This window comes from Stenotrophomonas maltophilia (assembly GCF_002799155.1).
Classification (GTDB): domain Bacteria; phylum Pseudomonadota; class Gammaproteobacteria; order Xanthomonadales; family Xanthomonadaceae; genus Stenotrophomonas; species Stenotrophomonas maltophilia_R.
This window is the reverse complement of record NZ_NERD01000002.1, coordinates 171,064-286,406: the sequence shown is the minus strand read 5'-3', so window position 1 is coordinate 286,406 and position 115,343 is coordinate 171,064. Positions and strand designations below refer to the sequence as shown.

At 67.4% G+C, this 115,343-nt stretch carries 94 protein-coding genes, 1 other RNA gene, 1 pseudogene and 2 riboswitches (2 of these 98 only partly in view); of the genes and pseudogenes, 37 read left to right on the top strand and 59 right to left on the bottom strand.

What is annotated here, in order from left to right; translation table 11 throughout:
• Together B9Y82_RS01740 and B9Y82_RS01735 are read right to left on the bottom strand one after the other, a co-directional pair.
• Positions 1-542, bottom strand: the 5' portion of a protein-coding gene (locus tag B9Y82_RS01740; protein ID WP_002811889.1) for a response regulator transcription factor. The gene continues 172 nt to the left of window position 1, outside the view; only the first 542 of its 714 coding nucleotides appear in the window; its start codon is at positions 540-542; the stop codon falls past the left edge of the window.
• 87 nt (positions 543-629) lie between these two features.
• Positions 630-1,274, bottom strand: coding sequence for an arylesterase (locus B9Y82_RS01735; protein ID WP_049444410.1), 645 nt, complete (start codon positions 1,272-1,274; stop codon positions 630-632).
• Between the two features lie 48 nt (positions 1,275-1,322).
• On the opposite strand from B9Y82_RS01735, the gene B9Y82_RS01730 reads away from it, so the two are divergent.
• From B9Y82_RS01730 to B9Y82_RS01715, 4 genes are all read left to right on the top strand, one after another.
• A complete protein-coding gene (locus B9Y82_RS01730; RefSeq protein WP_100471323.1) occupies positions 1,323-1,997 on the top strand; it encodes an ABC transporter ATP-binding protein in 675 nt (224 codons plus the stop codon).
• On the top strand, positions 1,994-4,510 hold the full coding sequence (locus tag B9Y82_RS01725; RefSeq protein ID WP_100471322.1) for an ABC transporter permease: 2,517 nt from the start codon (positions 1,994-1,996) through the stop codon (positions 4,508-4,510). Before B9Y82_RS01730 ends, B9Y82_RS01725 begins: the two co-directional genes overlap by 4 nt.
• 69 nt (positions 4,511-4,579) lie before the next feature.
• Positions 4,580-4,933, top strand: a complete 354-nt coding sequence (locus B9Y82_RS01720; protein ID WP_100471321.1) for a DMT family protein — start codon at positions 4,580-4,582, stop codon at positions 4,931-4,933.
• 2 nt (positions 4,934-4,935) lie between these two features.
• The gene (locus B9Y82_RS01715; RefSeq protein WP_100471320.1) at positions 4,936-5,271 is read left to right on the top strand and encodes a hypothetical protein; all 336 of its coding nucleotides are present in this window, start codon (positions 4,936-4,938) and stop codon (positions 5,269-5,271) included.
• A gap of 108 nt (positions 5,272-5,379) precedes the next feature.
• Here B9Y82_RS01715 and B9Y82_RS01710 read toward each other — a convergent pair whose 3' ends face one another.
• The 5 genes from B9Y82_RS01710 to B9Y82_RS01690 all read right to left on the bottom strand — a co-directional run bounded on the left by B9Y82_RS01710 (position 5,380) and on the right by B9Y82_RS01690 (position 10,690).
• On the bottom strand, positions 5,380-6,315 hold the full coding sequence (locus tag B9Y82_RS01710; RefSeq protein ID WP_100471319.1) for a DUF6607 family protein: 936 nt from the start codon (positions 6,313-6,315) through the stop codon (positions 5,380-5,382).
• A gap of 73 nt (positions 6,316-6,388) precedes the next feature.
• Positions 6,389-6,988 carry a Hemin transport protein gene (locus B9Y82_RS01705; RefSeq protein WP_100471318.1) on the bottom strand — a complete coding sequence of 200 codons (600 nt, stop codon included), beginning with the start codon at positions 6,986-6,988 and terminating at the stop codon, positions 6,389-6,391.
• 4 nt (positions 6,989-6,992) lie between these two features.
• A complete protein-coding gene (locus B9Y82_RS01700) occupies positions 6,993-9,185 on the bottom strand; it encodes a TonB-dependent hemoglobin/transferrin/lactoferrin family receptor (protein ID WP_343124729.1) in 2,193 nt (730 codons plus the stop codon).
• Positions 9,186-9,338: 153 nt separating this feature from the next.
• Positions 9,339-9,533 (bottom strand): hemin uptake protein HemP, encoded by a 195-nt coding sequence (gene hemP, locus B9Y82_RS01695; RefSeq protein ID WP_005412278.1) that lies wholly within the window; start codon positions 9,531-9,533, stop codon positions 9,339-9,341.
• Between the two features lie 185 nt (positions 9,534-9,718).
• Entirely contained in the window at positions 9,719-10,690 is a 972-nt protein-coding gene (locus tag B9Y82_RS01690; RefSeq protein WP_100471317.1) for an aldo/keto reductase, read from the bottom strand.
• A gap of 193 nt (positions 10,691-10,883) precedes the next feature.
• Here B9Y82_RS01690 and B9Y82_RS01685 point away from each other — a divergent pair, with 193 nt between their 5' ends.
• Positions 10,884-12,182: a NupC/NupG family nucleoside CNT transporter gene (locus B9Y82_RS01685; RefSeq protein WP_100471316.1), complete on the top strand. Its 1,299-nt coding sequence runs from the start codon at positions 10,884-10,886 to the stop codon at positions 12,180-12,182.
• Positions 12,183-12,207: 25 nt separating this feature from the next.
• Entirely contained in the window at positions 12,208-13,173 is a 966-nt protein-coding gene (locus tag B9Y82_RS01680) for a ribokinase (RefSeq protein WP_100471315.1), read from the top strand.
• Positions 13,174-13,226: 53 nt separating this feature from the next.
• On the opposite strand, the gene B9Y82_RS01675 is transcribed toward B9Y82_RS01680, so the two are convergent.
• Positions 13,227-14,414: an MFS transporter gene (locus tag B9Y82_RS01675; RefSeq protein ID WP_100471314.1), complete on the bottom strand. Its 1,188-nt coding sequence runs from the start codon at positions 14,412-14,414 to the stop codon at positions 13,227-13,229.
• A 92-nt stretch (positions 14,415-14,506) separates the two neighbouring features.
• Here B9Y82_RS01675 and B9Y82_RS01670 point away from each other — a divergent pair, with 92 nt between their 5' ends.
• The 4 genes from B9Y82_RS01670 to B9Y82_RS01655 all read left to right on the top strand — a co-directional run bounded on the left by B9Y82_RS01670 (position 14,507) and on the right by B9Y82_RS01655 (position 17,996).
• Positions 14,507-15,424 (top strand): LysR family transcriptional regulator, encoded by a 918-nt coding sequence (locus B9Y82_RS01670; RefSeq protein WP_100471313.1) that lies wholly within the window; start codon positions 14,507-14,509, stop codon positions 15,422-15,424.
• 109 nt (positions 15,425-15,533) lie between these two features.
• Complete coding sequence (locus B9Y82_RS01665) at positions 15,534-15,965, top strand: hypothetical protein (protein ID WP_100471312.1); 432 nt, start codon at positions 15,534-15,536, stop codon at positions 15,963-15,965.
• Between the two features lie 147 nt (positions 15,966-16,112).
• Positions 16,113-17,108 carry a tRNA dihydrouridine synthase DusB gene (gene dusB / locus B9Y82_RS01660; RefSeq protein ID WP_100475154.1) on the top strand — a complete coding sequence of 332 codons (996 nt, stop codon included), beginning with the start codon at positions 16,113-16,115 and terminating at the stop codon, positions 17,106-17,108.
• 60 nt (positions 17,109-17,168) lie between these two features.
• A complete protein-coding gene (locus B9Y82_RS01655; protein WP_061478371.1) occupies positions 17,169-17,996 on the top strand; it encodes a methyltransferase domain-containing protein in 828 nt (275 codons plus the stop codon).
• A gap of 74 nt (positions 17,997-18,070) precedes the next feature.
• Here the strand turns inward: B9Y82_RS01655 and B9Y82_RS01650 are convergent, their stop codons facing one another.
• The 3 genes from B9Y82_RS01650 to B9Y82_RS01640 form a co-directional block, all read right to left on the bottom strand.
• Complete coding sequence (locus B9Y82_RS01650; protein ID WP_100471311.1) at positions 18,071-19,138, bottom strand: metal-dependent hydrolase; 1,068 nt, start codon at positions 19,136-19,138, stop codon at positions 18,071-18,073.
• Between the two features lie 117 nt (positions 19,139-19,255).
• A complete protein-coding gene (locus B9Y82_RS01645; RefSeq protein ID WP_100471310.1) occupies positions 19,256-20,056 on the bottom strand; it encodes a UDP-2,3-diacylglucosamine diphosphatase in 801 nt (266 codons plus the stop codon).
• On the bottom strand, positions 20,053-21,768 hold the full coding sequence (locus B9Y82_RS01640) for a lysophospholipid acyltransferase family protein (protein ID WP_100471309.1): 1,716 nt from the start codon (positions 21,766-21,768) through the stop codon (positions 20,053-20,055). The genes B9Y82_RS01645 and B9Y82_RS01640 overlap by 4 nt, the downstream gene beginning before the upstream one ends.
• A 335-nt stretch (positions 21,769-22,103) precedes the next feature.
• On the opposite strand from B9Y82_RS01640, the gene metK reads away from it, so the two are divergent.
• A complete protein-coding gene (metK, locus tag B9Y82_RS01635; protein WP_010481882.1) occupies positions 22,104-23,315 on the top strand; it encodes a methionine adenosyltransferase in 1,212 nt (403 codons plus the stop codon).
• A 140-nt stretch (positions 23,316-23,455) separates the two neighbouring features.
• Complete coding sequence (locus B9Y82_RS01630) at positions 23,456-23,962, top strand: acyl-CoA thioesterase (protein WP_005415314.1); 507 nt, start codon at positions 23,456-23,458, stop codon at positions 23,960-23,962.
• Positions 23,963-24,029: 67 nt separating this feature from the next.
• On the opposite strand, the gene ppc is transcribed toward B9Y82_RS01630, so the two are convergent.
• Both ppc and B9Y82_RS01620 read right to left on the bottom strand, forming a co-directional pair.
• Positions 24,030-26,741: a phosphoenolpyruvate carboxylase gene (gene ppc, locus B9Y82_RS01625; RefSeq protein ID WP_100471308.1), complete on the bottom strand. Its 2,712-nt coding sequence runs from the start codon at positions 26,739-26,741 to the stop codon at positions 24,030-24,032.
• 126 nt (positions 26,742-26,867) lie between these two features.
• The gene (locus tag B9Y82_RS01620; protein ID WP_100471307.1) at positions 26,868-29,384 is read right to left on the bottom strand and encodes a S9 family peptidase; all 2,517 of its coding nucleotides are present in this window, start codon (positions 29,382-29,384) and stop codon (positions 26,868-26,870) included.
• A gap of 120 nt (positions 29,385-29,504) precedes the next feature.
• Positions 29,505-29,588, top strand: a riboswitch (S-adenosyl-L-homocysteine riboswitch).
• Between the two features lie 36 nt (positions 29,589-29,624).
• Here B9Y82_RS01620 and ahcY point away from each other — a divergent pair.
• The 5 genes from ahcY to B9Y82_RS01595 all read left to right on the top strand — a co-directional run bounded on the left by ahcY (position 29,625) and on the right by B9Y82_RS01595 (position 34,539).
• A complete protein-coding gene (ahcY, locus tag B9Y82_RS01615; protein ID WP_100471306.1) occupies positions 29,625-31,070 on the top strand; it encodes an adenosylhomocysteinase in 1,446 nt (481 codons plus the stop codon).
• A 244-nt stretch (positions 31,071-31,314) separates the two neighbouring features.
• Positions 31,315-32,067: a lysozyme inhibitor LprI family protein gene (locus B9Y82_RS01610; protein ID WP_238381528.1), complete on the top strand. Its 753-nt coding sequence runs from the start codon at positions 31,315-31,317 to the stop codon at positions 32,065-32,067.
• 50 nt (positions 32,068-32,117) lie between these two features.
• Positions 32,118-33,452: a peptidoglycan-binding domain-containing protein gene (locus B9Y82_RS01605; protein ID WP_100475153.1), complete on the top strand. Its 1,335-nt coding sequence runs from the start codon at positions 32,118-32,120 to the stop codon at positions 33,450-33,452.
• Positions 33,453-33,562: 110 nt separating this feature from the next.
• The gene (gene ybaK / locus B9Y82_RS01600) at positions 33,563-34,036 is read left to right on the top strand and encodes a Cys-tRNA(Pro) deacylase (protein ID WP_100471304.1); all 474 of its coding nucleotides are present in this window, start codon (positions 33,563-33,565) and stop codon (positions 34,034-34,036) included.
• On the top strand, positions 34,036-34,539 hold the full coding sequence (locus B9Y82_RS01595; protein ID WP_100471303.1) for a hypothetical protein: 504 nt from the start codon (positions 34,036-34,038) through the stop codon (positions 34,537-34,539). The genes ybaK and B9Y82_RS01595 overlap by 1 nt, the downstream gene beginning before the upstream one ends.
• Here B9Y82_RS01595 and B9Y82_RS01590 read toward each other — a convergent pair.
• Complete coding sequence (locus B9Y82_RS01590; protein ID WP_157804586.1) at positions 34,536-35,168, bottom strand: energy transducer TonB; 633 nt, start codon at positions 35,166-35,168, stop codon at positions 34,536-34,538. The two genes, B9Y82_RS01595 and B9Y82_RS01590, sit on opposite strands and share 4 nt — an antisense overlap.
• A gap of 68 nt (positions 35,169-35,236) precedes the next feature.
• Positions 35,237-35,794 carry a DUF3228 family protein gene (locus tag B9Y82_RS01585; protein WP_100471301.1) on the bottom strand — a complete coding sequence of 186 codons (558 nt, stop codon included), beginning with the start codon at positions 35,792-35,794 and terminating at the stop codon, positions 35,237-35,239.
• Positions 35,795-35,930: 136 nt separating this feature from the next.
• Here B9Y82_RS01585 and B9Y82_RS01580 point away from each other — a divergent pair, with 136 nt between their 5' ends.
• Positions 35,931-37,448 (top strand): amidohydrolase family protein, encoded by a 1,518-nt coding sequence (locus B9Y82_RS01580; protein WP_100471300.1) that lies wholly within the window; start codon positions 35,931-35,933, stop codon positions 37,446-37,448.
• Positions 37,449-37,454: 6 nt separating this feature from the next.
• Here B9Y82_RS01580 and B9Y82_RS01575 read toward each other — a convergent pair whose 3' ends face one another.
• From B9Y82_RS01575 to B9Y82_RS01565, 3 genes are read right to left on the bottom strand one after another with little or no spacing between them, the layout of a single operon-like run.
• Positions 37,455-38,186, bottom strand: a complete 732-nt coding sequence (locus B9Y82_RS01575; protein WP_100471299.1) for a LytR/AlgR family response regulator transcription factor — start codon at positions 38,184-38,186, stop codon at positions 37,455-37,457.
• On the bottom strand, positions 38,183-39,229 hold the full coding sequence (locus B9Y82_RS01570; protein ID WP_100475152.1) for a sensor histidine kinase: 1,047 nt from the start codon (positions 39,227-39,229) through the stop codon (positions 38,183-38,185). Before B9Y82_RS01570 ends, B9Y82_RS01575 begins: the two co-directional genes overlap by 4 nt.
• Positions 39,230-39,255: 26 nt before the next feature.
• Positions 39,256-40,182: an alpha/beta fold hydrolase gene (locus B9Y82_RS01565; RefSeq protein WP_100471298.1), complete on the bottom strand. Its 927-nt coding sequence runs from the start codon at positions 40,180-40,182 to the stop codon at positions 39,256-39,258.
• Between the two features lie 203 nt (positions 40,183-40,385).
• Here B9Y82_RS01565 and metF point away from each other — a divergent pair, with 203 nt between their 5' ends.
• Together metF and B9Y82_RS01555 are read left to right on the top strand one after the other, a co-directional pair.
• The gene (gene metF, locus B9Y82_RS01560) at positions 40,386-41,213 is read left to right on the top strand and encodes a methylenetetrahydrofolate reductase [NAD(P)H] (protein WP_100471297.1); all 828 of its coding nucleotides are present in this window, start codon (positions 40,386-40,388) and stop codon (positions 41,211-41,213) included.
• Between the two features lie 40 nt (positions 41,214-41,253).
• Positions 41,254-41,838, top strand: a complete 585-nt coding sequence (locus B9Y82_RS01555; RefSeq protein WP_100471296.1) for a DUF4124 domain-containing protein — start codon at positions 41,254-41,256, stop codon at positions 41,836-41,838.
• Between the two features lie 105 nt (positions 41,839-41,943).
• Here B9Y82_RS01555 and B9Y82_RS01550 read toward each other — a convergent pair whose 3' ends face one another.
• From B9Y82_RS01550 to B9Y82_RS01540, 3 genes are all read right to left on the bottom strand, one after another.
• Entirely contained in the window at positions 41,944-42,897 is a 954-nt protein-coding gene (locus B9Y82_RS01550; RefSeq protein ID WP_100471295.1) for a Nudix family hydrolase, read from the bottom strand.
• Positions 42,898-42,999: 102 nt separating this feature from the next.
• A complete protein-coding gene (gene secA, locus B9Y82_RS01545) occupies positions 43,000-45,732 on the bottom strand; it encodes a preprotein translocase subunit SecA (protein ID WP_100471294.1) in 2,733 nt (910 codons plus the stop codon).
• Between the two features lie 287 nt (positions 45,733-46,019).
• Positions 46,020-46,976, bottom strand: coding sequence for a M23 family metallopeptidase (locus B9Y82_RS01540; RefSeq protein ID WP_100471293.1), 957 nt, complete (start codon positions 46,974-46,976; stop codon positions 46,020-46,022).
• A gap of 12 nt (positions 46,977-46,988) precedes the next feature.
• On the opposite strand from B9Y82_RS01540, the gene B9Y82_RS01535 reads away from it, so the two are divergent.
• Positions 46,989-47,438 (top strand): DUF721 domain-containing protein, encoded by a 450-nt coding sequence (locus B9Y82_RS01535; protein WP_014035989.1) that lies wholly within the window; start codon positions 46,989-46,991, stop codon positions 47,436-47,438.
• A gap of 281 nt (positions 47,439-47,719) precedes the next feature.
• Here the strand turns inward: B9Y82_RS01535 and lpxC are convergent, their stop codons facing one another.
• The 15 genes and pseudogenes from lpxC to mraZ form a co-directional block, all read right to left on the bottom strand.
• Complete coding sequence (gene lpxC / locus B9Y82_RS01530) at positions 47,720-48,631, bottom strand: UDP-3-O-acyl-N-acetylglucosamine deacetylase (RefSeq protein WP_008267619.1); 912 nt, start codon at positions 48,629-48,631, stop codon at positions 47,720-47,722.
• 204 nt (positions 48,632-48,835) lie between these two features.
• Positions 48,836-50,071, bottom strand: a complete 1,236-nt coding sequence (gene ftsZ, locus B9Y82_RS01525; protein ID WP_100471292.1) for a cell division protein FtsZ — start codon at positions 50,069-50,071, stop codon at positions 48,836-48,838.
• A 170-nt stretch (positions 50,072-50,241) separates the two neighbouring features.
• The gene (ftsA, locus tag B9Y82_RS01520; protein WP_005408083.1) at positions 50,242-51,477 is read right to left on the bottom strand and encodes a cell division protein FtsA; all 1,236 of its coding nucleotides are present in this window, start codon (positions 51,475-51,477) and stop codon (positions 50,242-50,244) included.
• 68 nt (positions 51,478-51,545) lie between these two features.
• Positions 51,546-52,223: pseudogene (locus B9Y82_RS01515) on the bottom strand (cell division protein FtsQ/DivIB); the annotation flags it as partial.
• Positions 52,220-53,182: a D-alanine--D-alanine ligase gene (locus B9Y82_RS01510; RefSeq protein WP_100471291.1), complete on the bottom strand. Its 963-nt coding sequence runs from the start codon at positions 53,180-53,182 to the stop codon at positions 52,220-52,222. The gene B9Y82_RS01510 and the pseudogene B9Y82_RS01515, both read right to left, overlap by 4 nt.
• On the bottom strand, positions 53,179-54,615 hold the full coding sequence (murC, locus tag B9Y82_RS01505) for a UDP-N-acetylmuramate--L-alanine ligase (protein WP_014035986.1): 1,437 nt from the start codon (positions 54,613-54,615) through the stop codon (positions 53,179-53,181). The genes B9Y82_RS01510 and murC overlap by 4 nt, the downstream gene beginning before the upstream one ends.
• A 40-nt stretch (positions 54,616-54,655) precedes the next feature.
• Complete coding sequence (gene murG, locus B9Y82_RS01500) at positions 54,656-55,744, bottom strand: undecaprenyldiphospho-muramoylpentapeptide beta-N-acetylglucosaminyltransferase (RefSeq protein ID WP_100471290.1); 1,089 nt, start codon at positions 55,742-55,744, stop codon at positions 54,656-54,658.
• Positions 55,741-57,078, bottom strand: a complete 1,338-nt coding sequence (gene ftsW / locus B9Y82_RS01495) for a putative lipid II flippase FtsW (protein WP_100471289.1) — start codon at positions 57,076-57,078, stop codon at positions 55,741-55,743. The genes murG and ftsW overlap by 4 nt, the downstream gene beginning before the upstream one ends.
• Before the next feature lies 1 nt (position 57,079).
• Positions 57,080-58,165, bottom strand: a complete 1,086-nt coding sequence (gene mraY, locus B9Y82_RS01490; protein WP_100471288.1) for a phospho-N-acetylmuramoyl-pentapeptide-transferase — start codon at positions 58,163-58,165, stop codon at positions 57,080-57,082.
• Complete coding sequence (locus B9Y82_RS01485) at positions 58,155-59,549, bottom strand: UDP-N-acetylmuramoyl-tripeptide--D-alanyl-D-alanine ligase (RefSeq protein WP_100471287.1); 1,395 nt, start codon at positions 59,547-59,549, stop codon at positions 58,155-58,157. The genes mraY and B9Y82_RS01485 overlap by 11 nt, the downstream gene beginning before the upstream one ends.
• Complete coding sequence (locus B9Y82_RS01480) at positions 59,546-61,054, bottom strand: UDP-N-acetylmuramoyl-L-alanyl-D-glutamate--2,6-diaminopimelate ligase (protein ID WP_100471286.1); 1,509 nt, start codon at positions 61,052-61,054, stop codon at positions 59,546-59,548. The genes B9Y82_RS01485 and B9Y82_RS01480 overlap by 4 nt, the downstream gene beginning before the upstream one ends.
• The gene (locus tag B9Y82_RS01475) at positions 61,051-62,895 is read right to left on the bottom strand and encodes a peptidoglycan D,D-transpeptidase FtsI family protein (protein ID WP_100471285.1); all 1,845 of its coding nucleotides are present in this window, start codon (positions 62,893-62,895) and stop codon (positions 61,051-61,053) included. Before B9Y82_RS01475 ends, B9Y82_RS01480 begins: the two co-directional genes overlap by 4 nt.
• Entirely contained in the window at positions 62,892-63,155 is a 264-nt protein-coding gene (gene ftsL, locus B9Y82_RS01470) for a cell division protein FtsL (RefSeq protein WP_005415286.1), read from the bottom strand. Before ftsL ends, B9Y82_RS01475 begins: the two co-directional genes overlap by 4 nt.
• Positions 63,152-64,120: a 16S rRNA (cytosine(1402)-N(4))-methyltransferase RsmH gene (gene rsmH / locus B9Y82_RS01465; protein ID WP_100471284.1), complete on the bottom strand. Its 969-nt coding sequence runs from the start codon at positions 64,118-64,120 to the stop codon at positions 63,152-63,154. The genes ftsL and rsmH overlap by 4 nt, the downstream gene beginning before the upstream one ends.
• Positions 64,121-64,134: 14 nt before the next feature.
• A complete protein-coding gene (gene mraZ, locus B9Y82_RS01460; protein ID WP_004143635.1) occupies positions 64,135-64,581 on the bottom strand; it encodes a division/cell wall cluster transcriptional repressor MraZ in 447 nt (148 codons plus the stop codon).
• 324 nt (positions 64,582-64,905) lie between these two features.
• Between mraZ and B9Y82_RS01455 the strand changes: the two genes are divergently transcribed.
• Positions 64,906-65,682, top strand: a complete 777-nt coding sequence (locus tag B9Y82_RS01455; protein WP_100471283.1) for an NRDE family protein — start codon at positions 64,906-64,908, stop codon at positions 65,680-65,682.
• 247 nt (positions 65,683-65,929) lie between these two features.
• A complete protein-coding gene (locus B9Y82_RS01450; protein WP_100471282.1) occupies positions 65,930-66,409 on the top strand; it encodes a DM13 domain-containing protein in 480 nt (159 codons plus the stop codon).
• An 88-nt stretch (positions 66,410-66,497) separates the two neighbouring features.
• Here B9Y82_RS01450 and rnpB read toward each other — a convergent pair.
• Positions 66,498-66,849: RNase P RNA component class A (gene rnpB, locus B9Y82_RS01445), an RNA gene on the bottom strand.
• A 155-nt stretch (positions 66,850-67,004) separates the two neighbouring features.
• Positions 67,005-67,823, bottom strand: coding sequence for a 16S rRNA (cytidine(1402)-2'-O)-methyltransferase (gene rsmI, locus B9Y82_RS01440; RefSeq protein ID WP_100471281.1), 819 nt, complete (start codon positions 67,821-67,823; stop codon positions 67,005-67,007).
• Between the two features lie 81 nt (positions 67,824-67,904).
• Here rsmI and B9Y82_RS01435 point away from each other — a divergent pair, with 81 nt between their 5' ends.
• From B9Y82_RS01435 to B9Y82_RS01420, 4 genes are read left to right on the top strand one after another with little or no spacing between them, the layout of a single operon-like run.
• Positions 67,905-69,626 carry a penicillin-binding protein activator gene (locus tag B9Y82_RS01435; protein ID WP_100471280.1) on the top strand — a complete coding sequence of 574 codons (1,722 nt, stop codon included), beginning with the start codon at positions 67,905-67,907 and terminating at the stop codon, positions 69,624-69,626.
• The gene (locus tag B9Y82_RS01430) at positions 69,616-69,984 is read left to right on the top strand and encodes a YraN family protein (RefSeq protein ID WP_202908109.1); all 369 of its coding nucleotides are present in this window, start codon (positions 69,616-69,618) and stop codon (positions 69,982-69,984) included. Before B9Y82_RS01435 ends, B9Y82_RS01430 begins: the two co-directional genes overlap by 11 nt.
• Positions 69,985-70,033: 49 nt before the next feature.
• Complete coding sequence (locus tag B9Y82_RS01425) at positions 70,034-70,642, top strand: metal-dependent hydrolase (protein WP_100471278.1); 609 nt, start codon at positions 70,034-70,036, stop codon at positions 70,640-70,642.
• Positions 70,639-72,024, top strand: coding sequence for an FAD-binding oxidoreductase (locus tag B9Y82_RS01420; RefSeq protein WP_100471277.1), 1,386 nt, complete (start codon positions 70,639-70,641; stop codon positions 72,022-72,024). Before B9Y82_RS01425 ends, B9Y82_RS01420 begins: the two co-directional genes overlap by 4 nt.
• Positions 72,025-72,047: 23 nt before the next feature.
• Here B9Y82_RS01420 and B9Y82_RS01415 read toward each other — a convergent pair whose 3' ends face one another.
• Together B9Y82_RS01415 and B9Y82_RS01410 are read right to left on the bottom strand one after the other, a co-directional pair.
• Entirely contained in the window at positions 72,048-74,069 is a 2,022-nt protein-coding gene (locus B9Y82_RS01415) for an acyltransferase family protein (protein WP_100471276.1), read from the bottom strand.
• Between the two features lie 164 nt (positions 74,070-74,233).
• Positions 74,234-77,455: an autotransporter outer membrane beta-barrel domain-containing protein gene (locus B9Y82_RS01410; RefSeq protein ID WP_238381526.1), complete on the bottom strand. Its 3,222-nt coding sequence runs from the start codon at positions 77,453-77,455 to the stop codon at positions 74,234-74,236.
• Between the two features lie 320 nt (positions 77,456-77,775).
• Between B9Y82_RS01410 and B9Y82_RS01405 the strand changes: the two genes are divergently transcribed.
• The 4 genes from B9Y82_RS01405 (at position 77,776) to B9Y82_RS01390 (ending at position 86,399) form a co-directional block, all read left to right on the top strand.
• Entirely contained in the window at positions 77,776-80,178 is a 2,403-nt protein-coding gene (locus B9Y82_RS01405) for an autotransporter outer membrane beta-barrel domain-containing protein (protein WP_100471274.1), read from the top strand.
• 366 nt (positions 80,179-80,544) lie between these two features.
• Complete coding sequence (locus B9Y82_RS01400) at positions 80,545-82,689, top strand: autotransporter outer membrane beta-barrel domain-containing protein (RefSeq protein ID WP_238381525.1); 2,145 nt, start codon at positions 80,545-80,547, stop codon at positions 82,687-82,689.
• A 392-nt stretch (positions 82,690-83,081) separates the two neighbouring features.
• Positions 83,082-85,490, top strand: coding sequence for an autotransporter outer membrane beta-barrel domain-containing protein (locus B9Y82_RS01395; protein ID WP_100471272.1), 2,409 nt, complete (start codon positions 83,082-83,084; stop codon positions 85,488-85,490).
• A 498-nt stretch (positions 85,491-85,988) separates the two neighbouring features.
• Positions 85,989-86,399 carry a hypothetical protein gene (locus B9Y82_RS01390; RefSeq protein ID WP_100471271.1) on the top strand — a complete coding sequence of 137 codons (411 nt, stop codon included), beginning with the start codon at positions 85,989-85,991 and terminating at the stop codon, positions 86,397-86,399.
• Between the two features lie 188 nt (positions 86,400-86,587).
• On the opposite strand, the gene thiL is transcribed toward B9Y82_RS01390, so the two are convergent.
• The 5 genes from thiL to B9Y82_RS01365 form a co-directional block, all read right to left on the bottom strand.
• Positions 86,588-87,550, bottom strand: coding sequence for a thiamine-phosphate kinase (gene thiL / locus B9Y82_RS01385; protein WP_100471270.1), 963 nt, complete (start codon positions 87,548-87,550; stop codon positions 86,588-86,590).
• Positions 87,551-87,809: 259 nt separating this feature from the next.
• Complete coding sequence (nusB, locus tag B9Y82_RS01380; RefSeq protein ID WP_005408062.1) at positions 87,810-88,289, bottom strand: transcription antitermination factor NusB; 480 nt, start codon at positions 88,287-88,289, stop codon at positions 87,810-87,812.
• Positions 88,286-88,753 carry a 6,7-dimethyl-8-ribityllumazine synthase gene (gene ribH / locus B9Y82_RS01375; protein ID WP_100471269.1) on the bottom strand — a complete coding sequence of 156 codons (468 nt, stop codon included), beginning with the start codon at positions 88,751-88,753 and terminating at the stop codon, positions 88,286-88,288. The genes nusB and ribH overlap by 4 nt, the downstream gene beginning before the upstream one ends.
• 159 nt (positions 88,754-88,912) lie before the next feature.
• Positions 88,913-90,013, bottom strand: coding sequence for a 3,4-dihydroxy-2-butanone-4-phosphate synthase (gene ribB / locus B9Y82_RS01370; protein ID WP_100471268.1), 1,101 nt, complete (start codon positions 90,011-90,013; stop codon positions 88,913-88,915).
• Entirely contained in the window at positions 90,010-90,636 is a 627-nt protein-coding gene (locus B9Y82_RS01365; protein ID WP_100475151.1) for a riboflavin synthase, read from the bottom strand. Before B9Y82_RS01365 ends, ribB begins: the two co-directional genes overlap by 4 nt.
• A gap of 74 nt (positions 90,637-90,710) precedes the next feature.
• Positions 90,711-90,856: riboswitch (FMN riboswitch) on the bottom strand.
• Between the two features lie 289 nt (positions 90,857-91,145).
• Between B9Y82_RS01365 and B9Y82_RS01360 the strand changes: the two genes are divergently transcribed.
• The 3 genes from B9Y82_RS01360 (at position 91,146) to B9Y82_RS01350 (ending at position 93,329) form a co-directional block, all read left to right on the top strand.
• The gene (locus B9Y82_RS01360; protein WP_100471267.1) at positions 91,146-91,766 is read left to right on the top strand and encodes a hypothetical protein; all 621 of its coding nucleotides are present in this window, start codon (positions 91,146-91,148) and stop codon (positions 91,764-91,766) included.
• Between the two features lie 148 nt (positions 91,767-91,914).
• Complete coding sequence (locus B9Y82_RS01355; protein ID WP_100471266.1) at positions 91,915-92,799, top strand: hypothetical protein; 885 nt, start codon at positions 91,915-91,917, stop codon at positions 92,797-92,799.
• Between the two features lie 95 nt (positions 92,800-92,894).
• Positions 92,895-93,329: a hypothetical protein gene (locus B9Y82_RS01350; RefSeq protein ID WP_238381524.1), complete on the top strand. Its 435-nt coding sequence runs from the start codon at positions 92,895-92,897 to the stop codon at positions 93,327-93,329.
• A gap of 35 nt (positions 93,330-93,364) precedes the next feature.
• Here the strand turns inward: B9Y82_RS01350 and ribD are convergent, their stop codons facing one another.
• The 8 genes from ribD to B9Y82_RS01315 form a co-directional block, all read right to left on the bottom strand.
• On the bottom strand, positions 93,365-94,450 hold the full coding sequence (ribD, locus tag B9Y82_RS01345) for a bifunctional diaminohydroxyphosphoribosylaminopyrimidine deaminase/5-amino-6-(5-phosphoribosylamino)uracil reductase RibD (protein ID WP_100471265.1): 1,086 nt from the start codon (positions 94,448-94,450) through the stop codon (positions 93,365-93,367).
• Positions 94,451-94,557: 107 nt separating this feature from the next.
• Positions 94,558-95,079, bottom strand: a complete 522-nt coding sequence (gene nrdR / locus B9Y82_RS01340; protein WP_087921508.1) for a transcriptional regulator NrdR — start codon at positions 95,077-95,079, stop codon at positions 94,558-94,560.
• Positions 95,080-95,173: 94 nt separating this feature from the next.
• Positions 95,174-95,605 (bottom strand): hypothetical protein, encoded by a 432-nt coding sequence (locus B9Y82_RS20540; RefSeq protein WP_157804585.1) that lies wholly within the window; start codon positions 95,603-95,605, stop codon positions 95,174-95,176.
• A gap of 904 nt (positions 95,606-96,509) precedes the next feature.
• Complete coding sequence (locus tag B9Y82_RS01335) at positions 96,510-96,932, bottom strand: hypothetical protein (protein WP_100471264.1); 423 nt, start codon at positions 96,930-96,932, stop codon at positions 96,510-96,512.
• Between the two features lie 27 nt (positions 96,933-96,959).
• Positions 96,960-97,379, bottom strand: coding sequence for a hypothetical protein (locus tag B9Y82_RS01330; RefSeq protein WP_100471263.1), 420 nt, complete (start codon positions 97,377-97,379; stop codon positions 96,960-96,962).
• A 6-nt stretch (positions 97,380-97,385) separates the two neighbouring features.
• Positions 97,386-97,859 (bottom strand): hypothetical protein, encoded by a 474-nt coding sequence (locus tag B9Y82_RS01325; RefSeq protein ID WP_100471262.1) that lies wholly within the window; start codon positions 97,857-97,859, stop codon positions 97,386-97,388.
• Between the two features lie 123 nt (positions 97,860-97,982).
• Positions 97,983-99,236, bottom strand: coding sequence for a serine hydroxymethyltransferase (gene glyA, locus B9Y82_RS01320; protein WP_100471261.1), 1,254 nt, complete (start codon positions 99,234-99,236; stop codon positions 97,983-97,985).
• A 187-nt stretch (positions 99,237-99,423) separates the two neighbouring features.
• Positions 99,424-99,897, bottom strand: a complete 474-nt coding sequence (locus B9Y82_RS01315; RefSeq protein ID WP_100471260.1) for an RcnB family protein — start codon at positions 99,895-99,897, stop codon at positions 99,424-99,426.
• Between the two features lie 253 nt (positions 99,898-100,150).
• Between B9Y82_RS01315 and ettA the strand changes: the two genes are divergently transcribed.
• From ettA to B9Y82_RS01300, 3 genes are all read left to right on the top strand, one after another.
• Positions 100,151-101,815: an energy-dependent translational throttle protein EttA gene (gene ettA, locus B9Y82_RS01310; protein ID WP_005408049.1), complete on the top strand. Its 1,665-nt coding sequence runs from the start codon at positions 100,151-100,153 to the stop codon at positions 101,813-101,815.
• 83 nt (positions 101,816-101,898) lie between these two features.
• Entirely contained in the window at positions 101,899-103,215 is a 1,317-nt protein-coding gene (locus B9Y82_RS01305) for an NCS2 family permease (RefSeq protein WP_100471259.1), read from the top strand.
• Between the two features lie 81 nt (positions 103,216-103,296).
• Positions 103,297-104,301 (top strand): DUF4434 domain-containing protein, encoded by a 1,005-nt coding sequence (locus B9Y82_RS01300; RefSeq protein ID WP_202908108.1) that lies wholly within the window; start codon positions 103,297-103,299, stop codon positions 104,299-104,301.
• Here the strand turns inward: B9Y82_RS01300 and B9Y82_RS01295 are convergent.
• The 6 genes from B9Y82_RS01295 to B9Y82_RS01270 form a co-directional block, all read right to left on the bottom strand.
• Positions 104,295-107,129, bottom strand: a complete 2,835-nt coding sequence (locus B9Y82_RS01295; RefSeq protein WP_100471257.1) for an NfrA family protein — start codon at positions 107,127-107,129, stop codon at positions 104,295-104,297. The two genes, B9Y82_RS01300 and B9Y82_RS01295, sit on opposite strands and share 7 nt — an antisense overlap.
• The gene (locus B9Y82_RS01290) at positions 107,126-109,273 is read right to left on the bottom strand and encodes a glycosyl transferase family protein (RefSeq protein WP_100471256.1); all 2,148 of its coding nucleotides are present in this window, start codon (positions 109,271-109,273) and stop codon (positions 107,126-107,128) included. Before B9Y82_RS01290 ends, B9Y82_RS01295 begins: the two co-directional genes overlap by 4 nt.
• A 6-nt stretch (positions 109,274-109,279) precedes the next feature.
• A complete protein-coding gene (locus tag B9Y82_RS01285) occupies positions 109,280-111,481 on the bottom strand; it encodes a cellulose biosynthesis cyclic di-GMP-binding regulatory protein BcsB (protein WP_100471255.1) in 2,202 nt (733 codons plus the stop codon).
• Positions 111,478-112,662, bottom strand: a complete 1,185-nt coding sequence (gene wecB, locus B9Y82_RS01280; protein WP_100471254.1) for a non-hydrolyzing UDP-N-acetylglucosamine 2-epimerase — start codon at positions 112,660-112,662, stop codon at positions 111,478-111,480. Before wecB ends, B9Y82_RS01285 begins: the two co-directional genes overlap by 4 nt.
• A gap of 267 nt (positions 112,663-112,929) precedes the next feature.
• Entirely contained in the window at positions 112,930-113,967 is a 1,038-nt protein-coding gene (locus B9Y82_RS01275) for a fimbrial protein (protein WP_100471253.1), read from the bottom strand.
• Positions 113,958-115,343, bottom strand: partial view of a fimbria/pilus outer membrane usher protein gene (locus tag B9Y82_RS01270; protein ID WP_100471252.1) — the 3' portion only. It continues 1,179 nt past the right edge of the window; 1,386 of the gene's 2,565 nt are visible here — the last part of the coding sequence; the start codon falls outside the window, past its right edge — the gene reads right to left on this strand; it ends in the stop codon at positions 113,958-113,960. Before B9Y82_RS01270 ends, B9Y82_RS01275 begins: the two co-directional genes overlap by 10 nt.

Below are 115,343 nucleotides of genomic sequence, written 5' to 3'. Positions count from 1 at the left end.
CGGGTGACCACGCGCGGCGATTCGCGCATCAGGATGGTCAGCAGGCGCAGGCCGATCGGCGACAGCTGCAGCTCGGTGCCGGCACGGGTGGCGCGCATGCTGACCGGGTCGAGCACCAGGTCGGCGACCTTGAGCACTTCCGAACCGACCTGGCGGCGTTCGCGGCGGATCAGCGCGCGAAGGCGGGCTTCCAGCTCCTGGATCGCGAACGGCTTGGTCAGGTAGTCATCGGCGCCGAACCCCAGGCCGGTGAGCTTGTCGTCCAGAGTGTCGCGTGCCGTGAGCATCAGCACCGGTGTGGACTTGCGCGCATCGTTGCGCAGGCGACGGCATACTTCGATGCCATCCAGGCGCGGCAACATCAAGTCGAGCACCACGACGTCATAGCTGTTCTCCGCCGCGAGGCGGTAGCCATCCAGGCCGTCCTGTGCATAGTCGACTTCGAAGCCGCGACCTTCCAGGTATTCCCCGATCATCTCGGAGATGTTGCGGTTGTCTTCGACCACCAGCACCAAGCCGGAGGTCTCCTTCGTCTGACGCATGTGATTCCCTCTAACTTCAGCTTTGTGAAACATGCCGGATCGACGGTGGACGCGATGTGAAGTTCCGTCAAGAGGGTTGTAAATCGTTCAGAGCAGGGGCCGCAGCAGCGGCCATACGTTGTCCAGCACCTTCGGCTGCGCCTGTGCCGTGGGGTGCAGGCCATCGGCCTGCATCATGCCCGGCTGCAGGGCCACGCCTTCCAGCAGGAACGGCAGCAGCGGCACCTTGTACTGCGTAGCCAATGCCTTGTAGGCCGCTGCCAGGCGCTGGCGGTAGGCCGGCCCATAGTTGGGCGGTACGTCGATGCCCAGCAGCAATACCTTGGCACCGGCCTTCTGGCTGGCCTGCACCATCTTTTCCAGATTGCCCTGCACCTGCGCCGGGGTCAGCCCGCGCAGTGCGTCGTTGCCGCCCAGGGCGATCACCACCACGGTCGGCTTTTCCTTCGCCAGCAGGCCCGGCAGGCGGGTCAGCGCGCCGGCGGTGGTTTCCCCGCTCATGCTGGCATTGACGATGCGCGCCGGGGTTTTCGACTGCTGCCTGACCCGCTGCTGCAGCAGGCTGACCCAGCCGGCGTCGGCAGGGATATTGTGGGCAGCACTGAGGCTGTCGCCGAGCACCAGCACGGTGCCGGCCGGACCTTTGGCACAGGCCAGCCCGGGCAGCAGCAGGAACCCTAGCAGCAGCACCATCATCGCGCCGGCTCGCCGGCTCCATCCCGTCTTGCGCATTGGAGTCTCCTCATCGACAGCCTGTCCCCCCGCAGCGCGTCCGCCGCCATCGCCGTCGACCAGGTCGGCAAATCCGTACAGGGCCCGGAGGGTGAAGTCCACATACTGGACAACATCACCCTGACCGTCCATGAAGGAACCAGCGCGGCCATCGTCGGCGCCTCCGGTTCCGGCAAGACCACCCTGCTCGGCCTGCTGGCCGGCCTGGACCTGCCCAGCCGCGGCCGCATCGCGCTGTCCGGCCAGGATCTGGGCCAACTCGATGAAGAGGCACGTGCCCAGCTGCGCGCACGCGAAGTCGGCTTCGTGTTCCAGAGCTTCCACCTGCTGCCGGCACTGACCGCCGCCGAGAACGTCGCACTGCCGCTGGAACTGGCCGGGCGCGAGGACCGCACGCGGGTGGACGAAGTGCTGGCGCAGGTCGGCCTGGCCCATCGCGCCCGCCACTACCCGCGCCAGCTGTCCGGCGGCGAGCAGCAGCGCGTAGCGCTGGCACGCGCCTTCGTCACCCGCCCACGCATCCTGTTTGCCGACGAACCGACCGGCTCGCTGGACCACGCCACCGGCCAGCACATCAGCGACCTGCTGTTCGAACTCAATGCAGGCAGCGGCACCACCCTGGTGCTGGTCACCCACGACCTGCGCCTGGCCCAGCGCTGCCAGTACGTCCACCGCATCGACGACGGCCGCCTGCTGCCGGTCGAGCGTGGGGCGCAGGCATGAACCTGCTGCGCCATGCGTGGCGCGCGCTGCGCCGCGAGGCCCTGGCCGGCGACCTGCTGACCGTGTTTGCCGCGCTGGTGCTGGGCGTGGCGGTGATGACCGCCGTGGGCACGCTGGTGAACCGGGTCAACCTGGCGTTGTCCGGCAGCGCGGCGGAAATGCTCGGCGGCGACCTCGGCATCGCCGGCCGCGACGACCCACCGCAGGCATTCGCTGAAGAAGCACAGCGGCGTGGACTGGCCTACACCCGCATCGCCAGCTTCGGCAGCGTGCTGTTCAACGGCGAGGCCAGCCAGATGGCCAGCATCAAGGCCGTGCAGGCGGGCTATCCGCTGCGCGGCACGCTGCGGGTAAGGGCCACGCCCGGCGGTGTGCTGATCACCGATGCCGGCATGCCGCCCAAGGGCCAGGCCTATGCCGACCCGCGCCTGCTGCAGGGGCTGGGGCTGAAGGCCGGCGATGACCTCGAGTTCGGCGCCGGCACGCTGCGCATCGCCGGCATCATTGAATCCGAGCCGGACACCGGTGGCGACCTGCTCACGCTCTCGCCGACCCTGCTGGTCAATCGCGCCGATGTGGAGGGCACCGGACTGCTCGGCCCAGGCAGCCGCATCAACTACCGGCTGATGTTCGCCGGCGCAGCGGAGCCGATCGCGGCGCTGCGGCAATGGCTGCTGCCACAGGTGAAGGGCCTGCGCCTGCTGAGCGTGGACGATACCCAGCGTGGCGTGCGCCAGGCCTTCGATCTGGCCGGGCGCTTCCTCGGCCTGAGCGCGCTGCTGGCGGTACTGCTGGCGGGCGTGGCCACCGCACTGGCCGCCAACCGCTTCGCGCTGCGCCGCATCGACCAGGTGGCGATCCTGCGCTGCCTGGGCGCTCGCCAGCGCGACATCCTGCTGGGCCTGGCGCTGCAGTTGCTGATGCTGGCGGTGCCGGCCTGTGCGCTCGGCATCGGCCTGGGCATGGCCGCGCAGGAAGGCCTGGTACAGGTGCTGGGCAGCCTGGTGCCGCAACGCCTGCCGTTGCCCGAAGCGATGCCTGCGCTGACCGGCGCCGGCATCGGCCTGTTGCTGCTGTTCGGCTTCGGCCTGCCACCGCTGCTGCGGCTACGCGGGGTGCCGCCGATGCGCGTGCTCAACCGTTCCTTTGCCGCCCTGCCGCCGGCCTCGTTGCTGGCCTATGTGGCGGCGTTGGCCGCCAGCCTGCTGCTGGCGGTGCAGGTCACCGGCGACCTTAAACTGGCGCTGTGGGTGCTCGGCGGCCTGGCCGTGCTGGCGGTGGCGGCCGGTGGCATCGGCTTCGTGCTGCTGCAGCTGCTGCGCGGCCTGCAACACCGCCTGCATGGCAACTGGCGGCTGGGCCTGGCCGCGCTGACCCGGCGCCGGATGCTGGCGGTGATGCAGCTGGTCGGGCTGTCACTGTCGTTGTGCGCACTGTTGCTGCTGGCGGTGACCGGCCCCGGCCTGCTGCAGCAGTGGCGCGAGCGCCTGCCCGCGGATACCCCCAACTACTTCCTGATCAACATCCAGCCCGAACAGCGCAACAGCGTGCTGGCCGCGCTGCGCGGGCTGGGCGCCAATGACGCCAGCATCGAACCGATGGCCACCGGCCGCCTGATCGCGATCAACGGCAAGCCGCCGCTGCGCGTGGACCGCGCGTCCGTGCAGGACGGGCAGCCGGCTCAGGGCGAAGGCCAGCGCGACGACGATGACGGGAACCGTCCGTTGAACTTCAGCTGGCGCAGCACCTTCCCGCCCGCCAATACCCTGGTGAACGGCACCTTCTGGAAGGCCGACAGCACCGCGGCGGAGGCGTCGGTGGAAATCGGCTGGGCCAAGCGCTACGGCGTGTATCCGGGCGACCGCATCAGCATTGCGGTGGGCGAGCAGGAACGCCAATTCACTGTCACCAGCGTGCGCAAGGCGGACTGGAACACCTTCCGTCCGAACTTCTTCGTGCTGCTCAATCCGAACGCGGTGGGCGATACCCCGCACAACCTCCTGTCGGCATTCCATCTGCCGCCCGGCAAGGCGGCGGGACTGGGCGAACTGGTACGCGCGCAGCCGAACCTGTCGCTGCTGGACGTGGACGCGGTGATCTCGCAGGTGCGCGATGTGATGGAACGGGTGGCACAGGCGGTGCAGCTGGTGATGGTGTTCAGCCTGCTGGCCGGACTGCTGGTACTGCTGGCCGCGTTGCAGGCCACTGCCGGCGAGCGCCGCTACGACAGCGCGGTGCTGCGCACCCTGGGCGCGACCCGGCGCCAGCTGCGTGGCGCGGTGCTGGTGGAGTTCGGCGCGCTGGGCACGCTGGCGGCGCTGCTGGCGGTGGGCGCGGCGGCCGCCATCGGTGTGGCGGTCTCGCAGAGGGTGTTCGAGCTGCCGCTGCTGCCGCCATGGCCGGGCCTGCTGATCGGCGGCGTGGTCGGCATCGGGTTGAGCCTGCTGGCCGGCTGGTGGGGTACCCGGGCGATCCTGCATACGCCGCCGGCACTGGCGCTGCGCGAAGCCTGAGGCGGTCGTGACACGCCTGGGGTGGGGCCGGCTGTATGCTGCGCGCCCCACCTCGCTGAGATCACCCGGATGCCCGGCACCTCGTTCGCCGCTTACCTGTACCCGGTGTTGCTGCTGCTCGGCAGCAACATCTTCATGACCTTCGCCTGGTACGGGCACCTGAAGTTCAAGAGTGCCCCGCTGATGACGGTGATCCTGGCCAGCTGGGGCATCGCGTTCTTCGAGTACTGCCTGCAGGTGCCCGGCAATCGGCTTGGCAGCGCGGTGTATTCGGCGCCGCAGCTGAAGGGCATGCAGGAAGTGATCACGCTGCTGGTGTTCGCGGTGTTCTCCGCGTTCTACCTGGGCCAACCGCTGAAGTGGAACCACTACGCGGCGTTCGGATTGATCGTGGTGGCGGCGTTCCTGATGTTCAAGGAATAGCAATGAGACACGGCTTCTGCCTGCGCGCTGTTCTCGTCGGCGTGCCGCTGCTGTTGGCGATGCTGCCCGCATGTGCCCGCACTGCGGTGGGCCATGTCCCGGACCCGGTGCAGGCCTTCGTGCTGGAAACGGTAAAGGAAGTGGTGCACATGGCGATCCTGGCCGGGCAGACCGCGCTGCTGCCCGACCCGCAGGCGTGCAGCACGGACCGCGCGCGCTGCGGCGACGCCATCATGGGCGTCCGCACGCGCGATGACGAGGCGAGCCTGCAGGCCACCCTGCGTACGTTCCGGGACGCCGGGCTGGACCTGACCACGCTGGGTGGACCGGCGTCCTGAGTGCAGCGCATTCGCGCATGGCGCTTGACCAGAGGCAAAGATCGGTAGATCCACGCCATGCGTGGATGCGGTGCCGGGCAAACCCGGCACCCGCCAAAGCCGTGGCGATCAGCCTTCCTTCGGCGCCTTCTCAACGTACTTGGCGAACACGTCGTCGATCTGCTTGTCCTTCACCGTCTTGCCGGACTGGATCTCTTCGGCCTGGGTGAACAGCGGGATGATCATCGCCATGCCGTCCAGCTTGGTCTTCAGGTGCACGCCCGGGGCCTGGCCGAGGAAGCCGTCCCAGCGCTGGCGTACCTTGGCCCAGTAACCAGCGGTGGCCTTCCAGTAGTCGCGGGCCGGGGTGAAGTCGATCTCGGTGGTCTTCACGTAGTCGTTGAAGCCGAACTCGCGGGCGATCTCCACCTGGCTGCCGTCGGCGTTGCGCTGCACCTTGGTATTGAACTGCTCGTGGGTCCAGCCATTGGGCGTAAGCGTGTGGCGGTTGACCACGGCCAGCGCGTTGTAGTCGCTGCGCTTGGTGTATTCACGGCGCGGCAACGGGCGCCAGCTGAGGTCGCTGGTCCACGTCGGCACGTTGTTGGTGTAGGTCCACGCGCCGGTGCCGCAGTAGCGCGGAGCATCGCTCACTTCATACACGCACTGGGTCCAGGCGCCCTTGTTCACGGCCGCCGGGATGCTGCGTACCTGCCAGGTCTGGTCGGCACTGAACTCGAAGCGGTTCGGCGCTTCGTAGACCCAGTCCTGGCGCCAGTGCTTGGTGATGTGGCCGCTCTTTTCATCCAGCAGCAGGTGCTGCAGCACGATGCGCCTGGGGGTGTCCTCGACCACGATGACCAGCTCGTTGCCGCCGCTGCGCATCGCCGGGGCACGCTCGTAGCCGGGCTTCAGCAGCACGGTCTCGTCGAAGGCGAAATCCACTGTGTACTCGCCCTGCATGGCGAGGATGCTGTCGTGGTCGCGGGCGATGTCGGAGGGCTGCGCGCTGGCCACGCCGCTGGCGGCGAGCAGCAGCATGACGCTGGCTGTCTGGAACTTCATCGGGGTCTTCCCTCGGGGTAGCAGGTGTAGTGAGAGGCCGTCCGTGGCCGACAGGCGTTCCATCAGGAAAAGGTCACAGCCGGATCAGCGGCAGGTCGCCGGGAACCCGCGGCGCCGGGCGACGTGCGGCGTCGGCGCAGCAGCAGTCGTCGATCGCCAGCTCGCCCTCGGCGCCTTCCAGCCGCGCGATGCGTCGCGCGGTGGCTGCGCCCAGCGAAGACAGCGCCGACAGGCTTGCAGCGAGGGTGCGGCCATCGTCGGCGGCATGCAGGCGCAACGTGCACAGGCGCCAGCGCTGGCCGCCGAGGTGCCCGGCCAGGCGCCGCCACAGGCGTTCGCCGACACTGCCATCGCTGTCATGTTCCGGGCCAGGCGGCAACGCCGCGACCAGCCGGTCCCAGGCCAGGAAATCGCTGTCGGGCAGCAGGTACAGGCGCCACACGCAGCGGCCGCGGGCATCGAGGAAACACAGGCTTTCGCGCACCCCCTCGCTGTCCACGCCCTGGCAGGCATGCACGCGGACCGCCTGGCGCCAGCCACCGAGCTCGTTGCCGTCGGCGCGGTACAGGCACAACACGGTGCCGAGCGTGGCCAGCTGTGCCGGCGTCGGCCAGACCGCGCTGCCCTGCGCGGCGATGGCGTCGTTCCTGCGTGCGGACAAGGCTCGGCTCATGAGATCACCAGGAAACGGCAAGGCTGGCGGAGAGGGTACGGCCCGGGCTGGTATAGCGGTCCAGCACGCGGCTGGTCGGCGACAGCGTCGAACCCACGTTGGACCAGTCGATGTAGCGCTTGTCGCCCAGGTTGAACACGCCGACGTTGAAGGTGGCGCCCGGGGCGAAGTTCCAGTGCGCCATCAGGTCGGCCACGCCGTAGCCGGCCGGGCGGTACACCGTGGCCGCAGTGACGCGGTCCTTGCGCTTGACGAAGGTACCGGCCAGTTCGACGCCCCAGGTGTCGGTGTCGTACATCAGGCCGACGGTGCCACGCAGCGGGTCGACCGAATCCAGCGGGGTGTCTTCGGTCTTGTTGTCGCCGCGCGACCAGGCCACCGAACTGCGCAGCGCCCAGCCCTGCAGCGCCGGGCTGACCTGGCCGAAGTCGACGCCGGCCTTCAGTTCGGCACCGTAGATGCGCGCGTCGGCGATGTTGCGCGACTGGAACACCATCAGGCCCTGTGCGTTGGTACCGACCAGCGACTGCGACTCGATGAAGTCCTTGTACTCGTTGTAGTAGCCGCTGAGGCTGACGTAGGCCGCCGGCGACAGGAAGCGCAGGCCCAGCTCCATGCCGTCACTGGTTTCCGGCTTCAGGTCCGGATTGGGAATGGCGGTGTAGCCGAAGGCGAAGTTGGTGAAGCCCAGGTTGACGTCGTTGTACGGCGGCGAACGGAAGCCATGCGAGTAGCCCGCGAACAGCGACCATTCGTCGGTGAAGCGATAGACCATGCCCAGCTTCGGCGACACGCTGGTCTTGGTCAGCTTGGCCACCGCAACGCCGGGATTGTCTTCGGCGAAGATGCTGTCCACCTCCGGCTTGAGTTCGTAGCGGTCCACGCGTACGCCCGGCACCAGCGACAGCTTGCCGTTGGCCATGCGCATTTCATCCTGCGCGTACAGGCCCAGCTCGGTGGTCTTGCTGATCGGGAAATCGCGTACCGGGAAGGCGTCGGGCAGGATGGTGGTGCTGGTCTGGCCATTGGCCAGCACCTGGTAGCCGTCGCGCTTCTGGCGGATTTCGGTGCGCGCACCCTCGAAGCCGTAGGTCAGCGCGTGTTCGACGCTGCCGGTGCTGAACGCCTTGTTGAACTGCGCCTGCAGGCCGTAAACGCGCTGGTCGAAGTTGAACTCGCGGTGGCGGCGGCTGCGGTTGGCGCGGTCCTCATCGGTAATCTGGGTGGTTTCACTGTGCTGGGTATACAGCTGCCAATGCAGGCTGTCGGCGAAGCCCTTGTCCAGCGCATCCATTTCATGGGCGAACGACACGCGGGTGCGGTTCTGCGTGTCGCGCGCCTTCATGCCGGTGGTGGTGGTGCGGTCGATCGAGGACAGCACGTTGGTATCGGTGTTGTCTTCGTTGCCTTCCACGGTCAGCCGGAAGCGTTGGTCCTCGCTGGGTGCATAGACCAGCTTGGCCAGGCCACTGCGGCCATCGCGGTCCTGCGGGTTGGGCGCGGTGCGGGTGTTGTCGAGGCTGCGCACGTCGCCCTTGTTGCCGGTTTCCTGGCCCTGGCGATGGTTGATGTTGACCATGCCACTCCAGTGTTCGCCGCCGAACGCGCTGGTCACGCCACCGAGCAGGCCCTTCCACTCGCCGTCGTAGCCGAACTTCAGGCCAACGTAGCTGTCCTTGCCATCCTTCAGGTAATCGGCCGGATCCTTGGTGACGAAGGCGACCACACCACCGAGCGCATCGGACCCGTACAGCGAGCTGGCCGGGCCGCGCACGATCTCCACGCGCTTGAGCGTGTCCAGGTCGGTGAAGTTGCGGTTGGCGTTGGAGAACGAGCCGATGTTGAAGCTGGTGGGCATGGCGATGCCATCGGTCTGCACACGCACGCGGTTGCCGTCCAGGCCACGGATGCGGATGCTGCCGAGGCCGAAGCGCGCGGCGCTGCGGCTGACCGACAGGCCCGGCTCGTAGCGCAGCAGATCCTTGATGTCCTGCACCAGGTGCCGGTCCATCTGCTCGCGGTCGATGACGTCCACGGTGGCCGCCACATCGCTCACCGCCCGCTCGGTACGGGTGGCGGTGACCTGCACGCGGTCGAATTCGCGCGCCTCGGGCGCAGCGGTGGCCGCGGCAGCAGCGTGGGCGGACAGCGGCAGGGCCATCCAGATGGCAAGGCAGAGGGCGGTTTGGCGGGTCATCGGGTTCGTTCGGTCAGGCAGGGGAACCCCCGGTTACCGGCACACCCGGAGGGTGCACGCGGTAGACCGAGGGGGAGAGAGCGGGAGCGGACGGGTCGCCCACCCTGCCGGCGCGGCCGGCAGGAGGGAGGGGGGCGGGCGACCAGGCCGCGATTACTTGGTCAGGATCAGCTTGTCGTTGCTGGTGTGCCGCAGGCGGTAGAAGCGGTCGCCGTGCTGGATCAGGATTTCACGACGGCCCTTGAGCAGGGCTTCGCTGTCGATGACCTCTTCCGGCGGAACGACACGGACCGGACGATCGCGGAGGGTCAGCGTTTCGGGGCGCAGCAGTACAGGTTGAGCATTCATGAGCATCTGGACTCGTGCGAGGGACGAGTTAAATGATAATGATTCTCAGTTGACAATCAACAACCATTCTCAATTTCATTGATGGGATTAATGATCGAATTCTTAAATTCGATAGACATCATCAATGGCACGGTGGGCGCGGTGCTTTTGTAGCGTCGAGCATGGCTCGACGCTGCAGAGGGCTGTCAGGCGAAGACGGCTTCGACCTGCGCCCAGCCAGCGGCGTCGACCTGCTCCAGCACCTCCAGCGCCTGCAGGTTCTGCAGCAGTTGGCTGACCCGGCTGGCGCCCAGGATCACGCTGGAGACGTTCGGGTTGCGCAGGCACCAGGCGATGGCCAGCGTGGCCGGGGCGTGCCCCAGTACGCGCGCCACCTGGCTGAAACGGCGCACCTGGGCCAGGCGGGCCTCGGTGTCGTCACCCATCACCAGCGCCTGCAGCCATTCCATGCCCTCGCGGCCCAGCCGCGCATCCGCCGGAATGCCCTGGTCGTACTTGCCGGTCAGCAGGCCCGAGGCCAGCGGTGAGAAGATGGTGGTGCCCAGGCCGGCACCGGCATACAGCGGCGCGTACTCGACCTCGACCCGTTCGCGGTGCAGCAGGTTGTACTGCGGCTGTTCCATGGACGGGCCCTGCAGGTTGCGCGCGTCGGCGATGTCCAGCGCCTGCTGGATCTGCACCGCCGACCACTCCGAGGTACCCCAGTAGAGGACCTTGCCCTGCCGCACCAGGGTATCCATGGCATGCACGGTCTCGGCGATCGGTGCGTCCGGATCCGGGCGATGGCAGTAATAAAGGTCCAGGTAATCGACCCGCAGGCGCTTGAGCGCAGCATGGCAGGCGTCGGTCACATGCTTGCGCGACAGGCCGCGCTGGGTCGGCCGTGGGTCCTTGGCGCTGCCGAAGAACACCTTGCTGGATACGCAGAGGCCATCGCGCGGCAGGCGCAGGTCGGCGATCACATCACCCATCACCTGTTCGGCGCGGCCGTTGGCATAGCCCTCGGCGTTGTCGAAGAAGTTGACGCCGTGGTCCCAGGCCGCAGCCACCAGGTTGCGGGCCTCGTCGCGCGGGATCTGGTCACCGAAGGTCACCCAGGCGCCGAAGGACAGGGCGGAAATCGGCAGGCCGGTGGAGCCCAGGCGACGGTATTGCATGCGAATCTCCTGCTGCGGGCCCGCATCCGGGCCGGGATCAAACCCCATTCTACCTTCCGCCGCCGGCCGCAAGCCCTTGCCGTTGCTGGCCTGATCGGTACCGTTGGGTGCGCGCACGCTGCTTTTTCTTGCCCCGGCCCCTGCCCTGCACTAGGCTTCCCGTTTTTCGCGACGCCCCAGGGGAGTCACTCACATGGTCGAAGGTTTGGGCAGGATCGGCTTCGGCCTGTTCGGGTTGGCGGTGCTGATCGGCATCACCTGGTTGTTTTCCAACAACAAGCGTGCGGTTGACTGGAAGCTGGTTGCCACCGGTATCACCCTGCAGATCGCGTTCGCTGCGCTGGTGATCCTGGTGCCGGGCGGGCGCGATGTGTTCGATGCGCTGGGCAAGGGCTTCGTCAAGGTTCTCAGCTTCGTCAACGAAGGCTCGGGCTTCATCTTCGGCTCGTTGATGGACACCAAGAACTACGGCTTCATCTTCGCCTTCCAGGTGCTGCCGACCATCATCTTCTTCTCGGCGCTGATGGGGGTGATGTACCACCTCAACATCATGCAGGCGATCGTGCGCGTGATGGCGTGGTCGATCACCAAGGTGATGCGCGTGTCCGGCGCGGAAACCACCAGCGTCTGCGCCAGCGTCTTCATCGGCCAGACCGAGGCGCCGCTGACCGTGCGCCCGTACATCGCCAGGATGACCCAGTCCGAGCTGCTGACCATGATGATCGGCGGCATGGCGCACATCGCCGGCGGCGTGCTGGCGGCCTACGTGGGCATGCTCGGCGGCGGTGATCCGGCGCAGCAGGCCTTCTACGCCAAGCACCTGCTGGCGGCCAGCATCATGGCAGCACCGGCCACCCTGGTCGTGGCCAAGCTGCTGATCCCGGAAACCGGCACCCCGCTCACCCGCGGCACGGTGAAGATGGAAGTCGAGAAGACCTCCAGCAACATCATCGACGCGGCCGCCGCCGGCGCCGGTGACGGCCTGAAGCTGGCGCTGAACATCGGCGCGATGCTGCTGGCCTTCATCGCCCTGATCGCGCTGCTGAACGCCCCGCTGACCTGGATCGGCGATGTGACCGGCCTGGCTGCTGCCATCGGCAAGCCGACCAACCTGTCGACCATCTTCGGTTACGTGCTGGCCCCGATCGCCTGGGTGATCGGCACCCCGTGGGCCGATGCCACCACCGTCGGTTCGCTGATCGGCCAGAAGGTCGTGATCAACGAGTTCGTGGCCTACACCGAACTGTCGCAGATCGTGAACGGCCAGATCGCTGGCGTGAGCCTGTCCGAGGAAGGTCGCCTGATCGCCACCTACGCGCTGTGCGGCTTCGCCAACTTCAGCTCGATCGCGATCCAGATCGGCGGTATCGGCGGCCTGGCCCCGGAACGTCGCCACGACCTGGCCAAGTTCGGCCTGCGCGCCGTGCTGGGCGGTACCATTGCCACCTTCATGACGGCGACCATCGCCGGCGTGCTGACGCACTTCAGTTGAACCCTTGGTTGAGAAAAGATTCCCTATGAGCAGCAGTGTCGTTGTCGTCGGTTCCTTCAATGTCGATCACGTGTGGCGGTGCGAGTCGCTGCCGGCACCGGGTGCGACCATTGCCGGCCGTTACAGCACCGGCCCCGGTGGCAAGGGCTTCAACCAGGCTGTGGCGGCCTGCCGCGCCGGTGCCGACACCCACTTCGTGTGCGCGCTGGGCGACGACGCCGGTGGCGCCACCGCGCGCGAACTGGCCGCACAGGACGGCTTCGGTCTGATCGCCGAAGCCAGCAGCGAGCCGACCGGCACCGCAGGCATCTACGTCGATGCCCGTGGCCGCAACACCATCGTGATCGGCCCGGGCGCCAACGCTGCGCTGAGCACCGACTTCCTGCAACAGCAGCAGGCCCTGCTGACCAGTGCCAAGGTGGTGCTGGCGCAGCTGGAATCGCCGGTGCAGACCATCGAAGCGGCACTGGCCACGGCCCGCGAGGGCGGCGTCACCACCGTGCTCAACACCGCACCGGCCGATGCCCCCTCGACCATCGGCCTGCTCAAGCTGGCCGATGTGATCACCCCGAACGAGACCGAGTTCGCCGCCCTGCTCGGCCGCCATGTCGGTGAGCGCGTGGATGCCAACGACGTCGCCGCGCTGGATGGCGCCAGCCTGCACGCGCTGTGCCGCAAGCTGGTCGGCAACGGTACCGTGGTGGTCACGCTCGGTTCGGTGGGCGTGTTCGTGTCGCATGCCGACGAGAACCTGCGCGGCGATACCCAGCCGTACTACCGCGTGGGTGCCGAACAGGTGCAGGCGATCGACACCACCGGTGCCGGTGATGCCTTCAACGGTGCGCTGGCCGCGTCGCTGGCGCAGGTGGCCGACGCCCCGTTCGCCCGCCACGTGCGCTTCGCCAACCAGTTCGCCGGTCGCTCGACCGAGAAGGAAGGCGCTGCAGCGGCGATGCCGCGCTTCACCCCGGCCGACGCTGAAGCAAAATAGATCCACGCCATGCGTGGATGAGAAGGCCCGGGTGCGCAGGCATCCGGGCTTTTTTATGGTTCCTCCGCACGTCGCAGCAGCAGCCCAGCTGCGATTGCCAGCAGCGCCACGGCAGCGGCCACCACGCCCAGCGAAGCCAGGCCGAAGCGTTCGATGGTCCCACCTCCCAGCAGCGCGCCCAGGCCGATTCCGGCATTGGCCGCAGACACATTCAAGGTTCCCGCCAGCGCCTGCGCCTGTGGCGCCGCACGCATCACCCGCACCTGGCATAGCGGGAACAATCCGGTATGCGCCACGCCCCACAGGGCCAGTGCGATCAGCACGAGCGTGCCGTGGCCGGCCAGCCCGACACTGGCCAGCATGCCCAGCGCCAGCACCGCGCAGAACACCAGGGTCGCGCCCAGCGGCGCACGATCGACCCAGCGCCCGCCCAGTGCATTGCCGATCAGCCCGACGGCCCCGAAGCCCATCAGCCACCAGCCCACCTGTGCGGCCGGTACCTGCATCAGGCGCTCCAGTACATCGGCCAGGTAGGTGTAGGCAGCAAACATCGCGGTGAACACCAGCACCGACAGCAGCACATGGCCCAGCAACTGCGGTTGGCGCAACACACGTGCCTGTTCGCCCAGCGCGCGCCGCGGTCCGGCCACGGCGCCCGGCATCCACAACGCCAACGCGCCCGCCATCAACAGCGACAAGGCCGCCAACAGCCAGAAGCTGCCGCGCCAACCGAGGGCGTCGGCGGCCAACGTACCCAGTGGGATACCGAACAGCATTGCGGCGGTGATACCCAGGTAGACCCGCGCGACCGCACGACCGCCCTGTCCTGCCGGGGCCAGCTGCGCAGCAGTCTCACTGGCCGTGCCCCAGAACACCGGCAGGGCCAGTGCTGGCAGAACCCGCGCCAGCGCCAGCAGCCACGGCTGCGTGGCCATCGCAGCCAGCGCGTTGGAACCCGCGAACAACAGCAGGATGACCACGAACAGGGGGCGCCGGCCAACGTGTGACAGCAGCGCAGTCAATGGTGGCCCGGCCAGCATCACGGTGAACGCGAACAAGGTGACCAGCTGCCCGGCGCGGGCGATGCCCAGGCCAAGGTCGCGCGCCAGCGCGGGCAACAGGCCGACGATCAGGAATTCGGTGGTGACGATGACGAAGGCGGACACCGCCAGCAGGACGACCGGAAGACGTGCGCGAGCGTTTGCGTGGACAGCGGCCACGATGGAATCGAGGGTGGACATGAGCAGGCATCAGGACAGGGGCCACCAGCCTATTTCCTCCCCGAGTTCCGATTACTGCTATATTTTCCATCGATTCCGGACCGAAATTCCCCATGCTTCCCACCGAGCGTCTGCGCGGCATCGAGGCCTTCGTCGCCACCGCCGATGCCGGCAGCTTCACTGCCGCCGCCGAACGCCTGCACCTGACCAGTTCTGCGGTGGGCAAGACCATCGCACGGCTGGAGGCGCGGCTGGGAGCCCGGCTGTTCGAACGCAGCACGCGCCGCCTTCGCCTGACCGAGGCCGGTGAGGGCTTCTACCGCACCTGCGTGCGGGTGCTTGGCGAACTGGCCGATGCCGAGTCGGTGCTGGCGTCGCACGCAGACGCTCCCGTGGGCCGCCTGCGGGTGGATGCACCAGCCACCTTCGGGCGACTGAAAGTCTGGCCGTTGCTGCTGCAGCTGGCCGACACGTTTCCGCAGCTGCGGCCACAGGTGACCTTCAGCGACCGCTTTGTGGACCTGACCGATGACGGCATCGACCTGGCCGTGCGCATCGGTGGACCGGAGCCGCTGCCGGCCACCCTGGGCAGCCGCCTGCTCGGCTACGAATGCCTTCGCTTCTGTGCGTCCCCGGCCTATCTGGAGCGACATGGCCTGCCGACATCCGCGGCCGAGCTGGCCGGGCATGACGGCGTGCTGTTCGGACGCGCCGACGGCAGCATCGGGCCGTGGCAGGTGGCCGATGGCGGGCAGCGCAGTACACCGCTGCAGGCCCGCGCGCGCCTGGTGGTTGGCAGCGCCGAGGCCCAGGTGGCTGCGGTCGAGGCCGGCTTCGGCATCGCGCAGTTGGCCACCTGGCTGGTCGATGATGCGCTGGCGCGCGGCAGCCTTGTGTCGATCCTGCCGTCGCTGGACTGCCGCGGCCTGCCGTTGCGCCTGTTGTGGCCGCAGGGCCGGCAGCGGTTGCCACGCGTGGACGTGGCGTTGGACCATCTCGGCACCGGGTTGCAGATCGATCCGCCGCGCTGAGCGCAGCGCCATCACCGGCGGTGGCATCGAACAGCTGCGACTGCCGGTCGCATTGCCCTCACCCCGCCCCTCACCCACCATCCGCGCAGCATTTCAGCGTGGGCAGGACATGGACGGATTCCCCTGGTTGCTGGTTGCCGCCGCCGGCAGTGCCATCGCAGCCTTGCTGCATATCGGCTGCATTGCGTTTGGGGCACCCTGGTACCGGTGGTTCGGCGCTGGCCCGCGCATGGTCCGGCTGGCACAGGCGGGGCATTGGTGGCCACCGCTGATGACCGCCGGCATTACTGCTGTGCTGGTCGCCTGGACGCTGTACGCGCTGGCAGCCGCAGGCTGGCATTCGCCGCTGCCGGCCAGCCGTCCGGTGCTGTCGGGCATCGCCCTGCTGTTGCTGCTGCGCGCGGCGATGGGCTTCGGGCTGGCGCTGCTCCGGCCCGGATACAACGGCCGGCACTTCTGGGTAGTCAGTTCACTGGCCTGCCTCGGCCTGGGGCTGGCCTTCGCGCTGGGTACCCGCCAGGCCTGGCAGAGCCTGGGGTAGCCGCCCACCATCGCCCGCACTTGGGGGCGGTGGATGCAACCGTCAAGCATCTGCTGATGCCGGTATGGCATGAGGTCGGTGCCGATCGGCCTGAACCGGAACGCCGCCGACACGGCCGTACCGCCGCCCGCGCCCTACAATGGGCGCATGCAGATCGGCCCGTACACCATTGCCCCCAACGTCGTGCTGGCGCCCATGGCCGGCGTCACCGACAAGCCTTTCCGCCTGCTGTGCAAACGGCTGGGTGCGGGGCTGGCCGCCTCGGAAATGACCATCAGCGACCCGCGCTTCTGGAACACGCGCAAGTCCATCCACCGCATGGACCATGAGGGCGAACCGGCCCCGATCAGCGTGCAGATCGCCGGCACCGAGCCGCAGCAGCTGGCCGAGGCCGCGCGCTACAACGTGGACCACGGCGCGCAGATCATCGACATCAACATGGGCTGCCCGGCCAAGAAGGTGTGCAACGCCTGGGCCGGCTCGGCACTGATGCGCGACGAACAGCTGGTGGCGCGCATCCTCGAAGCCGTGGTCAACGCGGTGGACGTGCCGGTCACGTTGAAGATCCGCACCGGTTGGGATTGCGACCACCGCAATGGCCCGGTGATCGCGCGCATCGCCGAGGCCAGCGGCATCGCCGCGCTGGCCGTGCATGGGCGCACCCGCGACCAGCATTACACCGGCCAGGCCGAGTACGGCACCATCGGCGAGATCAAGGCGGCGCTGCGCATTCCGGTGATCGCCAACGGCGATATCGACTCGCCGCAGAAGGCCGCGTACGTCCTGAAGGAAACCGGCGTGGATGCAGTGATGATCGGTCGCTCCGCGCAGGGCCGGCCGTGGATCTTCCGCGAGGTGGCGCACTACCTGGCCACCGGCGAGGAACTGCCGCCGCCATCGCTGGCGGAAGTGCGCGACATCCTGCTCGGCCACCTGCATGCACTGCATGCGTTCTACGGCGAACCGCAGGGCGTGCGCATCGCGCGCAAGCACCTGGGCTGGTACGCCAAGGACCGGCCGGAGAACGCCGCCTTCCGCGCAGTGGTCAACCGCGCCGAAGACCCGCAGAGCCAGATCGCCCTGACCACCGAGTACTTCGACCGCCTGATCGCCGGGGAACCGGCGCTCTCTTCGGCGGCCTGAGCCGCCCGCCCCGCGTTTCCGAACAGTCGAGCCAGCTCGACGCTACAAGAGCCCGCCGTCATGACTCCGCCGATCTCCTCCCCGACCTACCTGCACGGGTTCTCCGGCACCGAGCAGCAGCGCCTGATGACCCAGGCCCGGCTGCTGGAATCGAGCATCTTCGGCCAGATCGACTACAGCGGCGCGCGGCGCCTGCTGGAAGTCGGCAGCGGCGTCGGCGCACAGACCGAGATCCTGCTGCGCCGCTTCCCCGAGCTGCACGTGACCGGCGTGGACCTGAGCGAAACGCAGCTGGCCACCGCGCGCGAGAACCTGGCGCGCACACCGTGGTGCAGCGACCGCTACACCCTGCAGCAGGCCGACGCCGGCGAGCTGCCGTTCGAGGCACGCAGCTTCGACGCGGCGTTCCTGTGCTGGGTGCTGGAGCACGTGCCGTCACCAGCACGCGTACTGAGCGAGGTGCGCCGCGTGCTGGCGCCGGGCTCGCCGGTGTACATCACCGAGGTGATGAATGCCTCGTTCCTGCTCGACCCGTACTCGCCGCACATCTGGCGCTACTGGATGGCGTTCAACGATTTCCAGTACGACCATGGGGGAGACCCGTTCGTCGGCGCCAAGCTGGGCAACCTGCTGCTGGCCGGCGGCTTCCGCGACGTGCATACCGAGATCAAGACCATCCACCTGGACAACCGCGAACCGGCCCGTCGCAAGACGATGATCGCGTTCTGGGAACAACTGCTGCTGTCGGCGGCCGACCAGCTGCTGCAGGCCGGCTCGGTGGACGAGGACACCGTGGAAGGCATGCGTCGCGAGTTCCGCCTGGTGCAGAACGACCCGAACGCGGTGTTCTTCTATTCGTTCGTGCAGGGCCGCGCCACGGTGTATTGATTCGGTGGAGCCACGCCGTGCGGGGCGGCGACCACCGATGTCCGCGCCATCCACGCATGGCGTGGATCTACTGATCAATGCACGGCGGTATGGTCGACCGCACCCGGCGGTGCTGCCGGCTGATGCCAGATCCGCTGCCACATGGCGGCCAACCGGCGACCGGCGTCAGCGCGCGCGGCGGGACTGCTGTAATCCACGCGCACCTGCCCGGGCGTGATTGGCCGCCACTGCCCATCGGCCTGCTCGGCCACGACGAAGTTGAAGGTGTAGTCCGGTTCCAGGCCCATGCGCAGGTCACTCAGCAGCAACCGGCCGTCCACCACCTGCGCACGCATGAAGCCACGGTTGAACCACTGCAGCTGCTGCACCGCGGGGATGGCCTGCGCTTCGCGCAAGGCCTGCACGTTGGACGCATGGCCTTCAAACCGCATCGGCCCGCGGTCGGCCAGCAGCGAGCGGTCACCCACCACGTAGCCATTGGGCGTCATCGCCACCACCCGCCACAGCAGGGTGTTGAACGGCATCGGTACCGAGAAGCGCGGCGCATCGCCCAGGCCCATCGCGGCCAGGCTCTGCTGTGCGGCACGGTCGACCTGTGCCTTTGCGATCAGGCCCCAGCCCAGGTAGCCACTGCTGAGCAGCAGGGCCACGCCCAGCACCTTGCCTGCCCAGGGCCGGGCGCGACCGAACCAGGCCAGCACGCAGCCCAGCAGCAGCCACACCGTATACCCCGGGTCGATGATGAAGACACTGGAACCCATGGTCGGATGCGGGCGCAGCGGCCACCACAACTGGGTGCCATACACAGTGAACGCATCCAGCACGGGATGGGTGACCAGCGCCAGCTGGATCGCCCAGAACCAGCGCACCGGCGACTGCGCGACGCGGCCATTGCCGAAACGCTTGAACAACCACCAGATCAATGCCGCCACCCAGGGCAGCACCAGCAGCGAATGGCTGAAGCTGCGGTGCTCGATCATGTTCGCCACCGGATCGGCTGCGGTGAAACCGAGCCACAGGGCGTCGAGGTCCGGCAAGGTGCCAAGCGCGGCACCGGCCAGCAGGGCCGCACGGCGATGTCCGGGCGGGGCGATGGCAGCGGCGACGGCGCCACCGAGCACGATCTGGGTCAGGGAGTCCATTGGTCGATGCTAGCGGCTTGCAGGCGGTGTATGTAGCAGCCGAGCCATGCTCGGCTGCTCTTCGTCCAGCGCCACGTCAGCCGAACATGGGCTCGGCTGCAGGAGGCCAGACGCGCGTTACGCCACCTGCGACAACCGCGCCCCCGGCAGCTCCACCAGGGTCTGGCCATTGTGGTCGAGCAGGCGCAGTGCACCATCATGGTCTTCGGCCAGTGCGGTCAGGCTCTCCACCCAGTCGCCGTCGTTGGCGTAGACCAGGCCATCACGTTCGACCAGCGCCGCGCGGTGGATGTGGCCGCACACGATGCCATCCAGGCCGCGCCGGCGCACGTCATCCAGCCCGGCCTGCACGAAACGCTCGATATAGCGTTCGGCGGCACCGCTGCGCTTCTTCAGGAACTCCGACAGCGACCAGTAGCGCATGCCCAGCCGGCGCCGCACGGCGTTCAGCGCCTGGTTGCCGGTGAGGATGCGGTAGTACAGCCAGTCGCCGAACTTTTCCTGCAGGCCGCCGAAGTGGGTCACGCCGTCGTAGTCGTCGCCATGGGCGACCAGCAACCGGCGGCCATCGGCGGTCACATGGATGGCACGGCGGCGCACCTGCATGGCCGGCAGCATCAGCCCGCATACGTGGCGCAACGATGCGTCGTGGTTGCCGGGAATGTAGATGATCTCGGTCCCTGCACGGCGCAGCGCGTGCAGGGCCTGGATGACTTCGCTGTGCGACTGCCGCCAGTTGGTGCGGCGATGCGCCATCCACCACAGGTCGATGATGTCGCCGACCAGGTACAACCGTTCGCAGCGCAGCTGCGAGAGGAATCGGGCCAGCTCGGTGGCATGGCAATGACGTGAACCCAGGTGCACGTCGGAGACGAACACTGCGCGCCGGTGCGGCGACAGGTTCGCCAGCGTGCTCATGCCGGCGTCCCCGCGTCGCGCAGGTAGCGTTTGCGCTTGTTCGGCCGGATCGCGCACAGGTCCACTTCGATCAGGCCGTCGATCGAATCACTGAAGTCAGGGTCGACGCCGAACGCAAGGAAACGCGCACCGCCCGGCTCGCACAGATCGGTGTACTGGCGGTACAGCGTCGGCACCCCGGTACCGAGTGCAGCCAGGTTGGCCTTGAGCACATCGAACGCGGCACCTGCATCCAGCTCGCCGAAACTCGGCGGCGCGGCGAAGTACTGGAACGGGCGGTTCGATTCGGCCAGGCCGGCGGTACCGCTGTAGTAGCGCTGGTAGTACGCCACCAGCTGCTCGCGTGCATCACGCGGCAGCGCCGCGCTGATCGACACGGCGCCGAACAGGTAGCGGATGCCCGGCCGGCACTGCAGGTAGGCACCAATGCCCTGCCACAGGTAATCCAGGCTGCGGCTGCCCCAGTAGTCGGGCACCACGAAGCTGCGGCCCAGTTCCAGGCCTTCGGCGATGTGGGTGATGGCATCGTCGGAATAGCGGAACAGCGACGCGCTGTAGAGCCCGGACAGGCCGTGACGGGCCAGCGCCTGCGCGCCGCGCATGATGCGGTAGGCGCCGGCGATGCGCTGCGCAGTAGCGTCCCAGATCACGATGTGCTCGTACTGCGGATCGTAGTCGTCCAGATCGCGGCTGCGCCCGGTGCCCTCGCCCACCTGGCGGAAGGTCAGCTCGCGCAGGCGGCCCAGCTCCAGCAGCAGCGGCGAATCGGCGGTACAGGTCGCCAACAGGATCTGCTTGCCATCGGCGGTCTGGCCCAGCTGGGTCGCTGCTGCAATGCCGGCAGCCACCTGCGAAGGCGGCACGGGGGCCGCCAGCGGCCCGGGGCCTGCGCAGGCAGTGGTATTGGCGGCCGCACCATTGCGGCCCAGTGCATACAGCGCCCGGCGTACCGCCAGCAGTTGGGCGCCCGGGTCACCGCCCTTGCCCAGCTGCATCGGCTCGCCGATGCTCAGCCGCAGCGGACGGCCACGACGGGTGAACATCTCGCGCGCCAGCAGCGCAGTGCCGGCCGGCTTGAACAGGGTCGACGCGCCATAGAACAGCGCGGAGTTGCGCGCGTCCACCCGCACCGGAAGCACCGGCGCACCGGCCGCGCGGGCAAAGCGGACGAACCCCCGCTGCCAGCGGCCATCGCGGATGCCGCGCAGCGACAGCCGCGAGACCTCGCCGGCCGGGAACACGATCACGCACTGCTCGGCGTTCAACGCTTCCTCCACGGCATGCAGGCTGCCGCGCTGCGCCTTGCCACCCAGGATGCGCACCGGCAGCAGCAGGTCCTGCAGTGGCGCGATCGCCCCCAACAGGTCGTTGGCCACGATCCGCACGTCGCGGCGGACGCGGCCGACCGCGTCCAGCAGGGCCAGCGCGTCCAGTGCCCCGGAGGGATGGTTGGCAACGATCAGCAGGCGGCCGGTGGCCGGGATCTTCGCCAGCGCGGCCGGATCCACCTGGTACTGGCCATCGATGAACTCCAGGCCGGCGGCGACGAAGCCGAATCCGCGCAATCCCGCGCTGCGCTGCAGGAAGGCTTCGATCTGGTCCAACCGCGACCAGCGGCCCACGCTGCGCAGCAGCGGCCGCGCCAGCTGGCCTCGACGGCCATGGAACCAATCGGGGAAGCGTTGCTGGAGACGCTGTTCGAGTTCCTGCATGGCGGATCCACTCATGCCCGGCGGCCGGATTGGCCGACAGCCTGCGCCCGGCAGGCGGCAGCCAGATGGCGGTTTTGGGGCAGAACGATGACGGCCGGGCAGCCTCTGGCGGGCGTCGTGGCGTGCGCGGTCGAGGCCGGCAGCAGCCCGGTGCGTTGTCACGCTGGTGGAACACTGGGCCTCGAGGCTGGGCCTCAATCCCGGCCGGACGGCCCCTGCCGGGCCTACATGGGCTTAACCACCGGCAACCGGTACAGGTTCACAATGCACAGGCGGCGCACCCCGTGTATCATGCGCGCCCATCTTTCCATCCGAATCAAGGGATATTACGCCTGATGTCCAGCTATCTCTTCACCTCCGAGTCGGTCTCCGAAGGCCATCCGGACAAGGTTGCCGACCAGATCTCCGATGCGGTGCTGGACGCGATCCTGACCCAGGACCAGCGCGCCCGCGTGGCCTGCGAGACCATGGTCAAGACCGGTGTTGCCATCGTGGCCGGTGAGATCACCACCAGTGCCTGGATCGACCTGGAAGCACTGACCCGCAAGGTCATCACGGACATCGGCTACGACAGCTCCGACGTCGGCTTCGACGGCGCCACCTGCGGCGTGCTGAACCTGATCGGCAAGCAGTCCCCGCACATCGCCCAGGGCGTGGACCGCAAGAAGCCGGAAGAAATGGGCGCTGGCGACCAGGGCCTGATGTTCGGCTATGCCACCAACGAGACCGACAGCTACATGCCGGCCGCGATCCACCTGTCGCACCGCCTGGTCGAGCAGCAGGCCAAGATCCGCAAGAAGAAGAACTCGCCGCTGTCGTGGCTGCGCCCGGACGCCAAGAGCCAGGTCACCCTGCGCTATGAGAACGGCGTGGTCTCGGCCATCGACGCCGTGGTCCTGTCGACCCAGCACGCCCCGGGCATCAAGCAGAAGGACCTCATCGAGGCCGTCCGCGAAGAGATCATCAAGCCGGTGCTGCCGGCCAAGTGGCTGCACAAGGGCACCAAGTTCCACATCAACCCGACCGGCAAGTTCGAGATCGGCGGCCCGGTGGGCGACTGCGGACTGACCGGCCGCAAGATCATCGTCGACACCTACGGCGGCTGGGCCCGTCACGGTGGCGGCGCCTTCTCCGGCAAGGATCCGTCCAAGGTCGACCGTTCGGCTGCTTACGCTGCCCGCTACGTCGCCAAGAACGTGGTTGCCGCCGGCCTGGCCGACCGTTGCGAAGTCCAGGTCTCCTACGCCATCGGCGTGGCCGAGCCGACCTCGATCTCGGTCACCACCTTCGGCACCGGCAAGATCAGTGACGACAAGATCGAGAAGCTGATCCGCAAGCACTTCGACCTGCGCCCGTACGGCATCATCAAGATGCTCGACCTGGTGCACCCGATGTACCAGCAGACCGCCGCCTACGGCCACTTCGGCCGCAAGCCGAAGGAATTCAGCTACCTCAACGGCGAAGGCGAGACCGTCAACGCCACGGCCTTCTCCTGGGAGAAGACCGACCGCGCCGCCGCCCTGCGCGCCGATGCGAAGCTGAAGTAAGAAACACGAAGGGCCGCGCAAGCGGCCCTTCTCTTTTTTGGTAGAGCCGGCCGCTGGCCGGCTTTTTCATGGCATGCGGGAAGGCGTGCGCGGTTGCCGGCCAGCGGCCGGCGCTACCCGGTTGCCGATACAATCGCCGCATGTCGACCGAACTGAAAACCCACCAGCTGTCCATGACCGTGCTGATGTCGCCGGAGATGGCCAATTTCTCCGGCAAGGTCCACGGCGGCGCCATTCTGCGCCTGCTCGACCAGGTGGCCTATGCCTGCGCCAGCCGTTACGCCGGCAGCTACGTGGTCACCCTGTCGGTGGACCAGGTGATGTTCCGCCAGCCGATCGCGGTGGGCGAACTGGTCACCTTCCTGGCCTCGGTCAATTACACCGGCACCTCGTCAATGGAGATCGGCATCAAGGTGGTGGCCGAAGACATCCTGAAGCGCAGCGTGCGCCACGCCAACAGCTGCTTCTTCACCATGGTGGCCGTGGATGAGGAAGGCCGTCCAACGCCGGTGCCGCCCTTGCAGCCGGCCACGTCGGACGAGAAGCGCCGCCAGGCCGCGGCACAGATCCGCCGCCAGCTGCGCCAGGAAATGGAGCAGCGCCATCTGGAACTGCTGGCGTCGAACCCGCCGTCACCCGAAGAGTGAGGGCGTGCGGGCCAAGCCCCGCACCCACCGCGGCAGGTAGCGCCGGGCCACGCCCGGCGGATGCGGATCAACCCGTGTTCTGCACGCCCTGCGACACACCGTTCACGCACGCCACCAGCGCACGCAGCAGGTCGTCATCCTCGCGCCCGCTGGCCCGCCAGCGCTGCAGCAGATCCACCTGCAGCACGCTGATCGGATCGACGTAGGGATTGCGCAGGCGGATCGACAACGCCAGCCGCGCATCGTGGTCGAGCAGCGTCCGCTGGTCCATCAGCGCCAGCAGCCAGTGCCGGGTGAGTTCAAGCTCACGTTGGACCTGCGGGAAGAAGTGCCCGTGCAGTTCACCCGACAACAGCGAAAACTGCTCGGCAATGGTGATATCCCCCTTGGACAACACCATCGCGATGTCGTCCAGGAACGTACGGAAGAACGGCCAGTCTCGCGCCATATCGCGCAGGGTCTGTTCGTGGCCGGCATCAACCGCCGCCTGCAGTCCGCTGCCCACGCCGTACCAGCCGGGAATCACCGCACGCGCCTGGCTCCAGGCGAACACCCATGGAATCGCACGCAGGTTGCCCAGTGCCGCGTCCTGGCCGAGCCGGCGTGACGGCCGCGAGCCCAGCGTCATCCGCTCGATCACGTCGATCGGCGTGGCAGTGCGGAAGTAGTCCATGAAACCGGCCTGGCCGACGAAGGCGCGATACACCTCGCTGCTGGCGGACGCCACCGCGTCCATCACCGGTCGCCACTGATCCTCGCGGGGTTCGGCGGCACGCGGGCGCAGGCTGGCGCGCAGCACCGCGCCGGTGGCCTGCTCCAGCGACCGCAGGGCCAGTGCACGGATGCCATATTTGCGATGGATCACCTCGCCCTGCTCGGTCACCCGCAGGCGGCCATCGATGCTGCCGCGCGGCGAGGCATCCACCGCGTGCGTGGTCTTGCCACCACCGCGGCTGATCGAACCACCACGGCCATGGAAGAAGGTCAGGCGGATGCCGGCCTCGGCCGCCACCTCCAGCAGCTCCACCTGCGCGCGCTGCAGGCCCCAGCGCGAAGCGGCGATGCCGCCGTCCTTGCTGCTGTCCGAATAGCCCAGCATCACCATCTGCACGTCATCGCGTGCATGCAGGTGCGCGCGGTACACCGGGTCGGCCAGCAGATCGCGCAGGGTCGCGGTACCACGCTTGAGATCGTCCACCGTCTCGAACAGCGGCGCGATATCCAGCGGCACTGAGCCGTTCCCTTCCACCAGGCCGCCACGGCGCGCCAGCGCCAGCACCGCCAGCACGTCGCTGCGGTCATGTGCCATCGAGATGATGTAGCTGCCCAGTGCATCGCCGCCATGGCGCGCACGCGCATCGGCCAACGCCGCGAACACGGCGTCCAGTCGCCGGTTGCCTTCATCGTCGCCCTTCGGCAACGGTGCGTCCCCACTGGCATGCGGCGCCAGCAGCCGCGCGCGACCCAATGCATCCAGACCGTCCCACGCGGCATCGCCACCCAGCACGGTGGCCAGCGCGCGCGCGTGCACGCTCGATTCCTGGCGCACGTCCAACCGCGCCAGGTGGAAGCCAAAGGTCTTTACCCGCCACAGCAGGCGCTGCACGGCGAAGCCACCGGCATGTTGGCCGCGGTTCGCGCGCAGGCTGTCCAGGATCAGCTGCAGGTCGTCGATCAGTTCGTCCGGGCCGGCGTAAGCGCCCTCGCCATCGTCCAGCGTTGCCTGCAGGCGTGCGCGCATGCGGTCGTTGAGCAGGCGGTACGGCATGTCGGCATGGCGTGGCCGCGACTGCACCTGCGGCAGCAGCTGCTCGTACTGCGCCACGCGCGCCTGCAGCGCATCGCTCACGCCCACCCGCTCGGTGGACTGGCTGAGCAGGCTGGCCAGCTGCAGCAGTTCCTTCTGGTAGCGCGCGAGTACCGCCTGCCGCTGCGCATCCAGCGTATTGCGGATGGTGTGGGCATCCACGTTCGGGTTGCCGTCCATGTCGCCGCCCACCCACGTACCGAAACGCAGCAGGCGCGGCAGTGGCAGTTCTTTGCCGTAAGTATCCCGCAGCGCCTGCTGCAGCGATTCGTACAGCACCGGTATCACCCGGTACAGCACCTGCACCAGGTAGAAGCCCACGTGCTCGCGCTCGTCATCGACGGTGGGCCGCACCGGCGAGGAATCGGTGGTCTGCCACGAGGCAGTCAGCGCCATGCGGAAGCGCGCGGCATCGGCGGCAGCTTCCCCCGGCGTGCGCTGGCCGTCGAGGTTGTCGACCAGGCTGGCCACCATCAGCTGCTCTTTCTCCAGCAGCGCACGGCGCACCGCTTCGGTCGGGTGCGCGGTGAACACCGGTTCGATGTCGATCCGGGGCAACCACTGCGCCAGCTCGTCCAGGCCCACGCCCTGCGCCTTCAGGTGCTGCAGCGCATCCTGCAGGCCGTCGGGCTGCGCCCCGGCGGTACCGGCGCGTTGGTAGTCGCGGCGGCGGCGGATGCGATGCACGCGCTCGGCGATATTGACCACCTGGAAGTAAGTGCTGAAGGCCCGCACCATGGTCTCGGCCTGCTGCGGCGTGCGTCCGGCCAACCCTTCGGCCAGCTCCGACAGCGGTGCCTGGTTCTCGCGGCGGGCGATGGCGCGGGTACGCACGTCTTCGACATCGTCGAGGAAGGCTGCCGATACCTGCTCGACCAGCAGGTCACCGACCAGTGCGCCGAGCCGGCGCACATCATCGCGAAGCGGAAGATCGGGAGAAGCAAACTCGATGCTGCTGCGGTACTCGTTCATCGGCGACGCACAGGCCTCGGTCAACGGATCCAGGCCCCAAGCCTAAACCAGAACGGGCGTCGTGCTGCGATGCAAAAATGGTTTCATCTGGTAGTGCCGGCCGCTGGCCGGCACTACCGGGTCCGGTCAGCGCTGTTTCTTCGCCTTGCCCTGCTCGGCCGGGCCGATGGTCTGCTCCAGCCAGCGCTCGCTTTCGGCCAGCATGGTCATGATCGATTCGCGCGCGCGGTACGCGTGCGACTCGTTCGGCAGCATCACCAGCCGCGCAGTGCCCCCCAGGCCCTTCACCGCGGCGAACATGCGCTCGCTCTGCATCGGGAACGTGCCGGAGTTGTTGTCGTCCACGCCGTGGATGAACAGGATCGGATCCTTGATCCTGTCGGCGTAGTTGAACGGCGCCATCTTCTGGTACACGTCCTGCGCCTGCCAGTAGTTGCGCTCTTCGGCCTGGAAGCCGAACGGGGTGAGCGTGCGGTTGTAGGCGCCGCTGCGCGCGATGCCGGCCTTGAACAGGCGGGTGTGCGCCAGCAGGTTGGCGGTCATGAACGCGCCGTAGGAATGACCACCGATGGCGATGTGATCGCGATCGGTCACGCCACGGCGCACCACTTCATCCACGGCCGCCTGCGCGTTGGCCACCAGCTGTTCGACGTAGGTGTCGTTCGGCTCCTTGTCGCCCTCGCCGATGATCGGCATCGACGGGCTGGCCAGCACCACGTAGCCCTTGGCCAGGAACGCCTGCGGGCCCCAGTAGCTGACCGCATTGAAGCGGTACGGTGAATCGGTGACCTGGCTGGCCGCGGCCGCGCTCTTGAACTCACCCGGGTAGGCCCACATCAGCAGCGGGCGCGGGCCGTCGCGCTTCGGATCGTAGCCCGGCGGCAGCAGCAGGGTTGCGGTCAGGTCGACGCCATCCTTGCGCTTGTAGCGGATCTGCTCCTTCTGCACGCCCTTCAGCTGCGGCAGCGGATGCGCGAAGTGGGTCAGCGCACGTGGCGCAGCGCCTGCATCGGCCAGCGACTGCACGTAGAAGTTGGCCGGCTCGTCCGGGCTCTCGCGGCTCAGCAGCAGCGAGCTGGCCTGGTCGTCCAGCAATGCCACCGGCAGCGCATAGCTCGGCGCCTGCGAGTGGAACAGGCGGGTGGCCTTGCCGCTGGCGATGTCGAAGCGGTCCACGAACGGACGATCGCCTTCCGGCGAAGCGCCGGCGCCGGCCAGGTACAGGCTGCTGCCATCGGCGCTGGTCTGCAGCAGCGAGCGACCGCGGTCGTCGCTGGCCATCAGCGGCCGGCCCGGATCCGCATAGCGGTCCTGTGCATCGCGATCCCACAGCAGGCGCGGCTCGGCGCTGGCGTTGTCCGGGGCGATCAGCCAGGTCTTGGTCCTGCGGGTCTTCCACCACGATTCGGTCAGCAGGGCAAGGTCGCCGCGGCCCCAGCTGATGCCGGCCAGCCGGCTGCCAAGCTGGGCCAGCGTCACCGGCGGCTTGTCGAAAGGCGCGGCCTGCATCAGCACCGCATCGCGCACCTTGGCGTCCCTGTTCGGATCGCCGCCGTCCTGCGCTTCGGCCCAGACCAGGGTGGCATCGACATCGCCGCGCCAGCGGATGTCGCGCACGCCAGTCACTTCGGCATCGTTGCCGGTCGGCAGGCCTTCCACCAGCGGCCGCACCGCCACGGTGTGCACCAGCTTGCCGCTGGCACGCTCGATCACTTCGATGCGGCGCGGGAAGCTGCTTACCGGCACCAGGTACGAGTACGGGCGCTGCACCGGCTGGCGCAGCACGAAACGGCCATCGGGCGACACCGCGAAGCCCATGAAGATGCCGGCCGCGCCGATCGCGCGGGTGCTGCCGTCCAGGCTGACTTCCACCGGTTGCGTGGTGGCGTAGTAATCAAACTGGCGCGCATCGGCTTCGTTCCTCAGCAGGTCCTGGTAGGTACGGATCGACACCACGCCCTCGCCCTGGCGGGTCTGCTGCACGGCCGGGCCGGTCGGGATGCCGTCGGCGGCGGGGGCCGCACCGAGGTTGGCCGGGCGCGTGAACACCACCAGACTGCGGCTGTCCGGCAACCACTGGTAGCCGCTGCCGATCACCGTGTTCAGGCCGGCAACCAGACGACGGGCACTGCCGCCGGCCACGTCCACCAGCCACAGTTCATTGGCGCCGGTGGCGGCGTCGACCTGGTTGAAGGCCAACCACTTCTGGTCTGGCGACCACATCACGCTGGCGATCGACAGCTTGGCCGGCAGTCCGCTGATCTGCCGCTCCTTGCCATCGGCCACGTTCATCAGCCACAGCTTCTCGCCGAAGCTGAAGCGGCTGTCGGAGAACGTGCGCGGGTTGATGCGCAGGCCGGCCAGCTTCAGTTCCGGCTGCGCCACCACCTGGATCGACGGCAGCGATGGCATCTGCATCAACGCGGCCACGTCGCGGCGTGGCGACAGGTACAACGAAGGCGCACGGGGCGCATCCACCACCGCCTGCAGCGCCGCCGAGGGCAGTTCGTAGCCGTTGACGCCCGGGGCCTGCGCCGCAGCAGGCTGCGGGGACAAGGCCCAGGCCAGCGGGGCCACCGCCAGCAGTCCCATCGACAGGACCAGGCCGGTCCAGCGCCGTGTGCGGCGCGCGTGCATGCTCATCGTTCCACCTGTGTGATGCGTGAAAACACCGACCTTAACAGGCCATGCACGCGCCCCCACCTGCCGATGGTTGGGTCATCCGGATGTCATGCCGTGGCCGCGATATAATGGGCGTTCTCCCCTGCCGAGGGGCGCTGCGACCGGATTCCATGAGGCCCGGCCAGGCTCGGTAAGGTGGCTTTGTAACAACGGCGCCCGGCTAGATGCGAGCACCCGCTCGCCCACAACCGGAGCACACGAATGAACGCTGTTGCCAAGACCTTCTCCACCGAAGGTGATTACAAGATCCGCGACATCACGCTGGCCGACTGGGGCCGCAAGGAACTGGACATCGCCGAGCACGAAATGCCGGGCCTGATGTCGATCCGCCGCAAGTACCAGGCCGAGCTGCCGCTGAAGGGCGTGCGCGTCACCGGCTCGCTGCACATGACCATCCAGACCGCGGTGCTGATCGAGACCCTGAAGGACATCGGCGCCGACGTGCGCTGGGCCTCGTGCAACATCTTCTCGACCCAGGACCACGCTGCTGCCGCCATCGCCGCCACCGGCACCCCGGTGTTCGCGTGGAAGGGCGAGACCCTGGAAGAGTACTGGGACTGCACCCTGGACGCGCTGACCTTCACCCTGGCCGACGGCACCCTGACCGGCCCGGAACTGGTGGTCGACGACGGTGGTGACGTGACCCTGCTGATCCACAAGGGCTACGAGCTGGAAAACGGCAGTGACTGGGTCAACACCGCCTCCTCCTCGCACGAAGAACAGGTCATCAAGAACCTGCTCAAGCGCGTGGCCAAGGAGCGCCCGGGTTACTGGGGCCGCGTGGTCAAGGACTGGAAGGGCGTCTCCGAAGAGACCACCACCGGCGTGCACCGCCTGTACCAGCTGGCCCAGGCCGGCACCCTGCTGATCCCGGCGATCAACGTCAACGACTCGGTCACCAAGAGCAAGTTCGACAACCTGTACGGCTGCCGCGAGTCGCTGGCCGACGGCCTGAAGCGCGCGATGGACGTGATGCTGGCCGGCAAGGTGGCCGTGGTCTGCGGCTACGGCGACGTCGGCAAGGGCTGCGCTGCGTCGCTGCGTGCCTACGGCGCGCGCGTGATCGTCACCGAGATCGACCCGATCTGCGCCCTGCAGGCGGCGATGGAAGGCTATGAAGTCAACACCATCGAATCGACCCTGGGCCGTGCCGACCTGTACGTCACCACCACCGGCAACAAGGACATCATCCGCATCGAGCACCTGAGCGCGATGAAGGACCAGGCCATCGTCTGCAACATCGGCCACTTCGACAACGAGATCCAGGTCGATGCGCTGGTGTCGTTCGCCGGCGTCAAGCACGTCAACATCAAGCCGCAGGTGGACAAGTACATCTTCCCGAACGGCAATGCGATCTTCCTGCTGGCCGAAGGCCGCCTGGTGAACCTGGGCTGCGCCACCGGCCACCCGAGCTTCGTGATGTCCAACAGCTTCGCCAACCAGACCCTGGCACAGATCGACCTGTGGGCGAACAAGGACAGCTACGAGAAGAAGGTCTACCTGCTGCCGAAGAAGCTGGACGAAGAAGTGGCCCGCCTGCACCTGGAAAAGATCGGCGTGAAGCTGACCACCCTGAGCCAGGAACAGGCCGACTACATCGGCGTGCCGGTGAAAGGCCCGTTCAAGCCGGACCACTACCGCTACTGATGGCTGCGGAGGGTGCCGGCCAGCGGCCGGCACTACCGGGCATGCAATGCACGAACGGGCGCCTTCGGGCGCCCGTTCTGCGTTGCGGCACCCGGCAGAAGATCCGCGCGCCCTGTCACAGAGCCCTAAGAAGCCGCTTGCTAGGCTTTACGCCCCCATGGACTGCCAACGGCAGGCCATGCGCCGGGACGCAGACACCAAAGGACAGGACATGCCGCGCAACCGTGACCGAATGACCCGGGCGATGAAGCCCCTGATGACCCTGTGCTGGGTGGCCCTGCTGGCCGCCTGCGCCCCTCCGGCCGGCGATGGTGGGGCCACCGCTCCGGCAGCGGCCACCGGACAGGCCAGCGCCGACAAGGCAGCCGACGCCCCGGCAGCGGCCACGGGCAGCAACACGGCCTGCACCGAGGGGGCATCGCCGGTGCAGACCCTGATCTGCAACGACCCCGCCCTGCTGCAGCAGGAAGGCGAGCTGGCCAAGGCCGAAGCCACTGCACGCGAAACCCTTGATGCCGCCGGCAAGGACAAGCTGCAGGCCGAGCAGCAGCGCTGGATCCAGCACACGCGCGACCTGTGCGGTGACGCGCACTGCCTGCAACAGGTATTTGCCGACCGCCTGAAAGTGTTGTCGGCCACGCGCGACGGCCTGGTCGACCAGGACGCCTGCGAAGTGCCCAACGGCCAGCAGCAGTGCGTGGACCTGCTGGTGCTGCGCGACCCCAACAGCCAGCTGGCGAACTTCAACACGCTGCTGCGGGAGAACGGCCAGGAAGGCCGCCTGCTGGGCTGCACCGCGGCCACCAACATGGGCGGCGGCCCCAACGCCCTGCTGGCCGCCCACTGCACCCAGGAAACCACCGCCGGCAAGCGCACCGTGCAGCTGTGCAGCAACCAGATGGTCGGCCAGTTCGCGCTCGAACCGGCAGCGGCCGCTTATGGCGCCCAGGCCACCCGCCAGCTGCTCGGCTTCACCCAGCAGCACTGCGCCGGTTGAGATCGGCTGGGCATGCCCGGCTCCTTTTTCCTCATTGAAGGACGATGACCATGGCAACGGATTCCACCCTCACCCGCGAGCAGCTGTCCACGCTGTTCCTGCATACCGAACTGGGCGGCAACACCCGCCACCTGGACCACTTCTCATACGCCCAGAAAGGCGCCAGCACCTATTCGTTCGGGCTGGTGCAGTTCGATGTCGGCGGCAACCCCCAGGCCAGGCGCTTCCTGCGCGACAACGGGTTCACCGCCGCTGACATCGAGCTGTTGTCGCAGCAGGGAGGGCTGAGCAGCCAGCAGCTTGCCGCGCTTGATGCCAAGTTGCAGGCCATTCCGCAGGCGAAGATGGACCAGCTCACCAACGCCAAGCTGGACGGCGCCATCGAGCGCGTCGATGAAGCCATCGCCAAGGTGCGTGCGACCAACCCGGCCGCTGCCGATGCCATCGTGGCCAACCCGGAACTGCAGCTGGCCATGGCCGACTATGACAACCAGTTCGGCAGCATGGGCCCGCAGTTCATCAACTATCTGGCCGGCAATGCGGAGAAGCTGCAGGGCGGTACCGTGCAGGCCGGCAATCCGCCGACCCGCGCCGACGTGCAGGCCTTCGTCGATGCCACCCAATACGGCATCCAGTCGCCGGCCGCCGTCACCAGCCGCGATGAGCGCTTCGACCGGGCCATGACCCAGCTGGGCATCACCCCCACTCATGCCCCCTCGCATGGCTCGCCCGGCGGCAACGGCGTCCTGGTCAGTGGCGCCAGGGGCGATGAGGTACAGGCGATGCAGCAGAAGCTGGCCGACCTGGGCTACCTGGGCAAGGACGGCAAACCGCTGGTGGCCGACAGCGATTTCGGGCCCGGCACCCTGGAAGCGGTCAAGCAGTTCCAGCGTGAGCACCAGCTCACCGTCGACGGTAAGGCCGGTGCCACCACGCTGGGTGCGCTCGACAAGGCCATCGCGCAACAGCAACAGCAGGCCGCCGAACCGACCATGGCCACCCCGGGCCACGCCGACAACCCGCGCTACCAGCAGGTCGTGGAGAAACTGGAGACGCTGGAAGAACAGCGCCGCCAGGGCGGCCTGTCGCCGCTGTTCAATGACCGCAGCCAGCTCGAGAACGCCGCAGGCCAGGTGGCTTACGAGTCCAAGTTGGCCGGCATGAGCCAGGTCGATCTCGTGCTGGCACGGCCGGACAACCAGGGCGTGTTCGCGGTGCAGGGCCAGCTGGGCGATCCCGCCATGCACCGCACTTACGTCGATCTGTCGCAGGCGGTGAACCGCAACCTGCAGGACAGCACGCGGCAGAGCCAGGCGCTGGACAGCGAACTGTCGCAGCGGCAGACCCAGGAACAGATGCAGACACAGCAGTCGATGTCGCGCTGATCCTGGATGTCGACGATCACAGCCGGAACGGGCACCTGCGGGGGCCCGTTCTGCGTTGATGCGCGAGTCTCGGTCAAGGCAACACCCCTGCCCCGCGCTAGGATGCGCCCATGACCCCGGCCATCAACCTGCTCAAGCGCGAAAAGATCGCCCACACCGTGCGCAGCTACGTGCACGACGCCCATGCCGAATCGTATGGCGGCGAAGCCGTCGACAAGCTCGGCCTCGACCCGGCCCAGGTGTTCAAGACCCTGCTGGCCAGCACTGAAGCGCACGAACTGCTGGTGGCGATCGTGCCGGTCGCCGGCCAGCTCGACCTGAAGGCGCTGGCCGAAGCCGCCCACTGCAAGAAGTGCGAGATGGCCGCCGCCGATGCCGCTCAGCGCGCGACCGGCTACCTGGTCGGTGGCATCAGCCCACTCGGGCAGAAGAAGCGCCTGCGTACCTTCCTGGACGCCAGCGCCGAAGCGCTGCCCGCGCTGCATGTCAGCGCCGGGCGCCGTGGCCTGGAGGTGGAACTGGCACCGGCCGACCTGCTGCGGCTGACTGCCGGCCACTACGCTGCCATCGGCAAGGCGCGCTGATGCGCTGGCCGTGGCCTGCAGCGCAGATACCCCGGCTCGAAGATGCACAGGCCGACGTGCTGCTGCAGGACCTGCTCTCGCGCGACGCAACGCGCATCACTGACGCCGCGCGCACCGTCGCGCGCCTGTTCGATGCCGCATCGTTGGACGCGTTGGCCGTGCATGTGGATCTGATCGAGCGCAGCTGCCAGGGCATCGCCCTCGGCGGCATGCTGATCAGCAACCAGGCCCACCTGAAGGCGGCCCTGCGTCGGTTGCGCTACTGGCAGGCGCGCGAGGGTTGCCTGTGCGCGCTCAACCCCGGCTACCCGTTCTTTGATCCCCGTCGTCTGGTTGAACAGGGCCAGATGCAGCTGCGCTCGGTGGAAGAAGCCGAAGGCGGTTGGGGCGACTGCCATACGGTCTCGTGCGTACAGTGCGGCCGGCACTGGCAGGCCATCGACCGCGAGTACCACTACCCGTGGTGGGAGTGGACAGCGCTCACGTCGTCGCCTGGCAGCTAGTTGGCGGCGAACGCCACCGTCGTCCGCACCAGGCTCATGCGCGTGGTGCTGAACGCCCACCACTCCCGCTTCGATCGCCATCCCAGCGCGGCCTTGCCCGCCGCTTCATCAAGCAACGGGTGGCCGCTGGACGTGGCCACGATGGCCGCCTTGACGCGCCCCTCGTCGTCCAACAGCAGGCGCAGGTGAGCGATGCCCTCCTGCCTGTCGGCACGCGCCGCCGCCGGGTAATCCGGCATCGAAGGACGATCAAGCGTCCAGCGTGGGTCGTCCTGGACGAACAGCGAGCTGCGGGCCGAGAGCGGGCAACGCGGCGGCATCTGCAGTTCGAACCCTGCTGTGCCCGCCACCGGCTGTACCTGCGCAGGCTGGCCACACGCGATGATGGCGAGGGCATCCAGCATGCGTTGCTGGCGCTGCAACGCTGCCGCATCGCGCCCCTGTGCGCGGAAGGTGCAGCGTCCGTCGTCCTGCGAAGCCTGCAACTGCTCGACACCGGCATCCCGGACCGGCGCCGGCTCGGCCAGGCTCCCGCATGCGGCGCCGGCATCGTATCCCGGCGAGCACCCGCCACCGGCAAGCAGCATCACTGCCAGTGCACTCCATCGCATCACGCGTTCCATCATCATCCGGCGCTCCGTGCATCGTTGTGCTGCCATGGTAGCGCGGTGCGCAACCGGCACGTTCACCTGTTGGATCACGGCCGCCAGTTGGCGTTGTTCTCCCAGAACGCCACCGAGCGCTGGTAGGCCTCCCGGTCCAGCGGCACGCCGGAACCACCTTCCTCCACGCCCAACGCATTGCGCATCATCGTGATCGGCGCCATCGGCACTTCTTCCGGTTCGGCGGTATAGATGCAACCGACGATGCCCCAGTCGGCCTCGATCGGCGAACCTTCCTTCGCCAGCTGCCCGGCGCTGTACAGGATCACCACCAGGTAGTTCGCGCGCGGCGATTCCACGCCCTCGAACCAGCGCACCAGCACCGGCAGTTCCTCGCGGTTGCGCGCCTCGTAAGCGCTGCGCAGCTGGTGGCGGTTGGCCTCGGTGATCGGCACCGTCAGGCAGCGCGTGCTGGTCCAGTTCTCGTAGACGAACAGTTTGCAGAACGGCGCGTAGCCGTCGAGTACCTTCAGCGGCGCGTGCGTATTGAGGTGTGCCTCGAACTGCTCGGCAGTGCAGTCCTGGATGGTGTTGCCGCGCGGCACGCGCGGGAACAGGCGGGGACGGGCGAAATCGGTGAGGACGATGGACATGGCATGGCGTGGTCAGGAGTTCCACCACACAGGGTAACCGCCCCGGAGGCAGGCAGGGTCCGATGCCGATGGTCACTGGCGCCCGCGTCCGGCTTGCAGCACTCTGCGGGCGACCCAATGCAAGGATCGCCGGCTCATGGATGCAGCACGCGCGTTGCCCCGTTCCGCCCACCGTCGGCGATGGCCGATCGCCCTGGCCATCCTCCTGCTGGCGCCGCCATTGCTGTTCGCCGCCGCTCTGCTCTGGCCGCTGTCGGCACCGCCGTTGCCCGAGCCGGGCAACGGCCGCGTGATCGTCAATGCCCGCGTGGTGGATGTCGTGCGCGGCCAAGTCAGTGAACCGACCACGGTGACAGTGCGCAATGGCACGATCACCGCCATTGGCGATGTGCCACGGGACACCACAATGCCCGTTCTTGATGCCGGTGGCCGCTGGCTGCTGCCCGGTTTCTGGGACATGCACACCCATGCACTGCAGGTGTCGCCGCAACTGCAGTTCCCGCTGATGCTGGCCAACGGCATCACCGGCACCCGCGACATGATGGACTGCCCGAATGCCACCGACCCGCTGATCGCCTGCGTGGCCGACAAGCGCCGCTGGACCGCACAGGCCATTGCCGGGCAGCAGGTTGCACCGCGCTTCGTGCAGATCGCCAGTTTCTACTTCGAAGATCCGTCACTCGCGCCGGGGGCCGCCGCTGCGCGTGCACGCATGTACAGCGCGCGCGGTGTTGATGCGTTGAAGGTCTACAACCGGCTGCGTGCGGACACCTACCAGCGGCTGGCCACCGAGGCGCAGCAGCTGCGCCGTCCGTTGGTCGGCCACCTGCCCAGGGTCGTGCCTCTGGAAGACGCCGTGCAGGCAGGCCAACGCAGCTTCGAGCATGCCCATCTGTTTGTGCGCCACTGCTTCGACAACGCGGCGGCGTGGCGCGGTGGCACGCTCGACAGCGAGGATCCAACCGCGCTGGCCGAACGCATGGTCGGCGGCTACCAGCCCGCGCTCTGCAACGAGGCGTTCGGCGGGATGCAGGCCAGCGGTGCCGCGTTCGTACCCACCCATGTCACCCGCGAAGAAGATGCACGTGCACGCGACCCTGCCTTCATCGACGATCCACGCCTGGCCTATCTCGATCCGCTTTCACGCTGGGCGTGGCGTGATGACCTGCAGGCCACCGTGACGCGCTACCCCGGCCTGCGCGGCGAAGACGCATTGAAAGCCTACTTCGAGCACGGGCTGGCGCTGACCGGTGCCGCGCATCGCGCCGGCGTCACCGTGCTGGTCGGCACCGATACCGGGCTGGGCGGCTTCCGCTACCATGATGAACTGCAGTGGCTGCGGCAAGCCGGCCTGAGCCAGGCCGACGTATTGCGTGCTGCCACGCTGCAGGCTGCGCGCCATCTGCAGCTGCAGGCATCACATGGCAGCGTCGAAGTCGGCAAAGCCGCAGACCTCGTGTTGCTGGATGGCAACCCGCTGCACGACACCGCCAATACCCGCCGCGTGCATGCGGTGCTGCTGGCCGGCCATCTCTACGACCGCCCGCGGCTGGATGCACTGCTCGCCTACGCCCGCGCACAGGCACGCTCACCGGCAGTGATGGCGCGCCTGCTGTGGGGCTTCCTTACCAGCCCGGTCAGTGCCGAGCTGTAGCGGCAGCTACAACGCCATCCGCTCGCGCAGCTCCCGCGCCTGCCGCCGCGACACCTCCACCTCGCTGCCGTCATCCAGTGCCAGGTCGTAGCCATCAGCGATGCTGGGCACCACGCCTCGGATGCGGCGCAGGTTGACCAGCGTGTTGCGGTTGGCACGGAAGAACAGCTCCGGGGGCAGGCGCGCCTCCAGCGCGCTCAGGCTGCGGGCCAGCAACGCGTTCTGGTCGCGGAACCACAGCCGTGTGTAGTTGCCATCCACCACCAGCCGACGGATCTCCGAGACCGCCACGAACCAGCAGCGTTCGCCCTCGCGCACGAACACCTGGTCCTGCGGACCGAGCGTGCTGCGCGGCTCCGGCATTCCACCCGCCACCACCTCGCGCTGGCGCGCCCGCTGCAACGCTTCCAGCAAGCGCGGTGCTTCGACCGGCTTCACCAGGTAGTCCAGCGCGTTGGCCTGGAACGCGCGTACCGCGTAGGTGTCGTAGGCAGTAACGAAGATCACCGCCGGCACCGTCTCCAGCCCATCCAGCACATCGAAGCCACTGCCGGAGGGCATCTGCACATCCAGCAGCACCAGGTCCGGCGCCAGCATGGCGATCGCCTCGCGTGCAGCGGGCACATCGTCGGCCTCGCCCACGCACTGCACCCAGGGCAGCGCCGACAACAGCGTGCGCAGCTCCTGGCGCGCCAGCCGTGCGTCATCGACGATCAACACGCGCAGCATGCCACTCATTGCGGAATCTCCAGCAGGGCCTGCATGCGGTCGCCGGCCTGATGCAGAGTGAAACGCCCGTGCGTAGCGAGCTGCGCACGCAGGTAGGCCAGGCCGACGCCATGCCCGTGGGTGGGCTCGCTGGCGCCGCCCAGCGGGTTGTCCACCTGCAGACGCAGCACATCATTGTCCAGCGTGGCTTGGATCTGCACGTCACCGCCGCCCGGGCGGCTGGCGATGCCGTGCTTGATCGCGTTTTCCACCAGCAGCTGCAGTGCCATCGCCGGCAACCGCGCCTGCATGGCACCGGCATCGATGTGCTGGCTTACCTGCAGGCGCTGCTCGAAGTGGATGGCCTCGATGGCCAGATAGTCGTCCACTACCGCCAGTTCCTCGGCCAGCGTGACCTGCTCGCTGCGGTTGTGCGCCAGCGCCTGGCGCAGCGTGCGCGACAGGCGGGTGACCATGTCGCGCGCACGCTCGGGATCTTCCAGGATCAGCGCGCGCAGATTGTTCAGCGCATTGAACATGAAGTGCGGGTTGAGCCGCGCACGCAGCGCATCGCGCTCCAGGGCGCTGCGTTCGGCCTCCGCGCGCAGGCGTTCGAGTTCCGCGCGGCGCGCCTGGCGCAGGCTGTGCACCCCGGCCCACAGCGCGGTCCACAGGCCCAGCAGCAGCATGGTGTTGAGCAGATAGGCCAGCCGTGCCATCGGGCGGAAGTCACCCGGCCGTCCACCGAAATCCACCCAGCCCAGTGCCAGCGCCGGCTGCAGCACGGCCGTCAGCAGCAGCTGCGCCAGCAGCGCGCCCAGCAGCACTGCCAGCGCGAGCCGCAGCACCAGCGCGCCAAACTCCCGCTGCCACCAGCGGCGCCGCAGGGCCAGCGCACGCACGCCCGCACTGATGCCCCACAGCAGCACGCCCAGGCCAACACTGATGAGCGTGCCACCACTGCTGGCGCCACCGCCGAAGGTGCGGCTCATCGCCAGGCTGAGCGCGCAGAACAGCGCCCAACCGAGGGTGTTGATCAACCAGAAGCGCAGTGAGGAAGTCGAATCGGGCATGGCCATGGCCGGAGCGGTCGGAAGGATCAGCGGTGGCTGTCCAGGAATGCCTGCACCTGCCCACGCAGCCACTGCGGATCATCCCACATCAGGAAGTGGTGGCCGGTCGCGCTCAGTTCGATGCGCACGCCGGGCAGCGCGGCGTACTGCGACTGGAAGATTGCACGCGCCGATGATTCGGTCGAACCGAGTGCCTGGTAGGACGCCCAGGCGCCCAGGACCAGCGTGGGTGAGCGGATGCCGGCCACCTCGCTGCGCAGGTCGGTCACCAGCAGCGAGTACATCGCATCGGCGGTGGTGGCGCGATCGCTGTCATGGCCCCAGCGCTTCAGGTCGGGCAGGCGCGCAGTGCTGTTGGTCAGCGGGGCCAGCGCCGCTTCGGCCTGCGCCTGGTAACTGGCCGGGTCTGCAGCCAGCATCGCAGCGCGCATCTGTTCGGCCATCGGCTGCACGCTCTGTGCGGTCGCCTGCGGGTTCTGCATGCCCGCATAGAACGGCAGCGAATCGACGATGACCAGCGGCCCCAGCGCGTCCGGTTCCCTCACCGCCATCTGCAGCGTCAGCACGCCGCCCAGGCTGTGGCCGATCACCGCCGGATGGTCCAGCTTCTGGTCATGCACATAGGCCAGCAGGCGGTCGCGCATGGCCGAAAGGAAATCCGCCGGGCGCGGCTCGGCGGCACCGGCGCCCGCAAAGCCCGGCAACTGCACCAGGTGGCACTGCACGGCCTTCAGGGCCAGGCAGGTCTCGCGCCAGACCTCGGCGCTGCTGTTGAGGCCGGGGATCATCAGCAGCGGGCGACCCTTGCCGACCACCTCGACCTGCACCTTGCCAGCGGTCGTGCCGGTGGCGGCGTGCGCGGAACCGGAGCCGAGCACGGCCATCGCCATGCCGATCATCGCCAGCCGGGCCAGGGCCTTCATCGCGTACCACAGTGCCAGGAAGATCTTCATTGTCTGCTCCTTCATCGGGTGGGTGGTGCCGGGATGGGAACAGCGTGCTGCCGGTCCAATGCGCCCGGTTGCGATTTCGGAGCAACGGCCGGGCACCGGGGCGAACGGTCGCGTGCCACGGATGGCCTGTCCTCACGCCCCAATCGCACATCCATCTTGATGAAGCGATATACTGATCCGCACCCGCCGCTGCCGCCCGTGCCATGACCGCCATCAGCTTCGAGTTCTATCCGCCCAAGACCGACGAACAGCGCGGCCAGCTGGACCGCGCCGCAGCCAAGCTGAAGGACTATGTCCCCGAGTACGTGTCGTGCACCTTCGGTGCCGGTGGCTCGACCCTGAGCTATACCTCCGAGACCGTGCGCCACCTCAACCAGCACCACGGCTTCGATGCCGCGCCCCATCTGTCCTGTGTCGGCGGCACCCGCCAGGAAATCCGCGAGCTGCTCAAGCTGTACCGCGCCATCGGCTGCCGCCGCCTGGTGGCCCTGCGTGGCGACCTGCCGTCGGGCATGGGTTTCCCCGGCGACATGCGCTATGCCGCCGAACTGATCGACTTCATCCGCGCCGAACATGGCGACGCCTTCCGCATCGAGGTGGGGGCCTACCCGGAGACCCATCCACAGGCCTCCGATGCACTGGCCGACCTGAAACACTTCAAGGCCAAGATCGATGCCGGCGCCGACGCGGCGATCACCCAGTATTTCTACAACCCGGATGCGTACTTCCACTTCGTCGATGCAGTGCGCCGGCTCGGTGTACAGGTACCGATCACGCCCGGCATCATGCCGATCGCCAACTTCAGCCAGCTGCGCCGCTTTTCCGAGCAGTGCGGTGCGGAAATCCCGCGCTGGATCAGCCGCAGGATGCAGGCCTATGGCGATGACGCCGAATCGGTGCGGGCGTTCGGTACCGAAGTGGTGGCCAAACTGTGCCAGCGCCTGGTCGAGGGCGGCGCACCGGGGCTGCACTTCTACACCTTGAACCTGGCCAGGCCGACCACCTCGGTACTGAAGCTGCTGCACGGCTGAAAGTACGCCATGCCACGGCGATCGGCGCTACCCTGCGTCGATGAACCGGCTTCCCTTCCTGCTGTTGCTGCTGGCGTTGTGTTCGGCCTCGGGCGTTGTCCATGCGCAGTCCCCACGCTTGAACCGCTGCACCGACGCGCAGGGGCAGAGCGTGTATACCGACCGCCCCTGCGACAGCGTCGGCGCCCGGTCGCGATTGCCTCCGCCCATGCCCACCGGCAGCACCCTGCCGCGCGACACCCTGGGTGCGCGCTGCCCACGGCGCCTGAGCGAGCTGGTGGAGGCACTGCGCGCCGGCATCGTCAGCAACGATGTGAACCGGCTGTCCTCGCTGTACCTATGGGGTGTGGTCTCCGATGCCGGTGCGCAGCGCATCCTCGGCCAGTTGGAATCGCTGGCGCGGCGGCCGCTGGTGGACGTGGTGCCGGTGTATCCCTCGCAGGCGCTGCCGCAATCGCAGGACGAGGGTCAGAGCCCTGCGGCGCAGGGATCCGACCCTGAGCCGCCAGCGGCACGGCATCCGGTCGGCCTGCGCCTGGAGCAGACCTTGCCCGGCAGCGTGTCGCGCGCGTCGACCGTGCTGGGGTTGCGGCGGCAATACGGGTGCTTCTGGATCACCCTGTGATCGGGAGGGGTCGGATCCCTTTCCAGCGGAAAGGGCGCTGACCCCGGATCTCGGCCATGGGGTCAGAGCCCTGCTGCGCAGGGATCTGACCCCGCGTGCGCGGCATCACGCCGGCCACAACCCACGGATGGCAGCGATGCCCTGCCCTCCATGGCGACGCGCTTCGGCGATATGGCCGGCGGCCATCCCGCCCAATGCGTAGATCGGCAGTGACACCTGCGCACGCAGTTCGGCGAAGGCCTCCCAGCCCAGCGGCGTCGCCTCGGGATGGCTGGCCGTGGCCTGCACCGGGCCGAGCACCGCGAAGTCGCAGCCCAGCCGCTGCGCTGCCTGCAGCTGCTCCAGGTCGTGGCAGGACGCGGCGACCAGCTGCCCTTCCGGCAAGGGCCGTTCCTGCAGGGCCAGCACTTGTTCGCTGCCCAGGTGCACGCCCACGCCCAGTGTGCGCGCCAAGGTGATGTCTCGGTTGAGCAGCCATTGCACGCCGCGGCGATGCGCGCGCACGGCCTGTTCGATCATGGACTGCCGCTGCGGATGTTCCGGCGGCAGGCGTAGCTGGATGCGCTTCTGCCCGGCCGCCACCGCCCGGTGCAGCTGCTCGTGCCACTGCTGCACGCCTGCGGTGTCGTCAGCCGGTGCCGGCGTGATCAGGTAACAGTCCGGTTGGCGCAATGCGGCCACCACCGGCAGGTCGGCCGGTGGCATCGAATAGCGGGCCAGCTTGTCCTGCGCCACCCAGGTGATCGCCTGGCCTTCGCGCCCGCGCGGGGTGCCCTTCCAGCTGCGCACGTGACGCACCTCCAGGGTCAGGTGCTTGTCCGGATAGCGCTGCGGCACGTCCATCAGCCAGGGCCCGACATCAGCCTCGATGCCCAGCTCTTCGCGCAGTTCACGCACCAGCGCCTGCTCGGAGGTCTCGCCGGATTCGCGCTTGCCGCCAGGGAACTCCCACAGGCCGGCCATGTCGCGGTTCTCGGTACGGCGGTTGAGCAGCACGCGGCCACGGGCGTCGGTGATGACGGCGGCCACGACATGGATCGATCGGGAGGGGGAAACCATGGGGCCAGCATGCCCAGAACAGGGCGGCCAGCGCAATCACGAATCCGGGCCGGATCCGCCGCTGCAAAACAAAAGGCCCCGCTTGCGCGGGGCCTTTCGGGATCAGCTCAGCTGGCCGTGGCAGTGCTTGTACTTCTTGCCACTGCCGCACGGGCATGGATCATTGCGGCCGATCTTCGGCTCGTCGCGCTGCAGCGTGGCCACACCCTGCTGCGCGGCTTGGACCTGCGCGGCTTCCTCGTCGGCGCTGTAACCACCCGCATCCTGGTGCTGGAACTGCGACTGGCTCAGGCGCGCCTGCGCCTGCTGGCGCTCGGCCGCTTCCAGGGCCTGCACTTCCTCGTCGCTGCGGATGCGCACGCGGGCCAGCAGGGTCACCACTTCGCGCTTGACGTTCTCCAGCATGTCCGAGAACAGTTCGAAGGCTTCCTTCTTGTATTCCTGCTTCGGCTGCTTCTGCGCGTAACCACGCAGGTAGATGCCCTGGCGCAGGTAATCCATGCGCGCCAGGTGCTCCTTCCAGCTCTGGTCCAGCACGGTCAGCATCACGTGCTTCTCCAGCGCACGCATGGTCTCTTCGCCCAGGCCAGCTTCCTTCTCGGCGAAATGCTGGTTGACCCGCTCCTGGACCTTGGTGGCAATGGCCTCGGCGTCCAGCTCTTCGTGTTCCTTGACCAAGTCGGTCAGCGACATCTGCAGGCCGAAGTCCGACTCCAGGGTCGCTTCCAGGCCGCGCAGGTCCCACTGCTCGTCGATCGAGTTCGGCGGCACGAAGCGCGCAACGATGTCGAAGATCACGTCGTCGCGGATGCCGTCGACATTTGCCTTCACCGACTCGGCATCCAGCAGCTCGTCGCGCTGGGCGTAGATCACCTTGCGCTGGTCGTTGTTGACGTCGTCGAAGTCCAGCAGGTTCTTGCGGATGTCGAAGTTGTGGGCCTCGACCTTGCGCTGCGCCTTCTCGATCTGGCGGCTGACCAAGCGGTCCTCGATGACGTCGTCTTCCTTCATGCCCATCATGCGCATGGCCTTCTGCACCCAGTCGGAGGCGAAGATGCGCATCAGGTTGTCTTCCAGCGACAGGTAGAAGCGGGACGAACCCGGGTCACCCTGGCGACCCGAACGGCCACGCAGCTGGTTGTCGATACGACGCGATTCATGCCGCTCGGTGCCGACGATGTGCAGGCCGCCCGCGGCCTTCACTGCATCGTGGCGCTTCTGCCATTCGGCCTTGACTGCGGCCTTCTGCTCGTCGGTCGCGTCCTCGCCCAAAGCGTGGATCTCGGCTTCCAGCGAGCCACCCAGCACGATGTCGGTACCACGGCCGGCCATGTTGGTGGCGATGGTCACGGCGGCCGGACGGCCGGCATTGGCGACGATGGTCGCTTCGCGGTCATGCTGCTTGGCGTTGAGCACTTCGTGCTTCACGCCGGCCTTGCTCAGGTGCTCGGACAGCATTTCCGAGGTTTCGATCGAGGTGGTACCCACCAGCACCGGCTGGCCGCGCTTGGCGCACTCTTCGATGTCGGCCAGCACCGCATTGAACTTGCCCTTGCGGTTGAGGAACACCTGGTCCGGGCTGTCCTTGCGGATGGTCGGGCGGTTGGTCGGGATCACCACCACTTCCAGGCCGTAGATGCTCTGGAATTCGAACGCTTCGGTATCGGCCGTACCGGTCATGCCGGACAGCTTCTTGTACATGCGGAACAGGTTCTGGAAGGTGATGCTCGCCAGCGTCTGGTTCTCGCGCTGGACCGGCACGCCTTCCTTCGCTTCCACCGCCTGGTGCAGGCCGTCGGACCAGCGGCGGCCGGCCAGGGTACGGCCGGTGAATTCGTCGACGATGACCACTTCGCCGTCGCGCACGATGTAGTCCACGTCACGCTGGTAGATCGCGTGCGCACGCAGGGCGGCATTGAGGTGGTGCACGACGGTCAGGTTCTGCGCCGCGTACAGGCCTTCGGTCTCGCCGTCGAGGATGCCGGCCTCGACCAGCAGCTGCTCGGCGTGCTCCATGCCCGCTTCGGACAGGTGCACCTGCTTGCCCTTCTCATCCACCCAAAAGTCACCCTCGCCGTCCTCCGCTTCCTGCTTGACCAGGTGCGGCACGACGCGGTTGACGCGGATGTACAGCTCCGGGGAATCATCGGCCGGGCCGGAGATGATCAGCGGGGTACGCGCTTCGTCGATCAGGATGGAGTCGACCTCGTCGACGATGGCGTAGTGCAGGCCGCGCTGGTAGCGGTCGGCCTTGGACAGCGCCATGTTGTCGCGCAGGTAGTCGAAGCCGAATTCGTTGTTGGTGCCGTAGGTGATGTCGGCCGCGTACGCTTCGCGCTTGTCGCTGTGCGGCATGCCCGGGTACACCACGCCCACGCTCAGGCCCAGCCAGTTGTACAGCTTGCCCATCTGCGCGGCATCGCGGCGGGCCAGGTAGTCGTTCACGGTGACCACGTGCACGCCCTTGCCTTCCAGCGCGTTGAGGTACACCGGCAGGGTCGCCACCAGGGTCTTGCCTTCACCGGTGCGCATTTCTGCGATCTTGCCCAGGTGAAGCACCATGCCGCCGATCAGCTGCACGTCGTAGTGGCGCATGCCCAGCACGCGGCGACCGGCTTCGCGGCAGACCGCGAACGCTTCCGGCAACACCTTGTCCAGGGCTTCGCCGCCGGCGATGCGCTGCTTGAACTCCGGCGTCTTGGCCTGAAGCTGCTCGTCGGAAAGCTTCTCGATCTCCGGTTCCAGCGCATTGATCTTGGCGACGATGCGGTTGAGCTGGCGCAGCTGTCGTTCGTTACGACTGCCAAATACGCGGGTAAGCAGGCTGTTGATCATTGAAGGAACCGGGTTGGATGGACACGACGCCCGGCCTCCCCCTTGGGATCCGTCCGCCGCAAACGAAACAGGGCGCCTGGCGCCCTGTCGATGGCAACACCCATTGTAGCTTGGGACGGCCGGCTGAGGTTTCAAGCGCCAATCCGGTCGCAATCGCCCCGGATTCGGCAAAGAAACACGGATGCGGGGCCGGATCCCTTTCGCCGTGGCGAAAGGGCTCTGACCCCAGCCCTCAACCGCATCGGGTCAGAGCCCTTCCGCGGCGCGGAAGGGATCCGACCCGGGGATCAGCCGCGGCGGATCCGGCCGACCGGCGTGTTGCCGCCGTCGCCGAGGAACTTGCGCGGGTTGACCACGTTGCCGTTTTCCCACACCTCGAAGTGCACGTGGGCACCGGTCGAGCGGCCGGTGGAACCAGCCTTGGCCACTTCCTGGCCGGCACGGACAAGATCACCGGCCTTCACCACCAGGCGCGAATTGTGCGCGTAGCGGGTGACATAGCCATTGCCGTGGTCGACGTCGACGACATTGCCGTAGCCGCCCTTCACACCGGCGAAGCTGACCACGCCTTCGGCCACGGCCATCACCGGGTCACCGACCCTGGCGTGGAAGTCCATGCCCTTGTGGGTGGCGGCACCGCGGCCGAACGGGTCGGCACGGGTGCCGAAACCGGAGGTCACGTAGCTGTTGCGGATCGGCATGCGCGAGGGCACGGCGTTCTGCTGCAGCTGGTGGTCGAACATCAGCGATTCCATCACCGACAACTGGCGGCCTGAAGCAGCGAAGCGCTGCTCCAGCACCTGTAAGTCAGCGTTGACGTCCTTGACCGGAATGTCGCTGGCCGGGCCGCCGGCGTCGCCGTCACCGAGACCGGGGGTCTCGTTGAAGTCGAACTCGCCGTCTTCCAGCTTGCCCATCTGGGTCAGCCGTTCGCCGAGGGCGTTGAGGCGGGTAGCCTGGGCCTGCAGTTCGCCGAGACGGGCAGCCAGCGCGTTGACCTGGGTCTGCGCATCGCGCTTGACCTTGGCCAACTCCGCGTCCTGGCGTTCGACCTTGGCCTGCAGGCGCGAATCATTCAGCGCACTGGCGCCAATGCCGCCGGCAAGGCCGATAATGCAGCCCACCCCGAGCACGCTGCCCAGCAGGGCGCGGGGGCGGTCCTCGAAATAGAACCGCAAACGCGCGATAGGCGACGCCTTGGCCTGTCCTTCACGCGTTTTGATTACGATCTTTTTGAATGCCATCAGTGAGTTTTCATGTCTGAGCCGAAATCCAGCGTTCGCCCCGCGTCAGTGCCGAAACCGGCGCTGGATGCGGTGATGGCGGACAAAAGCGGGAACCCGCTGCGGCGTGCCTTGTGGCTCGACGCGCTGGACCGTCAGTTGCGCCCCCAGTTGCCGCCACCTCTGCGCAGCCGTTGCCGGCTGGCCAATGTGGACGGGGAACACCTCGTTTTTCTCGTCGAATCCCCGGTCTGGCATGCCAAGTTGCGGCTTGCCGAAGCCCAGTTGCTCGACGCGGCCCGTTCCATCGGGCTGAAGGCCACCAGGGTGACCATCAAGACTGCGTCCACCACTCCCTCACGCTCCCCAGCGATCGACAACCGGAATGGCCCCCACGCAGTTTCAGCCGCCACGCACAAAGGGCTACGCGACGCCTTGGCTTGCCTGCAGGACATTCCCTCGAAGCCGAAGAAACGGTCCTGATGGCAACGGAGCATCCGGCTCCGCTCCCCGTCGCGCGTGTCACCACGGCGTGAAACATTTCGGGGGCCGGGTCGCATCCTAGCTGCCATCCGGGGGCCTGTCGTTAGATTCGAGTTAAAACTTCGTTAAATTCAGGCTTCGGATCCAACAGGTTCACAAAACCGTGACCTTGAACCGGCCTTGACGCGTTTCAAGCATGCTGAAGGCGTCGCTGGCGCCGGAAAAAGCAACGCCGCCCAGAGAGGCGGCGTTTTACTCTTGAAATTCAACAACCTACAGGATCAGGCGTAGGCCGGGGTGGCATATTCCACCGGATCCGGGGTAGCCGGCGAGTCGAAGCTGACCCATTCCCAGGCGCTGGCGTCGGCCATCAGGGCCCGTACCAGCTTGTTGTTGAGTGCATGGCCGGATTTGAAGCCTTCGTAGGCACCCAGCACCTGGCCACCGGCCAGGTAGAGGTCGCCGATGGCGTCAAGGATCTTGTGGCGCACGAATTCGTCGGCGTAGCGCAGGCCGTCTTCGTTCAGCACGCGGAACTCGTCCAGCACGATGGCGTTGTCCATCGAACCGCCCAGGCCCAGGTTGCGTTCGCGCATGTATTCCAGGTCGCGCATGAAACCGAAGGTGCGCGCGCGGGAGATTTCCTTGGTGTAGGCCAGCGTCGAGAACTCGATTTCCTGGCGCGACTGCTTGGCCGGAATCATCGGGTGGTCGAACTGGATGGTGAAGCCCAGCTTGTAGCCCTCGTACGGGGTGAAGCGGGCCACCTTGTCGCCCTCGGTCACTTCCACGGTCTTCAGCACGCGGATGAAGCGCTTGGGCGCATCCTGTTCCACGATGCCCGCCGACTGCAGCAGGAACACGAACGGGCCGGCCGAACCGTCCATGATCGGCAGCTCGGCCGAGGACAGTTCAACGATGATGTTGTCCACACCCAGGCCGGCCAGCGCCGACATCAGGTGTTCGACGGTCTGGATCTTGGCGTCGTTGCAGGTCAGGCCGGTGCACAGGGTCACTTCGGTGACCAGCTCGGCCTTGGCCGGCACTTCCACGACCGGGTCCAGGTCCACGCGGCGGAACACGATGCCATGGTTGACCGGTGCCGGGCGCAGGGTCATGTAGACCTTGTCACCACTGTGCAGGCCAACGCCGGTGGCGCGGATCGTGTTCTTGAGGGTGCGTTGCTGGATCATGGGGGATGGACCGGAAGTGACACATTAGATTAACACGCACGCTCCCCTACCCTGGCTGAAACGCCAGGTAACGCCGCCGGCAGGACACACCGGCGCATCGGCAGGACGCGCGTGAAGCAGGGCGGCCGGGCCCATCCTGGCCCGGCGCCCGCGTTTTCAGGACATGGTGGCGCAACCCGGGGAGGACAACCCCGGGCGCCCCGCTTAGTCCGCCTGGCGGCGCAGGAACGCCGGGATGTCCAGGTAGTCGTTCGGCAGTTCCGCGGCCGCCGGGGCCGAAGCGGCCGGGGCCGACGGAGCGGACGCCGCCGCGGTGTCGCTGCTGGCACGACGCAGGCCCAGGCCCATGCCGCCCACGGCCTTGGACACGGCGTCGCCACCGTTGTCGAAGTCACCGAACTCCGGCTGCCCGGTGGTGGCGTTGCGGACCAGCTTGATCGGAGCGCGCTCGCCCGGACGCTGGGTCTTGCTGGCCGACACGCGGTTCAGGCCGGTGGCGACCACGGTCACGCGCACTTCGTCCTGCATGTCCGGATCCAGCACGGTACCGACCACCACAGTGGCGTCTTCGGATGCGAAGCCATCGATGGTGCGGCCGATCTCGTCGAACTCGGCCATGGTGAAGTCGGCACCGGCGGTGATGTTGACCAGGATGCCGTTGGCGCCGGCCAGGTTCACGTCGTCCAGCAGCGGGTTCTGGATCGCCGATTCGGCAGCGGCCTGGGCGCGGTCATCGCCACGGGCGGTGCCGGTACCCATCATCGCCAGGCCCATTTCGGACATGACGGTGCGCACGTCGGCGAAGTCGACGTTGATCAGGCCCGGACGCACGATCAGGTCGGCGATGCCCTGCACGGCGCCCTGCAGCACGTCGTTGGCAGCGCGGAAGGCCTGGATCATGGTCGCGTTGCGGCCCAGCACGGTGATCAGCTTCTCGTTCGGGATGGTGATCAGCGAGTCGCAGTGCTGGCTCAGTTCCTCGATGCCCTTCAGCGCCACCTGCATGCGGCGACGGCCTTCGAACGGGAACGGCTTGGTGACCACGGCCACGGTCAGGATGCCCATTTCCTTGGCCAGCTGTGCCACCACCGGCGCAGCGCCGGTGCCGGTGCCACCGCCCATGCCGGCAGTGATGAACACCATGTCCGCGCCCTGCAGCGCGTCCATGATGCGCTCACGGTCTTCCAGCGCGGCCTGGCGGCCGACTTCCGGGTTCGCGCCTGCGCCCAGGCCCTTGGTCACGTTGGTACCCAGCTGCAGCTGCAGCTTGGCACCACAATTCTTGATGGCCTGCGAATCGGTGTTGGCGGTGATGAATTCCACGCCATCCACCGCCGAGTTGACCATGTGCGCCACGGCATTGCCGCCGCCGCCGCCCACGCCAACCACCTTGATCACCGCATTGGGTGCCATCTTTTCGATCAGTTCAAAATGCGCCATGTCCGTGTCCTCGTTGTATCCGCTTTGGCTGGCATGGGCATTCGGGCGTCCTGCCGTCCTGCTGCATGCCGACGTCGCGGCTGTGTGGGTTGTGTGTTGCCGGTGTTGCGTTGTGATGCGGGTACTGCGGGTGTTACGCCCGGGCGATGCCCGGGTTTACGGGCTCCGCGTCAGAACTCGCCGCGGAACCAGGTCTTGAGTTTCTTGAACATGCTTCCAGCACGCCCGGTCGGCAGCGACGGCCGCCGCGGGTGCTCGATCTGGCTGCCCATCAGCAGCAGGCCCACGCCGGTGGCGTGCACCGGGTTGCCGACCACTTCGCCCAGGCCGGTGACGTGCTGCGGGATGCCCACGCGCACCGGCATCTGCAGCATTTCCTCGGCCAGTTCCACCACGCCTTCCATCTTCGAAGCACCACCGGTCAGCACCATGCCGGCGCGCACCAGTTCCTCGAAGCCGGAACGGCGCAGTTCGGCCTGCACCATCTCGAAGATTTCCTCGTAGCGGCCCTGCACGGCCTGCGCCAGCGAATGGCGCGGCATGCGGCGTGGCGGGCGATCGCCCACCGACGGTACCTGGATGCTCTCCTCGGCCGTGGCCAGCTGGGCCAGGGCGCAGGCGTAGCGCACCTTGATCTGCTCGGCTTCCGGGGTCGGGGTACGCAGCATGTGCGCGATGTCGTTGGTCACGTGGTCGCCGGCGATCGGCAGCGAGGCGGTGTGGCAGATCGCACCCTGCACGAACACGGCGATGTCGGTGGTTCCGGCGCCCATGTCGACCAGCACCACGCCCAGCTCGCGCTCGTCGGCGGTCAGCACCGCCACGCTGGAGGCCAGCGAGGACAGCACCAGATCGTCCACCTGCAGGCCGCAGCGCTGCACGCACTTGCTGATGTTGGCCGCGGCCGACTGCGCGCACACCACCAGGTGCGCATGCACTTCCAGGCGCACGCCGGTCATGCCGACCGGGTTGCGGATGCCTTCCTGCGAATCGTCCAGCACATACTCACGCGGGATCGCGTGCAGGATCTTCTGGTCGGCCGGGATTGCCACCGCCTTGGCCGCGTCGAGCACGCGATCCAGGTCGCCCCAGGTCACTTCGCCGTCGCGGATCGGCACGATGCCCGGCGAGTTCTTGCACTGCACGTGGTTGCCGGAGATCGAGGCGTACACCGAGCGGATCTCGCAGCCGGCCATCAGCTCGGCTTCTTCCACCGCGCGCTGGATCGACTGCACGGTCGATTCGATGTCCACCACCACGCCACGCTTCAGCCCGCGCGATTCGTGCGAGCCGATGCCGATCACTTCGATCGGGTTGCCCGGCGAATACTCGCCCACCAGCGCCACCACCTTGGAGGTGCCGATGTCCAGGCCAACGATCAGCGATTTGTCACCCTTGCGATTCATGTCCTTTCCTGCGTGCTTCTGGCCGGGGTCGCCGGCGTTTTCGCCGGCGTGGCCGGGGTACCCCAGCTCAGCGTGAAACCATTGGTGTATCGGAGGTCGGCGCGCTCGATCGGCGCGTCCTGGCGGTTGAGCTGCGGCAGCACCTTGACGAAGCGCTGCATGCGCGAGCGCGCGTCGTCGCGGCCGACCACCACTTCGGTGCCGTTGCTCAGCACGAGCGACCAGCTGCCACGTGCGTCCATCGTCACCCGGCGCACATCGACGCCGGCCGGTGCGAACAATGCACGCGAGTCGCTGTACAGCTTCATCACTTCTGCGGTCTGGCTGTCCGGGCCATCCAGTTCGGGCAATGCCAGGTCGGACAGTTTCTTCGGCGTGGGGAACAGCTTGCCCTGCTCGGAGACCAGGCGATCAGTGCCCCAGCGCGCGAACGGCTTGTGCTCGACCAGCGTCACTTCCAGCACGTCCGGCCACTGTTTGCGGACCTGCGCGCTTTCCACCCACGGCAGCTTTTCCAGGGCGTCCTGCGCGTCCTGCAGCTTGACCGCGAAGAAGCCAGCGCGCGCATACGGCAGCAGCACCTGCTGCAGCTGTTCGGCCGGCACCCGCTTGAACTCACCATGCACGCGCAGCTTCGCCAGCGGCCAGCGCTCGGCGCCGACCCAGCCATTGACCACGGCCACCACCGGCAGTGCAACCACCGACAGCGCCAACAGCCAGACGAAGATGCGCAGCACCGCGTTCATGCGTGCGAGGCCTCCAGGGTCTGTTCCAGCACGCGCCACACCAGTTCCTCGAAACCGATGCCGGCCTGGCGGGCCGCCTTGGGCACCAGCGAATGGCTGGTCATGCCCGGCGCGGTGTTCACTTCCAGCAGGAAGAAACGCCCGCTGGCACGATCGCGCATCACGTCCACGCGGCCCCAGCCGCGGCAGCCAGCGGCGCGGAACGCGGCCAGCGCGATGCGGCGGATCTCTTCTTCGTCGTCACCGTCCAGGCCCGGGCACAGGTACTGGGTGTCTTCGGCGATGTACTTGGCGTTGTAGTCGTACCACTGGCCCTTGGGCACGATGCGGATCGACGGCAATGCGACGTCGCCGAGGATGGCCACGGTCAGTTCGTCGCCGACCACCATCTGCTCCATCAGCAGCTGGCCGTCGTAGCGCGCGGCCAGGGCCACCGCTTCGTCCAGACCGGCGTCATCGGTGACCCGGCTGATGCCCACGCTGGAGCCTTCGTTGGCCGGCTTCACCACCACCGGCAGGCCGAGTTCGGCGGCATTGGCGTGCACGTCTTCGGCAGTGACCTTGCGGTACTGCGGCGTCGGCAGGCCCAGCGACAGCCACACCTGCTTGGTGCGGATCTTGTCCATGCTCAGCGCCGAACCCAGCACGTTGGAGCCGGTATACGGCACGCCGAAGGCGTCCATCAGGCCCTGCACGATGCCGTCCTCGCCGCCACCGTTGTGGCCGTGCAGGATGTTGAACACGCGGTCGATGCCACCAGCGGCGAGCGCCTTTGTCAGCGCCGGAATGCCGTCCACCGCGAACGCATCGACGCCACGCGACTGCAGGGCTTCGAGCACGTTGCGGCCCGAGTCCAGCGACACCTCGCGTTCGCTGGAACTGCCGCCGAGCAGCACGGCGACGCGGCCGAACCCGGCCGGATCGGTCACGCGCAGCGGCGGGAAGGTCAGCGTGCTCACGCCTGGCCCTCCCCCTTGAAACCTTCCACCGCGATATGGGTGGCCACGGCACCGATGTCACCGGCGCCCATCATCAACAGCAGGTCACCGTCCTGCAGCACGTCGGGCAGCACGCTGGCCAGCTCGGCAGCCTTGCCCACCACCACCGGCTCGCTGCGGCCGCGCGCGCGGATGGCACGGGCCAGCGCATGCGAGTCGGCACCGGCAATCGGTTCCTCGCCGGCCGGGTAGACCTCGCTCAGCACCAGCGCATCGACGCTGGACAACACTGCGGCGAACTTGTCGAACTGGTCGCGGGTACGGCTGTAGCGGTGCGGCTGGAAGGCCACCACCAGGCGCTTGTCGGCCCAGCCACCACGGGCGGCGGCGAACACCGCTTCCAGCTCACTCGGGTGATGCCCGTAGTCGTCGATGATGCGGACCTTGGCGCCGCTGGCGGTGGTCACCTCGCCCAGATCGTTGAAGCGACGGCCGACACCGGCAAACCCTTCCAGCGCGCGTGCGATGGCATCCGGTGCCACGCCCAACTGCCAGCCCACCGCAGCGGCGGCCAGCGCATTGAGTACGTTGTGCTTGCCCGGCAGCGCCAGCACCACTTCCTGGCTGGTGCCCTGCGGCAGGCGCAGGGTGAAGCGCATGCGCGAACCTTCCTGCACCACGTTCTCGGCGCGTACGTCGGCCTGCGGGCTCATGCCGTAGCTCATCACGTGGCGCGGGGTCTTGGCAGCCAGTGCCGCCACTTCCGGATCGTCGATGCACAGCACCGCCAGGCCATAGAACGGCAGGCGCTGCAGGAACTCGGCGAACGCCGCCTGCACGCGGGCGAAGTCGTTGCCGTAGTTTTCCAGGTGGTCGGCATCAATGTTCGTGATGATCGACATCAGCGGGTTCAGGCGCAGGAAGCTGCCATCGCTTTCATCGGCCTCGGCCACCAGCCACTGCCCACCGCCCAGCTTGGCGTTGGCACCGGCGGCCAGCAGCTGGCCACCGATCACGAAGGTCGGGTCCAGGCCACCTTCGCTCAGCACCGCAGCGGTCAGGCTGGTGGTGGTGGTCTTGCCATGGGTACCGGCCACCGCGATGCCACGGCGGAAGCGCATCAGCTCGGCCAGCATCGCCGCGCGCGGCATGATCGGAATGCGCTGGCTGCGCGCTTCCATCAGTTCCGGGTTGTCTTCGCGGATGGCACTGGAGACCACCACGCAGTCGGTGCCCAGCACGTTGGCCGCGGAGTGGCCGCGCATGATGCGCGCACCCAGGCTGGCCAGGCGGCGGGTCGCCACGTTGTCGGCGTTGTCCGAGCCGGACACTTCATAGCCCAGCGTCAGCATCACTTCGGCGATACCGCTCATGCCGGTGCCGCCGATGCCGACGAAATGCACGCGCGGGAACGCGCGCACCAGGTCGTTGGTGTCGTGCAGGCGACGGATCATGCGCGGCCTCGCGCAGGGCAGGCGCGGTGGCAGGCCTTCTTCATACAGCTTCCTCGAGAATGATATCGGCGATGCGCTCGGCGGCATCGACCTTGGCCAGGGCACGCGCGGCTTGCGCCATCTGCATGCGGCGGGCGGGATTTTCGGACAGATCGCGCAGCAGTGCGGCAATGCCGTCGGCCAGCGTTCCGTCCTGCTTCAGCAAAACCGCCGCGCCGCGCTCGACCAGGTACTCCGCATTGCGGGTCTGGTGATCGTCAACGGCAGCGGGGAATGGCACCAGCACGCTGCCGACACCAGCCGCGCACAGCTCGGCCAGCGTGGACGCGCCGGAGCGGCATACGACCAGGTCGGCCCAGGCAAAGGCCTCGGCCATGTCCGCGATGAACGGCGTGATTTCAGCCTGCACACCCGCCTTGGCGTAAGCCTCGACCGCTTCGGCATGCATTTTCTCGCCGCACTGGTGGCGCACCTGCACCGGCACGTCGGTGCCCAGCGCGGCAATCGCCTGGGGCACGCCGGTGTTGAGCGCACGTGCACCCTGGCTGCCGCCCACCACCAGCACGCGCAGCGGACCGTGACGGTCGGCGAAGCGGCGTTCCGGCGGCGCGATGGCGGCGATCTCGGCACGCACCGGGTTGCCGACGAACTCCTCGCGCTTGGCGAAGGTGCCCGGGAAACCGGTCAGCAGGCGGCGCGCATAGCGCGACAGGATACGGTTGGTCAGGCCCGGTGCACGGTTCTGCTCATGCACGATCAGCGGCAGGCCATGCAGGCGCGTGGCCATGCCACCGGGGCCGGAGGCGAAGCCACCAAACGCGACCACCGCACGCGGCTGGCGCTTGCGGATGATCATCCCCGCAGCCCGCAGCGCACGCATCAGCCGCCACGGTGCGGCCAACAGGGCCAGCTTGCCCTTGCCGCGCAGCCCGGTGATGGCCAGCGTATCGATGGCAATGTCGTGCTGCGGCACCAGGCGGGTTTCCATCGCGCCGTCGGCGCCCATCCAGGTCACCGGCACGCCGCGCTGGCGCAGCACACGTGCCACAGCCAGGCCGGGGAAGATATGGCCGCCGGTGCCACCGGCCAGGATCATCACCGGCCGCTCGCTATGGGTGGCTGCGCTCATGACAGCCTCCCGAAGGTCGGTTCGATGCGTGACTGCAGGCGGCTGGTGCCACGTGCGGCGTTCGCTGCAGCGGATGCGGATGCGGATGCGGATGCGGCAGGCTCGGCACTCTTCGGCACGCCGGCGCCCACCGCAGCGCCGGGCTCGTCCATCGGCCCGGCAGCGGCGTCTTCGGCGCCACCGATGCGCACGGCCTGGCGGCGCTCGGCACGCTTGAGTTCATACGACACGCGCAGCAGCAGGCCCATCGCCACGCAGGTCATCAGCACCGACGAACCGCCGGACGAGATCAGCGGCAGGGTCAGGCCCTTGGTCGGCAGGATGCCCAGGTTCACGCCGATCGAGACGAAGGTCTGCATGCTGATCCACAGGCCGATGCCGAACGCGATGTAGCCGGAGAAGTGGCGCTTCATTTCCACGCAGCGCATGCCCAGCCAGAAGGTGCGGCCGACCAGCAGCGCGTACAGCGCCACGATCACGCAGGTACCCAGGAAGCCGAACTCCTCGGCAGTGACCGAGAAAATGAAGTCGGTATGTGCTTCCGGCAGGTAGTAGAGCTTCTGCACGGAGTTGCCCAGGCCGACGCCGGTCCATTCACCACGGCCGACCGCCATCAGCGCGTTGGACAGCTGGTAGCCGTCGCCCTGCTGGTCGGCCCACGGGTCTAGGAAGGAGGTGATGCGGCGCATGCGGTACGGCTCGATGATCGCCAGCGCGCTCATGCCGACCAGGCCGATGATCACCGGCATCGACATGCGTGGCATGTTCACCCCACCCAGCACCAGCATGCCGGCGGTGATCGCCAGCAGCAGGGTCGACGAACCGAAGTCCGGCTGCAGCAGCAGCAGCACCACCAGCGCACCGGCCACGCCCAGTGGCTTGAGCATCGCCGGCCAGGTCGCGTTGACCTCGTCGCGGAAGCGCACCAGGTAGCTGGACAGCCAGACGATGTAGAGCACCTTCACCGCTTCGACCGTCTGGAACTTGGAAATGCCCAGGTTGATCCAGCGGCGCGCACCGTTGACCGTGCTGCCCAGGCCCGGCGCGAACACCGCCAGCAGCAGCACGAAGCAGCCCAGCAGCAGCATCTGGTTGTACTGCTCGATCGACTTCAGCTCGGTGCGGGCGGCAATGACCGCCAGCACGATGCCCACCGCCAGGAAGATCAGGTGGCGGTTGAGGTAGTAGAACGGGCTGCTCATCAGTGCGATCGAGCTGGACGCCACCATCACCACGCCGACACCGGTGAGCGCGATGATCGCGCCCAGCAGCCACTTGTCGTAGCTGCCTTCGATGGCTTCAAGGCGTGTTGCCTGGCGGGACAGGTCGTTCATCTCAGCGCACCTTCAACGTGGCCAGGCCGATCAGCACGAGCACGACGGAGATGATCCAGAAGCGCACGATCACGCGCGGCTCCGGCCAGCCCTTCAGTTCGAAATGGTGGTGGATCGGCGCCATGCGGAACACGCGCTTGCCGGTCAGCTTGAACGAAGCGACCTGGATCATCACCGACAGCGTTTCGACGACGAACACGCCGCCCATGATCACCAGCACCAGCTCCTGGCGGGTGATCACCGCGATCGTGCCCAGCACTGCGCCCAGCGCCAGCGCGCCGATGTCGCCCATGAACACCATGGCCGGATAGGTGTTGAACCACAGGAAGCCCAGGCCCGCACCGGCGATGGCCGCGCAGATGATGACCAGCTCGCCGGCGCCCGGAATCTGCGGGATCTGCAGGTAGTTGGCGAACACCACGTTGCCCGAGGCGTAGGCGAACACGCCCAGCGCGCAGGCCACCAGCACGGTCGGCATGATCGCCAGGCCGTCCAGGCCGTCGGTCAGGTTCACCGCGTTGGAGAAGCCGACGATCCAGAAGTAGGCGATGGCCACGAAGCCGATGCCGGCCAGCGGCAATGCAATCGACTTGAACATCGGGATGTAGAAGGTCAGCGCCGCCGGCACGTCGGCGGTGTAGAACAGGAACAGGCCCGCGGCCAGGCCGAAGATCGACTGCAGCAGGTACTTCCAGCGCGACTTCAGGCCGTTCGGGTCGCGGCGGACGATCTTGATCCAGTCGTCATACCAACCGATGGCGCCGAAGCACAGCATCACCGCCAGCACCAGCCACACGTAGCGGTTGCGCAGGTCGGCCCACATCAGCACCGACAGGGTGATGGTGAGCAGGATCAGCGAACCACCCATGGTCGGCGTGCCGGCCTTGGAGAAATGGGTCTGCGGACCGTCCTTGCGGATCGGCTGGCCGCCCTTGAACTGGGCAAGCTTGCGGATCATCGCCGGGCCGAGCCACAGCGACAGGAACAGGGCCGTCAGCGCGGCGAGGATGGCGCGGAACGTCTGGTAGTTGAACAGCCCGAACAGGCTCTCCAACTGCTGCAACCATCGAGCCAGTTCATACAACATGCGGGGATTCCTCTCCTTGCGCCAGCAGCGCTTTGACGATCAGGTCCATGGCACTGCCACGGGAACCCTTGACCAGGCAGCGCACACCAGCGTGCAACTCATCCTGCAGCGCCTGTGACAGCGCACCATGGGTAGCGAAATGGCGACCACCGTCACCGAAGGTGGCGGCAGCAGCGGCGCTGAGCGGACCCAGCGCATACAGGCGCTTCAGGCCAGCGGCGCGCGCGCGGAGTCCGGCCTGCGCATGCAGCGCCTCGGCATCCGGGCCCAGCTCGCGCATGTCGCCCAGCACCAGCCAGCCCTCTTCCGGGGCAGCGGCCAGCGCATCGATGGCCGCCGCCAGCGAACCGGGGTTGGCGTTGTAGCTGTCGTCCACCAGCACCGCGCCGTTGCGCAGCTGATGGGCAATCTGGCGACCCGGCACCGGCTGCGCTTCGGCCAGGCCAGCGGCAATCAGCGCCAGGTCGACACCAGCGGCCAACGCCAGGCTGGCAGCGGCCAGCGCGTTGCTGACGTTGTGGCGCCCCGGCAGGCCCAGCACCACGCGGGTCTCGCCAGCAGGCGTGACCAGGGTGAACTGGCTGCCCTGCGCACCGGCGCGGATATCGCGCGCGGTCACGTCCGCCGAGTGTTCCAGGCCATAACGCAGCACGCGGCAGCGCGCCGGGGTGCTGATGAAATGCTGTTCGAACCAGCGGCCATAGGCATCGTCGGCATTGATCACCGCAACGCCATCGGCCGGCAGCGCGGCATAGATCGCGCCCTTGGTCACTGCCACGCCGAGCAGGCTGCCCATGCGTTCCAGGTGCGCCGGAGCGATGTTGTTGACCAGTGCATACCGCGGGCGGGCGATGTCGGTCAGGTAGGCGATGTCGCCCGGCTTGCCAGCACCCATCTCGTAGACGGCGTAGTCGGCATCTTCCGGCGCATCGATCACTGCCAGCGGCAGGCCGATCTCGTTGTTGCGGTTGCCCGGGTTGGCGTAGACCACCCTGTGCGCCTGCTGGGCCACCTGCTGCAGGATCGACAGCAGCAGGCTCTTCACGCTGGTCTTGCCATTGCTGCCGGTGACCGCGAACACCTCGGTACCGCGGTCACGCTGCATGCCGGTGGCGATCTTCGCCAGTGCCAGTTCGCTGTCGGCCACCAGCACCTGCGGCAGTTCGGTCGGCAGCAGGCGCTCGACCAGCAGCGCGCTGGCACCGCGCGCCTGCGCGTCGGCAGCGAAGTCATGGCCGTCGAAGCGCTCGCCGCGCAGCGCCACATACAGGCTGCCCGGGCCCAGGTTGCGGGTGTCATTGCTGACCGCATCGATGGCCACGTCATCGCCATGGATCTCGCCGCCGGCCCAGTGCGCGATCAGCGAAAGCAGGGTGCGCTTCATGCGATGCCCTCCCCGGCCTGGGCCGCCAGCACACCGGCCTTGGCAGCCAGTGCGGCAGCGGCCACTTCGGTGTCGTCGAAGTCATGGCGCACGCCATTCACTTCCTGGTACGGCTCATGGCCCTTGCCGGCGATCAGGATGATGTCGCCGGCGCCGGCACGCTTCACCGCCAGGCCGATCGCACGCGCGCGGCTGCGCTGCACGGTCACGGCATCGGCGTTCTGGAAGCCGGCCAGGATGTCGGCCACGATCACGTCGCCATCCTCGCCACGCGGGTTGTCGTCGGTGACGATGACCTGGTTGGCAAGGCGCTCGGCGATCGCCGCCATCTGCGGGCGCTTGCCGGTATCGCGCTCGCCACCGCAGCCGAACACGCAGAACAGCGCGCCGTGCAGGTGGCCCTGCAGGCTGTCCAGCGCCTGTTCCAGCGCATCCGGGGTATGTGCGTAATCGACCACCACGGTCGGCAGGCCGTCTTCGCCGCCCAGGCGGTTCATGCGGCCGCGGATCGGCTGCAGCGCCGACAGCACTTCGGCGATGCGCGGCAGCGGCTGGCCCTGCGCATGCAGGGTTCCGGCCACCGCCAGCAGGTTGTCCACGTTGAAGCGGCCCAGCAGCGGCGACTGCACCGCCGTGCGCTGGCCGTCGATGACCAGCTCGAAGGCAATGCCACGGCCGTCCAGCTGCAGCGCCTCGGCGCGCACGCTGGCGTCGCTGGCACCGCGCGAGCTCAGGCCGATCGGCTGCACGCCCGCCGGCAGGCCGGCGAACAGCTGGCGACCGAACGCGTCGTCAAGATTGATCACGGCAGCCTTCAGGCCCGGACGATGGAACAGCCGCGCCTTGGCCGCGCCGTAGCTGGCCATGTCACCGTGGTAATCCAGATGGTCGCGGGTGAGGTTGGTGAACACCGCCACGTCGTAGTGCACGGCATCCACGCGGCCCTGGTCCAGCGCGTGCGAGCTGACTTCCATTGCCACCGCGCGCGCACCGGCGTCGCGCAGCTGCGCCAGCAGCGCATGCATCTGCAGCACCAGCGGCGTGGTGAAGCCGGTCGGTTCGACCGAGCCATAAAGTCCGGCGCCCAGCGTGCCGATACTGCCACTGGGCGTTCCGAGCAGGTGCCAGGCCTGGGCCAGCAGCTGCACGGTGGAGGTCTTGCCGTTGGTGCCGGTCACGCCCACCATCGCCATCGCGCGCGACGGTGCGCCATGGAACTGGTCGGCCATCGCGCCCATGCGCGCGCGCAGCCCCGGCACGGCGATCGCATCGGCCGGTGCCGGCAGCTCGGCAGGTGCCGGCGGTTCGAACAGGATGGCACTGGCCCCCGCGGCGCGCGCCTGCTCGACAAAGCCCAGGCCATGCGCGCCAAAACCGGCGATGGCAACGAAGGCATTGCCGGGGCGCACGGCACGGCTGTCCAGCACCAGGCCGGTCAGAACGGGGTCATGGCCCGCCAGGGCCACGTCCGGAAGCAACTGCGAAAGCAACATCGAAGGACTCATTGCGTGCCTCCCGTAGCGGGCGGCGTCTGGGCTTGCGCGCTCGGCAGCGCAGCGTCGAATTCGGCAGCAGCATCGACCGGCAGCGCGGTCTCGGCCGGCGGCGCCGGCAGGATCGAGGCCGAATGGCCGACCTTGCCCGACTGCTGTGCGGCCAGCCACGACTGCAGGTCGTCCAGCGGCACGTCCATCAGGCGCAGGGTGCCTTCCATCACGTTGTGGTAGACCGGGGCCGACACCAGGCCGCCGTAGAACTTGCCGGCCTGCGGGTCGTTGATGACGATGACGGTGGCGAAACGCGGGTTGGTGGCCGGCACCACGCCGGCGAACAGCGCGTTGTAATGGCCGCGCTCATAGCCGCCCGGGCCGGCCTTGCGCGCGGTGCCGGTCTTGCCGGCCACGCGGTAACCCAGCACCGCCGCCTGCTTGGCGCCGCCCTGGGTGACCACCGTTTCCATCATCGCCACCACCTGTCGGGCGACGTTCTCGTCGATGATCTGCTGGCCTTCGTTGCGCTGGCCCTTGACGAAGGTCGGCGCGATCAACTTGCCGCCGTTGGCCAGCGCCGAGTACGCCGTGGCGATCTGCAGCGGCGTGACCGACAGGCCGTAGCCATAGGACATCGTGGTCTTGGTGGTGCCCGACCAGCGTGCCGGACGCATCACCACACCGGCCGATTCACCCGGGAAACCGCTGTGCGGCGCCGAGCCATAGCCGAAGCGGCGCACGCCGTCATAGAAGGTCTGGTCCGGCATCTTCGCCGCGACCTTGGCTGCACCCACGTTCGAGCTGCGGGTGATCACGCCGGTCACGTTCAGCACACCGTTGTTGCGCGGCACGTCGCGGATGGTGAAACGACCCAGGGTCATGTAACCCGGGTTGGTGTCGATGATGGTGTCCTTGGTCACCGCACCGGCCTGCAGCGCGGTGGCGATGGTCAGCGGCTTCATCGTCGAACCCGGCTCGACCAGGTCGGTCACCGCACGGTTTCGGCGCGTATCGGGGAGCGCGCCGGTCAGCGAATTCGGGTTGTAGGTCGGCAGGTTGACCATGGCCAGGATCTCGCCGGTGGTCACGTCCATGATCACCATCGAACCGCCGGCTGCCTTGTTGGCCACCAGCGCGTTGCGCAGTTCCTTGAAGGCCAGGTACTGGATGCGGCGATCGATGCTGAGGGTCAGGTCCTTGCCCGGTTCGGCGGCGCGCAGCAGATCGCTCTCGACCGTCTCGCCCTTGCGGTTGCGGATCACCCGCTTGGCACCGGCCTTGCCGCGCAGCCATTCGTCGAACGCCAGTTCCAGGCCTTCCTGGCCGCGGTCGTCGATGTTGGTGAAGCCCAGCACGTGTGCCATCGCTTCGCCCTGCGGGTAGAAGCGGCGGAACTCGCGCTGCGCGGCCACGCCCGGAATCTTCAGCGCGACCACCTTCTCTGCCTCGTCCGGATTGATCCGGCGGCGCAGGTACATGAATTCCTTGTCCGACTTCTGCGACAGGCGGCTGCTCAGCTCATCCACCGACATGCCGACCGCCTGGGCCAGCTCCGGGATGCGCTCGGGCGAACGCAGCAGGTCCTGCGGGTTGACCCAGATCGAGGCGACCGGCGTGGACACCGCCAGCGGCTCGCCGTTGCGGTCGGTGATCATGCCGCGCGAGGTCTTGATCGGCAGCTCGCGCAGGTAACGGGCCTCGCCCTGGCGCTGGTAGAAATCGCTGTTGATGATCTGCACGTAAGCCGCACGGCCAACCAGCGACACCGAGCACAGGCCGAGCGCCAGCGCCACCCAGCGCAGGCGCTGGCGCAGGTTGAAGGCATTGCGCGGGCGGTTGCGGCCGGTCTTGCTCATGGCCGCACCACCACGATGTCGGCGGCCTCGGGGAACTTCATGCCCAGCTTCTCGCGGGCGATGCGGTCCACGCGGTTGGCTTCGGCCAGGGTCGCCTGTTCCAGCTGCAGGCGGCCGAATTCGAGATTGATGTCATCGCGCTTGCGTTCAGCGCGCGAGAGCTCGATGAACGTCTGCCGATGGCGGTGACGCACGAACACGACGCCGATCGCCGAGGCCACGGTGCAGGCCAGCAGGATGATCAGCAGCAGCCGGCTCATGCGTCGGCCTCCCTCTTCTGTGCCACGCGCAGCACGGCGCTGCGGGCACGCGGGTTGGCCGCCAGTTCTTCGTCGGTGGCCTTGATGGCCCCGCCGATCAGATCCAGGGTCGGCACGAACACCGCCGCCTCGGGCAGGCGGCGGTTGGCCGGCGGCGCCTTGGCCAGGCGGTTCATGTACTGCTTGACGATGCGATCTTCCAGCGAGTGGAAGCTGATGATTGCCAGGCGGCCACCGGGCTTGAGCCGCTCCACCGCCGCATCCAGCCCGGCTTCCAGATCGGCCAGCTCGCGGTTGATGTGGATGCGGATGGCCTGGAAGCTGCGCGTGGCGGGGTGGATCTTGTCTTTGCCACGCGGCATCACCGAGGCGATCAGCTCGGCCAGCTCGGCGGTACGCGAGAACGGCTGCTTCTCGCGGCGGGCCACGATGGCGCGGGCGATGCGCCGGCTCTGCCGCTCTTCGCCGTAGGTCCACAGCACATCGGCGATCTCGCGCTCTTCAACGCGGTTGATCCACTGCGCGGCACTTTCACCACTGTCCGGATCCATGCGCATGTCCAGCGGGCCGTCCTTGCCGAAGCTGAAGCCACGTTCGGCCACATCCAGCTGCGGCGAGGACACGCCGAGGTCGAACAGCACGCCGTCCAGGCCTTCAGCCGTCGCATCCCACTGCAGCAGCTGGGCGAAGCTGCCACGGAAGATGGACACGCGCGGGTCCGGCGCGAAATCGCGCTCGGCAACGGCGATGGCTTCCGGATCCTTGTCCATGACCAGCAGGCGCCCCTCGGGACCGAGCTGGGTAAGCACGCCACGTGCATGACCGCCACGACCGAACGTGCCATCCAGATAACGTCCGTTTTCGATCACCCTCAGGCCTTCAAGGACCTGGGTGTACAGGACCGGCAGATGCACCGCCGGCGACTGCGACACCGGAAGGTGACCGGCCTGCGCTTCTGGGCGCATCCGGGCACCCCGGCTCACAACTTCAGGTCGAGCAACCCATCACCCAGATCCTCGTCAGACAACGTCTGCTGGATCAGGGCCCGATGCGCCTGCTCGCTCCACAATTCGAACTTGTCGCCCATACCGAGCAATACCGCCTTCTTTTCAATACCCACCGCACCGCGGTGGCTGGCGGGGATGCTGATGCGACCGTTGCCGTCCAGCTCCAGATGGGCGGCCGAGCCGACCAGCTTCTGCTGCAACAGGCGCACGACGCGCTGGGTGTTGGGCTTGGACATCACATCGTCGCGGACCCGCTCCCATTCCGACTCTGCGTACAGCCACAGGCAGCCGGCTTCGAACGGGTTGTAGGTCAACACGAGACGGTTGTTGCTGGCGCGCGCGACGAGGTCGCGATAAGCGGTGGGAACCGCCATGCGCCCTTTGTCGTCAACTGTGATGGCCGTCTCGCCCTGGAACACGACGCCTGCACCTTGTCCTTCGCCCGGTGAAACATTGAACCACGAAAACCCACAAAACACCCGGATTTCCCTCTGATGCCCACCTTAGCAGCGGCCCAAGGGTTGTCAACAACTTTTCCGCAGGGAAATCGCCAGCCGCATCAATGGCTTGCAACAACCTTTAGAGAATTGTTCAAGGCTTATCCACAAGTTGCTGATCCGTCTCAATTTTTGAGATTGAACGGAAGTTCAGGGGCGTGGACGGGGCGTGAAACATCGGCCGCGCATTCATCCGGAACGGGCCAGAAACGGCGCCAGACTGCGCAAACCGTGCACAATGAGCCCATGTGCCTGCTCGCTCTTGGCTGGATGCACCATCCGCGCTGGCGGCTGGTGATGACCGGCAACCGTGATGAGTTCCACGCCCGCCCGACGGCGGCGCTGGCCCCCTGGCAGGATGAGACCTCCGTCATCGGCGGACGCGACCTGCGCTCCGGCGGTGGCTGGGCCGGGGTCGGCGCCTCGGGCCGGATGGCGGTGGTCACCAACGTCCGCGACCCGCTGGCTGCCCAGACCGGCCCGTCGCGGGGCGCGCTGGTGGCCGACTTCCTGCGTGGCCGCGACCCGGCCGCCGTGCATATCGAGCGACTGGCGACCGTGGCTGGCGCCTACGCCCCGTTCAATCTGTTGCTGGCCGATGGCGACAGCCTGGAGTACCTGGGCAACCATCCCGCCGAGCGGCAGACCCTCGGCCCGGGCGTGCACGGCATGTCCAATGGTGCGCTGGACGCACCGTGGCCGAAGACCCGGCGGTTGATGGCCGCGCTGTCGGCGTGGCTGCAGGAAGACGGGGTCAGATCCCTTTCCCAAGGGGAAAGGGATCTGACCCCGCTCTGGAACGCCCTCGCCGACGAACACCGCCCCGCCGACAGCGACCTGCCCGACACCGGCATCGGCCTGGAGCGCGAGCGCTGGCTCAGCCCGGCCTTCATCCGCGGCGACGATTACGGCACCCGCGCCAGCACCGTGCTGCTGATCGACGCCGACGGCCACGGCGAAATCCACGAACGCCGCTTCGGGCCGCAGGGTGCACCCAACGGACAGAGCCGCGTCATTTTCTGACCCCGTAGTGCCGGCCACGTTGTCGCGATCCACGCGGCGGCATTCGTCATCGCAACATGCCTGAAACGTCATTCAGGTTCCAACCGCGACCGTGATCCGCCCGCGCCGCAGGGGCTCCAGCATCGCGATCCGCCCACTGTGCCCTTTTCGCATTCGGCACTGTGTCTATAAATGTCGGCCCTGACCTCCCAGGGTGGTCGCGCCCGGCACCACGCCGCGCGATCGACCACCACCACACGGAGGCCCCATGCGCCGCATCCTGATCCTGCTCGCCACCCACCTGCTCACCTTCGGCCTTGGCTTCGGCCTGGGCGTTTACCTCCTGCCCATCCTGATCGCCCCCGATGACCCGCCGGTCGCGCAGGTGCAGGCCGCCATGAAAGACGCCACCTACCGCACCACCTTCCGCCGCGATCTCAAAGGCAGCGACGCGGTGCACTGGGCCGAAGGCAAGGTCAGCGTCAGCGCTACCCAGGTCGCCTTCGACGGAAAGATGGGTCCGGGCCCGGACTACAAGGTCTACCTGGCCCGCGGTTTCGTCGACAACAAGGCCGACTTCCTGAAGATCAAGGCGCAGGCCCAGCGCATCGGCGAGGTGAAGACCTTCAATCGCTTCCTGGTGGAGGTGCCCGCGAACGTGGATGTGGACGACTACACCACGGTGGTGGTGTGGTGCGAGCGCTTCTCGCAGTTCATTTCCGCCGGGCAGTACCGTACGCCGGGCTGATCAGGGCATGGGGCCGGGTTCCTTTCCTCCGGAAAGGAATGCGGCCCCGCAGTCACGGTAGATCCACGCCATGCGTGGAAGAAGAAGGAGGCGGAGCCGGCCGATAAGCCGGGTTCTGTCGTGGACAGTCATTCCTCTAGGCGTTACGTCACCGCAACGCTCAAGCAACCTACCCGGATCCAACGCGGGCCGCGCCAAAGGATCCCTATTTGGTCTTGCTCCAGGTGGGGTTTGCCGTGCCGGTCTGTTGCCAGACTCGCGGTGCGCTCTTACCGCACCATTTCACCCTTACCGGCCTTCCGAAGAAGACGTAGGCGGTATCTTTCTGTTGCACTTTCCGTCGGCTTGCGCCGCCCAGGCGTTACCTGGCACCTTGCCCTATGGAGCCCGGACTTTCCTCGGCACCCCCGAAGGGATGACGCGACTGTCTGGCCGGCTCCGCCAGCGCGTATTCTAGCGTACGCACGCCCTTCCTGCCGTGCTGATCGCGGCGTCCGGTTCATCCATCCACGCATGGCGTGGATCTACCGATTCCGCTGCTCTGGTGGGTGCGGAGTCCGCTTTGGTGGGTGCGGACCTTGGTCCGCACGATCCATCAACTGCCGTACAACGCCTTGCGCGGCGCGCCGGTCAACTCGGCGGCCAGCTTGGCGGCGGTCGACGGCGGCAGATGCTCGCTCAATTTGGCATACACACGGCGGCCGTGCGCCAGCTGCGCCTCCTCGTCGTCGCCAGCACCCTGCACCATCACCACGAACTCGCCCTTGCGCTGGTTGTCGTCGGCCTCGACCCTGGCCAACAAGCCGGCCAGGTCGCCATCGAGCACGGTCTCGAACAGCTTGGTCAGCTCGCGGGCCAGCACCGCCGGGCGCTCGCCACCGAAGATCGCCGCCATGTCGGCCAGCGATTCGGCAATGCGATGCGAGGATTCGTAGAACACCATCGTGCGCACTTCGCCGGCCAGCGCCTGCAGCCGGTCGCGGCGGCCGCTGGCCTTGGCCGGCAGGAAGCCTTCGAAACTGAAACGGTCGCTGGGCAGGCCGGCCACGCTCAGTGCGGCGATGGCGGCGCAGGCGCCGGGAACCGGGCTGACCTTGATACCCGCCGCACGCGCGGCGCGCACCAGGCGGAAACCGGGATCGCTGACCAGCGGGGTGCCCGCATCGCTGACCAGTGCCAGCGACTCGCCGGCCTGCAGGCGCGAAACCAGGCGCTGCGCCAGGGCCTCTTCATTGTGTTCGTGCAGGGCCACCAGCGGCTGCTGGATGCCGAAATGGGACAGCAGCTGGCCGCTGCGACGGGTGTCCTCGGCACAGATGGCCGCCACCGAACGCAGCACCTCCTGCGCGCGCGGGCTCAGATCGGCCAGGTTGCCGATCGGGGTGGCGACGACGTACAGGGTTGGGACACTCATTTCAGCGGTACTCACGGGGCAAGGGTAGAATCGTAGCGTGTACCCGGCCAAGGCCGCTGCCCTCATCGCATGGACCCGATCATGAACAAGCCCGCCGCACGGATCTCCGCCCTGTCGTTGTCGCTGATGCTGCTGGCCGGCTGTGCCACCACCAGCCTGACCAGCACGCCCGATTCGCCGGCCCAGAGCCAGGCGCTGGCGCTGATCGAACAGGGCAAGCCGCGCGACGCCGCACTGCAGCTGGAAGGCCTGGCCGCCACCCTGCGCGGCGGCGCCCGCAGCAACGCACTGGCCGACGCGGCCTGGGCCTGGCACCTCGCCGGCGACAGTGCCCGCGCGCGCAGCCTGCTGGGCCAGCTCACCGCACGCCAGCTGTCCGGCGCCAGCCTGCAGCGCTATCAGCTGACCGGTGCCGAGCTGGCCCTGGCCGACAAGCAGCCGGCGCAGGCGCTGGCCCTGCTGAAGGATCATGCCGACAGCGTTGCGGTCGGCCTGCGCACCCGCTGGCTGCTGGCCCGCGCCCAGGCCCTGCAGGGCACCGGCGATGCCTTCGGCGCCGCCACCGAGCGCGCCCGCGCCCATGCCAGCCTGACCGGCAGCGCACGCAGCGAGAACCAGGCCGCCATTGCCGGCCTGCTCGGCACCCTCGACGACGCCACCCTGCGCAGCCGTGCCGCCGCGCTGCCGGCCAACGACCCGCTGTACAACTTCGCCGGTCGTGCGCTGATCGCGCGTGGCCTGCCGCTGCCGCGCCCGTTCGACCGCGATGGCGCGGCCCAGTTCGACACCAGCAAGCGCCCGCCGGCGATGAGCGACGGCTACCGGCCGCCGGCCAAGCTGGCCGTGCTGCTGCCGCTCAGCGGCCGCCTGGCCACCGCCGCACAGCCGGTGCGCGATGGCCTGCTGAGCGCCTATTACGGTGAAAGCCGCCGCCGCCCGGACATCAACTTCTTCGACACCGCCGGCACCGCGGCCGGTGCCCTCGCCGCCTACGACAAGGCCGTCGCCTCCGGCGCCGACTTCGTGGTGGGACCGCTGGGCCGCGACGAAGTGGACGCCGTGTACGGCCGCCAGCAGCTGCAGGTGCCGGTGCTGGCCCTGAACCGCGGCAAGGACGCACCGCCGGCCGGCAGCGCCGGTTTCTCGCTGGCGCCGGAAGACGACGGCATCGTCGCCGCCGAGTACCTGCGTGGACGCGAGCGCAGCCGCGCACTGGTGATCAGCAGCAACGACGACACTGGCCGCCGTTCCGCCGCCGCCTTCGCGCAGCGCTTCGCACAACGCGGTGGCCAGGTCGTGGGTACCTTCAACGTCAGCGATGCCGTTGGCGATGTCGGCGCGCAGGTGCGCAATGCCGGCCAGGTCGATGCGGTATTCCTTGCCGTGCGTGCGCCGCAGGCCCGCCTGCTGGCGCCGCAGCTGGCGCTGGCCGGTGCCGGTGGCGCCACCCGCGTCGGCACCTCGCAGCTGACCGTCGGCAGCGGCAAGGTCGAAGAAGACGTGGCCCTGGACGGCATCGTCTACCCGAATGAAGCCTGGAACGTACGCAGCGTGTCCGGCCTGCCCTCGGCCAGCCAGGTGGCCAGCACCCTGCCGAGCGCACGCGGTGCGGCCGGCCGCCTGTTCGCCTTCGGTGCCGACGCCTGGAAGATCACCGCCTACCTGGACAAGCTGTCCAACGAAGGCGGCCTGGACGGTGCCACCGGCACCCTGTTCCTGGACAGCAACGGCAACATCCTGCGCCAGCCGGCATGGTCGACCTTCAATGGCGGCCGGCCGATGCCGATCGTCGGTGGTCGCTGAGCGCAGCCAACGTGGCTCGGCGGTGGAAGCCGCCGCCGAGCAGCATCTGCAACAGGCCGGACTGCAGCCGCGCGCGCGCAACGTGCGCTATCGCGGCGGTGAACTGGACCTGGTGATGGACGATGCCGGCACCGTGGTGTTCGTGGAAGTGCGCTATCGCGCACGCTCCGATTTCGGTGGCGGCGCCGCATCGGTGGATGCGCGCAAATGCCGGCGCCTGGCCCGTGCCGCCCAACTCTTCCTGCAGGACAACCCCACGCTGGCCAATGCGCCGTGCCGTTTCGATGTGGTCGATGCCACCGGAGATCCACCGCAGCTGCGGTGGCTGCGTGACGCATTCCGGCTGGATGATTGCTGATGTGTGCCTGCAGCCGGCCAGCGACCGCCACTACCGGGGTGCATGACTGATGCCTTCGATCATCACCCATGCCGCCGTGCCGCTGGCGCTGTGGTGCGCCGCTGACCGTGGTCGCATCCCGCCGCGCCTGCTGGCGGCCGGCGTGATCGCGGCGATGCTGCCCGATGCCGATGTACTGGCCTTTGCCCTGCACATTCCCTATGCCGATGCGTTTGGCCATCGCGGCGCCAGTCATTCGTTGCTGTTTGCCTGCGCGCTGGCCGTATTGGCGGCGTTACTGCTGAGCCTTGGTAGAGGCCGACCTTGGTCGGCGCCATTGAGCCAACCAAGGTTGGCACCTACCAGGGCGCGGCCAACGGTGGCATCAACCGTACAAGCGGCAGTGTTCGTCTTCGTCTGTGCCGCCAGCCATCCGCTGCTCGATGCGATGACCTCCGGCGGCCTCGGTGTCGCCCTGGCCTGGCCGTGGAGCGAACACCGCTTCTTCGCGCCGTGGCGACCCATCCGCGTTTCACCGTTCGCGCCGCAGTTCTTCAGCGCACGCGGCGTGGCCACCCTGCTCTCTGAACTGCGCTGGGTGTGGCTGCCGCTGGCTACCGCCGTCGTCGCCTGGAAACTGATCCAACCCGCGCCTGCTGCCCCACGAGATCCGTCATGAGTCCTGCCCTGCCCGCCCCCCTGGTTGCCGAACTGTCCGCCCTGCTGGGCGTGGAGGGCTGGCGCATGGATGACAGCGCGCTGGAGGCCAACGCGCAGGACAACTCATGGCGCCACCAGCGGCCGGCGGCCGTAGCGCTACCGGCCGACATCGAACAGGTACAGGCACTGGTGCGTGCCTGCCGCGCACACGGCGTCGCGCTGGTCGCGCGTGGTGCCGGTACCGGCACCACCGGCGCCGCCGTCCCACAACCGGGCAGCATCGTGCTGTCGTTTACCCGCATGGACCGCATCGTCGAGATCCGCGCCGGTGACCGTTGCGCGGTCGTGCAGCCGGGTGTGCTCAACGGCACCCTGCAGCAGGCACTGGCGCCGCATGGCCTGTTCTGGGCACCGGACCCTTCCAGCGCCGAGATCTGCAGCATCGGAGGCAACCTCGCCTGCAATGCCGGTGGCCCGCGCGCGGTGAAGTACGGCACCAGCCGCGACAACGTACTGGGCCTGGTGGCGGTGACCGGCACCGGCGACGTGATCCGCTGCGGCGGTGCCTACACCAAGGACGCCACTGGCTACGACCTCACGCATCTGCTGGTGGGCAGCGAAGGGACGCTGGCACTGATCGTGGAAGCCACGCTGAAGCTGACCCCGTTGCCGGTCAGCCAGGCCGGCCTGCGCGTGCTGTACCGCGATGCCGATGCCGCCGCTGCGGCGGTATCGCGATTGATGGCGCAGCCGGTGGTGCCTACCCGCCTGGAGTTCATGGACGCGCGCAGCCTGGAGCTGCTGCGGCTGAACGGTGCCGACGTGCCCGAGGCCGGTGCGATGCTGCTGGTCGAGGCCGATGGTGACCACGACACCCTGCCCTACCTGCTGCAGGCACTGGCCAGCGCTGCCGAGGGTGACGGCATGATCGAACTGGATGTCGCAATGGAAGGTCGCGCACGCGACCAGTTGTGGGCGGCGCGCAAGGCGCTGTCGCCCGCGCTGCGCAGCGTTGCGCCGGGCAAGATCAACGAAGACGTGGTGGTGCCGGTGTCGCGCATTCCGGAACTGGTGGCCGGCGTACAGGCGTTGGCACGCGACTACACGCTGACCATCGTCACCTTCGGCCATGCCGGCAACGGCAACCTGCACGTCAACATCCTCTACCACCCCGACGATACCGACGAGAACGCACGCGCGCATGCCGCGCTGCCGAAGATCTTCGAACTGACGCTGGCACTGGGTGGCACGCTGTCCGGCGAACACGGTATTGGCCTGGCCAAGCGCGATTTCATGGCGCAGGCGTTCACCGCGGAAACGCTGGCGACAATGCGCGCGATCAAGGCCGCACTGGACCCGGATGGCATCCTCAATCCGGGCAAAGTGCTGCCGCAGGCGTAACCACCGCCGGGCATGGCCCGGCGCTACAGGGGCTTGCCGCCCACGATATCGATCAGGGTCTGGCGGAAGCTGGGCAACAGTACGCGGTTGCCGTGCCCGCTCAGGTGATCGTTGTCGAAGAACAGCGGTTCACCCTCTTCCACCGCCGAACAGGTCTGCGGCCCGCACAGCAGCGGCAACGGGTCCCACACCGTCAACGCGGGATAGCGCGCTGCCAGCTCGGCCAGCAATGCCATCTGTGGCGCGCGCAGCCTGTCCAGGTCAGCGCGCGGCATGCTCAGGCCACCGGCACACGCGGGGTTGCGGCGGTTGAACCAGTCCGAGCAGCGATAGGCCCCGGCTTTGAACAACGGCAGCGGTGCATCCACCACCACGTGTACACCCAGCTTCTGCAAACGCCCAAGAACACGATCGGCCTCATCGCCCGCCGCCTGCGCATGGGCCGGCGTGCGCTCGCCCAGTAGTTGTTGATAGATCTGCTGTGCGTCCTGCTGCTGCCAGTCGAAGCCACGCAGCTCCGGCATGCGCAGTGCCGCCAGCAGCACGATGTCACCGGGGCGTGCCTCGTTCTCGATGGTCGACAGCGCCTCTTCGATGAAGCCCTGGCAATCGGCCGGGCTGGCCCGTAGCAGGTTGACGAAGCTGCAGCCGCCACGATCCTGCTGGTGCACCTCCATGCCGGTCTGCCGCGCGACCATGCTGGTCATGGTGCGGTAGGCCGCCGCATGCGAATCGCCCACCACGAACAGGCGCCGCCCCTCCAATGCCGGTGCACTCACCGGCTCAAGCGGGCGCCACGCGGGGTAGCGACGCGCCTGCCACGCATAGCCGTCGCGGGTGACGCTCAGCGAGACCTGCTCGTGGTACTCCACCGTGGCCCAGGCGCCTGCGCCGCACAGCGCTACCACCGGCAACGCCATCGCCAGCACCTTGGCCGGTGCCAAACGCAGCAGAGGTACGGCGCTGCGCAGCGGACGCTCGATGAAGTGGTAGGACGCAGCGGATACCGCCAGCAGCAGTACCGGATACAGCCACAGCGCAGCGCCGTGCAGGCCGTAGGTCCAACGCAGCAGCACCAGCAGCGGCCAATGCCACAGGTACAACGAATAGGACAGCCGTCCGAGATACGCCAGCGGCATGCACCCCAAGGCGCGGCCGACGCGCGATGTACCCGGCGACGACACGCTCGCCAACAGCATCAACGTGCCGGCCACGGTGGCCAGTACACCCGGCACCGGCATCGCCAGCTGGGGCGCGATCATCACGCCTGCGACCAGCAACACCAGGCCGGCACCTGCAACCGCGTCCCCCCGCTGGGCGGGCACGCGCGTACGCATCCACTGGTACAGCAGTGCGCCTGCAGCCAACTCCCAGAACCGAGCGGGCAAAAGATAGAACGCCGCCGCCGGCGCCGTCTTTGCCTGCCAGGCCGCCCACGCCAGCGACAGCACGGTGAGCACCGGCAACAGCCAACGCGACCACGGCCAGCGCTCACGCCCACGCAGCCAGACGAAGAACAGAAGCGGGAAGACCAGATAGAACTGTTCCTCCACGCCCAGCGTCCACGTGTGCAGGAACAGGTTGAGTTCCGCACCGGGCGAGAAGTAGTCGTCCTGCTGGCCGGCCAGCACGATGTTGCTGAAGCCGACCAGCGCGGCCCAGCCGGTCTGGTCGAACTGCTCGTTGCGCCACGCGCGGGGAATGAACAGCGCCGACAGCACGAAGGTGGCCATCAACATCACCAGCAATGCCGGCAACAGGCGCAGCACGCGGCGGCGATAGAAGTCGAGCAGCAGCGCGCCCAGCGACGCATGGGTGCGCGAGGCCAGCGACTGGCTGATCACGAAGCCGGACACCACGAAGAACAGGTCGACGCCGGTGAAGCCACCGGGCAGCCACACCGCGTTGGTGTGGAAGAGGACGACGGCCAGCACCGCCAGTGCGCGCAGGCCATCGATGGCGGCGTTGTGGGAACGTTCGGGAGGGGACATGCAAGCGACCGGCAGCAGGCAATCCGGCAGCATCGCCAGCGTTGGCGCAGTCATTCAATGGACAATCGCGACAGACATGGACATCGTTCAGGTCCAGTCCCCGCTCAACGCAATTGCAGGGCCGAGCCATGCTCGACTCTACAGAAGCCCGCGTGCCGGGCGGCTGGGGTCAGAGCCCATTGCCGTGGCAATGGGATCCGACCCCGCTGCATGTCCGCTTACCAGGCCATGCGCAGGCCCAACTGGCCACCCACGTTGCGGTAGCCGTGGTCACCGCGCTGCACGCTCATGCCGCCCCACGCACCCCAGCGCTGGCCCAGCTTCACCTCGGCACCGGCCTGCACTTCATAGCGGTTGCGCGGGACATCCGCACCCAGCGTGTCACCGTTGAACTGCAACGTATTGGTGCCACTGCCACGCAGCCAGTTGACGCCCAGGTACGGCTGTACGGTGTTGCCGGCTGCAGTGCCATGACCGAACACACGAACCCCCACACGACCGCTCAGGCCACCGGCATCGGCATGGTCGATCACCGTACCGTTGGCTTCCACATGACGATCGGCGCTGAAGTTGACGTAACTCAGCTGCAGCTGCGGCTGCACGTACAACACGCTGGCGGTGCCCTGCCACGCGTTGAAGGTGTAGCCGGTCTCCAGCGACGCGCTGGCCATGCGCGAGTCGTAGTGCTCCGGCTCCAGGCCGATGCCCTGCACGCGGTTGTCGAAGCGGCCGTACTGCACGCTGCCATCCACGTAGGCACCCGTGAGACCCCCGGCGTCCTGCAGCCAGGTGCCGTACGCGCCCACGGCGCTACCACGCACCCGCCCCTTGGCGCTGTAACCGGTCAGCCCAGACACCGCACTGCTATCAGTGCGGCCACTGCCGAGCATCACGCCGAACGCAGCATTGCCGCGGCGGAGCAGGTCGCTGCCGATCTGCAGCACCGAGGTATTGCCATCGATCGACAACTGACCACCCACAGCATTGAAGTCGGCATTGCTGCGGCCTACACGCGCCCAGGCTTGGCGCTCGCCACCCGGCATTGCCAGCCCGCCTCGATCATTCAAACGATGGAAGAACATGTTGATCGCCGCCGACTGGTTGGCCAGGTACGCACCCGCTTCCGGGCGCAGCACCGGCGGCGGCGTGACCGGATTCCCTGGATCAAGCGGACCACCTTCACCGCCTTCGCCCGGGTCTGGGCCCGGGCCCGGATCGACCGCGCATCCCGGCGCTGCCGGATCATCCTTGCAGACGTCGAACCACTGCGAACGCAGATACCAGTTGCCATCGGCGGGATCGGCCAACCCGCCCTGGAACAGGAAGTACTCGTACGATCCTCCCACCGCGCGTCCGCTCAGCGCGTAGCTCGCCAGTGATGCACCGTCGACCTCGATCAACGGGATGCCATCCACCGTCGGTGCGCCCACGCCACCGATGTTCTTCACCGCCACCAGCGCATCACCGGAGGTATCACCGCGCACGTGCAGCCGATCCATCGCACTACCATCGCCACCGAGAGCGCCCTCGAACAGGAAGGTCGCTCCTTCGCTGTGAAGGTCACCGTCCACGGTGAGCGTGTTGAAGCGACCACTGCCATCGGACAATGCCACACCACTGTTGAGCACCTGCAGTTCACCCACGCTGGCGGCGCCGGTCAGCGTCCATTGGCTGCCGCCCTCAATCGCCATCGTCTGCACCAGATCCGACGAACCCTGCCACAGCGAACCATCCGTCAGCCGCACATGCACGTCCGACTGTGGCACCAGGCCGGCGTCCTCGTCTTCCGGGGTGATGACGATGTCGCCCACCATCTGCGAGCGTCCCTCCAGCAGCACATCGAAACGCCCGGCTACCGCCGCGTCCAGCGCCAGGCCAATGCCATTGCCACCCGATACCAGTGCGCCGTTGGACAGGGTCAGGCCAGGGTCGCGACTGCTGCGCACCCACACACCGCCATGCTGCGCACTCACCAGCGAGCCACCGTCGATGCTCAGCCGCCCGTTGTCATTGATCAACGCCGCCCATGCATCTTCGCCTTCGGTAAGCACGTGGGTGTTGGACAACGCCATCTGCCCAGCCCCCCCGGAAATGAGACCATGGGAAGATCGACCCAAGGTTTGTAGGCGGCTGTCACTCAACGTAACCGTGCCGCCGGTGCGCGCGATCGCGGCAGCAGAACCGTCACCTTCGGTCAGCACTTGGATGTCGACGGCATCGATCAGAGGTCGGCGCCCCATGTCACCCTGCGCGTACACGCCATGGGCCGAACTGCCATGGGTGGAAAGACGCGTGCCAACAACCTGGGCGTGTCCACCTCGCACATCCAGACCGAGTGCGCGATCGCCCCGCGCCGCCACCAACGAATCGCGCAGCACCAACGTGGAGTCGTTCGGCATCCAGATGGCGGTGCCGTCAGAGGTTGCAAGCGTGCTCCGCTCCACTGTCACTGCATTGCCCCGCCCATTTATATCCAGGGCAATCCGCTCGCTGCGGACACTGCTGTCGCGTAGAACGGTTACGCCATTGTCCATGAGCCTCAGTCCCGAGTCGCCGGACAGCTCACTGCCCTGCACCGTCAGTGAACCACCAGACTGATCCACCGCACGACTGTTCGCACCCTGCACCACGATCCGGCTGTCAGAGAGATGGACGGTCCCCCCCAGCGCCACGCCTGTGGCCGATTGCCCCTGAAGGTGGACGTCCACCTGGTGCATCGCCAACGTTGCGCCACGGTGCGCTGTCGCGGCGACGCCTGAATGCCCCACGCGGCTGATGCTCGAGTTCTGCAGCACCACATCAGCCGTTCCGGTGACCAGCACGCCATCCCTCGCATCGTCCAGGATGTCGATGTGGACGGCATCGAGCGTTGCAGTACCCGCGTTCGCGTACAGGCCGGACGTACCTGAGCGGCTCACCTGCAGCTGGCCACCCTGCATCTGCAGGCTGCCGCCCATCAGCCGCAGGGCGTCCCCCCCACTGCTGCGAACCTGCACGTTCTTCAACTCGGCATCGGCATCCTGCACCTGCACACCGTGTGCGCTGTTGCCGGTTGTCTCAAACACAACGCCGGTGGCCTGCAAAAGGGCACCGGCAGCGACCGATGCGCCGGCAGCGGACACACCGGCGGTGGTTAGCGTTCCGCCATCCAGCCTGATCACACTGCCGGCCCCTTCGGCGTGCGCCGCATGTGCTGCACGTCCAATCGTGGAAAGGTTCACCGGTCCCGTGGGCAGGATGCGGCCACCGTTGATGGCGTAGAAGGCGTGCCCGGAGGGGTCACCCGGCAGTACCGGCTCGGTGGTGTGGTAGTCGCCTTCGGGGGGCGTCTGATCGTCCCCGTCGGCCACGATCTGCTGGGCGGACGCGGGAATGCCGGCAAGCAGGGCCGCCGCGAGGGCGGAAGCCAGGACATGGTGACGCAGGATGGAATGCTGCACGGGGTCGCTCCTGAAAAGAGGCGACATGCTCGATCCGCGCATCCGGCTGCACCATCGAATGCCTTGTAACCCACCTGCGACAGGTTGTCGCAGTGCTGGCTGGCAGCTGAAGACACAGCGGGTGTCCAGCGCGCTTTACAACTATTTGCATGGGACGGTCGGACCCGCTCGCAGAGACTGCCGCCAGTGGAGACATATGGCTTCGTATTTGACCCAACCCCTCACTGCAGCTTCACATGGACGCAGCGTGCCGGCTTCGATCTGAATGCGTTCGTGTGGTGTGACGTGTCTCTCCCCCTTTTTCGACACAAGGACTTCCCATGCAGCACATCGCCGCCGCCTCCTGCCGCGCTCCGGCGCCCCGCCTGCTGTGCCGCAGCTTGCTGCTGGCCTTGGCCGCGCTCCCTACCGGCGCTGCCCTTGCCGGCAATCTGGATGGGCAGACCGCCGATGTGGGCGCCGCTGACCCGACCGAAGCGTGGACGTTGAAGAACGGCTCGCTGCTGACTGTAGACGGCGGCGCCACGCACAACCTGACTGCCAATGACTCATCCATCGTGCTCTCCAACGCTACGGTGAACGCGGCGTCGATAGGATCAGCCGTGAGTCTTTCCGGCACCTCGATGCTGGCGGCTCGATCGACGCAGTTCAATGGCGGTCTCCATCTCGTCAACAGCAGTACTGCATGGATCGAGGACAGCCAGATCTCTGTGACCGCAGGTGGGGGCGTGCACCCCGGCAACGCCAGCGTGGGTATCGGCCTGTCTCCTGCCGGTGGTGCCAACCCCGAGAACGCATTCGTAACGGTTCGCAACAGCACCCTTCGTGTCGAGGACGCACCGGGTACGCCGGACATCAACAGTGGTCTGGGCGTGCGCGTGATGGGGGGCGAGGTTCACCTTGAAGGCTCCCGGGTCGACGCGGCTAACATGGCCGCCCTGCTTGCGCCCTCCACCGCCGGGCAAGCCCCAATGACGCTCCGCGTTGACAACTCCGTGCTGCAGTCCCGTCGCGGTGCTGCTATCCGGGTCGCGCAGCGCGCATCTGATGCGGACTACCGCATCACCGTCGCCAACGGCTCGCAACTGATTGCAGGTGACGGCAACCTTCTGCTGGTGAAGTCGTGGAGCGGCAATCCCATTGCTGCTGAAAGCCGCGTCAACTTCACCGTGAATGACGCGCGCTTGATCGGCAACGTCAACCTCGATGCGGCGACCGTGTCCAATGGCGTCCTCGACGTGATCCTGCGCAACAAGGCACAGATTGATGGCCGCTTCATCAACGTCACCTCGGCCAGCATCGACAGCGACAGCACCTGGCTGATGACCGGCGACAGCAATGTCGGCCACCTGGCGCTGGGCAACACGGGCACCGTGGCGCTGGGCAATGGCAGCACGTTCAACACGCTCAGCGTGGATACCTTCGACGGCGCCGGCGGCACCCTGCTGTTCAACACCCAGCTGGGCGACGACAGCTCGGCCACCGACAGGCTGATCATCAAGGGCGATTCGAACGGCCAGGCCAACGTGCGCGTGCTCAACGCTGGCGGTGCCGGTGCGAAGACCGACAAGGGCATCGAACTGATCCGCGTCGGCGGTGCATCGAATGCGCAGTTGGACCTGCAGGGCCGCGCGGTGGGCGGGCAATACGAGTACTTCCTGTTCAAGGACGCGACCAATGGCGGCTGGTACCTGCGCTCGGAACTGGCCGGTGCGCCGGATCCGTGCGTGGTGGATCCCACGCTGCCGGAGTGCACGCCGATCGATCCAGTGGACCCGGTTGATCCCATTGACCCGATCGACCCCACCCCGGTGCTGCGCCCGGAGGCCGGCGCCTACCTCGTCAATCAGTTCGCGATGGACCAGCTGCTGCGCCACGGCTGGCGCGACCGCCAGGGCGGCGCTGCCGCAGCGGATGGCATTCGTGGTTGGGCCCGTGTGGATGCCACGCAGAGCAAGCTGTCTGCGGTGGAAGACCAGCTGGACCTGCGCGTGGACCGCTCGCGCCTGCAGCTGGGTGCGGACGTGGGCGTGTTCGACAATGGCCAGGGCCGCGTGGGCGTGATGGGCACGCTGGCCAAATCCGATGCCACCTCGCGTTCGCAGCTGACCGGCTACAGCGCACGCGGCAAGGTCAACGGTGGTGCGCTGGGCGTGTACGGCAACTGGAACAACGATGCACTGTATGTGGATGCCAGCGTGCAGCGCGGCCAGTTCCGCAACCGCGTGCAGGGCGAAGGCCTGGCCGAGGAACGCTACGACTCGCATATCTGGCAGTCGTCGCTGGAAGCCGGCTATCGCTTTGGTATCGGCCAGATCGGTAGCACCGCGCTGAGCCTGCAACCGGAACTGCAGCTGGTCTACGCCGACGCCAACACCGACCGCCGCCAGGAAACCAATGGCACCGTGGTGCGCAGCCTGGGCGACAGCGGCCTGTCCGGCCGCATGGGCCTGCGCCTGCAGGGCGAAGGCCGCAGTGCAGCCGGTGCCTCAGTCAGCCCGTACGTGGTGGCGAACTGGTACCGCGATGGCGCCAGCAACGGCATGGTGTTTGACGAGGAAGCACTGAACGCCAGCGTGCCGCGCAATCGCTACGAATTGAATGCAGGTGCGCGGGTGGACTTCCGTTCCGGGCTGAGTGCCTGGGGTGGGTTTGGCGTGATGCGCGGTGACCATGGGTATCGCGAAGCGACGGCCAATGTAAGTGTTGCCTATCGCTGGTAACCGCTCACTGCGGCGGAGCCCCTTTCGTAGGAAATGGGTTCCGTCTCCATGAATACCCCCTTCCGGCCCGGTAACTGTCTCATGAGGAACACGCCAGTACTCCTGGCGGGTGCGCGTGTCCGCACCCGCCCCACGCTTCTTGCCTGCCACCTGCTGGCGGTGCTTGCCTGCAACCCCAGCACCGCTGTTGCAAGGGAGCTGGTAGGCGAATCCGTAGAGCTGCTTCCCGGCGATCGGGTGGAAGCCTGGCAACTGCGGCGGGGTTCGCAGTTGACCGTCACTGGTGCGGAAACACTCGCCATCCAAGCATTCGACGATTCCACCATTCTCCTGTCGGACGCAACAGTGCGCCTGCCTCCATCGACCATGGAGGCCACTATCCTGGTGGCGGACAATGCCTCACTCACGGCGTATCGGTCGTCGATCGTTGGCTATGGTCTATTGCTGACGGGTGAGGCGTCGGCGCGTCTGTTCAGCAGCAACGTGCAGGTCACTCGCGCTACAGGCCTGCATCCATTCAGCCCTGCCTCCATCGGCATCGATCTGGAGCATCGGGCGGGCCTGATCCCGGGTGTCGAGGTTGAAATCGACGCAACCCAGGTGCGCGTCGAGCAGCCTGATCGTCCTCGCCCAGGCCACACCGGTGTCGGGGTACGCTTGGCACAAGGACAGGTGGCGATACGCAACGGCTCCCGCATCGATGCCGACGACATCGGCATACTTCTGTACAGCAGCGGCGATGACCTGCACAGCAGCGTCGTCATTGATGATTCAACCGTCATCGGTGGTAGCGGTTCGGCGATCCGTATCGCTACGATCGGCCACGCCCCCACATTCGATATCACGGTATCGAATGGATCGCGGCTTCGGGGCGGCGATGGCCACCTCCTGCGCGTTGGCTCCTTTGTCGCAGGCGCAAGCGGCGCATCCAAGGTTCGTTTCAGTGTCGACAACGCGCGCCTTTCGGGCCACGTTGCCAGCGACGATGCCAGCGCGCGCCTGGGCACGCTGGACGTGATCCTGCGCAACAAGGCACAGATCGACGGCCGCTTCATCAACGTCACCTCGGCCAGCGTCGACAGCGACAGCACCTGGCTGATGACCGGCGACAGCAACGTCGGCCATCTGGCCCTGGGCAATACCGGCACCATCGCGCTGGGCAACGGCAGCACGTTCAACACACTCACCGTGGACACCTTCAACGGCGCCGGCGGCACCCTGCTGTTCAACACCCAGCTGGGTGACGACAGCTCGGCTACCGACAAGCTGATCATCAAGGGCGATTCGAACGGCCAGGCCAACGTGCGCGTGCTTAACGCTGGCGGTGCCGGTGCGAAGACCGACAACGGCATCGAGCTGATCCGCGTGGGCGGTGCGTCCAACGGACAGTTCGACCTGCAGGGCCGCGCGGTGGGCGGGCAGTACGAGTACTTCCTGTTCAAGGATGCGACCAACGGCGGCTGGTACCTGCGTTCGCAGGTTCCGGCAGGTCCGGATCCGTGCGACACCGATCCCGCGCTTCCGGAATGCGCGCCCGTGGATCCGATTGATCCGGTGGACCCGGTTGATCCCATCAATCCGATCGAGCCCAACCCGGTGCTGCGCCCGGAAGCCGGCGCCTACCTGGCCAACCAGTTCGCGCTGGACCAGCTGCTGCGCCACGGCTTGCGCGACCGCCAGGGCGGCAGCGCCACCGCCGCCGATGGCGTGCGTGGCTGGGCGCGTGTGGATACCACGCAGAGCAAGCTGTCGGCGGTGGAAGACCAGCTGGACCTGCGCGTGGACCGCTCGCGCCTGCAGCTGGGTGCGGACGTGGGCGTGTTCGACAACGGCCAGGACCGCGTGGGCGTGATGGGTACGCTGGCCAAGTCCGATGCCACTTCGCGTTCGCAGCTGACCGGCTACAGCGCACGCGGCAAGGTCAACGGCGGCGCGCTGGGCGTGTACGGCAACTGGAGCAGCGATGCGCTGTATGTGGATGCCAGCGTGCAGCGCGGCCAGTTCCGCAACCGCGTGCAGGGCGAAGGCCTGGCCGAGGAACGCTACGACTCGGACATCTGGCAGTCGTCGCTGGAAGCCGGCTATCGCTTTGGTATCGGCCAGATCGGCAGCACCGCGCTGAGCCTGCAGCCGGAACTGCAGCTGGTCTACGTCGACGCCAACACCGACCGCCACCAGGAAACCAATGGCACGGTGGTGCGCAGCCTGGGCGACAGCGGCCTGTCCGGCCGCATGGGCCTGCGCCTGCAGGGCGAAGGCCGTAGTGCCGCCGGTGCATCGGTCAGCCCATACGTGGTGGCCAACTGGTACCGCGATGGTGCCAGCAACGGCATGGCGTTTGACGATGAAGCCCTGAAGGCCAGCGTGCCGCGCAACCGTTATGAGTTGAATGCCGGTGCGCGTGTGGACTTCCGTTCCGGGCTGAGTGCCTGGGGTGGGTTTGGCGTGATGCGCGGTGACCATGGCTACCGCGAGGCCACGGCCAACGTGAGTGTCGCCTACAAGTGGTGATGTAAGCACGAACGGCGCCGGTGAGATCCGGCGCCGTTCTGCTTTCTGCCTTCTGTAGCGCCGAGCACAGGCTGGGCTCCACGAGAAATATCGCACCTGCCGTGCTGATGCGCGTCTGGCCTCGCATATTGCACGCGCCGCGATTCTGCAGCGCTTTCGAAGTTGGAGCCTTACTGGCTGGCAGCTGAAGGCACCGGGGTGTCCAGTGCGCTTTACAACTTTTTGCATGGGATGGCCGCGCCTGCGCACACAGACTGCGGCCAAAGGAGACGCGTTCCTTCGCATCCAGCCCCCATCACGGCCACTCAAGCAAAGCCGCCTGACACGGGAGCCGATCCGAATGCCTACGTGGTGACGCGTGCCTCCCACATTCCCGACACAAGGATCCCCCCATGAAGCTCAGCTCCGTCGTTTCCTCGCCTCGACCGCCGACGCCGCACCGGCTGTTCCGCAGCCTGCTGCTGGCCTTGGCTTCACTCCCCGCCGGCGCTGTACTGGCAGGCGATCTGGATGACCAGGCCGCCGAGGTGGGTGCAGCTGACCCCATCGAGGCCTGGAGGCTCATCAATGGCTCGCAGTTGACGGTCAACGGCGGGCAGACCCAGCACATTCGCGCGGGGGATACGTCCGTGGTGAACCTGCAGAACGCGCGGGTCGTCCGCACCGGTTTGGAACGCGAGGCCATCCATCTGTACGGTGAAGCCACGCTTGTGGCCAACTCAAGCCGGATCGACGGTAGCGTCTTTATTGACAGTGGCAACACCTCGGTAACGCTGAAGGACAGCATCGTGGTGGTTGACGCTGCCCAGCTGGTGCCCGGTGCAACTTCGAGCATCGGCATTGATGCCTCGATCCTGTCGGCCTGGGACTCGCAGTTCACTCCCTCGGTCGTGCTGGATGGCACATATGTTCGCGTTGATGACCTCCACTCACCGCCCCGTCCCTTCACCACCGGGATCGGCGCCCGCCTTGTGGTGGGCCAGATGGATATCCTCAATGGTTCACAGGTGGTGGCGGCCAATGTGGGTGCATTGCTGATGGGTGAGCGTGTTGACTCCGGCGCGCTGCGGCTCGACATAAATGACTCCACCCTGCAGTCCGGCCGCGGTGCCGCCATCCAGGTCATCCCACGGTTCGCGAGCACCTACAACATCACCGTAGCGAATGGCTCACACCTGATTGCAGGTGACGGCAACCTGCTGCGCGTAGGCCGCGATGGCGCCGTTTCCGGCTCGTTCACCGACGTGAACTTCACCGTGGATGATGCGCGCTTGTCGGGTGATGTCCGCCTTGATTCCTTGTTCGCCACCATGGGTTCGCTGAATGTCGCCCTGCGCAACAAGGCACAGATCGACGGCCGTTTCATCAATGTCACCCGTGCCGAAATCGACGGCGACAGCAACTGGCTGATGACCGGTGACAGCAACGTCGGCCGGCTCAGCCTTGGCAGTACCGGCACCGTGGCACTGGGCAATGGCAGCACGTTCAATACCCTCACTGCCGACAGCTTCACCGGCAATGGCGGCACCCTGCTGTTCAACACCATGCTCGGCGATGACAGCTCATTGACCGACAAGCTGGTGATCAACGGCGACGCCAACGGCCAGGCGAACGTGCGCGTGCTCAATGCCAGTGGCGCCGGTGCGAAGACCGACAAGGGCATCGAGCTGATCCGCGTGGGCGGTGCGTCCAATGCGCAGTTCGACCTGCAGGGCCGCGCGGTGGGCGGGCAATACGAGTACTTCCTGTTCAAGGATGCCAGCGACGGCGGTTGGTACCTGCGCTCGGCGCTGGCCGGCGCGCCGGACCCGTGCGTGGTCGATCCCACGCTGCCGGAGTGCAGGCCGATCGATCCGGTGGACCCCGTCAATCCGATCGACCCAGGCCCGGTGCTGCGCCCGGAAGCCGGCGCCTACCTGGCCAACCAGTTCGCGATGGACCAGCTGCTGCGCCACGGCTGGCGCGACCGCCAAGGCAGCATCTCCGCCGTGGATGGCGTGCGTGGTTGGGCCCGTGTGGATGCCACGCAGAGCAAACTGTCGGCCGTGGAAGACCAGCTGGACCTGCGCGTGGATCGCTCGCGCCTGCAGCTGGGTGCAGATATCGGCGTGTTCGACAACGGCCAGGGCCGCGTGGGTGTGATGGGTACGCTGGCCAAGTCCGATGCCACCTCGCGTTCGCAGCTGACCGGCTACAGCGCACGCGGCAAGGTCAACGGCGGCGCGCTGGGCGTGTACGGCAACTGGAGCAGCGATGCGCTGTATGTGGATGCCAGCGTGCAGCGCGGCCAGTTCCGCAACCGCGTGCAGGGCGAAGGCCTGGCCGAAGAACGCTACGACTCGGACATCTGGCAGTCGTCGCTGGAAGCCGGCTACCGCATTGGTATCGGCCAGATCGGCAGCACCGCGCTGAGCCTGCAGCCGGAGCTGCAGCTGGTCTATATCGATGCCAACACCGACCGCCACCAGGAAACCAACGGCACGGTGGTGCGCAGCCTGGGCGGCAGCGGCCTGTCCGGCCGCATGGGCCTGCGCCTGCAGGGCGAAGGCCGCAGTGCAGCCGGCGCGGCGGTCAGCCCGTACGTGGTGGCCAACTGGTACCGCGATGGTGCCAGCAACGGCATGGCGTTCGATGATGAGGCCCTGAAGGCCAGCGTGCCGCGCAACCGCTATGAGTTGAATGCCGGTGCGCGTGTGGATTTCCGTTCCGGGCTGAGTGCCTGGGGTGGTTTTGGTGTGATGCGCGGTGACCATGGGTATCGCGAAGCGACTGCGAACCTCAGCGTCGCGTACACGTGGTGAAGTAGTTGAAAGAACGGCGCCGGAGAGATCCGGCGCCGTTCTGCATTCTGTAGCGTCGAGCCATGCTCGACTGGGTTTTCCCGGCGACGACCGACAACGGTCGAGCATGGCTCGACGCTACAGAGAATGTCGCATTCGGCAGGCATTGCCATCTGCTGCCTGCCAGCCACGAAATTCCAACACTTTCGAAGTTTCCAACAATTCTCATTGGCAGCATTGGCGCTTCATGCAAATCATGTAGCGCCACCGACAACGGGTGGCACGGGCTTCCAATCCCGATCAGTAACACTGTTGTTTACGCTTGTCTGCCGGCGTCACCCTTTCCTTGTTGGGTGGCGTCGGCAGGCATTCTGTCCGCGCATCTATGGCGGGCGGTGCGTGGGGGCCCCGTGCCCGCCGGCGTTTCGCAGTGTTACTACCGGTATTGGAACCATGCACCGTCCGCCACCCTCGCTGTTAAGCGGGGTGGCCCCTTGCCGCTTGCACAAGGACGCCGCCATGACCGCTTCCCCCTACCCCCACCTGTTCGCCACCCTGGGCGACGCCGCCACGCGCCTGCCGGATGACCTGGCGCGCACACTGGAAGACACGTTCGTATCGCTGCAGGCCGGCAACAGCGCCGGGGCCATCACGTTGCAGGCCTGCCTGCAGTACATCCGCCAGGGCGATGCGGCCGATGGCCAGCCGTGGCCGGGCAACAACCACACACCCGGGCAGCGCCTGGCATTGGCGCGTATTGATCGTGCCAATGCGGGGCTGAGTTTCCTGCTGGAACTGCTGCACGCCACTGAACGCGTGCGCGTGGACGGCGATATCGACCAGCAGATGGGCGATGGTGCGCGCGAGGGCCTGCTGCTGGCCTGCCGTGGGCTGGCCGAGTATGTGGACGTGCAGTTGCGCGCGGCGTAACGCCGGGCGATACCGATGCGCGTGCGCTTCGGTAGGTGTCGACCTTGGTCGACACATTCGTGCCAACCAAGGTTGGCACCTACCAGGGCAATGCCGAGGTGCTTCACTGGGGGTCAGATCCCTTTGCGCCGCAAAGGGATCTGACCCCACCCCGAAGTTTGGCACCCACCAGAGCAGTACCGCTGCTGCTACGCGAAGTGCTGGTAGCCGCCGTCGGCGGCTTCGCCGTCCACGTGCACGCCCTGCCCTTCGGCGATGCGGCCGATGCGGGTGAGCGGCACGTCCAGCGATTCGGCCAGGTAATGCAGCGCATCGCGCTGGTCGGCGGCAGCGGTGAAGCACAGCTCGTAGTCGTCGCCGCCGCGCAGTGCGCAGTCGCGTGCAGCGTCGCGGCCGAGCAGCTCACGCAGCGCGTGCGAGATCGGCAGCGAATCGGCATCCACCTGCGCGGCCACGTTGCTGCGCGTGGCAATGTGGCCCACATCGGCCAGCAGGCCGTCGGACACATCCACCGCGGCATGCGCGAATGCACGCAGGCGCAGGCCGAGGGTAACGCGCGGCGTCGGCCGCAGCAGGCGCAGGCGCAGGCTTTCGTAGTCGGCCAGCAGCGTGGCGGTGGCGATGCTCAACGCACCTTGTTGCCACAGGCGCAGCGCACCGGCGGCATCGCCGAGCGTGCCGCTCACCCAGATGTCATCGCCTGCCTGTGCGCGATCGCGTCGCAGGGCCTGGCCGCGCCCGACCTGGCCCATCGCGGTCACCGACAGCGACAGCGGGCCGCGCGTGGTGTCACCACCGATCAGCGCGATGTCGTGCTGGTCGGCCAAGGCAAAGAAGCCATCGGCGAAGGCCTCGATCCAGTCTTCAGAGGCCTCCGGCAATGACAGTGCCAGCGTGCACCACGCCGGGCGCGCGCCCATCGCCGCCAGATCGGAGAGGTTGACTGCCAGGGTCTTCCAGCCGATGTCGAAGGCCGGTGTTTCCACCGGGAAGTGGATGCCGCTGTTGAGCGTGTCGGCGGTGACCACCAGTTGTTCGTTGGCACGCGGCTGCAGCAGCGCGGCGTCGTCACCGATGCCGAGCAGGATGTCGTCGCGCTCGAGGGTGCGGGCGCGGATGCGGTCGATGAGGGCGAATTCGGCCAGGGACATGGGGCGTTCCGGCGGGGTGCATGGATGGGCGACGGGCGCGGGCGGATGATGCCGACGAGGTGGAACCGGTGGGGCGGAACCGACCGGGTAGAGTCGACTGTTAGTCGACTGCTCTCGCGTCCAACATCATGACCGCCGTTCAAAAAGCAGTCGACTAACAGTCGACTCTACCAAGGCAGGTTTCCACGCCGTTCGGAGTCCGGAACAGGTTCCCAGCCATGCCAACCAAGGTTGGCATCCACCAGAAGCAGAAACCGGGTCAGTGACCCGATTCGACCTTGCGCCATTCCACGGCGGCACGATCCAGCACGCCGTTGACGTAGGTGTGGCCATGTTCGGAACCGAAGCGCTTGGCCGATTCGATGGCTTCGTTGATCACCACGCGGTACGGCACGTCCAGGCGGTAGCGCAGTTCGTAAGCGGCCAGGCGCAGCACCGCGCGTTCGATCGCGTCCACTTCCTCGATGCCACGGTCCAGGTACGGGCCGAGCGCTTCGTCGATGTCGCGGCGGTTGTCGAGCACGCCGTGCAGCAGCGCCTCGAAGTACGCCAGGTCGGCGATTTCACGGGCCTGCTCGTGGGCGAACTGGGCGATCAGCGACTGGGCGTTGCCGCCGGAAATCTGCCAGGCGTAGATGGCCTGCACGGCACGACGGCGGGCGCGCGAGCGCAGCACCGGGTCGACGCCATCGCGGCGGACGGGTTTACCGGAGGGCTTGCCCTGGGTGTTCTTGTTCATGGCAGCTGCTCCAGAAGATTGACCATTTCCAATGCGGCGAGTGCGACTTCCTCGCCCTTGTTGCCGTGGCTGCCGCCGGCACGTGCCTCGGCATCCTCGGCGCGTTCGACCGCCAGCACGCCGTTCAGCACCGGCACGCCGAAATCCAGCTGCACGCGCATCAGGCCTTCGGCGCAGCGGTCGGCCACGTGTTCGTAGTGGCGGGTATCGCCACGGATCACGCAGCCCAGGGTGAGGATGGCGGCGTGTTCATGGGCGGCGGCCAGGCGTGCGGCCACCAGCGGCAGTTCCCAGGCACCCGGCACGCGGATCACGTCGATGTTGGCTTCGGTGATGCCGTTGCCGGCCAGGCTCAGGCGGGCGCCTGCGACCAGCGCGTCGGTGATGCGGGCGTTCCAGCGGCTGGCCAGGATGGCGAAGCGCGCCGATTCGGGAGTGCGAAGATCGCCTTCGAAGTGGCTCATATGCGGCTTGGGGGACTCGATAAGGGGGTAATTCTAGCGTGGATGGGCCCCGGCCGTGGCTGGCGGGGGCCCAGGGCTGTGCCGACCAACGGTCGGCACCCACCGGTGGCATGGGGTCGGCACCCACCGGTAGTGCCGGCCGCTGGCCGGCAATCCCCATTACAGGGTGACCGTCTCCACCACTTCCAGGCCGTACCCGGCCAGGCCGATCTGGCGGCGCGGGGTGCCCAGCACGCGCAGCTTGCCCAGGCCCAGGTCGGACAGGATCTGTGCGCCGGCACCATTGCGGCGCCACTGGCCCACGTCCTTGTCCTTGCCCGGCACCACCGGCGCCGGCTGCTGGCGCAGGCGGGCCAGCAGGGCTTCGCCATCGCGCGGGGCCGACAGCACCACCATCACGCCCGCGCCCTCGGCATCGATCGCACGCAGGGCATCGGTGGCGGCCACGCCGAAGTCGTCACGGCGCCAGTGCAGCAGGTCGGCCAGCGGGTTTTCCACCTGCACGCGCACGAGGGTGGGCGTTTCGGCACCCGGGTTGCCACGGACCAGCGCGAAGTGCAGGTCGTGGGCGATGCGGTCGCGGTAGGTCACCAGCTTGAACGGGCCGAACTCGGTCTCGATCTCGCGCTCGTCCACGCGCTCGACGGTCTTTTCGGTGGCCAGGCGGTAAGCGATCAGGTCGGCGATGGAGCCCATCTTCAGGCCGTGCTCGCGGGCGAACACTTCCAGCTCCGGGCGGCGCGCCATGCTGCCATCCGGGTTCAGGATCTCCACCAGCACGCCGGCCGGTTCCAGCCCGGCCAGCATGGCCAGGTCCACGCCGGCTTCGGTATGGCCGGCGCGGGTCAGCACGCCGCCCGGCTGGGCGATCAGCGGGAAGATGTGGCCCGGCTGGTGCAGGTCCGACGGCTTGGCATTGGGCTTCACCGCAGTGCGGATGGTGTGGGCGCGGTCATGCGCCGAGATGCCGGTGGTGACACCCTCGGCGGCCTCGATGCTGACCGTGAAGTTGGTCTGGAACTGCGCGGTATTGGCCTGCACCATCGGCGCCAGGCCGAGGTCGGCGGCGCGGGTGCGGGTCAGCGGCAGGCACACCAGGCCACGGCCGTGGGTGACCATGAAGTTGATGTCCGACGGCTTGACCAGTTCGGCGGCCATGATCAGGTCGCCTTCGTTCTCGCGGTCTTCGTCATCGACGATGACCACCATGCGGCCCAGGCGGATGTCTTCCAGGATTTCCGGAATCGGGGCGAAATTCATGCTGCATCTCCATGCGGGTGCTGACCGTTGGTCGGCACACCCATCAATCGCTCGACGTAACGGGCGACCAGATCGATTTCAAGATTGACCGCGCTGCCCACGCCTGCGGCGGAGAAGGCGGTGTTGGCCACGGTGTGCGGGATCAGGGCGACTTCAAAGCCTTCGTCGTCCACTTCGTTGACGGTGAGGCTGACGCCGTCCACGCAGATCGAGCCCTTCTTGGCGATGTAGCGGCGCAGCGAGGCCGGCGCGGCGAAGCGCCAGCGCTGGGCACGCGCGTCTTCGTGGATGGTCAGCACCTGGCCGAGGCCGTCGACGTGGCCGCTGACCAGATGGCCGCCGAGGCGGTCGGTCGGGCGCATGGCGCGTTCCAGGTTGATGACCGCCCCCTCGCCCAGCTGGCCCAGCGTGGTCAGGCCCAGGGTCTCGGTGGAGGCATCGGCCTGGAAGCTGCTGGCGTCGAATGCGATGACGGTGAGGCAGACGCCGTTGATGGCAATGCTCTCGCCCATCTGCACGTTGTCGAACGGCAGATTCCCGACATTGAAGGTGAAGCGGACATCGCCGCCGATGGATTCGCGTGCGGCCAGACGGCCGACGCCTTCGATGATTCCAGTAAACAAGTAACGTTCTCCGCGGAATGTGAGCGAAAAACGCCGCAAGGCAAACAGGCGCACGCAGGGCATGAGCCCTGTGGCACCGTCTTCTTTCATCCGGACTATGACCGTCGGCTCCGGCATTGGACCGGATCTGCTGACCCCCGGCCGTGGGCCGGGGCGCTCGCGGGCTCGTGCTTGCGCACCTACCGCCGGTGGGGAATTGCACCCCGCCCTGAAGACGTTTGTGTACCGGCGAACCGGCGCGGCTAGTGTACCAGCCCGTGCTGAATGGGGTCGGACCCCTTTCCGCAGGAAAGGGCTCTGACCCCATGGCCCGGTGGCACAGCAGTACTGGGGTCAGAGCCGTTTCCCGATGGGAAACGGATCCGACCCCCAACCCGGCCCCCAGCCTGTGACGGCCGTCTCTCGCATTTTGTAAAACTTTCATTAAAATCCGCAGCGGACGACATGAGGTCGCCACGGGCAGCCGCGAGGGCAGGCCCGCCAATGGACTGAAATTCACAGGAATTCCCATGCGCAAGATCCTGATCGTGGCTGCCCTGCTGGCCGCCGCCCCGTTCTCGGCTTCGGCCGACGCCCTGAGCTACACCTACGTGGAAGGCGGCTGGACGCAGGTCCAGGTTGACGACAACGCACTGGACGACCCGAAGGTCGACGGTGGCTACCTGCGTGGCTCGGTCGCGCTGGCCGAGCAGGTCTACGTGTTCGGTGGCTGGTCGCGCACCAGCAAGACCCGCCACTACGGCGAAGACTCGCTGAAGCTGGAACTGAACCAGCCGGAGCTGGGTATCGGCTACCGCATGCCGTGGACCGACCGCCTGGACTTCACCGCCGATGCCGCCTGGGTGCGCCAGAACGCCGAATCGACCCTGCGCTATGACGGCGTGCGTTACCACGGCAAGGACCACACCAACCTGGGCCGCGTCACCATGGGTATCCGCGGCAAGCCGTCGCGCATGACCGAAGCCTGGGCCAAGGCCGGTTACATGGATGGCGGCAACAACTACAAGGGCACCTGGGTCGGCACCGTCGGCGGCCAGATCAACTTCACCAAGACCTGGGGCGTGGTGGGCGAAATCGCCGGCTACCGCGACGTCACCCAGTACTCGGTCGGCGTCCGCGCCAGCTTCTGATTGCCCGATCCTCGTCGTGCGATCGAACGGGCCCTGCAAGGGGCCCGTTTTTTTTGGCCCGTGCGCACTGCCACGTGACCCCATCGCGCCATCGAAAATCCACGCAGATGCGCTAGGCTTGCGCGCCTCTGGAACAGGAAACACCGTCATGAAGACCCCCTTGCGTACCTTGCTGGCCAGCGCCCTGCTGGCTGCCCCGCTGCTGGCTGGCGCCGCGCCGGCCACGCTGACGCCAGAACAGGCCTTCGACCTGTACGCACGCGTGCTGCTGGAAGATGATGCGGCTGCGACCCGCACGCTCAACGATGCGCTGAAGCCGGCGTTCGAAGGCCAGGATGCCGTGACCCCGAACCCGGGTGCGTTGGCCAAGGCGCTGGCCGAACCGTGGCAGACCGTGCTGGCCAGTACCGGCACCAAGGTCGATGCCGCCGCCACCGAAGCGCTGTATGCCAAGGCGCTGCGTGATTCGAAGTGCCGCGCCAGCAAGAGCGTGATTGAAGACAACGAGTACGTGGAAGACCAGAAGCTGGCGCGCATCACCTTCAGCTGCCAGGTGCCCGACCTGGGCAAGGTGCGCCCGCTGTTCGCCGCCAGCCTTGCAGCCGACGCCAGCCCGGCCTCGCGCAAGCAGTTCACCGACGCCTACACCCAGGCGCTGCAGAGCGGTGCGCGCGTGCCGGTCAGCGGCACCTTCACCCTGTACCCGGCCAAGGACAACGGCTACTGGTACAGCGGCAACTTTGACGACCTGGTGGGCACCGTGACCGGCGCGCTGGCTCCGTTCGAGGACTGGATGCAGGACGCGCAGGCGGCCAGCGCACCGAAGGTGACCGGCGTGCCGGGCTGTGACCTGCTGCTGCAGCAGCATCGCGCCTGCGTGGCGAAGATCGCGCCGGACCAGCTCAGCGGCGTGGATGCGATGGCCGAGGAACTGAAGGCCAAGGCCCAGGTGCAGTCTGCCGATGAGATGACGCAGGAATGCAAGGCGCTGCGCCCGATCGCCGAGATGATGTGGACCGACGCGTGCGCGTGAGGCACGTGTAGAGCCGAGCCCACGCTCGGCTCGTGGTCGCGGATGACGACTGCATCCGCACTTTCAGAACCGTTGCATGGCCCTGCGCGGCCTGCATGGTCAATGCTGTTGCCCTCTTCCACCGGGGCAGCCGCATGAAACATCGTACGACGTCGACCACGGTCATGCTGATGGCGCTGCTGGCGCTGACGGCGTGCGGGCAAGCCAAAGTACCCAAGTCCAGGATCACGACCTTCTCGGTCATCCCATCGGTTGCCTTCGAATCAACCCTGCTGAGCGACAGGCAGCTGGATGCGTGGATGAGCGAAGACGACGACTGCCACGCGTTCCTGATGTATCACGATCAGTGCGCCGTGCTGGTATTGCCCCATGAGTACGACGACGGTTTTACCCGTCACCAGTTGCGATTGAAGGCGAAGAAACTGCCGGGCGAGGCACTGGGCGCGTACTGCCGCAACCTGCATGCGCTGTGGAAGCAGCAGTGGAAGGGCCAATGCCCGGTCGGCGAAGAAGACGACGAGGATGCCTGACCACAAGGGCATCGCCCCTGTTCCGCGTCATTCCCTCACGGGCGCAGCAGCAGCCTGATGTCCTCGCCCACCTGGCGCTGGTCAACCACGCGCAGGCGGCGCTGCTGGTCCATCGCATCGATGCCGAGGCCGGCCAGCAGTGGCCGGCCGTTGTCGCCCAGCAGCGTGGGCGCCTGGTAGAGCAGCAGTTCGTCCACCCAGCCCGCACGCAGCAGCGCGCCGGCGAGGGTCGCGCCGGCTTCGGTATGCACCTCGTTGATGCCGCGCTCGGCCAGCAGCGCCAGTACGGCGCCCAGGTCCAGCCGCCCATCAACGCAGGGCACGCTGGCGAATTCGGCGTCGGCCGCATCCGGTGCGCTCACGGCTGCATCGTGCAGGTACAGCGTCGGTGCCCCACCCTCGCGCACGCGACTGCATTCGAGCGAGCGCAGGCGCGAATCGAGCACCACGCGCAGCGGCGGCATCACTTCGGTGTCGGCCAGGCGCACGGTCAGCATCGGGTCGTCGGCCAGCACGGTCTCGGCGCCGGTCAGGATCGCACCTGCGCGCGCGCGCCAGTGCTGCACGTCTTCGCGCGCGGCCGGCCCGGTGATCCACTTGGAGCTGCCATCGGCCATCGCGGTACGGCCATCGAGGCTGGCGGCCAGCTTCACCCGCAACCACGGCCGGTTGCGCTCCACGCGCGACAGGAAGCCCTTGTTGAGCTCACGCGCCTGCGCCGCCATCAGCCCTTCGGCGACCTCGATGCCGGCATTCCGCAGCAGATCGAAGCCACCGCCATCGACCTTCGGGAACGGATCGCGCATCGCCGCGACCACGCGCGACACACCTGCTTCGATCAAGGCCAGCGCGCACGGCGGCGTGCGCCCATAGTGCGCACAGGGTTCCAGGGTGACGTAGGCGGTGGCACCGCGTGCTTCGCTGCCGGCCTCGCGCAGCGCGAACACTTCGGCGTGCGGACCGCCAGCGCGCTGGTGCCAACCCTGCCCGACCACGCGTTCGCCGTGGGCGATGACGCAGCCCACCATCGGGTTGGGGCGGGTGGTGTAGGCGGCACGCTCGGCCAGGCGCAGTGCGTTGGCCATGTGCAGGTGGTCGAGGACGGAGAACGGGGTGGTCATGCGGCCATGGTAGCGCCGTTGGTGTTGATCCATGCCATCGGTGCCAACCAACGGTTGGCACCCACCGGTGGATGCGGCGGCATCGGTGCCAACCAAGGCTGGGGCGGTCAGCCCTTCTTCTTCTTGGTCAGGGCGATGACATCGCCCAGCAGCTGCAGCTGCTCGGTACTGGACGGCAGGTCGCGCTCGAGCTTCTCGATCTCCTCGCGGAAATCGGCCACGTCCTCGAAGCTGCGGTAGACCGACGCGAAGCGCACATAGCCAACATGATCGAGCTTGCGCAGTTCGTTCATGACGAACTCGCCGACTTTGATCGAGGGCACTTCGCGCTCACCGCTGATGCGCAGCTGGTGAACCACTGCACGCACCGCTGCTTCGATCTTGTCTTCGGCCACCGCACGCTTCTGCAGCGCGCGGTCGAAGCCGGCGCGGACCTTGCGCTGGTCGAATGCCTCGCGGGTGCCATCGCTCTTGATGATCGCCGGCAGCTTCAGTTCCACCGTTTCCAGGGTACTGAAGCGCTCGCCGCAGGCTTCGCACTCACGCCGACGGCGGATCGTCGCGCCGTCTTCGGAGACGCGCGAGTCGATGACCCGGGTATCGGCATGTTGGCAGAAGGGGCAATGCATGGAACGCCTGGCTCAGGGAAGTACCTATTGCCACGGTCATGGCAGCGTCGCAAAGGTACCTGAGAAGGGGCGCAGCAGCAATCTCCGCTCTTCTTCAGTCAGGCCCGCCGCCCCTTGCCAGCCATCGGAAGTGGCACGCAAGGCTGAGCCAGGGAGCCCCCCAACCCATTGCCAGCGCCAGCAGAATCGGGTCGCCTCCAAGACCTGGAACCGTCAGGACCAGCGCGGACACAACCTGAGCGGCAGACAGCAGAAACAGCGCCACCAGCATTGGCGCGGCGGCTTTCAGTCCGTCCGGTCCACGCATCTGCCATGTATTTGCCAGCCAGACAACAAGAATGCACGCTGCCACGGACAGCACACTCCAAGCCGCAACCCATGTGAGAAATGCTCCCTTACCACTGCCATGTGCCCATCCCCACAGCAGCACTAGTAGGCCAGCCAGGCCAGCCAATGCGCAGGGAATGGAAAACAATAAGCTATGGAGAAGCAGATAGAGGCCGTGTCGACGGCGCACGGTGCGCATTGGGGTGTCCATGCAGGAAACCTATGCCTGCTTTCCCCAGCAAGCCATGCAATTCCTTTTAAACCGCTGGTCGTAAACTCCCCGCGGCAATGACGACATGCAAGCCGAAGGCATCATTCCTCCAGCCTTGAAAGCCACCGCAAATGCCAGCTCAAACTGGCCCATGGGGCGCCGATGATGATCAAAACTGGCGCAGCCAGCAGAAGCCCGGGGGCCCAACCAGTTGCCGCGAAGAGCATCGAGACGGCCGCGGCCGCTTGGAAGGCAGAAACGATGGGGTCGGAACGCCTGGCTCAGGGGAATACCTGTCGGAAGGGTTTTGACAGTGTCGCAAAAGCACTTGAGAAGGGCCCGACCAGCAAACTCCGCTTCACTTGACTGGCCCGCTGGCTTTCGACAGCCATCGGAAGTGGCAGGCGAGGCTGATCCAGGGAGCCCCCCAACCGATTGCCAGTATCAGCAGTATCGGATCCACTCCAAAACTTGACACTGTTATCACCAACGCGGAAACAGCCTGAGCAGCTGACACGAGAAACAGCGTCCCCAGCACTGGCGCGGCGGGCTTCAATCCATCCGGTCCGCGCATATGCACGTGTTCGTGAGCTGGTAAACAGGCGGGATCGCCGTCGCAGACAGCAGACCCCACATCGCAAGCAATCCAAGAACTGCGCTGTTGTCACCGCCATGCGCCCATACCCCTAGCAGCAGCAGCGAACCCAACAGGCCAGCCAACGCGCAGGGAATGGAAAAGAGCAGGAGATGCAGGAGCAGTGCGACGCCCTTTCGGCGACCCGTCGAGTTCATGGGTTCCCCACGGTAATGAAAACCATGGGAAGGTTAGGCAGCCGGTCTTTTCACCACCATGCAATTTGTCTGAAAGTGAGCTGTGCGGGGCAGTGGACGCTTACGACCGCCAACGCAACCACGCCAGGTGCCCGGCCATCACCAGCAGAGGCGGGCCGAACCCGAGGAAGCCCAATGTCGAGATCTCCCCGTGCTTGAAGGTCAGGTACAACGTGGCGGCGACCACGCCCAACGCGGCCAGCACCCCCAGCGCCAGGCCGACCCAGGCAACAACCGGCGATTGGCGCAGGCCGGCAAGGCCGCGCCACAGGAACAGGCCGCTCAGCCACAGCCAGGACAGCAGGCCGATGACTCCGGCCGACGACCACAGCAGCAACAGCGTGTGCTCGTCGCCCGCCAGATACTTGCCATCCCATGCGACCATCAGCCCCAGCACGGCCCCCGTGCCTCCGGCGGCCACGGTGGGAAGGCCCACCAACAGGCCGGCAATGGCCACCCAGCGTTTGTGATGACGCTCATCCATGCGTTCGATGTCCTTCCACGGGCCACGTCATGCGCGGCGTTTGATCCACACCAGCATCGCAGCCGGTACCAGCATCGACGGGCCCAGCAGCAACAGGGTAATGCCCTCGGCGTGGACCGTGGCCCCCCACCACAACGCCAGGCCCAACGGAGGCAATGCAGCAAACCCTCCGGCCAGCAGCATCCACCACCAGACCGGGCGCACTTGCAGCCCGGCACGCCCCTGCATCAGGAAACCCGCGCTCAGCCACAACCAGGCCACGCAGCCGGCGATGCCGGCCAGACCCCACAGCGGCATCACCGTCACCGAGGCCAACGTGCCATGACCGAACTGGCCCACCCCCATCAGCAGCAGCATCGTCGCCGCCGCACCGCCCATCACCAGGCTGGGCAAGCCAAACAACACCGCGAGGGCGGTGTACAGGTACCGGGCGCGGCGCTCATCCATGCGGCGTTACTCCGACGCCCGTGCCGGCGCGGATGGCGGGTCCACGGCTTCAACGCGCAACCACAGAAGCATCAGCATGCCGGCAGGCACCATCAGGGACGGCCCGGCGAACAGTCCGCTCAGCACGGAAGGGCCAAGCTCGGTGAAGTAGTACAGCGCCATCGCCAGCATGGGCAGGCCCGCCAGCACGCCCATGCCCAGCAGCCACCACCATCGGCGTGATGCCATGCGCAGGCCGCGTGCCCCATCGCGCAACCAGAAGATGCTGAGTGCCACCCAGGCCACCAGACCCGCGATCGCGAAGGAGCCCCACGCAAACATGCCGGCGGCAAACCACAGTTTGTCCGCGTCCAGGGAGACCAGCCCGATCACGCCCATGACCAGGGCGATGCAGGCGCCCGCGCCGCCGAAGAACAGGCTGGGCAGGCCGAACAACACCGACAACGCCGCGTACAGGTACTTGAGGTGGCGCTCATCCATGCGCGGTTGCTCCGATACCGGGGTCAGAGCCCTTCCCTGCGGGAAGGGATCCGACCCCTGCTTCGATCCGGGCTTCGGGGTCGGATCCCTTCCCGCAGGGAAGGGCTCTGACCCCTGCTCCGATCAGCCGTAGACCGGGTACTTGCGGCACTGCGCGCTGACCGCGTCGCGCACGCGGGCGATGACGGCGTCATCGTTCGGTGCGTCGAGCACGTCCGCGATCCAGTTGGCCAGATCCACGCAGTCCTGTTCGACGTAACCGCGGGTGGTCACGGCCGGGGTGCCCAGGCGCAGGCCCGAGGTCACGAACGGCGAACGCGGGTCGTTGGGCACCGAGTTCTTGTTGACGGTGATGTGGGCCTTGCCCAGCGCGGCTTCCGCGTCCTTGCCGGACACGTCCTTGCCGATCATGTCGACCAGCATCAGGTGGTTCTGGGTGCCACCGGAGACGATCTTGTAGCCGCGCGTGATCAGCGTATTGGCCATCGCCTGGGCGTTCTTCACCACCTGCTGCTGGTAGGCCTTGAAGCCCGGTTCCAGCGCTTCCTTGAAGGCCACGGCCTTGCCGGCGATGACGTGCATCAGCGGACCGCCCTGGATGCCCGGGAACACGATCGACTGCAGCTTCTTGACCAGGTCTTCGTCGGCGCCCTTGGCGACGATGATGCCGCCGCGCGGGCCGCGCAGGGTCTTGTGGGTGGTCGAGGTGACCACGTGGGCGTGCTCCAGCGGGCTCGGGTAGACGCCAGCGGCGACCAGGCCGGCGACGTGGGCCATGTCCACGAACAGGTAGGCACCGACCTTGTCGGCGATGGCGCGGAAGCGCGCCCAGTCGATCACCTGCGAATAAGCCGAGAAGCCAGCCACGACCATCTTCGGCTTGTGCTCCAGGGCCAGGCGCTCGACTTCGTCGTAATCGATCAGGCCCTGGTCGTTCACGCCGTACTGCACGGCGTTGAACAGCTTGCCCGAGGCATTGACCTTGGCACCGTGGGTGAGATGGCCGCCGTGCGCCAGGCTCATGCCGAGGATGGTGTCACCCGGCTGCAGCAGGGCGAAGTACACGGCCTGGTTGGCCTGCGAACCGCTGTGCGGTTGCACGTTGGCGTAGTCCGCGCCGAACAGCTGCTTGAGGCGGTCGATCGCCAGCTGCTCGGCGATGTCCACGTATTCGCAGCCACCGTAGTAGCGCTTGCCCGGGTAGCCTTCGGCGTACTTGTTGGTCAGCTGGCTGCCCTGGGCCTCCATCACCGCCGGGCTGGTGTAGTTCTCGCTGGCGATCAGCTCGACGTGGTCTTCCTGGCGCTGGGTCTCAGCGGCGATGGCCTTGGCCAGTTCGGGATCGTAGGATTCGATGCGGACGTCACGCGGGAACATCGGGTACTCCAGCAGGCAGGGAAAAGGGGTACGGCTCAGCTCCCGATTGTAGCCCCGCACCGGCCTGCCGGGGCCGAAAAGGACGGGGCCGGCATCCCCGAAGGAATCCGGCCCCGTATGGTTTCGATTGATGGTGTGGGGTCAGAGCCCTTTCCGTTGGAAAGGGATCCGACCCCGGCCGCGATCCTCAGCGGCTGCTGAGCACGTACTGGGCGATCACACCGGTGGCGATGGCGACCAGCAGCATGTTGCCGCGGTCGTCGCGGATCCAGTGATGGCCATGCGGCGGGCGACGCAGGTGGTAGCGCGGGTAGTCGTTCACCACATAGATCGGGCCGCGGTAGTAGTCGCGATAGCGGTGGCCGACCTTCCAGCCATAGCCGGGCCCATAGGCCGGGCGATAGACCACGCGCGGCGGTGCCGGGCGGTAGTAGCGGTCATGGTCGCGGTGCCATTCACGGCGGTCATGGCGGTAGTCGCGCCGGGCTTCACGGCGATCCCGCTCCCAGTCACGGCGGTCATGGCGCCACTCGCGGCGATCCTCGCGCCACTCGCGGCGGTCATGGCCACGGCGGTGGTCGTCGTCGGCGAAGGCCGGGGCCACGGCGCCGAGCGCCAGTACAGAGGCCACGGCGCTGGCCATTACTCGATTGATGCGCATGTCAGACCTCTGCATGGGTGGGTGGTGAGCCCATATTGCGCACCCGATCTGAACCGTTTCCGGCTGGAAACGCTTCCTGCTGCAGGACTGTGACGCGGTATTCAGGCCGCGGCCAGCCCGGCGCCCCCTCCCGGGCGCGGCCCGGAACCGGTTCCGGCTATAATTGGCGGTATTCCATTTCAGTCTGTGCCCGCTGCCGCAACGGGAGGTTCCCGTGACGGGTCGGGTGCAGGACCGCGCCTACGGAGACCGCATGTCCTCGCAATACATCTACACCATGAACCGCGTGTCCAAGGTGGTCCCGCCCAAGCGGCAGATCATCAAGGACATCTCGCTGTCCTTCTTCCCGGGCGCGAAGATCGGCCTGCTGGGCCTGAACGGCGCCGGCAAGTCCACCGTGCTGAAGATCATGGCCGGCGTGGACACCGATTTCGAGGGCGAAGCCCGCCCGCAGCCGGGCATCAAGGTCGGCTACCTGGCGCAGGAACCGGAACTGGACCCGACCAAGACCGTGCGTGAAGCGGTCGAGGAAGGCGTGGGCGAAGTGCTGCAGGCCCAGGCCGCGCTGGAAGCGGTGTACGCCGCCTACGCCGAGGAAGGCGCCGACTTCGACGCGCTGGCCAAGGAACAGGAGCGCCTGGAAGCGATCCTGGCCGCTGGCGACGCCCATACCCTGGAAAACCAGCTGGACGTGGCCGCCGATGCGCTGCGCCTGCCGCCGTGGGATGCCATCGTCGGCAAGCTGTCCGGTGGTGAGAAGCGCCGCGTGGCGCTGTGCCGCCTGCTGCTGCAGAAGCCGGACATGCTGCTGCTCGACGAACCGACCAACCACCTCGACGCCGAGTCGGTGGAATGGCTGGAACAGTTCCTGGCGCGCTACACCGGCACCGTGGTGGCGGTCACCCACGATCGCTACTTCCTGGACAACGCCGCCGAGTGGATCCTGGAACTGGACCGCGGCCGCGGCATTCCGTGGAAGGGCAACTACACCGACTGGCTGACCCAGAAGGATGAGCGCCTGAAGCAGGAAGACAACCAGGAAAAGGCTCGCCAGAAGGCGATCCAGAAGGAACTGGAGTGGTCGCGCCAGAACGCCAAGGGCGGCCGCACCAAGGGCAAGGCCCGTCTGGCCCGCCTGGAAGAGCTGCAGTCGGTCGATTACCAGAAGCGCAACGAGACCAATGAAATCTTCATCCCGCCGGGCGAGCGCCTGGGCAATGCGGTGATGGAGTTCAAGAACGTCTCGAAGAAGTTCGGCGATCGCCTGCTGTTCGACAACCTGAGCTTCCTGGTGCCGGCCGGCGCCATCGTCGGCATCATCGGCCCGAACGGTGCCGGTAAGTCGACCCTGTTCAAGATGATCACCGGCCAGGAAAAGCCGGACACCGGCGAGATCGTGGTCGGCCCGACGGTGAAGCTGTCCTACGTGGACCAGAGCCGCGACGCGCTGGAAGGCAACCACAACGTCTTCCAGGAAATCGCCGGCGGCCTGGACATCCTCAACATCAACGGCATCGAGATCCAGTCGCGCGCCTACATCGGCCGCTTCAACTTCAAGGGCCAGGACCAGCAGAAGATGGTCGGTTCGCTGTCCGGTGGTGAGCGTGGCCGCCTGCACATGGCCAAGACCCTGCTGCAGGGTGGCAACGTGCTGCTGCTCGACGAACCGTCCAACGACCTGGACATCGAAACCCTGCGTGCGCTGGAAGATGCGCTGCTGGAGTTCCCGGGCAACACCTTCGTCATTTCGCATGACCGTTGGTTCCTGGATCGCATCGCGACCCACATCCTGGCGTTCGAAGGCGACTCGCACGTGGAGTTCTTCCAGGGCAACTACCGCGAGTACGAAGAAGACAAGCGCCGCCGCATGGGCGACGACGCTGCGCCGAAGCGCCTGCGCTTCAAGGCGCTGAAGTAAGGCAACAGGAAAGGCCGCGCTCGCGCGGCCTTTCTCCTTCTGTGGGTCGCCTGCTTGCTGGCGACACCTTTGCGAGACGCCCCATGTCCCTGTTCGAGCGCCTGTTCCAGCTGCAGCAGCACGGCACCACCGTGCGCACCGAGCTGCTGGCCGGTGTCACCACCTTCCTGACGATGTCCTACATCGTCTTCGTGAACCCCGAGATCCTCGGCACCACCGGCATGGATGCGGGTGCGGTGTTCGTGGCCACCTGCCTGGCCGCCGCGCTGGGTTCGGCGGTGATGGCGCTGGCCGCCAACTTCCCGGTCGGCATGGCACCGGGGATGGGCCTGAACGCGTTCTTCGCATTCACCGTGGTCGGTGCCGCCGGCCTGCCGTGGCAGCAGGCATTGGCGGCGGTGTTCATCTCCGGCCTGGTGTTCCTGGTGCTGTCGCTGACCGGCGTGCGCGCATGGCTGGTGTCGGGCATTCCTTCGTCGCTGCGCTCGGCGATCGTGGCCGGCATCGGCCTGTTCCTGGCGATCATCGCGCTGCAGAAATCCGGCGTGATCGTCGGCAACGAAGACACGCTGGTGGCGCTGGGCCCGTTGAACACGGCGCCGCCGCTGCTGGCGCTGGCGGGTTTCCTGTTGATCGCGGTGCTGGAAGCACGCCGGATCCGCGGCGCGATCCTGATCGGCATCCTGGCGGTGACCGGCGCCGGCTGGGCGCTGGGCGACGTGCAGTACCAGGGCCTGGTCTCGCTGCCGCCGAGCCTGGCGCCGACCTTCCTGCAGCTGGACCTGCCGGGCCTGCTGCACCATGACGGCGGTGCGCCGATCGCGGTGCTGCTGCAGGTGGTGCTGGTGTTTGTGCTGGTGGAAGTGTTCGATGCCACCGGCACCCTGTACGGCGTGGTTGGCCGTGCCGGCCTGCTGAAGCTGCCGGGCGCGCAGAAGCGTTTCGGCCGTGCGTTGCTGGCCGACAGCACGGCGATCGTGGCCGGTTCGATGCTCGGCACCAGCAGCACCACGGCCTTCGCTGAAAGCGCCTCGGGCGTGCAGGTGGGCGGCCGTACCGGCCTGACCGCGCTGGTGGTGTCGGCGCTGTTCCTGGCCGCTCTGCTGTTCTCGCCGCTGGCGTCGATGGTGCCCAGCTACGCCACCGCGCCTGCCCTGCTGTTCGTGGCCGGGCTGATGCTGCGTGAGCTGGTGGAAGTGGACTGGAGCGACCTGACCGAATCGGTGCCGGCCGCATTGTGTGCACTGGCGATGCCGTTCACCTACTCCATCGCCAACGGCCTGGCGTTCGGCTTCATCGCGTATGCGGCGCTGAAGGCCGGCACCGGCCGCTGGCGCGAAGTGCATCCGGCGGTGTGGCTGGTAGCGGTACTGTTCACCCTGCGCTACGCGCTGGAATAAGCGCTGGGCGGTGCCGGCCGGCGGCAGGCACTACGCGCTCAGGTTCACCTGCCACGCACGGTGCTCTGGGATGATGCAGGCATGGTTCCGCCTGTCCTTCCCGCAGATCCGTCTTCGCCGTTGCGCCGGCGGCTGCTGCGCGCGTCGGTGCTGGCTCCGGTCGCCGGTGCGCTCGCCAGCCTGCCCGGCTGTTCGCTGCCGGTGCAGGTGGATGGCACCTTCCTGCAACCCTGGCGTAGCCACCTGCAGTGGGGCCAGGCCGACTGGCAGCGCTCGTTGAAGCTGGCCCATACGCTGGGCTGCCGGCAGCTGGTGCTGCAATGGACGGGCATCCTCGGTGGCAGCGACGGCGACTGGTCACTGTCGGACAGCAGCCTGCAACAACTGTTCACCGCCGCCAGCGAGAACGACATCCCCATCCGCGTCGGCCTGCCCTTCCAGCAACGCTGGTGGCAGGCTATCGGCGCAGACGACGCCACGCTGCAGGCCTTCCTGGCCGAGAGCCTGGCGCACGCACGCCAGTGGTTGGCACAGGCGCTCTGGGCGCAGCAGCCGGCCTTCGGGGGCTGGTACCTGCCCTACGAACTGGAGCAGTACCACTGGGCCGATCCGGCCCGCCAGCAATGGCTGGCGCAGTGGCTGCACGGCCTGGTGCAGGCCGCCAGCGCACGCGGCGGCGACTGCGCGATTTCCTGCTACTTCAGCCGCCTGCAGACCGACGGCAACCTGGTCACGCTGTGGCAGGCGGTGTTGGCACAGACCGCGCTGCGGCCAATGGTGCAGGACGGCGTGGGGGTGGCCGGCGCCGGCAACGTGCAGCAGCTGCAACCGCTGCTCGATCATTTCCACGCGCAAGGCATCGGCTTCGATGCGATCGTCGAGCTGTTCCGCGAACTGCCCGGCGGCCCGGCCGATGGCAGCGGATTCAAGGGCGAAACCGCCGATGCCGCACGCATCCAGCGGCAGTTGGCATGGGCACGCGGCAGCGGCGCCCAGCACGTGCTGGTCTATGCGCTGGAGCCGTGGCTGACCCAGGACACGCCGCAGGCGGCGGCGCTTCGGCGACGCTGGGGCGTGCCTCAGTAGTAGAGGATGGCGGTGGCGAACAACCCCTTGGCGCGCTGCGTATCACCACCGCCGATCGCGAAGCGGTACTGCACGGTCAGGTCCAGGTAGGAGCGCGGCGTGTTGTAGTGGTCCTCGCGGAACCAGTAGCGCACGCCCACGCCAGGGCCGGCGCCAAGTGACCAGCTGCGCTGCGTATCGTTGAGCGCGAACGACTGCGCCGGGAACAGCGGGTAGCGGATGTCGCGCACGCGCGAGCGCTGGTCCAGCCAGTCCGCTCCCACCACCACATACGGCGTGACCACCCAGTGGGTCTGCCCGGCGCCGAAACGGAAGCTGCGGCCCGCGCGCAGTTCACCGGCAGCGAACCACTGCTCGCGATGCAGCCGCCCGTTGGCATCGCCGATCCGCCGTACCGGCGTGCCATTGGCATCGAGCGCATCGAGGGTGAAGTGGGCGCCGTTGTCGTCCCAGGTGTAGCCGCCCTGCGCGTAGCCGCTGACCATCCACCACTGGTTCACATCGGTACGCAGATCGGTGCCGTGGTAATAGCCGTAGGTCAGGTAGGACATCCACCCGCCGGAACCGCTGGCCAGGCGGTAGCGGGCCAGCGTGCTGGCTTCCAGTGGTGGATGCCGGGCCAGCTGCAGGCGGCACTGCACGGCCGCCGATGCGGGATAGACATCGCCCGTGCGGGTGGCGCTGCCCAGGAACTGGCGGCGCTCGATGCCGGCGCTCAAACCGGTCTGGCCAAACGCGTAGCGCAGGCCGAACGAGGCGATGGTGGACGGCCAGCCGGTGGTCGAGCGCGAGTGACTGAGGCGCTCGGCGCGTGCACGCGCATCCGGCGTTGATTCGCCGGTGCACGGATCCACCGCACGGATCGATTCGTAGGTGCCGCCTTCGTCGTACAGCGTATTGAGCAGGCGTGCGTAGAGCTCCAGCGTGCCATGCTGGTCATTGAAGGCTGGTGGCCGCCAGAACGCCTCCAGCGTGCTGAATACCGAATCACCCGGCGTGCTGATCGCCGCCCCGCCGACATTGGTCGCCGCCTGGCGTGCTCCACGGAAGCCGGCCGAGGCGATCACGCCCCACTCGCGCGAATAGTTGGCGATGGCATTGCGCACGCTGAAGCGCTGGTGCCCATCCAGCGGCAGCTCACCGGCGTCTGCGCGGTCGATGGCGCTACGCAGCAGTGACACCGCCTGTGGGTGATCACCGTGGGCTGCACTCGCATATGCCTGGTCCAGCACCACGCTCTTCGGTGCCCTGCCGGTGGCCTCGGCGGCGCGGAAGTCAGCCAGTGCCTGCGCCGGCTGGTGCGCCTTCTGGTTGAGGTAGCCGCGCTGCATCAGCGCCTCCGCATCGTCAGGGCGCTGTGCCAGCGCCGCATCCAGGCGCTGCCGTGCTTCGTCCTGCTGGGCGCGGTTGCCCGACGCCAGCGTGGTGGTCAGCAGGCCTTGCAGTTTCGCGTCGTCCGGTGCGAGCTGCACGGCCTGCCGCGCCTCACCGATGGCCTCGGCGTAGTCCTGGCGCGCGTAGGCCGCGTAGGCACGCTGCGCGGCACCGCCATCGCCCTGCAGGTCGGCCGGCATCAGCTCGCAGCGGTTGCCGCTGTCAACAGGCTGGCAGTGCTGGACCGGTGCCGGGTAGGTCTGCGCGCTGATGGGGGGCAGCGCGCGACTTGAGCGGATCGCCCGGGCGCGCTGCTCGATGCCCTGCAGCAGCAGCTGCTGCGCGCGTGCATCACCCGCATCCGTTGGCAATGCCGACTGCAGCGGTGCCAGCAGCGCCGCGGCGCGCGTGCGGTCGGCGCTGGCCAGCGCCGCATCCACCGCCAGCAGGCGCACGTTGCGCAGCTGCGTTGTTGACCCCGGCGCAGCAAGTGCGCTGTCGAAGTCCTCATTGGCCAGCACGGTATTGCCCTGGCGCTGGCGCAGGTAGCCGCGCATCACCCGTGCATCGAGATCCTGGCCGTCGGCCTGCAACGCCTGGTCGGCACTGCGCTCGGCGTCGGCCAGCTGCCCCTGTTGCAGCTGCGCGGTAATCAGCAGCAACCGGTACGTGGCCACCTCCGGCGCCAGCTCGACAGCGGCACGTGCCTGCGCAACGGCCGCGGCATCATCCTGCGTGGACAGCGACCGATACGCCTGCTGGGCCTGCAGCAGCGCGCGCTGTCGATCCAGCGCCACGCGCCGGGCACGCAGCGCCTCGGCATTCGGCGCGCCCAACTGCAGCGCGGTGGCAATGGCGGCGTCGGCCTGTTCGGGCTGCTGCTGTGCCTCCAGCGCGGCCACCCACAGCAGTGCCCAGGCACCCTGCGTCGGCTGCTGCCGGAAGGCCTGTTCGGCCTTGCCGGCCGCTTCTCCCATCCGCCCGGCGTCATAGGCTGCGTATGCCTCGGTGGCCAGCGCGTAGGCCTGCTGCCGGCTACGGTCCGCGGCGCTGCCGGCCGGGCGCGATGGCGATGCAGCACGCGCGCCGGTACGGTCCGTGGAGGTGCTACGTGCAGCGGTGGCAGCCGCCAGCGCCGGCAACGCCGGATCCTTCAGCCCCGCATCCAGCGCGCGCCGCGCCTGCTGCTGTGCTTCTGCGCTACGGCCGAGCTTCTGCAGCGCATAGATCTGCAGCAGGCGCAGCCGCACCACGTCCGGGCGCAACCGGATCGCTTCGCTGGACTGCTGGTAAGCCGCGCGGTAGTCACCGCGCTCATAGGCGGCAAACGCCTGCTCGGCGATGCGGTAGGCCGCACCGGACAGCGGCAGTGCGGCATCGGCTTGTGCCAGCACCGGCGCGGCAGCGCTGGCCAGTGCCACGGCAATGACGGTGGACAGCAGCGTGGTCTTCATGCCGGCACGGCTCCGGGAGGCGGCGACTGCAGCGTGGCCGCACGCCGGCGCTGCTCCTGCATGGCCTGGGCCACGGCGTCTTCGGTGGCAATGCCCTGCTTGACCAGGTAATCGCCAATGCGTCCATCGCGCTGCGGCTTGTAGTCGTCCAGTGCAATCTCGAAGCGCGCGTGGTCGATCAGGCGCATCTCCACCAACAGGTCGCCCAGCAACGGTACGTTGTCCAGCTGCCAGTGCCGGTCACCGCCGATCAGGCGCAGGCCGGCGTTGATCTCGCTTTCGCGGGCGATGCTCTGTTCAATGTGGGCGCTGCGGGTTTCCTGCTTCAGCAGTGCCAACGCCTCTTCGGGCAATGGGCTGGCCACGGCCAGCCGCAGGGTGCCTTGCTGGCGCGGTGGCAGCGGCAGCATGCGCCATTGCACGCAGGCATCGGCGCTGACCGGGAACTGGCCGGCGCGCAGGTAGCCCACATCGATCACCGCGCGCTGCAGGTCGCCCTGGAAGGCGATGGCCTCGGCCAGCGTTTCATCATCCAGCCAGCCCTGGGTGAGCAGGATGCGGCCCAGCGGCTGCTGACGGCCGGCATGCTGCTGGTCCAGCGCCTGCTGCAGCCGCTCCGGTTCCACCGCCTGCCAGGTGGCCAACAGCTCGCCCAGCTGCTTGCGGGTCTGCACCAGCTGGGCGGCGTCCGGGAAGTCGTGCATGGTCTTGTCCCAGACCATGCGCTTGCCGAACAGCAGGTAGGCCAGGAACACCTTCCACGCGCGTGCGGTGGCCATGAAATTGATCATGTTGCCGACCACCATGCGCGGGATCGACATCAACGCATGCTCCCAGCCGTATAGCCGGTTGACGAAGTAGAAGCGCTGCACGACCCGGGTCGCCAGTGCCGCAGTGGTCAGCAGCGCCACGTTCATCTGCCAGGTACCGGCCTGGAACACGCTGGGGAACTGCATCGTCCACACCCCGGTCATCTTCAGCAGCCAGAACAGCAGCAGCTGCAGGAAGATGAGATAGGCGATGATGCTGACGAACGAGGTGATGATGCCCTTGCGGTCGCGCGCCAGCAGGTACTTGGTCGCCAGCGAACCACGCCAGCCCAGCGACTCCCAGCTCTGCAGGCCGATGCCCAGTACCCAGCGTGCCTTCTGCCGGTACGAGGCACGGAAATTGTCGGGGAAATATTCGCGCACGCACAGCGCCATCTGCTGGGTGCGCTCGCGTACCGGCCCCCAGCCGAACCACGACGGGCGGCGCACGCGGAACTGCACCGGGAAGCGCGCGAAAATCGACTGCATGCCCATCGCCGCCAACCGTGCACCCACGTCGTAATCCTCGGTGAGGCTGTCGGTGTTGAAGGGTTGGTTGTCGGTCTGCGCGCTCAGTGCCAGCAATGCCCGCCGCGAGAAACAGGTACCCACGCCCGCCGACGGCACCATGCCGGAAACACTTTCACGCACCACCAGATCCTTGGCGTGCCATTCGGCGAATTCGTCCATGTAGACACCGGCCACCAGCTCGTACCACTCGCGGTCCAGCGAGGTGACCGGCAGCTGGATCATGTCCTTGCGCGGCAGCAGGTAGTTGTAGAAGCGCAGTTCCATCGGGTGCAGCACGTCCTCGCTGTCGTGCAGGATCACCCCGGCGAACTCGATGTCGTGCCGCTTCTCGTAGTCGAAGATGGCCAGGATCAGCCAGTTCAGGCAGTCGGCCTTGCTGGTCGGCCCGTCGTGGGGCACTTCCACGCGGCGCAGGCGCTTGTAGCGGCGGCGCATGCGCTCGACTTCGTCCATGGTCTGCGGATCGTTGGGATAGGTGCCGACGAACACGACGTACTCGCGGTAGTCGAGCACGTTGATCATGTTCTCCACCATCTGCGCGATGACGTCGTACTCCATCCACGCCGGCACCATGATCGCCAGCGGCTGTTGTGGCCGCTGCAGCAGGTCTTCCTGGGTCAGCGGCCGGTACGCATCGCGGCGCTTGATGGTGAGCGCGCGCCAGCTCTCGCGTACCCAGTACCAGGCATCGATGAACAGGTCATCGAGGCTGGAGATGAGGATCAGCACGGCCACCGCCGCTGCCGTGGTTTCCAGGGCGGCGTAGTAGTTGGCCAGCTGGATGTTCCAGAACAGACCGTCCACGGTGGATCAGTGCCCTGTGTTGGCGGACTTGCGGCGGCGAACCTGGGTAACGCGGGCGGCCAGCAGCGCGAACACGATCACGCCGACCAGCAGCAGCAACCAGACCATGTGCCGTTCCCACTTCGATTGCGGATTGCCGTCCTGCGCGATACGCGTGCCATAGGGATCCTGGCGGTCGAATTCGCGCACGGCATCACTGCCGTCGAGCACGGCGAGATCACCGCGTAGCAGCCGGAACGGCGCGCCGAACAACGGTGCCTGCGCACCGAGGTCGCTGTAGAGCACGCCCAGCTGGCCGCCGGACGACCCCACCTGCACCACGGCAGCACGATCCAGCCCGCTGACATCCAGCAGCGGCTGCGGCTTCGCCCCGATCAGCAGATGACCATCCTTCAGGCCGGCCACATCAACACCGGAGGGCGCCACGCCGAACGCCAGCCATGGCGCGCCCGGGCTGACCGCGGCACCGGCATCGACCACCTTCAGTTCCGACGCCTCCGGTGACGCGCCCACGGCACTGGCCACCGCGATGACCTTGCCCAGCGAGGCCGGCGCATCCTGCAGCCAGGTGCCGGGCACGAACACCTGGTTGCCGCGCGACAGCTGGCTGCTGGCACCAACGAAGTCACTGCCCAGCGAACGCTTGGCCAGGGTCAGGTGGCTGCTGGGCAGGATCGAGACCGGATAGCCGGTGGCCGGGTCGTGACAATAGGGCCGCGCCGGCTGGCGCAGGAAGCTGACGCGGATCTCGTTGCGCGCCGAGAGCGCGTAGGCCGGCACCTTGGCCACCAGCCGTTGCGGCTGGCCATTGGCCGTCAGCACCTTGCCACCCAGCAGGTAATCGTTGAAGTAGAGGGTCGCCACCGCGCCCTGCCCGGCTGCGTTGGGCGCCGCCGAGACATCGATCACCACTTGCTCGGGCAGGCGCCCATCGGCCGACAGCGCGCCGAGGTCGAAGCTGGCGCTGCGATCGGCGCGGGTCACCACGTCCATCGTGCCGGCGATGTTGCCGAGCCGGCTCAACAGCACCTGGTCACCGTCCAGTTTCGGCGTGCCCGCTTGGCTGACCTGCAGGCTGCGGCCCAGCGCGTAGCTGCGCCACTGTTCGGCGAACAGCCCGGCGACCTTGCCTGCCGCTGCCGGGTCGACCACCAGCGTCGGACGGCCGGCAACGGCGACAACGCTGACCGAGACGTTGGCAGCGGGCTTTTCCAGCCCAGCCATGTCGGTACCGCGCCACGCAGCGAAGGCAGTGCCCGCATCGGCACCAGCAGCGCCGACCTGTACGGCCAGCGCGTCCAGTGCCGCGCTTACGCCGGCCCGCAGCGCATCGCTGCCGATCATCACATCGGCCGCCAGCGGCCCACTGTCACGCAGCGACAGCAGTGCGCCAACTTCGGCCAGGTCCTTGATCGCATGCGCGCGCTCGCCCGTGGCCAGCGCGGCGTAGGCCGGCACGCCCTGCAGGCTGGCCGGGATGCTGATGCCGGCCAGGTCGACGCTGTCACCGACCTTGGGCAGCGCCACCACCTGCACCTGCTTTCCGCCGGCCTGCAACGCGGTACCGATGCGCCAGGCGGCATCATAGGTTGGCGCCTGCAGCGCTTTGCCATCCACCAGCAGCCGCACCTGCGGTGGCAGCGCGCCCCACGCCTTGGCCACGGTGTCCACGGCACGGCCGTCGAAGCGATAGCTGAAACGCGAGTCCGGCGACAGCCGCAGCACGTTGGCCGGTGCACTCTGGTCGGCACACTGGTAGTCGGACACGATCGACCACCAGCCAACGCCCACCCGCACGAAGCCGTTCTGGCGGGGTTCGCCATCGATGGCCAGCAGCTGGCTGGCATCGCCCTGCGCGTCGGTGATCGAGCGCGCCGCGATCGGATCGCCATCGACCGACCACAGGCTCGAGGTCCGCCCGGCGTGGCCACGCACATAGCGCCCATCCAGCTGCAGCTGCGCATCGCGGGTGGCGACGCCGGCCGGCACCGGCAGGTAGACCTCGCGCTGGCTCTCCTGCCCGCTCAGCACGAGTGGTTGGCGGAAACCGAGTTCGCGCAGGGTCATCTGCCGGTTCACCGTGCTGTCGCCGCTCCATTCGGTGAACTGGCCGGCAACGCTGTCGGCGGCATGGGCACTGCCGACCACGCCCGACAGGACGAACGCAGCAGCGGAAGCAAACAGGGGAGAGCGGCCGGGCTGGGTCATGGCGTCACTTCACGGGGATGAGGGAGGGCGGCACCGCCGCGACGGAGACCGGGCGAGAATTCGGGAAGCGGCGCGCCGCGCAGGGCGGCAACGATGCGTGCGCTGGCACGGCCGTCGCCGTAGGGGCTGGCATCGGGGTCGAAGCGGGCCGGCTGCGGGGGTTGTGCCAATACCGCGTTGACCGCATCGACGATGCGCGAGGGCGTGGTACCGACCAGTGTCACCACACCGGCTTCGACCGCCTCCGGCCGCTCGGTGACATCGCGCATCACCAGCACCGGTTTGGCCAGTGCGGGCGCTTCTTCCTGCACGCCACCGGAGTCGGTGAGGATGACGTCGGCGCGCTGCATCAGGCGCACGAAGCGCAGGTAATCCTGCGGTGGCACCAGGTGCACGTTGTCCAGGTTGCCAAGGTGGGCGTTGACCGGTCCCTGCACGTTCGGGTTGAGGTGCACCGGGTACAGCACCTGCAGGTCCGGCCGCCGGGCCAGCTCGGCCAGCGCACGGCAGATGTCCTCGAAGCCCTGGCCGAAGCTTTCGCGGCGGTGGCCGGTGACCACCAGCAGGCGGCGTGCGGGGTCGAGCATGTGGAAGGGTTGGTCGGCCTGCGCGCGCAGTGCCGGATCGGCATCCAGGCGTTCTACGGTCTGCTGCAGGGCATCGATGACGGTGTTGCCGGTGACCAGGATCTGCCCGCCCAGGTGCTCACCGGCCAGGTTTGCGCGCGAGCTGGGCGTAGGCGCGTACAGCTGGTGGCCAATCACATCGATCACCCGCCGGTTCATTTCCTCCGGCCACGGCCGGTGGATGTCGCCGGTGCGCAGGCCAGCCTCGACGTGACCGATCGGAATGCGGTGATGGAATGCGGCCAGCGCGGCAGTCATCGCCGTGGTGGTGTCGCCATGCACCAGTACCCGGTCCGGACGGACCTGCGTGTAGAGCGCGTCAAGCCGTTCGAACAGCTTGGAACACAGGCCATTGAGGGTCTGGTTGGGCACCATGACATCGAGGTCGTGGTCGGCAGTGATCCCGAACAGCGACATCACCTGGTCGAGCATCACCCGGTGCTGGCCGGTGATGCAGACCACCGATTCAATGTCCGCAGCCCCCGCCAGGGCCCGCACCAGCGGTCCCATCTTGATGGCTTCCGGCCGCGTGCCGAACACCGACAGGACCTTCACCGCAGCGCTCCCGAAGGATGGTGCGGGGGGATGCAGGTAGCTGTAGCCACGTCTGGATCCTTTCGGCATTCCCGTCCAATGCCCGCAGGCAGGAGACGGTCACCTCATGAGGAAACTCCAAATTCGCGACATACATCACATCCATGTGGGTGTACGTGCGTCGTGGCACTGATCTTCATCGTTGGAAGATCAAGACGCAGTCAACGCCACCTGCGGAACAGGTGACGTTGCGGTGGAACGCAGCGGTGGCGGCGGCCTGCGGCCGGCTTACTCGTACTGGATGGTGAAGGTGGCTTGGCCGTTCGCGACACCCGCACCGACCGTGCCGGCCTGGGTCTGCACGTAACGGGCACGCAATGGCAGAGTCATGGTGCTGGTACCCGGCGTGGTGGTACCGACGTTGACGGTCTGGCCGAAGCGCACTTCGCGCTCGGTGCTGCCATCGCGCTGGACCATCTGGATGCCGATGCGGGTGGCGCTGTTGGTGGCCGCGCTGAGCTTCAGCACGCCGGGCATGTTCGAGCTGTCCTGATCGGCGTCGAGGCGGATGCCGATCTTGCTCTGATACTGCGCGACATTGCTTCCCTGGCAGTTCAGGCGGATCTCGAAATCACGATCGACGGCCTTGGAACCGACACCGGTGAAGGTGGTGTTGGGCACGCTGCCGAAATCAACCGCGATGTTGCGGCTGCCGGCCTGCACTTCGCAGGTCGGGCTGACCACGGTGGTGCCCGAGCCCCTGAAGGTGGAAGTCAGCACCGGGCGGCTGGGGCCATCACCATCAAAGTAATACGTGGTGAAGCGACCGTTCGGCGCGATCACGCCCGAACCGGTCTGCGCGGCGGTCTTGATCAGCTGGATGCGGAACTGGCCGCCGATCAGCGAGATGGTGGAGTTGGCCGCGAAATTGATGGAATGCGGGTAGTAGGTCTGGATCGCGCCGGAGTCGCGGAACAGGCGGATGCCCACGCCGGCCACGCCGGTCTCATAGACGTTGGCAAAGCCGGCCACCGGTCGCTTCTGCGGCGCGTTGACATACTCGCCGGTCGAGCTGCCACCGTACCAGTAGTCACAGCGGGCAACGCTGTTCTGCTGGTTGATCGGCACGCTGATTTCCTTGATCACGCCGCCAACGGGCGTGCTGGGCAGGATCACGATCTGACCCATGTCCATCTGCACGTCCTGCGCAACGAAACCGTTGACCTGGATGCGGCAGGCCGCACTGGCCTGCTGCGCCAGCAGCACGCCACCCAGCAGGGCCAACGCGGCCAGTGCCTTGCGGCCACGGGAAGAAATCATCGGCATGCTGCCTCCAGCGGGATGAAGCCGGTCTTGGACGCATCGGCGCCCGCCGGTACCTGGTAATCAATGGTGCAGCGCTGGTCGGCACCTGCGCCCCACTCGACCTGCAACTGGCCCTGGTTCTTCTCACTGCGCACGTACAGGCGGCCACCCTGGCTGACCATGCCCACCGGCTGGCCCTGCTCGTCCTTGACCTGCGCACCGAACGGCATCGTGCGGCCATCGGTGTTGCGCACCTGGATCAGCAGCGCGTTGCCCTTGCGGGTATCGAAGCGCAGGTAGCTGATGGCACCGGCGAACGGCGCGATCGACTGGCTGGTGCTTTCCAGCTCGACGTCATGTGCCATGCCCTGCGGGTCGAGGGTGACGGTGTTGAGGCGGTACGGCGACACGTACGGGACGACCGCGTAGCCGCGGCCATCGACGCGCAGGCCCGGGGCGTTGCTGACGATCGCATCGCGCGCGCCCGGCGCTTCCACCAGCACCATGGTGTCGCCACGCTGCGGGGTGAAGGTGAAGCCGCCCGGATGCACGACCACGCTGCCGTTGGCACCGACCGACGCCTGGCGGAAGTCGCGCGAGTGGCTGTAGGTCGCGTTCAACGCGCTGTAGCGGCTGCGGTATTCCGCGCTGCCCACTGCGGTGGTGCCACCTTCGCGGGAGTCGGACAGCGCCACGCCGTAGCTGAAGTTGTTGTCGATGCCGGCCGAACCGGTGACGCCGACGCGGCTGTTGTCGTAGCCACCGCGCTCGCGCACGCCGAGATCGGCGCTGAACGACACCGGGTGGGTGCCACGGCCCAGCGGCACGCTCATCGACAGCAGGTACTGGGTGTCGGAACGGCCGAGCACGCCTTCTTCGGTGCGCAGCGCGGAGAAGCCGTAGTTCACCGAGCGCCAGGCGTTGTTGTAGCCCACCTGGTACTGCTTGGAGGTGCCGGAGCGGTCGTAGAAGTCGCGCACCGAACCGGTCACGTACAGCGCGCCGCCACGACGGCCCAGCGGCTGGTTCAGGGTTACCTGGAACTGGCTGCGCTGGCGGCCACGGGTGGTCGGGTCGATGCCGCGCTTGTCCGAATCGCGCCCATACAGGGCGTCCTGCAGGCTGTAGAAGCCTTCGGTCGAGTAGCGGTAGGCGGCCAGGGTCAGGTTGGTCCCGGTCTCGCCGATCATGTTGCTGTAGCTCAAGCGCACGCTGGCACCGGTGTGGTTGCCGTAGTGGTCGAACGTGGTGCGTGCGTGGGTGACGTCGGCGGCGAACGCGCCGACCGGCGTGGACACGCCGACGCCGTACAGCAGCGACAGGTAGCCGTCGCTCAGGGCGCTGCCACCGTACAGGGTCAGCTGGTTGCCGATACCGCGCTGGTAGGTGCCCTGCAC

What these genes read in the sequence shown, in the direction of transcription:
- B9Y82_RS01675 (WP_100471314.1), bottom strand. Translation starts at nt 14,414, where the DNA reads ATGTCCACCCTCGATTCCATCGTGGCCGCTGTCCACGCAAACGCTCGC.
- B9Y82_RS01475 (WP_100471285.1), bottom strand. Translation starts at nt 62,895, where the DNA reads ATGAGCAAGACCGGCCGCAACCGCCCGCGCAATGCCTTCAACCTGCGC.
- B9Y82_RS01735 (WP_049444410.1), bottom strand. Translation starts at nt 1,274, where the DNA reads ATGCGCAAGACGGGATGGAGCCGGCGAGCCGGCGCGATGATGGTGCTG.
- rsmH (WP_100471284.1), bottom strand. Translation starts at nt 64,120, where the DNA reads ATGCGCCCAGAAGCGCAGGCCGGTCACCTTCCGGTGTCGCAGTCGCCG.
- ftsW (WP_100471289.1), bottom strand. Translation starts at nt 57,078, where the DNA reads ATGAACGACCTGTCCCGCCAGGCAACACGCCTTGAAGCCATCGAAGGC.
- B9Y82_RS01450 (WP_100471282.1), top strand. Translation starts at nt 65,930, where the DNA reads ATGCGCCGCATCCTGATCCTGCTCGCCACCCACCTGCTCACCTTCGGC.
- B9Y82_RS01275 (WP_100471253.1), bottom strand. Translation starts at nt 113,967, where the DNA reads ATGCCGATGATTTCTTCCCGTGGCCGCAAGGCACTGGCCGCGTTGGCC.
- murC (WP_014035986.1), bottom strand. Translation starts at nt 54,615, where the DNA reads ATGATCCGTCGCCTGCACGACACCAACGACCTGGTGCGCGCGTTCCCG.
- B9Y82_RS01710 (WP_100471319.1), bottom strand. Translation starts at nt 6,315, where the DNA reads ATGAAGTTCCAGACAGCCAGCGTCATGCTGCTGCTCGCCGCCAGCGGC.
- B9Y82_RS01360 (WP_100471267.1), top strand. Translation starts at nt 91,146, where the DNA reads ATGCGCAAGATCCTGATCGTGGCTGCCCTGCTGGCCGCCGCCCCGTTC.
- ybaK (WP_100471304.1), top strand. Translation starts at nt 33,563, where the DNA reads ATGACCCCGGCCATCAACCTGCTCAAGCGCGAAAAGATCGCCCACACC.
- B9Y82_RS01420 (WP_100471277.1), top strand. Translation starts at nt 70,639, where the DNA reads ATGAGTCCTGCCCTGCCCGCCCCCCTGGTTGCCGAACTGTCCGCCCTG.
- rsmI (WP_100471281.1), bottom strand. Translation starts at nt 67,823, where the DNA reads ATGAGTGTCCCAACCCTGTACGTCGTCGCCACCCCGATCGGCAACCTG.
- B9Y82_RS01435 (WP_100471280.1), top strand. Translation starts at nt 67,905, where the DNA reads ATGAACAAGCCCGCCGCACGGATCTCCGCCCTGTCGTTGTCGCTGATG.
- B9Y82_RS01555 (WP_100471296.1), top strand. Translation starts at nt 41,254, where the DNA reads ATGAACCGGCTTCCCTTCCTGCTGTTGCTGCTGGCGTTGTGTTCGGCC.
- metK (WP_010481882.1), top strand. Translation starts at nt 22,104, where the DNA reads ATGTCCAGCTATCTCTTCACCTCCGAGTCGGTCTCCGAAGGCCATCCG.
- B9Y82_RS01325 (WP_100471262.1), bottom strand. Translation starts at nt 97,859, where the DNA reads ATGGATGAGCGCCACCTCAAGTACCTGTACGCGGCGTTGTCGGTGTTG.
- thiL (WP_100471270.1), bottom strand. Translation starts at nt 87,550, where the DNA reads ATGTCCCTGGCCGAATTCGCCCTCATCGACCGCATCCGCGCCCGCACC.
- B9Y82_RS01550 (WP_100471295.1), bottom strand. Translation starts at nt 42,897, where the DNA reads ATGGTTTCCCCCTCCCGATCGATCCATGTCGTGGCCGCCGTCATCACC.
- metF (WP_100471297.1), top strand. Translation starts at nt 40,386, where the DNA reads ATGACCGCCATCAGCTTCGAGTTCTATCCGCCCAAGACCGACGAACAG.
- B9Y82_RS01535 (WP_014035989.1), top strand. Translation starts at nt 46,989, where the DNA reads ATGTCTGAGCCGAAATCCAGCGTTCGCCCCGCGTCAGTGCCGAAACCG.
- B9Y82_RS01700 (WP_343124729.1), bottom strand. Translation starts at nt 9,185, where the DNA reads ATGACCCGCCAAACCGCCCTCTGCCTTGCCATCTGGATGGCCCTGCCG.
- B9Y82_RS01645 (WP_100471310.1), bottom strand. Translation starts at nt 20,056, where the DNA reads ATGAGCACGCTGGCGAACCTGTCGCCGCACCGGCGCGCAGTGTTCGTC.
- B9Y82_RS01570 (WP_100475152.1), bottom strand. Translation starts at nt 39,229, where the DNA reads ATGCCCGATTCGACTTCCTCACTGCGCTTCTGGTTGATCAACACCCTC.
- B9Y82_RS01585 (WP_100471301.1), bottom strand. Translation starts at nt 35,794, where the DNA reads ATGTCCATCGTCCTCACCGATTTCGCCCGTCCCCGCCTGTTCCCGCGC.
- mraY (WP_100471288.1), bottom strand. Translation starts at nt 58,165, where the DNA reads ATGTTGTATGAACTGGCTCGATGGTTGCAGCAGTTGGAGAGCCTGTTC.
- B9Y82_RS01720 (WP_100471321.1), top strand. Translation starts at nt 4,580, where the DNA reads ATGCCCGGCACCTCGTTCGCCGCTTACCTGTACCCGGTGTTGCTGCTG.
- B9Y82_RS01350 (WP_238381524.1), top strand. Translation starts at nt 92,895, where the DNA reads ATGGTCAATGCTGTTGCCCTCTTCCACCGGGGCAGCCGCATGAAACAT.
- B9Y82_RS01390 (WP_100471271.1), top strand. Translation starts at nt 85,989, where the DNA reads ATGACCGCTTCCCCCTACCCCCACCTGTTCGCCACCCTGGGCGACGCC.
- B9Y82_RS01565 (WP_100471298.1), bottom strand. Translation starts at nt 40,182, where the DNA reads ATGAAGATCTTCCTGGCACTGTGGTACGCGATGAAGGCCCTGGCCCGG.
- B9Y82_RS01725 (WP_100471322.1), top strand. Translation starts at nt 1,994, where the DNA reads ATGAACCTGCTGCGCCATGCGTGGCGCGCGCTGCGCCGCGAGGCCCTG.
- B9Y82_RS01680 (WP_100471315.1), top strand. Translation starts at nt 12,208, where the DNA reads ATGAGCAGCAGTGTCGTTGTCGTCGGTTCCTTCAATGTCGATCACGTG.
- ftsA (WP_005408083.1), bottom strand. Translation starts at nt 51,477, where the DNA reads ATGAATCGCAAGGGTGACAAATCGCTGATCGTTGGCCTGGACATCGGC.
- lpxC (WP_008267619.1), bottom strand. Translation starts at nt 48,631, where the DNA reads ATGATCCAGCAACGCACCCTCAAGAACACGATCCGCGCCACCGGCGTT.
- ribH (WP_100471269.1), bottom strand. Translation starts at nt 88,753, where the DNA reads ATGAGCCACTTCGAAGGCGATCTTCGCACTCCCGAATCGGCGCGCTTC.
- ppc (WP_100471308.1), bottom strand. Translation starts at nt 26,741, where the DNA reads ATGAACGAGTACCGCAGCAGCATCGAGTTTGCTTCTCCCGATCTTCCG.
- B9Y82_RS01480 (WP_100471286.1), bottom strand. Translation starts at nt 61,054, where the DNA reads ATGAGTCCTTCGATGTTGCTTTCGCAGTTGCTTCCGGACGTGGCCCTG.
- nusB (WP_005408062.1), bottom strand. Translation starts at nt 88,289, where the DNA reads ATGAACAAGAACACCCAGGGCAAGCCCTCCGGTAAACCCGTCCGCCGC.
- B9Y82_RS01610 (WP_238381528.1), top strand. Translation starts at nt 31,315, where the DNA reads ATGAAGCCCCTGATGACCCTGTGCTGGGTGGCCCTGCTGGCCGCCTGC.
- ftsL (WP_005415286.1), bottom strand. Translation starts at nt 63,155, where the DNA reads ATGAGCCGGCTGCTGCTGATCATCCTGCTGGCCTGCACCGTGGCCTCG.
- B9Y82_RS01590 (WP_157804586.1), bottom strand. Translation starts at nt 35,168, where the DNA reads ATGATGATGGAACGCGTGATGCGATGGAGTGCACTGGCAGTGATGCTG.
- B9Y82_RS01295 (WP_100471257.1), bottom strand. Translation starts at nt 107,129, where the DNA reads ATGAAGACCACGCTGCTGTCCACCGTCATTGCCGTGGCACTGGCCAGC.
- B9Y82_RS01580 (WP_100471300.1), top strand. Translation starts at nt 35,931, where the DNA reads ATGGATGCAGCACGCGCGTTGCCCCGTTCCGCCCACCGTCGGCGATGG.
- B9Y82_RS01655 (WP_061478371.1), top strand. Translation starts at nt 17,169, where the DNA reads ATGACTCCGCCGATCTCCTCCCCGACCTACCTGCACGGGTTCTCCGGC.
- secA (WP_100471294.1), bottom strand. Translation starts at nt 45,732, where the DNA reads ATGATCAACAGCCTGCTTACCCGCGTATTTGGCAGTCGTAACGAACGA.
- B9Y82_RS01425 (WP_100471278.1), top strand. Translation starts at nt 70,034, where the DNA reads ATGCCTTCGATCATCACCCATGCCGCCGTGCCGCTGGCGCTGTGGTGC.
- B9Y82_RS01715 (WP_100471320.1), top strand. Translation starts at nt 4,936, where the DNA reads ATGAGACACGGCTTCTGCCTGCGCGCTGTTCTCGTCGGCGTGCCGCTG.
- B9Y82_RS20540 (WP_157804585.1), bottom strand. Translation starts at nt 95,605, where the DNA reads ATGCGCACCGTGCGCCGTCGACACGGCCTCTATCTGCTTCTCCATAGC.
- B9Y82_RS01485 (WP_100471287.1), bottom strand. Translation starts at nt 59,549, where the DNA reads ATGAAGCGCACCCTGCTTTCGCTGATCGCGCACTGGGCCGGCGGCGAG.
- B9Y82_RS01395 (WP_100471272.1), top strand. Translation starts at nt 83,082, where the DNA reads ATGAAGCTCAGCTCCGTCGTTTCCTCGCCTCGACCGCCGACGCCGCAC.
- B9Y82_RS01640 (WP_100471309.1), bottom strand. Translation starts at nt 21,768, where the DNA reads ATGCAGGAACTCGAACAGCGTCTCCAGCAACGCTTCCCCGATTGGTTC.
- B9Y82_RS01305 (WP_100471259.1), top strand. Translation starts at nt 101,899, where the DNA reads ATGTCCCTGTTCGAGCGCCTGTTCCAGCTGCAGCAGCACGGCACCACC.
- B9Y82_RS01405 (WP_100471274.1), top strand. Translation starts at nt 77,776, where the DNA reads ATGCAGCACATCGCCGCCGCCTCCTGCCGCGCTCCGGCGCCCCGCCTG.
- B9Y82_RS01685 (WP_100471316.1), top strand. Translation starts at nt 10,884, where the DNA reads ATGGTCGAAGGTTTGGGCAGGATCGGCTTCGGCCTGTTCGGGTTGGCG.
- hemP (WP_005412278.1), bottom strand. Translation starts at nt 9,533, where the DNA reads ATGAATGCTCAACCTGTACTGCTGCGCCCCGAAACGCTGACCCTCCGC.
- B9Y82_RS01575 (WP_100471299.1), bottom strand. Translation starts at nt 38,186, where the DNA reads ATGAGTGGCATGCTGCGCGTGTTGATCGTCGATGACGCACGGCTGGCG.
- B9Y82_RS01670 (WP_100471313.1), top strand. Translation starts at nt 14,507, where the DNA reads ATGCTTCCCACCGAGCGTCTGCGCGGCATCGAGGCCTTCGTCGCCACC.
- B9Y82_RS01300 (WP_202908108.1), top strand. Translation starts at nt 103,297, where the DNA reads ATGGTTCCGCCTGTCCTTCCCGCAGATCCGTCTTCGCCGTTGCGCCGG.
- B9Y82_RS01455 (WP_100471283.1), top strand. Translation starts at nt 64,906, where the DNA reads ATGTGCCTGCTCGCTCTTGGCTGGATGCACCATCCGCGCTGGCGGCTG.
- B9Y82_RS01705 (WP_100471318.1), bottom strand. Translation starts at nt 6,988, where the DNA reads ATGAGCCGAGCCTTGTCCGCACGCAGGAACGACGCCATCGCCGCGCAG.
- nrdR (WP_087921508.1), bottom strand. Translation starts at nt 95,079, where the DNA reads ATGCATTGCCCCTTCTGCCAACATGCCGATACCCGGGTCATCGACTCG.
- B9Y82_RS01285 (WP_100471255.1), bottom strand. Translation starts at nt 111,481, where the DNA reads ATGACCCAGCCCGGCCGCTCTCCCCTGTTTGCTTCCGCTGCTGCGTTC.
- B9Y82_RS01330 (WP_100471263.1), bottom strand. Translation starts at nt 97,379, where the DNA reads ATGGATGAGCGCCGCGCCCGGTACCTGTACACCGCCCTCGCGGTGTTG.
- ribB (WP_100471268.1), bottom strand. Translation starts at nt 90,013, where the DNA reads ATGAATTTCGCCCCGATTCCGGAAATCCTGGAAGACATCCGCCTGGGC.
- B9Y82_RS01400 (WP_238381525.1), top strand. Translation starts at nt 80,545, where the DNA reads ATGGAGGCCACTATCCTGGTGGCGGACAATGCCTCACTCACGGCGTAT.
- B9Y82_RS01665 (WP_100471312.1), top strand. Translation starts at nt 15,534, where the DNA reads ATGGACGGATTCCCCTGGTTGCTGGTTGCCGCCGCCGGCAGTGCCATC.
- B9Y82_RS01415 (WP_100471276.1), bottom strand. Translation starts at nt 74,069, where the DNA reads ATGACTGCGCCAACGCTGGCGATGCTGCCGGATTGCCTGCTGCCGGTC.
- B9Y82_RS01335 (WP_100471264.1), bottom strand. Translation starts at nt 96,932, where the DNA reads ATGGATGAGCGTCATCACAAACGCTGGGTGGCCATTGCCGGCCTGTTG.
- B9Y82_RS01540 (WP_100471293.1), bottom strand. Translation starts at nt 46,976, where the DNA reads ATGGCATTCAAAAAGATCGTAATCAAAACGCGTGAAGGACAGGCCAAG.
- ftsZ (WP_100471292.1), bottom strand. Translation starts at nt 50,071, where the DNA reads ATGGCGCATTTTGAACTGATCGAAAAGATGGCACCCAATGCGGTGATC.
- B9Y82_RS01315 (WP_100471260.1), bottom strand. Translation starts at nt 99,897, where the DNA reads ATGCGCATCAATCGAGTAATGGCCAGCGCCGTGGCCTCTGTACTGGCG.
- B9Y82_RS01630 (WP_005415314.1), top strand. Translation starts at nt 23,456, where the DNA reads ATGTCGACCGAACTGAAAACCCACCAGCTGTCCATGACCGTGCTGATG.
- ribD (WP_100471265.1), bottom strand. Translation starts at nt 94,450, where the DNA reads ATGACCACCCCGTTCTCCGTCCTCGACCACCTGCACATGGCCAACGCA.
- B9Y82_RS01355 (WP_100471266.1), top strand. Translation starts at nt 91,915, where the DNA reads ATGAAGACCCCCTTGCGTACCTTGCTGGCCAGCGCCCTGCTGGCTGCC.
- glyA (WP_100471261.1), bottom strand. Translation starts at nt 99,236, where the DNA reads ATGTTCCCGCGTGACGTCCGCATCGAATCCTACGATCCCGAACTGGCC.
- B9Y82_RS01690 (WP_100471317.1), bottom strand. Translation starts at nt 10,690, where the DNA reads ATGCAATACCGTCGCCTGGGCTCCACCGGCCTGCCGATTTCCGCCCTG.
- ettA (WP_005408049.1), top strand. Translation starts at nt 100,151, where the DNA reads ATGTCCTCGCAATACATCTACACCATGAACCGCGTGTCCAAGGTGGTC.
- B9Y82_RS01620 (WP_100471307.1), bottom strand. Translation starts at nt 29,384, where the DNA reads ATGAGCATGCACGCGCGCCGCACACGGCGCTGGACCGGCCTGGTCCTG.
- B9Y82_RS01605 (WP_100475153.1), top strand. Translation starts at nt 32,118, where the DNA reads ATGGCAACGGATTCCACCCTCACCCGCGAGCAGCTGTCCACGCTGTTC.
- ahcY (WP_100471306.1), top strand. Translation starts at nt 29,625, where the DNA reads ATGAACGCTGTTGCCAAGACCTTCTCCACCGAAGGTGATTACAAGATC.
- dusB (WP_100475154.1), top strand. Translation starts at nt 16,113, where the DNA reads ATGCAGATCGGCCCGTACACCATTGCCCCCAACGTCGTGCTGGCGCCC.
- murG (WP_100471290.1), bottom strand. Translation starts at nt 55,744, where the DNA reads ATGAGCGCAGCCACCCATAGCGAGCGGCCGGTGATGATCCTGGCCGGT.
- B9Y82_RS01650 (WP_100471311.1), bottom strand. Translation starts at nt 19,138, where the DNA reads ATGGACTCCCTGACCCAGATCGTGCTCGGTGGCGCCGTCGCCGCTGCC.
- B9Y82_RS01595 (WP_100471303.1), top strand. Translation starts at nt 34,036, where the DNA reads ATGCGCTGGCCGTGGCCTGCAGCGCAGATACCCCGGCTCGAAGATGCA.